At 43.9% G+C, this 115,343-nt stretch carries 96 protein-coding genes (2 of these 96 cut by a window edge); 40 read left to right on the top strand and 56 right to left on the bottom strand.

What is annotated here, in order from left to right; translation table 11 throughout:
- Both CWD77_RS14445 and CWD77_RS14440 read right to left on the bottom strand, forming a co-directional pair.
- Window positions 1–1,068, bottom strand: partial view of a Na/Pi cotransporter family protein gene (locus tag CWD77_RS14445; protein WP_101074304.1) — the 5' portion only. Its footprint begins 669 nt before the window's first position; the window shows 1,068 of its 1,737 coding nt (coding positions 1–1,068); the start codon lies at window positions 1,066–1,068; its stop codon lies beyond the left edge, outside the window.
- 137 nt (window positions 1,069–1,205) lie between these two features.
- On the bottom strand, window positions 1,206–2,732 hold the full coding sequence (locus tag CWD77_RS14440) for a bifunctional GNAT family N-acetyltransferase/carbon-nitrogen hydrolase family protein (RefSeq protein WP_101074303.1): 1,527 nt from the start codon (window positions 2,730–2,732) through the stop codon (window positions 1,206–1,208).
- A 321-nt stretch (window positions 2,733–3,053) separates the two neighbouring features.
- Here CWD77_RS14440 and CWD77_RS14435 point away from each other — a divergent pair, with 321 nt between their 5' ends.
- Complete coding sequence (locus CWD77_RS14435) at window positions 3,054–3,503, top strand: cupin domain-containing protein (protein ID WP_101074302.1); 450 nt, start codon at window positions 3,054–3,056, stop codon at window positions 3,501–3,503.
- A 394-nt stretch (window positions 3,504–3,897) separates the two neighbouring features.
- Here the strand turns inward: CWD77_RS14435 and CWD77_RS14430 are convergent, their stop codons facing one another.
- The 6 genes from CWD77_RS14430 to rpmH all read right to left on the bottom strand — a co-directional run bounded on the left by CWD77_RS14430 (window position 3,898) and on the right by rpmH (window position 9,817).
- Window positions 3,898–4,920 carry an isoaspartyl peptidase/L-asparaginase family protein gene (locus CWD77_RS14430; protein WP_101074451.1) on the bottom strand — a complete coding sequence of 341 codons (1,023 nt, stop codon included), beginning with the start codon at window positions 4,918–4,920 and terminating at the stop codon, window positions 3,898–3,900.
- Between the two features lie 118 nt (window positions 4,921–5,038).
- Window positions 5,039–5,824: a slipin family protein gene (locus tag CWD77_RS14425; RefSeq protein WP_206018033.1), complete on the bottom strand. Its 786-nt coding sequence runs from the start codon at window positions 5,822–5,824 to the stop codon at window positions 5,039–5,041.
- Entirely contained in the window at window positions 5,817–7,172 is a 1,356-nt protein-coding gene (locus CWD77_RS14420; protein WP_101074301.1) for an NfeD family protein, read from the bottom strand. The genes CWD77_RS14425 and CWD77_RS14420 overlap by 8 nt, the downstream gene beginning before the upstream one ends.
- A gap of 204 nt (window positions 7,173–7,376) precedes the next feature.
- Entirely contained in the window at window positions 7,377–9,203 is a 1,827-nt protein-coding gene (gene yidC, locus CWD77_RS14415; RefSeq protein ID WP_101074300.1) for a membrane protein insertase YidC, read from the bottom strand.
- 13 nt (window positions 9,204–9,216) lie between these two features.
- Window positions 9,217–9,681 (bottom strand): ribonuclease P protein component, encoded by a 465-nt coding sequence (locus CWD77_RS14410; protein ID WP_101074299.1) that lies wholly within the window; start codon window positions 9,679–9,681, stop codon window positions 9,217–9,219.
- A complete protein-coding gene (gene rpmH, locus CWD77_RS14405) occupies window positions 9,662–9,817 on the bottom strand; it encodes a 50S ribosomal protein L34 (protein WP_101074298.1) in 156 nt (51 codons plus the stop codon). The genes CWD77_RS14410 and rpmH overlap by 20 nt, the downstream gene beginning before the upstream one ends.
- Window positions 9,818–10,121: 304 nt before the next feature.
- Here rpmH and secA point away from each other — a divergent pair, with 304 nt between their 5' ends.
- The gene (secA, locus tag CWD77_RS14400; RefSeq protein ID WP_420821214.1) at window positions 10,122–13,505 is read left to right on the top strand and encodes a preprotein translocase subunit SecA; all 3,384 of its coding nucleotides are present in this window, start codon (window positions 10,122–10,124) and stop codon (window positions 13,503–13,505) included.
- Between the two features lie 109 nt (window positions 13,506–13,614).
- Here secA and CWD77_RS14395 read toward each other — a convergent pair whose 3' ends face one another.
- The 7 genes from CWD77_RS14395 to hutU all read right to left on the bottom strand — a co-directional run bounded on the left by CWD77_RS14395 (window position 13,615) and on the right by hutU (window position 21,526).
- Window positions 13,615–14,499: a formimidoylglutamase gene (locus tag CWD77_RS14395; RefSeq protein ID WP_101074296.1), complete on the bottom strand. Its 885-nt coding sequence runs from the start codon at window positions 14,497–14,499 to the stop codon at window positions 13,615–13,617.
- Entirely contained in the window at window positions 14,496–15,590 is a 1,095-nt protein-coding gene (locus CWD77_RS14390; protein WP_101074295.1) for a calcium/sodium antiporter, read from the bottom strand. The genes CWD77_RS14395 and CWD77_RS14390 overlap by 4 nt, the downstream gene beginning before the upstream one ends.
- Before the next feature lie 4 nt (window positions 15,591–15,594).
- Window positions 15,595–16,809, bottom strand: a complete 1,215-nt coding sequence (hutI, locus tag CWD77_RS14385; RefSeq protein ID WP_101074294.1) for an imidazolonepropionase — start codon at window positions 16,807–16,809, stop codon at window positions 15,595–15,597.
- 4 nt (window positions 16,810–16,813) lie between these two features.
- The gene (hutH, locus tag CWD77_RS14380) at window positions 16,814–18,319 is read right to left on the bottom strand and encodes a histidine ammonia-lyase (protein WP_101074293.1); all 1,506 of its coding nucleotides are present in this window, start codon (window positions 18,317–18,319) and stop codon (window positions 16,814–16,816) included.
- Window positions 18,320–18,424: 105 nt separating this feature from the next.
- Window positions 18,425–18,862 carry a GyrI-like domain-containing protein gene (locus CWD77_RS14375; RefSeq protein ID WP_101074292.1) on the bottom strand — a complete coding sequence of 146 codons (438 nt, stop codon included), beginning with the start codon at window positions 18,860–18,862 and terminating at the stop codon, window positions 18,425–18,427.
- Window positions 18,863–19,167: 305 nt separating this feature from the next.
- Window positions 19,168–19,644: a DUF456 domain-containing protein gene (locus tag CWD77_RS14370; protein WP_101074291.1), complete on the bottom strand. Its 477-nt coding sequence runs from the start codon at window positions 19,642–19,644 to the stop codon at window positions 19,168–19,170.
- Between the two features lie 217 nt (window positions 19,645–19,861).
- On the bottom strand, window positions 19,862–21,526 hold the full coding sequence (gene hutU, locus CWD77_RS14365; protein ID WP_101074290.1) for a urocanate hydratase: 1,665 nt from the start codon (window positions 21,524–21,526) through the stop codon (window positions 19,862–19,864).
- A gap of 177 nt (window positions 21,527–21,703) precedes the next feature.
- Between hutU and CWD77_RS14360 the strand changes: the two genes are divergently transcribed.
- On the top strand, window positions 21,704–22,945 hold the full coding sequence (locus CWD77_RS14360; protein ID WP_101074289.1) for an outer membrane beta-barrel protein: 1,242 nt from the start codon (window positions 21,704–21,706) through the stop codon (window positions 22,943–22,945).
- 282 nt (window positions 22,946–23,227) lie between these two features.
- Here the strand turns inward: CWD77_RS14360 and CWD77_RS14355 are convergent, their stop codons facing one another.
- Together CWD77_RS14355 and CWD77_RS14350 are read right to left on the bottom strand one after the other, a co-directional pair.
- Window positions 23,228–25,153 carry a M48 family metallopeptidase gene (locus CWD77_RS14355; protein ID WP_101074288.1) on the bottom strand — a complete coding sequence of 642 codons (1,926 nt, stop codon included), beginning with the start codon at window positions 25,151–25,153 and terminating at the stop codon, window positions 23,228–23,230.
- 79 nt (window positions 25,154–25,232) lie between these two features.
- On the bottom strand, window positions 25,233–25,823 hold the full coding sequence (locus CWD77_RS14350; RefSeq protein WP_101074287.1) for a LemA family protein: 591 nt from the start codon (window positions 25,821–25,823) through the stop codon (window positions 25,233–25,235).
- Between the two features lie 216 nt (window positions 25,824–26,039).
- On the opposite strand from CWD77_RS14350, the gene CWD77_RS14345 reads away from it, so the two are divergent.
- Complete coding sequence (locus tag CWD77_RS14345) at window positions 26,040–27,137, top strand: Gfo/Idh/MocA family protein (protein ID WP_101074286.1); 1,098 nt, start codon at window positions 26,040–26,042, stop codon at window positions 27,135–27,137.
- Between the two features lie 422 nt (window positions 27,138–27,559).
- Here the strand turns inward: CWD77_RS14345 and CWD77_RS14340 are convergent, their stop codons facing one another.
- On the bottom strand, window positions 27,560–28,321 hold the full coding sequence (locus CWD77_RS14340) for a dimethylarginine dimethylaminohydrolase family protein (protein ID WP_101074285.1): 762 nt from the start codon (window positions 28,319–28,321) through the stop codon (window positions 27,560–27,562).
- Between the two features lie 214 nt (window positions 28,322–28,535).
- Here CWD77_RS14340 and CWD77_RS14335 point away from each other — a divergent pair, with 214 nt between their 5' ends.
- Together CWD77_RS14335 and CWD77_RS14330 are read left to right on the top strand one after the other, a co-directional pair.
- Window positions 28,536–28,928: a DUF3224 domain-containing protein gene (locus CWD77_RS14335; RefSeq protein WP_101074284.1), complete on the top strand. Its 393-nt coding sequence runs from the start codon at window positions 28,536–28,538 to the stop codon at window positions 28,926–28,928.
- 117 nt (window positions 28,929–29,045) lie between these two features.
- Window positions 29,046–29,717 (top strand): FAD-binding oxidoreductase, encoded by a 672-nt coding sequence (locus CWD77_RS14330; RefSeq protein ID WP_101074283.1) that lies wholly within the window; start codon window positions 29,046–29,048, stop codon window positions 29,715–29,717.
- A gap of 345 nt (window positions 29,718–30,062) precedes the next feature.
- On the opposite strand, the gene CWD77_RS14325 is transcribed toward CWD77_RS14330, so the two are convergent.
- From CWD77_RS14325 to CWD77_RS14305, 5 genes are all read right to left on the bottom strand, one after another.
- Window positions 30,063–31,559 carry a sodium:solute symporter family protein gene (locus tag CWD77_RS14325; RefSeq protein WP_101074282.1) on the bottom strand — a complete coding sequence of 499 codons (1,497 nt, stop codon included), beginning with the start codon at window positions 31,557–31,559 and terminating at the stop codon, window positions 30,063–30,065.
- Window positions 31,560–32,350: 791 nt separating this feature from the next.
- Window positions 32,351–33,517, bottom strand: a complete 1,167-nt coding sequence (locus CWD77_RS14320; protein WP_101074281.1) for a porin — start codon at window positions 33,515–33,517, stop codon at window positions 32,351–32,353.
- Between the two features lie 145 nt (window positions 33,518–33,662).
- Window positions 33,663–34,427, bottom strand: a complete 765-nt coding sequence (locus CWD77_RS14315; RefSeq protein WP_101074280.1) for an MIP/aquaporin family protein — start codon at window positions 34,425–34,427, stop codon at window positions 33,663–33,665.
- Window positions 34,428–34,505: 78 nt separating this feature from the next.
- Entirely contained in the window at window positions 34,506–36,002 is a 1,497-nt protein-coding gene (gene glpK, locus CWD77_RS14310) for a glycerol kinase GlpK (protein ID WP_101074279.1), read from the bottom strand.
- 24 nt (window positions 36,003–36,026) lie between these two features.
- A complete protein-coding gene (locus tag CWD77_RS14305) occupies window positions 36,027–37,616 on the bottom strand; it encodes a glycerol-3-phosphate dehydrogenase/oxidase (protein WP_101074278.1) in 1,590 nt (529 codons plus the stop codon).
- A 243-nt stretch (window positions 37,617–37,859) separates the two neighbouring features.
- Between CWD77_RS14305 and CWD77_RS14300 the strand changes: the two genes are divergently transcribed.
- Window positions 37,860–38,630, top strand: coding sequence for a DeoR/GlpR family DNA-binding transcription regulator (locus CWD77_RS14300; protein WP_101074276.1), 771 nt, complete (start codon window positions 37,860–37,862; stop codon window positions 38,628–38,630).
- Here the strand turns inward: CWD77_RS14300 and CWD77_RS14295 are convergent, their stop codons facing one another.
- Window positions 38,631–40,004 carry a YfcC family protein gene (locus tag CWD77_RS14295; protein WP_101074274.1) on the bottom strand — a complete coding sequence of 458 codons (1,374 nt, stop codon included), beginning with the start codon at window positions 40,002–40,004 and terminating at the stop codon, window positions 38,631–38,633.
- A gap of 221 nt (window positions 40,005–40,225) precedes the next feature.
- On the opposite strand from CWD77_RS14295, the gene ppdK reads away from it, so the two are divergent.
- The gene (ppdK, locus tag CWD77_RS14290) at window positions 40,226–42,868 is read left to right on the top strand and encodes a pyruvate, phosphate dikinase (protein WP_101074272.1); all 2,643 of its coding nucleotides are present in this window, start codon (window positions 40,226–40,228) and stop codon (window positions 42,866–42,868) included.
- Between the two features lie 78 nt (window positions 42,869–42,946).
- Here the strand turns inward: ppdK and CWD77_RS14285 are convergent, their stop codons facing one another.
- Entirely contained in the window at window positions 42,947–43,645 is a 699-nt protein-coding gene (locus CWD77_RS14285) for a hypothetical protein (protein WP_101074270.1), read from the bottom strand.
- Between the two features lie 178 nt (window positions 43,646–43,823).
- On the opposite strand from CWD77_RS14285, the gene CWD77_RS14280 reads away from it, so the two are divergent.
- Together CWD77_RS14280 and pdxH are read left to right on the top strand one after the other, a co-directional pair.
- Window positions 43,824–44,810, top strand: coding sequence for a M28 family peptidase (locus CWD77_RS14280; protein ID WP_101074268.1), 987 nt, complete (start codon window positions 43,824–43,826; stop codon window positions 44,808–44,810).
- Between the two features lie 12 nt (window positions 44,811–44,822).
- Window positions 44,823–45,527: a pyridoxamine 5'-phosphate oxidase gene (pdxH, locus tag CWD77_RS14275; RefSeq protein WP_240596835.1), complete on the top strand. Its 705-nt coding sequence runs from the start codon at window positions 44,823–44,825 to the stop codon at window positions 45,525–45,527.
- Between the two features lie 75 nt (window positions 45,528–45,602).
- Here the strand turns inward: pdxH and CWD77_RS15500 are convergent, their stop codons facing one another.
- Window positions 45,603–45,869 (bottom strand): hypothetical protein, encoded by a 267-nt coding sequence (locus CWD77_RS15500; protein ID WP_133120246.1) that lies wholly within the window; start codon window positions 45,867–45,869, stop codon window positions 45,603–45,605.
- Between the two features lie 280 nt (window positions 45,870–46,149).
- Between CWD77_RS15500 and CWD77_RS14270 the strand changes: the two genes are divergently transcribed.
- Window positions 46,150–47,040 (top strand): CPBP family intramembrane glutamic endopeptidase, encoded by an 891-nt coding sequence (locus CWD77_RS14270; protein ID WP_165779161.1) that lies wholly within the window; start codon window positions 46,150–46,152, stop codon window positions 47,038–47,040.
- A 54-nt stretch (window positions 47,041–47,094) separates the two neighbouring features.
- Window positions 47,095–48,462, top strand: a complete 1,368-nt coding sequence (mnmE, locus tag CWD77_RS14265; protein ID WP_101074448.1) for a tRNA uridine-5-carboxymethylaminomethyl(34) synthesis GTPase MnmE — start codon at window positions 47,095–47,097, stop codon at window positions 48,460–48,462.
- Between the two features lie 106 nt (window positions 48,463–48,568).
- Here the strand turns inward: mnmE and CWD77_RS14260 are convergent, their stop codons facing one another.
- Window positions 48,569–50,077 carry a M24 family metallopeptidase gene (locus CWD77_RS14260; RefSeq protein ID WP_165779160.1) on the bottom strand — a complete coding sequence of 503 codons (1,509 nt, stop codon included), beginning with the start codon at window positions 50,075–50,077 and terminating at the stop codon, window positions 48,569–48,571.
- 194 nt (window positions 50,078–50,271) lie between these two features.
- Between CWD77_RS14260 and epsC the strand changes: the two genes are divergently transcribed.
- Both epsC and cysM read left to right on the top strand, forming a co-directional pair.
- Entirely contained in the window at window positions 50,272–51,096 is an 825-nt protein-coding gene (gene epsC, locus CWD77_RS14255) for a serine O-acetyltransferase EpsC (protein WP_101074264.1), read from the top strand.
- A 487-nt stretch (window positions 51,097–51,583) separates the two neighbouring features.
- A complete protein-coding gene (gene cysM, locus CWD77_RS14250; RefSeq protein WP_101074262.1) occupies window positions 51,584–52,462 on the top strand; it encodes a cysteine synthase CysM in 879 nt (292 codons plus the stop codon).
- A gap of 52 nt (window positions 52,463–52,514) precedes the next feature.
- Here cysM and CWD77_RS14245 read toward each other — a convergent pair whose 3' ends face one another.
- The 4 genes from CWD77_RS14245 to CWD77_RS14230 all read right to left on the bottom strand — a co-directional run bounded on the left by CWD77_RS14245 (window position 52,515) and on the right by CWD77_RS14230 (window position 57,348).
- Complete coding sequence (locus CWD77_RS14245; protein ID WP_133120245.1) at window positions 52,515–53,585, bottom strand: hypothetical protein; 1,071 nt, start codon at window positions 53,583–53,585, stop codon at window positions 52,515–52,517.
- A 109-nt stretch (window positions 53,586–53,694) separates the two neighbouring features.
- The gene (locus tag CWD77_RS14240; RefSeq protein WP_101074259.1) at window positions 53,695–54,939 is read right to left on the bottom strand and encodes an ABC transporter permease; all 1,245 of its coding nucleotides are present in this window, start codon (window positions 54,937–54,939) and stop codon (window positions 53,695–53,697) included.
- A gap of 4 nt (window positions 54,940–54,943) precedes the next feature.
- Window positions 54,944–56,173 (bottom strand): ABC transporter permease, encoded by a 1,230-nt coding sequence (locus tag CWD77_RS14235; RefSeq protein WP_101074258.1) that lies wholly within the window; start codon window positions 56,171–56,173, stop codon window positions 54,944–54,946.
- A 56-nt stretch (window positions 56,174–56,229) separates the two neighbouring features.
- Window positions 56,230–57,348: an efflux RND transporter periplasmic adaptor subunit gene (locus tag CWD77_RS14230; protein ID WP_101074257.1), complete on the bottom strand. Its 1,119-nt coding sequence runs from the start codon at window positions 57,346–57,348 to the stop codon at window positions 56,230–56,232.
- Between the two features lie 263 nt (window positions 57,349–57,611).
- Between CWD77_RS14230 and CWD77_RS14225 the strand changes: the two genes are divergently transcribed.
- A complete protein-coding gene (locus CWD77_RS14225) occupies window positions 57,612–58,046 on the top strand; it encodes an OsmC family protein (protein ID WP_101074255.1) in 435 nt (144 codons plus the stop codon).
- A 38-nt stretch (window positions 58,047–58,084) separates the two neighbouring features.
- Here CWD77_RS14225 and CWD77_RS14220 read toward each other — a convergent pair whose 3' ends face one another.
- The 6 genes from CWD77_RS14220 to dinB all read right to left on the bottom strand — a co-directional run bounded on the left by CWD77_RS14220 (window position 58,085) and on the right by dinB (window position 63,835).
- Window positions 58,085–58,729, bottom strand: a complete 645-nt coding sequence (locus CWD77_RS14220) for a transposase (protein WP_101074254.1) — start codon at window positions 58,727–58,729, stop codon at window positions 58,085–58,087.
- A gap of 205 nt (window positions 58,730–58,934) precedes the next feature.
- Window positions 58,935–60,212, bottom strand: coding sequence for a hypothetical protein (locus CWD77_RS14215; RefSeq protein ID WP_101074252.1), 1,278 nt, complete (start codon window positions 60,210–60,212; stop codon window positions 58,935–58,937).
- A 20-nt stretch (window positions 60,213–60,232) separates the two neighbouring features.
- Window positions 60,233–60,889: an anti-sigma factor family protein gene (locus tag CWD77_RS14210; RefSeq protein WP_101074251.1), complete on the bottom strand. Its 657-nt coding sequence runs from the start codon at window positions 60,887–60,889 to the stop codon at window positions 60,233–60,235.
- Window positions 60,882–61,457: an RNA polymerase sigma factor gene (locus CWD77_RS14205; protein WP_101074249.1), complete on the bottom strand. Its 576-nt coding sequence runs from the start codon at window positions 61,455–61,457 to the stop codon at window positions 60,882–60,884. Before CWD77_RS14205 ends, CWD77_RS14210 begins: the two co-directional genes overlap by 8 nt.
- A gap of 257 nt (window positions 61,458–61,714) precedes the next feature.
- The gene (locus tag CWD77_RS14200) at window positions 61,715–62,716 is read right to left on the bottom strand and encodes a metal-dependent hydrolase (protein WP_101074248.1); all 1,002 of its coding nucleotides are present in this window, start codon (window positions 62,714–62,716) and stop codon (window positions 61,715–61,717) included.
- Window positions 62,717–63,835 carry a DNA polymerase IV gene (dinB, locus tag CWD77_RS14195; RefSeq protein ID WP_101074247.1) on the bottom strand — a complete coding sequence of 373 codons (1,119 nt, stop codon included), beginning with the start codon at window positions 63,833–63,835 and terminating at the stop codon, window positions 62,717–62,719.
- Between the two features lie 76 nt (window positions 63,836–63,911).
- Between dinB and CWD77_RS14190 the strand changes: the two genes are divergently transcribed.
- The 4 genes from CWD77_RS14190 (at window position 63,912) to CWD77_RS14175 (ending at window position 67,990) form a co-directional block, all read left to right on the top strand.
- Window positions 63,912–64,184 (top strand): hypothetical protein, encoded by a 273-nt coding sequence (locus CWD77_RS14190; protein WP_101074245.1) that lies wholly within the window; start codon window positions 63,912–63,914, stop codon window positions 64,182–64,184.
- A 22-nt stretch (window positions 64,185–64,206) separates the two neighbouring features.
- Complete coding sequence (locus CWD77_RS14185) at window positions 64,207–64,725, top strand: hypothetical protein (protein ID WP_101074244.1); 519 nt, start codon at window positions 64,207–64,209, stop codon at window positions 64,723–64,725.
- Between the two features lie 94 nt (window positions 64,726–64,819).
- Window positions 64,820–66,226 (top strand): Glu/Leu/Phe/Val family dehydrogenase, encoded by a 1,407-nt coding sequence (locus tag CWD77_RS14180; protein ID WP_101074243.1) that lies wholly within the window; start codon window positions 64,820–64,822, stop codon window positions 66,224–66,226.
- A gap of 270 nt (window positions 66,227–66,496) precedes the next feature.
- A complete protein-coding gene (locus tag CWD77_RS14175) occupies window positions 66,497–67,990 on the top strand; it encodes a sodium/proline symporter (protein WP_101074242.1) in 1,494 nt (497 codons plus the stop codon).
- Between the two features lie 52 nt (window positions 67,991–68,042).
- Here the strand turns inward: CWD77_RS14175 and CWD77_RS14170 are convergent, their stop codons facing one another.
- Complete coding sequence (locus tag CWD77_RS14170) at window positions 68,043–69,413, bottom strand: helicase-related protein (RefSeq protein ID WP_101074241.1); 1,371 nt, start codon at window positions 69,411–69,413, stop codon at window positions 68,043–68,045.
- A gap of 101 nt (window positions 69,414–69,514) precedes the next feature.
- A complete protein-coding gene (locus CWD77_RS14165; protein WP_101074240.1) occupies window positions 69,515–70,378 on the bottom strand; it encodes a CPBP family intramembrane glutamic endopeptidase in 864 nt (287 codons plus the stop codon).
- Between the two features lie 81 nt (window positions 70,379–70,459).
- On the opposite strand from CWD77_RS14165, the gene CWD77_RS14160 reads away from it, so the two are divergent.
- On the top strand, window positions 70,460–71,083 hold the full coding sequence (locus CWD77_RS14160) for an SOS response-associated peptidase family protein (RefSeq protein ID WP_101074239.1): 624 nt from the start codon (window positions 70,460–70,462) through the stop codon (window positions 71,081–71,083).
- 18 nt (window positions 71,084–71,101) lie between these two features.
- Here the strand turns inward: CWD77_RS14160 and CWD77_RS14155 are convergent, their stop codons facing one another.
- Complete coding sequence (locus tag CWD77_RS14155) at window positions 71,102–72,025, bottom strand: mechanosensitive ion channel family protein (RefSeq protein ID WP_101074238.1); 924 nt, start codon at window positions 72,023–72,025, stop codon at window positions 71,102–71,104.
- Window positions 72,026–72,152: 127 nt separating this feature from the next.
- On the opposite strand from CWD77_RS14155, the gene secG reads away from it, so the two are divergent.
- Window positions 72,153–72,512, top strand: coding sequence for a preprotein translocase subunit SecG (gene secG, locus CWD77_RS14150; protein WP_101074237.1), 360 nt, complete (start codon window positions 72,153–72,155; stop codon window positions 72,510–72,512).
- Window positions 72,513–72,730: 218 nt separating this feature from the next.
- Here the strand turns inward: secG and CWD77_RS14145 are convergent, their stop codons facing one another.
- The 8 genes from CWD77_RS14145 to CWD77_RS14105 form a co-directional block, all read right to left on the bottom strand.
- Complete coding sequence (locus CWD77_RS14145) at window positions 72,731–74,959, bottom strand: NADP-dependent isocitrate dehydrogenase (RefSeq protein ID WP_101074236.1); 2,229 nt, start codon at window positions 74,957–74,959, stop codon at window positions 72,731–72,733.
- Window positions 74,960–75,037: 78 nt separating this feature from the next.
- On the bottom strand, window positions 75,038–75,580 hold the full coding sequence (locus CWD77_RS14140) for a tetratricopeptide repeat protein (protein WP_101074235.1): 543 nt from the start codon (window positions 75,578–75,580) through the stop codon (window positions 75,038–75,040).
- A gap of 215 nt (window positions 75,581–75,795) precedes the next feature.
- Entirely contained in the window at window positions 75,796–76,440 is a 645-nt protein-coding gene (locus CWD77_RS14130) for a deoxynucleoside kinase (protein WP_101074447.1), read from the bottom strand.
- A 25-nt stretch (window positions 76,441–76,465) separates the two neighbouring features.
- Window positions 76,466–76,951 carry a 2-amino-4-hydroxy-6-hydroxymethyldihydropteridine diphosphokinase gene (gene folK, locus CWD77_RS14125; RefSeq protein WP_101074233.1) on the bottom strand — a complete coding sequence of 162 codons (486 nt, stop codon included), beginning with the start codon at window positions 76,949–76,951 and terminating at the stop codon, window positions 76,466–76,468.
- A complete protein-coding gene (gene folB / locus CWD77_RS14120) occupies window positions 76,939–77,319 on the bottom strand; it encodes a dihydroneopterin aldolase (RefSeq protein WP_101074232.1) in 381 nt (126 codons plus the stop codon). Before folB ends, folK begins: the two co-directional genes overlap by 13 nt.
- A 47-nt stretch (window positions 77,320–77,366) precedes the next feature.
- Window positions 77,367–78,812: a chromosomal replication initiator protein DnaA gene (gene dnaA, locus CWD77_RS14115; protein ID WP_101074231.1), complete on the bottom strand. Its 1,446-nt coding sequence runs from the start codon at window positions 78,810–78,812 to the stop codon at window positions 77,367–77,369.
- 383 nt (window positions 78,813–79,195) lie between these two features.
- Complete coding sequence (prmC, locus tag CWD77_RS14110; RefSeq protein ID WP_101074230.1) at window positions 79,196–80,065, bottom strand: peptide chain release factor N(5)-glutamine methyltransferase; 870 nt, start codon at window positions 80,063–80,065, stop codon at window positions 79,196–79,198.
- 6 nt (window positions 80,066–80,071) lie between these two features.
- A complete protein-coding gene (locus tag CWD77_RS14105; protein ID WP_101074229.1) occupies window positions 80,072–80,464 on the bottom strand; it encodes a hypothetical protein in 393 nt (130 codons plus the stop codon).
- Between the two features lie 198 nt (window positions 80,465–80,662).
- On the opposite strand from CWD77_RS14105, the gene CWD77_RS14100 reads away from it, so the two are divergent.
- Window positions 80,663–81,535: a hypothetical protein gene (locus CWD77_RS14100; RefSeq protein ID WP_101074228.1), complete on the top strand. Its 873-nt coding sequence runs from the start codon at window positions 80,663–80,665 to the stop codon at window positions 81,533–81,535.
- Here the strand turns inward: CWD77_RS14100 and CWD77_RS14095 are convergent.
- Complete coding sequence (locus CWD77_RS14095) at window positions 81,513–82,199, bottom strand: HAD family hydrolase (protein WP_101074227.1); 687 nt, start codon at window positions 82,197–82,199, stop codon at window positions 81,513–81,515. The genes CWD77_RS14100 and CWD77_RS14095 overlap by 23 nt on opposite strands.
- A 71-nt stretch (window positions 82,200–82,270) precedes the next feature.
- Here CWD77_RS14095 and eno point away from each other — a divergent pair, with 71 nt between their 5' ends.
- From eno to CWD77_RS14070, 5 genes are all read left to right on the top strand, one after another.
- Window positions 82,271–83,557: a phosphopyruvate hydratase gene (gene eno / locus CWD77_RS14090; RefSeq protein ID WP_101074226.1), complete on the top strand. Its 1,287-nt coding sequence runs from the start codon at window positions 82,271–82,273 to the stop codon at window positions 83,555–83,557.
- 308 nt (window positions 83,558–83,865) lie between these two features.
- On the top strand, window positions 83,866–85,401 hold the full coding sequence (locus CWD77_RS14085) for a trehalase family glycosidase (protein ID WP_101074225.1): 1,536 nt from the start codon (window positions 83,866–83,868) through the stop codon (window positions 85,399–85,401).
- A gap of 79 nt (window positions 85,402–85,480) precedes the next feature.
- A complete protein-coding gene (gene recF, locus CWD77_RS14080) occupies window positions 85,481–86,611 on the top strand; it encodes a DNA replication/repair protein RecF (RefSeq protein WP_101074224.1) in 1,131 nt (376 codons plus the stop codon).
- 6 nt (window positions 86,612–86,617) lie between these two features.
- A complete protein-coding gene (locus tag CWD77_RS14075) occupies window positions 86,618–86,914 on the top strand; it encodes a DciA family protein (RefSeq protein WP_101074223.1) in 297 nt (98 codons plus the stop codon).
- Window positions 86,915–86,936: 22 nt separating this feature from the next.
- Window positions 86,937–87,941, top strand: coding sequence for a CdaR family protein (locus CWD77_RS14070; protein WP_101074222.1), 1,005 nt, complete (start codon window positions 86,937–86,939; stop codon window positions 87,939–87,941).
- Window positions 87,942–87,963: 22 nt separating this feature from the next.
- Here CWD77_RS14070 and CWD77_RS14065 read toward each other — a convergent pair whose 3' ends face one another.
- Window positions 87,964–89,214, bottom strand: a complete 1,251-nt coding sequence (locus tag CWD77_RS14065) for a 4-hydroxy-3-methylbut-2-enyl diphosphate reductase (RefSeq protein ID WP_101074221.1) — start codon at window positions 89,212–89,214, stop codon at window positions 87,964–87,966.
- A gap of 162 nt (window positions 89,215–89,376) precedes the next feature.
- On the opposite strand from CWD77_RS14065, the gene CWD77_RS14060 reads away from it, so the two are divergent.
- From CWD77_RS14060 to CWD77_RS14045, 4 genes are all read left to right on the top strand, one after another.
- On the top strand, window positions 89,377–89,847 hold the full coding sequence (locus CWD77_RS14060; protein ID WP_101074220.1) for a hypothetical protein: 471 nt from the start codon (window positions 89,377–89,379) through the stop codon (window positions 89,845–89,847).
- 13 nt (window positions 89,848–89,860) lie between these two features.
- Entirely contained in the window at window positions 89,861–90,253 is a 393-nt protein-coding gene (locus CWD77_RS14055) for a hypothetical protein (RefSeq protein WP_101074219.1), read from the top strand.
- Between the two features lie 794 nt (window positions 90,254–91,047).
- Complete coding sequence (locus tag CWD77_RS14050) at window positions 91,048–91,512, top strand: hypothetical protein (RefSeq protein WP_101074218.1); 465 nt, start codon at window positions 91,048–91,050, stop codon at window positions 91,510–91,512.
- A gap of 12 nt (window positions 91,513–91,524) precedes the next feature.
- Window positions 91,525–91,941 carry a hypothetical protein gene (locus tag CWD77_RS14045; RefSeq protein WP_101074217.1) on the top strand — a complete coding sequence of 139 codons (417 nt, stop codon included), beginning with the start codon at window positions 91,525–91,527 and terminating at the stop codon, window positions 91,939–91,941.
- 726 nt (window positions 91,942–92,667) lie between these two features.
- Here CWD77_RS14045 and CWD77_RS14040 read toward each other — a convergent pair.
- Window positions 92,668–94,638: a fructose-1,6-bisphosphatase gene (locus CWD77_RS14040; protein WP_101074216.1), complete on the bottom strand. Its 1,971-nt coding sequence runs from the start codon at window positions 94,636–94,638 to the stop codon at window positions 92,668–92,670.
- Between the two features lie 265 nt (window positions 94,639–94,903).
- Between CWD77_RS14040 and CWD77_RS14035 the strand changes: the two genes are divergently transcribed.
- From CWD77_RS14035 to CWD77_RS14025, 3 genes are all read left to right on the top strand, one after another.
- A complete protein-coding gene (locus tag CWD77_RS14035; protein ID WP_101074215.1) occupies window positions 94,904–95,866 on the top strand; it encodes a TRADD-N-associated membrane domain-containing protein in 963 nt (320 codons plus the stop codon).
- 120 nt (window positions 95,867–95,986) lie between these two features.
- Window positions 95,987–96,208 carry a hypothetical protein gene (locus CWD77_RS14030; RefSeq protein ID WP_101074214.1) on the top strand — a complete coding sequence of 74 codons (222 nt, stop codon included), beginning with the start codon at window positions 95,987–95,989 and terminating at the stop codon, window positions 96,206–96,208.
- Window positions 96,209–96,277: 69 nt separating this feature from the next.
- Window positions 96,278–99,100: a M16 family metallopeptidase gene (locus CWD77_RS14025; RefSeq protein WP_101074213.1), complete on the top strand. Its 2,823-nt coding sequence runs from the start codon at window positions 96,278–96,280 to the stop codon at window positions 99,098–99,100.
- A gap of 195 nt (window positions 99,101–99,295) precedes the next feature.
- On the opposite strand, the gene CWD77_RS14020 is transcribed toward CWD77_RS14025, so the two are convergent.
- The gene (locus CWD77_RS14020; protein ID WP_101074212.1) at window positions 99,296–99,649 is read right to left on the bottom strand and encodes a four helix bundle protein; all 354 of its coding nucleotides are present in this window, start codon (window positions 99,647–99,649) and stop codon (window positions 99,296–99,298) included.
- A gap of 278 nt (window positions 99,650–99,927) precedes the next feature.
- Here CWD77_RS14020 and CWD77_RS14015 point away from each other — a divergent pair, with 278 nt between their 5' ends.
- Together CWD77_RS14015 and CWD77_RS14010 are read left to right on the top strand one after the other, a co-directional pair.
- Window positions 99,928–101,652 carry a carbon starvation CstA family protein gene (locus tag CWD77_RS14015; RefSeq protein ID WP_101074211.1) on the top strand — a complete coding sequence of 575 codons (1,725 nt, stop codon included), beginning with the start codon at window positions 99,928–99,930 and terminating at the stop codon, window positions 101,650–101,652.
- Window positions 101,653–102,056: 404 nt separating this feature from the next.
- Complete coding sequence (locus tag CWD77_RS14010) at window positions 102,057–103,346, top strand: DEAD/DEAH box helicase (protein WP_101074210.1); 1,290 nt, start codon at window positions 102,057–102,059, stop codon at window positions 103,344–103,346.
- An 85-nt stretch (window positions 103,347–103,431) separates the two neighbouring features.
- On the opposite strand, the gene CWD77_RS14005 is transcribed toward CWD77_RS14010, so the two are convergent.
- Window positions 103,432–105,957: a M14 family metallopeptidase gene (locus CWD77_RS14005; protein ID WP_101074209.1), complete on the bottom strand. Its 2,526-nt coding sequence runs from the start codon at window positions 105,955–105,957 to the stop codon at window positions 103,432–103,434.
- 85 nt (window positions 105,958–106,042) lie between these two features.
- Here CWD77_RS14005 and CWD77_RS14000 point away from each other — a divergent pair, with 85 nt between their 5' ends.
- The 3 genes from CWD77_RS14000 (at window position 106,043) to CWD77_RS13990 (ending at window position 110,835) form a co-directional block, all read left to right on the top strand.
- Complete coding sequence (locus CWD77_RS14000; protein ID WP_101074208.1) at window positions 106,043–107,950, top strand: bifunctional metallophosphatase/5'-nucleotidase; 1,908 nt, start codon at window positions 106,043–106,045, stop codon at window positions 107,948–107,950.
- Between the two features lie 69 nt (window positions 107,951–108,019).
- Entirely contained in the window at window positions 108,020–108,310 is a 291-nt protein-coding gene (locus tag CWD77_RS13995) for a GNAT family N-acetyltransferase (RefSeq protein ID WP_101074207.1), read from the top strand.
- 89 nt (window positions 108,311–108,399) lie between these two features.
- Window positions 108,400–110,835, top strand: coding sequence for a zinc-dependent metalloprotease (locus CWD77_RS13990; protein ID WP_101074206.1), 2,436 nt, complete (start codon window positions 108,400–108,402; stop codon window positions 110,833–110,835).
- Window positions 110,836–111,001: 166 nt separating this feature from the next.
- Here CWD77_RS13990 and aat read toward each other — a convergent pair whose 3' ends face one another.
- The 3 genes from aat to uvrB all read right to left on the bottom strand — a co-directional run bounded on the left by aat (window position 111,002) and on the right by uvrB (window position 114,416).
- A complete protein-coding gene (gene aat, locus CWD77_RS13985; protein ID WP_101074205.1) occupies window positions 111,002–111,607 on the bottom strand; it encodes a leucyl/phenylalanyl-tRNA--protein transferase in 606 nt (201 codons plus the stop codon).
- Between the two features lie 181 nt (window positions 111,608–111,788).
- Window positions 111,789–112,352: a class I SAM-dependent methyltransferase gene (locus tag CWD77_RS13980; protein ID WP_101074204.1), complete on the bottom strand. Its 564-nt coding sequence runs from the start codon at window positions 112,350–112,352 to the stop codon at window positions 111,789–111,791.
- Between the two features lie 12 nt (window positions 112,353–112,364).
- Window positions 112,365–114,416 (bottom strand): excinuclease ABC subunit UvrB, encoded by a 2,052-nt coding sequence (gene uvrB, locus CWD77_RS13975; protein ID WP_101074203.1) that lies wholly within the window; start codon window positions 114,414–114,416, stop codon window positions 112,365–112,367.
- A gap of 140 nt (window positions 114,417–114,556) precedes the next feature.
- Between uvrB and tyrA the strand changes: the two genes are divergently transcribed.
- On the top strand, window positions 114,557–115,343 hold the 5' portion of the coding sequence (gene tyrA, locus CWD77_RS13970) for a bifunctional chorismate mutase/prephenate dehydrogenase (protein WP_101074202.1). The gene runs 344 nt beyond the window's last position; the window shows 787 of its 1,131 coding nt (coding positions 1–787); the start codon lies at window positions 114,557–114,559; the stop codon falls past the right edge of the window.

Genomic DNA, 115,343 nt, shown 5'->3' with positions numbered 1-115,343 from the left:
AGACATCAAACCACCGGAGATATATTTGAGGCGGAAAGCCTGATCGGAATCTTCCTTCTCTTTCTCAAAACGTTCCACAAATTTGATGATCGCGGGTACGAACCCAAATAGAAGTGCAACATTAAGCACGTTGAATGTGGTATGGAACAGCGAAATACCTAAAGTTGCCGCTGCACGTGCTTCCTGCGAATCATCAAAAATAGAGCCGATTTCCGGTTGAAAGTAGTGCATTACCTGATCGATCCCCATTAAGAAAGGGTTGATCAGCAAGAGCATCCAAACGACCCCGAACACATTGAAAATAAAGTGGAACCTCGCTGCCCGTTTTGCATGAACATTTCCAACAATTGCTGCAATGTTAGCAGTAACGGTTGTACCAATATTTTCACCCAATATCATAGCTGCAGCAATCGGGAATGATATCCATCCCTGAAAAAGCATGACTAGAGTAATAGCAGAAGCTGCAGATGATGATTGTGTGAGAAGGGTTAGCAGTGTACCCACCGCTACAAAAATGAGCATGGAGGCGAATCCGAACTCGGTAAACGAATCAAGAAATGCAAACATCTCCGGATTGTCTTGGATATTTGGGACGGCATCTTTGATAAACTCCAATCCAATAAAAAGAATACCAAAACCAATCATCGCCTCAGCAAGATTTTTCAACTTCTCTCTATCGGAAAACATGAAAGGGAAGAAAATACCAATCATGGCAATGGCTATAGGAGTAATCTGCATCTTAAAGCCAAAAACAGAGACCATCCAGGCGGTGACGGTGGTACCGATATTGGCACCCATAATCACACCCGTTGATTCTACGAATGTAATCAGCCCGGCATTCACAAAGCTGACCACCATTACCGTTGTCGTTGAAGATGACTGAGTGATGGTGGTTGCCGTAAACCCTGTAAAAATGCCCCTAAGCCTGCTGGTTGTCATCCCTTTAAGGATAGCACGAAGACGAGAGCCTGCAACTTTTTGAAGGCCATCACTGAAAATTTTCATCCCGTAGATGAAGATTCCCAATGCACCAATAAGCTGCAGAAAATCAAATAACGTATAGTTCATTTAATGAGGATTATCTCAATAGATTATTTTACAAAACAGTATTAAAGATGCGGATAAATGGGTGAGGGTAGCAAGTTAAATTAATGTTAAGAGATTTTGGTACGCCTATTGGATAGAAAATTGCAAAATATTGATAGTTATGGTTTTTCTATCGCTACAACATCATATAAATCTGTGCGTCTGTCCTTAAGTGTGCGAACACTGCCTTGTTCGTGGAGTTCCTTCAGCAGGTCGAGATCTACATCTACAATCAAAATCATTTCCGTATTTGGAGTCGCTTCCGCTTTGATCCCATTTGTAGGGAAGGAGAAATCGCAGGGGGTGAAAACAACCGACTGGGCAAATGAGATATCCATATTGTGAACTTTGGGCAGATTTCCCACACTTCCGGCAATTGCAACGTAGCACTCATTTTCAATAGACCGGGCAATGGCACAGTTTCGAACTCGTGAGTATCCATTTTGAGTATCGGTAAGGAAAGGAACAAATAGAATATCCATTTCTTGTTTTGCCAGCAGACGGCTTAGTTCAGGAAATTCTATATCATAGCAGATCAGAATCCCGATTTTTCCGGCGTCTGTGTCGAATGTCTTGATCTGCGTGCCTCCGCTCATTCCCCATACTTTTACCTCGTCGGGGGTAACGTGAATCTTTTCGTAGCGTTCCACTTGTCCATTTCGCTTGCAGAGGTAGCCGATATTTTTGAGGATGTCATCCTTAAACTCCGGCATGCTACCGGTGATGATGTTCGTGTTGTAAGAGATGGCAAATTCGGCGAAGGTGTCGCGCAGCCGCTCGGTGTAGCCGGCAAGTTTTCGAATGGCATCCGGTTCTGACAGATGATTGTATTCGGCCATCAGCGGGGCGTTTACGTACTCCGGGAACAGTAGAAAGTCTGCCCGATAACCTGACACGGCATCTACAAAATATTCAATCTGCTCGGTGAGATCGGCCCAGCCGGCATACGGACGCATGCCCCATTGTACCAAACCGAGCCGTACCACAGATTTCTGTGGCTTGTACGCTTTTTGTGGTTTTTGATAATAGATGTTGGACCACTCCAGAAGAGCCGCGTATGATTCCGAGGCATCATCTTCGGGCAGATAGTTTTTAACGACTCGCTTTACATGGAAATCGTTGGAGAGCTGGAAGTTGAGAACCGGGTCGTGAATCTCTTTGTTTTTAACTTTTGCGATATACTGTTTGGCGGTCAGATCATCAAATTTGTGGAAGTTAGGCAGCCTTCCGCCAAAAACAATACTCTTTAAATTCAGTTCTTCACACAGCTCTTTTCGGTAGTCGTAAAGCCGTCTACCCAATCGTAAACCGCGATAATCGGGATGAACCATCATGTCCAGGCCGTAAATGGTATCTCCTTCAGGAGTATGTGTCTTGAATGTATCGTTTGCAGTGATATCCAGGTAGGTGTGTTTATCGTCAAACAGCTGATAATCGATGATAATGGCCAGTGCGCATGCGACCATCTCTCCATCAACTTTTATGACTACCTGCCCCTCAGGGAATAGGGTGGTTAGCTTTTTGATCTGATCTTTCGTCCATGCCGGATCCTGTACTTTTGGATAGCATTTAATCATCAGATCCTGAAGGGTTTTATAGTCAGAAAATTTCAGGCGCTGAAGTTCAATTTTGTCGATGGATTTCATAACGATTACGGGCTGATGATGAATGGGTGTGACACAGACAAATGTAAGAAACCGTTGGATGAATCCTGAATATTGGCAAGTTAAATTCGATTTGATATGGGTGATTGATTCTCATACACACTCAAATATTCCCATACAGGCTAAGCACACGGTCGGAGGTACTATAAATAATAGTTTCATCAGTTAGTACACAAAACGTAACTGAAATTGAATCAATAACCTTTATCAAAAAATTTGATAGAGTCAGCGAATTTTTTTGGCTTTACATAGTGAGAGGATATCCTAAAACACTAGAATTAGAAATAAACTATTCAATATACTATGAGTAAGTTTTTAAGAATTATATCTATAATATTCGTTTTTATTCTTTTTGCTGTCTCTACTATTTTAGCCCAAAATCAAGATAAATCTATCACCAAAAGTTTTAATAGTGATTCTCTTGAATGGGGTTCTTGCCCGGCTTTTATGCCTGATAGTTGCAAAATAGCTGTTCTACATGGAGATCCTGCAGAGCCAAAAGCAGATATATTTTTCAAGTTACAAGGAGGTACCGAAGCTCCAAATCATTGGCATCATTCTGCTGAACGGATGGTTTTGATTTCCGGAAAAATGCGTGTGAATTATGAAGGGCAAGATTCCGAACTGCTAACTACCGGTACATATGCTTATGGACCACCGGAGCTTCCACATACGGCATCTTGTGAATCGAGTGAAGCGTGTGTACTCTTTATAGCATTTAATGAGCCGATCGATGCTTTCGCTGTGGAGTGAAATTTTGATTAGGGTAATGGGAGTCGCCCACGTTACCGGGGCTTAGATTTTCGCTAGCGCTCAAATACCTGCGATTAAGCATAACCTGTCCCGATGCTTTTAACCGGGAGGTCTGCTTTCGGGCGTACAGCTGGCGCTGAACTATATTTCTATCTATATGTTCAGAGGATTGGTTTTAATCGAACCGAAAATGGCCTGACAAACCATTTGTCCCTAAAAAGGGGAGACAAAGAGGGGTGTAAAATCAGCCAATTACTCTGAGTTTTAACAAATGCGGACTTAATGTTATGAGCCAAAACTAGTCTTTCAAACAGTAGGATGCACGAACGTAGCCCCGACGGTGATGTCGGGGTAATGTGACATCAAGCCCTGCTATTCAGGGCGACTCGCTTCGCTATTCGTCCTCCCAGATCATCACGGTGCGGTCGCCGTTAGAGTTGAGAGAAGCTCTGAACATTCCCGTTGTATTCATCTTCATAGAGATATTCCCCTGGTGGTCAACGGCAACAAATCCGGCATCACCGGGATCAAGGCGTTCATTCAGAATAAAATCCATCGCTTCATCCAGAGAAGCTTCCTTGAACTCCATATAGTTTGCAATGGTGTTTGCAGATACATTTCTCATGATCTGCTCTCCCCAGCCCGTTGCAGAGATAGCTGCAATGTGGTTGGCAAATGTACCCGATCCGATAATCGGAACATCACCTACGCGACCGAATTGCTTGTTGGTCATACCGCCGGTAGAGGTAGCGGCAGCAAGATTTCCTTTACTGTCGTATGCAACAGCTCCAACGGTGCCAAATTTAGTGTCTTTAATCCAGTCGTGAATAGACTCCTCAGGAGTAATGGCACGAGCCTCTTCTTGAGCGCGCTGCCATTGTTCATATCGACGCTCTGTGTGAAAATGATCATTATCTACTCGTTCTACATCGGTTTCATCGGCGTATGTTTCCGCACCTTCACCGGAGAAAAGAATGTGAGGTGAGTCGGTCATCACTTTTCGGGCGAGACTGATCGGATTTTTGACAGTAGTCAATCCGGTTAATGCACCGGCCCCAAGAGTGCTTCCATCCATGATGGCTGCATCCAGTTCATGCTTTCCTTCTTTGGTAAATACTGCGCCTCGACCGGCATTAAAGCGTGGATTATCTTCCAGGCTTCGAACCACATGTTCAACCGCATCCAGAGCTGAACCTCCGTCGCGAAGAATCAGTTCTCCGGTGCGCAGTGCCTGCTCCAGGCCTTCGTAATATTCTTGTTTAACAGAGTCAGGCAGATCCTGAGAGATGGTTCCCGCCCCACCGTGAAGCGCAATGGCCCAATCAACAGATGAGGATTCCGTTTGAGATTGTTCGCAGCCGGTGAGCAGTGCTGCAAATAAGAAAAGGGTAGTTAAGAGCGTAGAAATATATTTCATATCAGAAGATTTATAGAAGTTGATAAGTTGAATCAAAATAGATGAAGCAATCGGAAAATAAAAAACCCGAACCATCAGATGATTCGGGTTTGAATAAGTTTTACAATTCTGACGGATATTATTCTTTATCCGTTTTATCCTTTTTGCTGAACGACTCAAAGAAGTCGAGCGGGATTGGGAGGAATGTAAATGTTGAGTTTTCTTCGCTGATTTCTCCCATTGTTTGCAGGAATCGAAGCTGAAGCGCAGTCGGTGTGTTTTCAATCATTTTACCGGCTTCTACCAGTTTGGCTGCAGCCTCAAACTCACCCTGAGCATTAATAATTTTCGCACGTCTGTCACGCTCACTTTCAGCCTGACGAGCCATCGCTCGTTTCATTGTCTCTGGGAGGATAACATCACGCACCTCTACAGATACAACCTTGATTCCCCATGGATCCGTCTGCTTATCGATAATATCCTGAATCTGCTTGTTGATTTTATCTCTTTCTGCCAGCAGTTCATCCAGCTCAAATTGACCGAGTACACTACGGAGTGTGGTCTGCGCTATCATTGAGGTTGCTGCAATGTAACGCTCTACCTGAATAACGGCACGCTCGGCGTCTACTACCCTGAAAAAGGTGATGGCATCAACGTTTACGGTTACGTTATCTTTGGTGATAACTTCTTGCTTATCCACATTTATCGTCAGCACTCGAAGGTCAACGCGCTCGACCTTATCGATGAAAGGGATCAGAACAATAAGGCCGGGGCCTTTGGTTGCCTGAAATTTACCCAGACGAAATACGACACCTCGTTCGTACTCCCTCATAATTTTGAACATTTGCGGTAAAAACACGGATAAAAATATTACCAGTGTTATAATCCACACTAACATATTTGTAATTGATCCTGGATCATCCATTTGAAGACTCCTTGGTTTGTGGTTGTGTTAATGGTTTAACGGTTACTCTTAGCCCTTTATACTCAACAATTTCGCAAATATCCCCTTCATTCAGTGGGTGATCACTTTCTGCGTTCCAATACTCGCCTTCAAAGAAAACACGTCCGGGTTGACCCGGTAAAATTGGATCCGTAACCTCTGCGGTTTTGCCGATGGTGGATTCCAGCCCGGATCGGGCGGGTTGGAACAGTGATTTAACACCATAGGTAACAATCCACGCAAAAAATGCGGCAGTGAGTATAGTGGCGGGTATCAGCCAATACATGGAAATCTGCATCTCATCCGGCAGATCCTGAAATAACATCATTGCTCCTAAAAAGAATGCCACGGCTCCTCCTGTGATTAATAACCCGAATGCCGGTGTGAATGCTTCTGCGACAAAAAGTATGATAGCCAAACCGATTAGCAGAAACCCGGCCAAATTGATCGGCATGGCTGCCACTCCATATAATAATAAAATCAAAGCGATTACTCCTGCAACTCCGGGAATAATTCCGCCGGGATTCGTTACCTCACCGATTATTCCATAAATAGCGACCAAGGTAAGGATGAGCATGACTTCCGGTCGCAGCAGAAAGCTGAAGAATATTTCACCTAATGTCTGCGGAATTTCATTTTTCTCTGCTCCATCGGTATTTAAAATTTTTCCTTCAACTTCTAAACCGTCAATTGTAGAGAGTAACTCATCAATATCTTCCGCAATATAGTCGATCACATTGATCTCAAGCGCTTCATTTGCAGTAATGGATGCCCCATCACGCACTGCAGACTTTGCCCAATCCGTATTTCGTCCTCGCTGTTCAGCGATGGATTCGATATAGCTTTCGGAATAGTTAAAGATTTTGCGCTGCGCAACGGTATCCATCTCCCCTCCCCCCATGGATACGGGTGAGGCAGCGCCTATATTTGTTGCAGGCGCCATTGCGGCAATGTGGGCGGCAAGGGTGATAAAGGTACCTGCGCTTCCGGCATTTGCCCCCTGAGGTGATACATAAACGGCTACCGGATGGGTACTTCCAAGCAGTTCCTGAACAATATCTTGGGTGGAATCAAGCAGTCCGCCGGGTGTATCGAGTTGGATAATGAGCAGTTCATCTTCTGCTTCCCGTGATTTTCTGAGACTGCGGGTGATATATTGTGTAGTGGTAGGTCCAATGGTGCCTGTAACGTTGATAACGCTGACAGAAGATGATCCTGTGGACTGTTCTGAAATTGCAGTAGTGTCAGTAACGGCTGTTTCACTGTCCTGAAGGACAAAAGCAGTTCCAACTACAAACAAAAGTGCTGATATCAAAAAATGTTTATTCATTGTACAGCCAAAAGTTTAAATAGAATCAAAAGGTTCCGCTTTTCCCTGAAAAGTGGTCCGAATAATAAATTGATGATTTGTGGTCCTGAATATTAACATTTTTCAGGCACAATCTTTAGCTGAGAAAAGATGAAGTGTACAAATAAAAAAAGAGGTGCCCATTAAAGCACCTCTTTAAAATTACAACTGTAATTAAAGGCTAACCTACTTCTTGCCCTTTTTTAATTTTTTCTTGGCTTTATTCTTAGCCTCCTGAACTTCTTCCGGCTTATTGGAAGAGGTTTGCTTGTTGATGATATACTGCTGAGCAACAGAAAGCACATTGTATACGAGGTAGTAGAGACTCAAACCGGCTGCAAAATTATTGAAAATAAAGAGCAGCATAACCGGCATGATGTACATGAATACTTTCATGTTGGGTCCGCCACTGGATGGAGCTCCTGAGCTCATCCCTCCGGTAACTTTAGTCTGCAGGAACATAGCTGCTGACATCAGCAGTACAAACCCAGCCAACTGATCCCCCATCAGGGGTATGGTAAATGGCAGATCTAAGATGTAATCCGGCGCTGACAAATCAGATGCCCACAGGAATGACTCCTGTCGAATAATCATCGAATTCTGGAAGAAGAAAAAGAGAGTAATCAAAATTGGGAACTGCATCAGCATAGGCAGACACCCTCCCAGTGGATTCACTTTTGCCTTCTTGTAGAGAGCAATAGTCTCCTTCTGCTGTTTCTGCGGATCATCCTTATACTTCTCCTGAATTTCTTTGAGCTGAGGCTGCAACTCCCGCATCGCTGCCATACTCTTGAAACTCTTCTGAGTGAGTGGGAATAGCATCAGCTTAATAATGACTCCAAACAGAATGATGAGAATTCCATAGTTGGAGATAAACATACTGCCAAATGCAAAGAATGGAATAATAGCGTAGCGGACCAGAGGATCGGCAAACCACCTGAAGAGCGCATAACCGATTTCAATAACGTCATACGCGTGCTCATCATAATCTCTCAGATCGTAATAGCGCAGCGGACCGGCATACATTTCGTAAGATAGAACCGGATTGTTGACAAAACTCGATTGCAAAAATACTTGATAGTGGTGTAGTGTTTCCGGATCGGTTGGATCCCCATCCACTTCACCAATCATTGTAGAGGCATTGGCGTCGGTTACCGGTTTAATATACTGGCCAAAGAATCGAGATCGAGTGGATATCCAATCAATCGTACCATTAATTCTCTGTTCATTCCGTCCTTCTTCCTCCAGCTTAAATTTTTCTAAAACACCGCCGGCATATGTATAGGCCATACTGTTTTGAGAATCCAGTACACGGTCTTTTTCGGTTAAATTAATGGGTGATTTCCACCCGAGTTCAACATTGGTGCCGCTGATGTACTCTTGCATTTCATTCAGTTCGATATCCAAATCGTATGCGTACTGATCAGCATAAAATGTATACGTAAACACGACAGATGCGCCATCTTCGATTGGAAGTCTGTATGCGAGACTTACACTATCTTCATCAGAAATGGAAAATTCGTTTTGATCAAACAGAGGCTCAAAAACCAGTTGATCTGTTTCAATATTGTAATTCTGGAAAGATAGAAATTCCAAAGAATACGCCGATTGGGATGTATCGGCAATCATTTGGACTAACTCCTGATCCCAGGTTCTGTGCCCCAGAAGAGTATATTTGTAAGGACCTGCACCAACATTGGTTAATTCAATCTCATACAGGGAGGTTCGGACCACAGCTTTTGAAGTATCTGAAATGCCTGCATTCTCAAAAACTCCCATAGAAGGTCTTCGAGGCTGAGAAACTTGTTCTGGTTCATCAACTTCCTGCTGAGCGACAGGTTCCTGAGGTTCGGCCTCTTGCTCTTGTTCAACCTGGGCTGCGGCAATGCTATCCTGCCTGATTTGTTCCTGTTGCTGGCGCTCAATTTCTTCCTGGCTTGGCATTGTAAACCAAGCCCAGGCTATTGTTAGAACAAAAATGAGCAAAAGTCCTGTAACCGTATTCTTATCCAAAATTACAATCTATTTAATTAAAGTCTTCGGTTGATGGGAGATCGTTACGATCGCGTTTGGTGTTTATTCGCAGAAGCCGTTTTCTTGTCTTCTGGAGTATGGGAATCATATCTGCTTCTATCGAATGGTAAGACAGATCCGGCCGATTTGCTAAAAACAGACCGTGAAAGCCAAATGTTTTTTGATCAAAGAGATCAGTCAGGTGAGCTTGCTGGTGCCGGTATACTTCGCGCAATATTCTTTTAACACGATTGCGCTGGACCGCTTTTGAAATTTTTTTCTTCGGAGCTGCAAATCCAATTTGGCAGCCTTCATTTGAATCCGGATAGATCCTGTATCGAAATTGAATAGAATCTGAGTTCAAAACAGTCGATTTTTCGAAGAGGCGCTTGAAGTTTTTTTGGCCCCGAAGAATTTTTGATCGCGGTAAAGAAAAATCAGTTTTACTTGATTGGGGACTATTTCGGTCCTTTTTCATTACTTACCGTAAGCTTATGGCGACCCTTTTTACGGCGTCTTTTAATCACACTTTGCCCGTTTGCAGATTTCATCCGCTTTCTGAAACCATGCTTATTCGTTCTCTTACGCTTACTTGGTTGATACGTACGTTTCATGACTAAACTAAATTATTAGCTAAAATTCGAAATCCTATTTTTAGGTAGACCCCAAAAATAAGAATAAAATTCTTAAAATCGAATGCTTTATTTATACAAAAATTAAAAGGTGAGAATTGATTGCTGCCAATCTTTCTGCCATTTATTCGTTAATAACACCCAAAATGAAGTTCGGTACCATTTTTGTACACTGTTATAATGCTATTTTAGCAAATGGAGTGTTGAACTGCCTGCTGTTTAGCTGTACCTTAATAAGTTCATTCAAAAATATTTATAACCTGTATTCAACTGTATGTTAGACAAGATATCCAAAGTACTCACGTCTATTTTTGGAACGAAAAGTGCTCGAGACCTTAAAAAATTGTGGCCCGTTGTTGATGAAATCAACAGCTTTGAAGATGAAATGAAGGGTTTGACAGATGAAGAGCTGAAACAAAAAACAGAATCGTTCAGAGCACTGATTAAGGAGAGAACCCAAGATGTCAGTGACCAGATTTCTGAAATTAAAGAGAAGATGGATTCGAATGATGAGTCGATCTCACTTGAAGAAAGAAGGGAATTTTCTGATCGTTTGAGCGAACTTGAGCAGGATTGGCTCGATATTCTGGAAGATACGCTGGATGAAATTCTGCCTGAAGCTTACGCCGTATTGAAAGATACATGTCGCCGGTTTGTAGGAAAGAAATGGAAGGTTGCCGGTACAGAAATTGAGTGGGATATGATTCCCTACGATGTTCAGCTGATTGGTGCTGTGGCAATGCACAAAAGCAGTATTGCCGAGATGAAAACAGGTGAGGGTAAAACACTGGCCGCTATTTTCCCGGCGTATTTGAACGCACTTGCAGGTCGAGGTGTCCACGTGATTACTGTAAACACCTATCTTGCTCAGCGTGATGCAGAGTGGAACGAGCCGATTTTCAACTTCCACGGATTACATGTAGATTGCGTAGACCGTTATAACCCCAATACCGAACCTCGCCGAAAAGCATACCGTGCAGACATCACTTACGGAACCAACAATGAATTTGGCTTCGACTACTTGCGCGACAACATGGTTATTGAAGAGGAGCAACTGGTACAAAGGGATTATCACTATGCCATTATTGATGAGGTCGATTCTATTTTGATTGATGAGGCCCGGACTCCACTGATTATTTCAGGACCGGTTCCGCAATCGAACAGCCAGCAGAAATATGAAGAGATGAAACCCCGGGTTGAGTCTCTGGTGAAAGCACAAAAAGCGTTGGTGGCCTCGCTTGTAAATGATGCTGAAAGGCTTCATAAAGAGGGAAAGAACGACGAAGCGGGTCTCGCTTTATACCGTGCTGAACGTGGCTTTCCAAAGAATAAGAAGTTCCGAAAGTTGATGCAGGAGGCAGAGTATCAGCGATTGGTTCAGCAGACGGAAAGCTTCTATCTGGCCGATAATGCCAAGAATCTTCCCATCGTTGACGAACACCTCTACTATGCGGTAGATATGAAACAGAAATCTATCGAGATGACGGAGAAAGGCCGTGATTTTATCACCAAAGAAGAAGAGGGTGATGAGTTTTTCGTGATTCCCGATCTGGGTACCGAAACTTCCGAGATTGAAGAGGAGATGGATCAGCTCGAAAAAGAGAAAATCGAAGAGATCCGGAATAATGATGACTTTAGCGACGATTATAAAGAGAAGAAAATTGAGGAAGCTAAAACAGAACTGAAACAGGAACGTGAAAAACGATTCAACGAGCTGCACAGATTGTTTGCCGAGCGTGGTGATCGCATTCATACTGTCAATCAGTTGCTGAAAGCCTATACCCTATTTGAAAAAGAAGAGGAGTATATCGTACAGGATGGAAAAGTTCAGATTGTAGATGAGCATACCGGTCGTGTGCTCTCAGGACGACGATATTCAGATGGTCTTCACCAGGCGATCGAAGCGAAAGAGGAAGTGAAGGTTGAAGCTGCAACGCAAACCTACGCTACCATTACGCTTCAGAACTACTTCCGGATGTATCACAAGCTGTCGGGTATGACGGGAACTGCTGCCACAGAAGAGGGTGAGTTCAACGAAATTTATGACCTTGACGTGACGGTTATTCCCACAAATAAACCAATTATTCGGGATGATCGTGAAGATTTGATCTTCAGAACAAAAAGGGAAAAATATAAAGCTGTAATTAATACCATCCGTGATTTTCACGAGAAGGGACAGCCCGTCCTTGTGGGTACGACAAGCGTGGATGTATCTGAACAGCTCAGTCGAATGCTGAAGCGCGCCAAGATTCCGCATAATGTGCTCAATGCAAAACAGCACGCTCGAGAGAGTGAGATTGTGGCACAGGCCGGTCAGATTGGTGCCGTGACTGTAGCTACAAATATGGCGGGTCGTGGTACAGATATTAAACTTTCTGATGAAGTGAAGGAGAAAGGCGGACTTGCCATTTTGGGTACAGCGCGTCACGAATCTCGCCGGATTGATCTTCAGCTTCGGGGACGTGCCGGACGTCAGGGAGATCCGGGAATGTCGCAGTTCTATGTATCTCTTGAAGATGAGTTGATGACCTTGTTTGGCGGAACAGACCGTATCGCCAATATCATGGATAAGCTCAACTTTGAAGAAGGTGAAGTGATTCAGCACCCGTGGGTGAGTAAATCGCTCGAGCGTGCACAGAAAAAAGTAGAGCAGAACAACTTTGCGATTCGTAAGCGACAGTTAGAGTTTGATGATGTATTAAACAATCAGAGAAATGTAGTTTACTCCCGTAGAAAACACGCACTTCTGGGTGATCAGCTGCAAAGTGATATTTTCGATATGCTCGAAGATATGGTGGAAGGCATTGTGGATACATACTATCCAAATGGGGAGTTTGAAGAGCTTCGGGATGAAATTCTTCGTCAGCTTGCGGTTGAGGTTGAACTTGATCTCGATCAGTGGGCTATTATGGGTGAAGACGGCCTTGTCGATCACATCATCGAGAAAGCCTATGAAGTATACCGTAGAAAAGAGCGCCTGGTTTCTGAACCGCTCTACAGAATTATACAGCAGATTCAGGACTCTGACTCCGAGAAGAAACCGTCTAAGATTCAGGTAATCTTTACGGATGGAATGCGCCGAATGCGAATTGTTGTGGATGTTGAGCGCGCCTCCAAAAATGAAGGACGCGAAGTAGCCCGATCTCTCGAACGATCGGCTATTCTGTCCACCATCGACAACAAGTGGATGGAGCATCTGCGTGAACTGGATACTGTAAAAGAAGGTATTGGTCTGCGTTCGTTCGGACAGAAAGATCCGCTGATGGAGTATAAGAAAGAGGCGTTTGAGATGTTCAAAATGCTGATTGACGAGATCAACAAAGAGACAACTTCTCTGATCTGGAAAGCAGTTCCCGAAGTGCAGGCCGACCAGGGTAAAGTACAGGCGGCTCAAAAAGAGAAGAGCAAATATGACATGAGTAAAGCTCAGGCTCAGCAGGCCGACTCCACTAACATGGGTTTCCGCGGCGGACAACAAGCCGACGGTGATGGTCAGCAGAAAGCCTCAGCGCCCGGAGAAAAGCGTCAGCCAGTTACGGTTGATGACGAACCGGGACGAAACGATCACGTGAAGCTTCAGAACATCAACACGCAGGAAGTGAAAGATGTGAAGTGGAAATACGCCAAGAAGATGGTGAACGAAGGCGGCTGGGTTGTAATCGAGAAATAATTTTATCTCAAACCTCCAAGGTTTTTAAAACCTTGGAAGTTTATAGAATAAAGTAATTTTTAAAACTCGTGGCACGTCTCAAAGTCGTGCCACGAGTGTTTTATACACCTTATCTGAGAGCTACACCCAACAGAAAATACCAAACCGTTAATGCGGCAAGTTTTACGGTTTGATTGTCTCGGTCAAACTCCGGGTTTACTTCGCATAAATCGAATGAGGTCACTTTGGGGTGGTTTCCAAATCCGTAAGCCAGCTTAAGCCAATCATCCTTGCTGATCCCGGATGCATTGGGAGCACTTACTCCAGGCGCGTCGGCCTGACGCACAGCGTCCATATCCATCGTTACCATGATACTCTCCTCATCAAAAAGGTTTAAACGATTGAGAATAGCATCTGCAGATATTGATTGCTCAAAAACAGCATTTCCTTGTTTGCGCACAAAAGCAAGATGTCCGGCAGAGACTGAAGCCGGGTTCAGGCCGTACACATTGTACGATCTGCACATTCCTGATTGATGCTCAATGGCCTGCCGGAAAGGAGATCCGGAGTGAGGTTTTCCATTTTTGAACTCCCGTACATCCGCATGGGCATCAATGTTTACAATGTTCACCGGTCGGGTCGATTTTGCATACCCCAGAAAGTGGCCAAAAGCCGTTTCATGTCCGCCTCCCAATATCACGGGTAAAACCTGATCGGAAAGAAAACCCGCTGTACTCTCTCCCAGGTTTTCCTGATCAGCAGACAGATCGCGGGAACAATTCAAATGGGTTAAGCTCTCTGTCTTTTTCAGTAATTTGGTATGCCTGTCAATATGAACCGGATGAGGCGTGAGTTTTAGGAGTTCATCATAAATCAATTGAGGTGCTTTGGACGCCCCGGGCCGGCCTCCATTTATTATCACCCCTTCATCTGAAGGAAAACCAAGAAGTTGAACGGCCGGCTGGTTTAAATTTTTCCCGATAATGTCTCTCAGCCTGGGATCGTCTGTACTCATGAGTCTGCCTCTTCATTTCGATGTTTTGCTGCAAGATAAAATCTTCGCCTCCGTTTCCACTCCCTCCAGAAGATGGAGAGAATGGTTACTGCTACCAACGGCAATACAAAAAAGATCATGGTGTTGCTGTATGCTCCCAGAAGGTCGTGGTCGGTTGAATAGAGAAACAGGTAGAGTACATAGGCTATATACATGATCAAAAATACAAACCCTTCAAAACGGTCAATTCGGTGACGGGTGAAAAAGATTGGAAGACAGGCAAATGAAGCGGCAATCAGAATTAGCAGATCAAACCGGACAAGTGAGGGCTGAACGGGAATAGAAGTCGGAATGATGAGTCCGGTAACCCCAAGAACGACCAGAATATTGAGAATATTACTGCCCACAACATTTCCTACGGCGATATCTCTTTCCCCTTTTACCGCGGCAATAACTGCGGTAACAATTTCCGGCAGGGACGTACCGATGGAGACAACCGTGAGCCCAATGACCAGTTCACTGATACCGGCCATTTCTGCAAAAATAACGGCGCTGTCGACCAGCCAGCGGGCACCGAAAACGAGCATCAGTAAGCCAATAATTCCGGTAATGATTAAAACCGGTGTTGATGTGGGAAGTTTTTCAATGTCAGCTTCAACATCGGAGTGCTTGTTTTCTCGAATCAGAAAAATGAGATAAACCACGAGCAGGATGACAAGAATCAGGCTCTCCCAGAAATAGATAACTCCACTAAGCGCAAAGAAATAAAGCAGAATGGTAACACCAATCATAACCGGCACATCAATCCGAATCAGCTTTACGTTTACTTTAAGCGGGAGAATGAGTGCGGCAATACCCAGAATCAGAAGTGTGTTGGAGATATTACTGCCAACGATGTTTCCCAACAGAAGGTCCGTATTTCCTGAAAATCCTGCCTGGATACTTACGCCAAGCTCCGGGGCACTTGTTCCAAAAGAGACGACTGTAAGGCCTACGATTAACTTTGAAATTCCATACCGAACAGCTAGGCTGGATGATGAACGTACCAAAAGTTCCGCACCTCCAATGAGTGCAGTGAGTCCTACAATAAACCAAATTGTGGTTGATAACATAGAGTTAGTTGATCTGTTTTCCCTTCAGAAATCCGAATTCCATTCTTGAACCTTTGTAATGATACATCCATTCGTTCACATTGTCGGCATCGATGACTAAAAAATCAGCAGATTTTCCCGTTTCGATGGAGCCGAATTGTTCGCCCCGGTTTATCGCTTTGGATGCATAAATAGTAGCCCCTTTTAAAACTTCAGCCGGAGTGAGTCGGCCATGGTTGCAGGTAAGCATCATGGCAAGCGGGAGATCAAAGGTTGGGGCTGAACCCGGATTGAAATCCGTGGCAACGGCTACTTCCACTCCACTATCTACCAGATTTCTGCAGTTGAGGTAAGGCTGCTGTGTATAGAGGGAGGCGAGCGGAAGTGTAACACCGACTACATGTTTTTCCGCCATTTGCTTGATCCCTTCATCCGAAATCTGTTCCAGGTGATCGGCACTGGCGGCTCCTACTTCAGCAGCGAGTTCTGCACCACCTCCCGATGAAAGCTGATCAGCATGGAGTTTTGGGGTTAGACCGTGCTTTTTGCCTGCTTCAAAAATGGTTCTTGCTTCATCGATCGTAAATGCTGACTCCTCCACGAAAATATCGCAAAACTCGGCGAGATTCTCCTGAGCCACGGCCGGAATCATCTTATTAATAACCAGATCGATGTAGCCTTTTCGATTCTCTTTAAACTCAGGTGGAATGGTGTGTGCCCCGAGAAACGTCGATACCATGTGCACAACCGTCTCTTCACTCAATCGTTTATAAACCCGGAGCTGTTTGAGCTCATCCTCAAGTGAGAGTCCGTAGCCGCTTTTGCACTCAATGGCTGTGACGCCCTGCTTTTGAATTTCCTTAAGCAGTCCGGCCGCTTTTTCATAAAGTTCATCTTCCGATGCTTCTCGAGTCGCCTTAACGGTGGAGAGAATCCCGCCGCCGGCTTTGGCTATGTCGAGGTAGCTTCGCCCCTGAATGCGCATCTCAAACTCATCAGCACGCCAGCCTCCAAAGCAGAGGTGTGTATGGCAGTCCACCAATCCGGGAATAACCATTTTCCCGCCGGCGTCAAAACTCTTTTCTGACTGATATTTTTCCGGTAGTTCAGACTCTCTTCCGACCCACTCGATCGTTTCACCGATCCAAACAATAACACCGTTTTTTATCGGGTGTATTTCTGCCTGACCGCCGTCATCAATGCAGGTATAAAGAGTCGAGATGTTTTTGAGAACGGGCATTGTTTCAGTTCAGTTTTTTATTGATAATGTTTTCAGCTTTCTCAAGCATCTCGGTTCCACGCAGTAAATCTACAGCCTGGCTGATGTCATCTTTAAAGTACTGATCTTCTGCTGCATGGGGAATGGTTTCTCTGATCACTCCATGTGTTTTTTCTACTCCTTTTCCGGGTCGAAGCGGTTTCCTGAAGTCGAGCGCCTGGGCTGCTGTAAAGAGTTCAATTCCCAAAACCTGCTCCACATTTTCATACACTTTCAACAGATGGAGTGCGCTGATGCTGCCCATACTCACATGATCTTCCTGGCCAAGTGATGTTGGGATGGAATCAACTGATGAGGGATGACACAACACCTTGTTTTCAGAAACAAGTGCTGCGGAGGTGTACTGCGGAATCATAAATCCGGAGTTGATGCCGGTCTCCTGCATCAGGAGTTTGGGAAGACCGTCGTGTCCCTCAAGCAGCAGGTAGGTTCTTCTTTCGGAAATGCTCGCAATTTCAGCGAGGGCAATTTTTGCAAAATCAAGAACAAGAGCCAGTGGCTGGCCGTGAAAATTTCCACCACTGATGATATCTCCATCCGGGAAAACAAGCGGGTTATCGGTAACGGAGTTGATCTCTGTTTGAACCACGGAGACGGCGTGATCGATTGCATCACGGCTGGCTCCGTGAACCTGCGGCACACACCTCAGACAGTACGGATCCTGCACTTTTCCGCAGTGGCGGTGTGATTCCAGAATTTCACTTTCCGCCAACAAATTTCGAACATTTTCAGCTACATTTTTTTGACCGTGATGCGGACGGATTTTATGAATACGTTCATCAAACGGCCTGATGCTCCCCTGAAGCGCCTCCAGGCTCATCGCCGCAATCACATCCGCCATTTTGAGCAGATGGAGTGATTTTTCTAGAACGAAGGAACCATAGGCACTCATCAACTGCGTTCCGTTAATCAGGGACAATCCATCTTTGGGCTGAAGATCGATCGGGTCCAGTCCGTTCTTTTTTAATACTTCATCAGCCGGCACTGTAGCTGTTCCCTCTTCATTCCAAAACTCACCAAAACCGAGCAGCGGGAGTGACATATGCGCCAGCGGGGCAAGATCACCCGAGGCTCCGACACTTCCCTTTTCGGGAATGGCCGGAATCCAGTCGTTTTCGATGAAAAGCATTAACCGGTCGAACGTCTCCTCAGATATTCCGGAGTACCCGATGGCGAGGGCGTGAACTTTTAGCTGCAGCATCAGGCGAGAGATCACCTTCGGAACCAGGTTCCCGACGCCTACCGAGTGAGAAAGAATCAGGTTTCGCTGGAGCTGCTTCAGATCAGCATCGTTTACCCTTTTTCCGGCCAACGCGCCAAACCCGGTATTGATTCCGTAGTAGGCGTTGCCATCCTTCAGTGCATCTTCCACTACTTTCCGGGAATCAGTCAGTGCCTTCTTCTCTTTTTTAAGCTGATTGATTCGCTTATTTAAATCACTATACAGATTGCTAATGCTAACGTTTTCCATACTCAAATTTTTCAGGCAAATTGGTTGTGTCTCTTGAAGAAACGGCGCTTCTAAATTACTCAAGATCTAACCAGAATGAAAACCGTATAAAATGTTGAGTGTTAGTTACTTTACAATTTTAATGTATAGATCGTGAGGGGAATCAGGCAGGCCTGGCAGGTAGCCGCGGTCTATTTTAAACTCACCAGTGGTGATGCCATTTTCTTCAGCCCACTGATACATATTGCCGAATGACTCGGCAATTTCGGTGAGTGGCCCGGTGTGATGAAAATGCAGATAAGACTGTTTGGGAATTTGAAGAGAGGTCATTCCCGCCGGAACCGGCTGGCCTGTTTTTACTTCTGCACCCACAAGTTGAGTATAGATCTCGTCTTTCACGTTTACAGATATTTCAGTGTAAGTATCTGTGGTACGATTCGTTAACTCTTCTTTTCGGGTGAAAAGCTGTTCCCATGCAGTGGGTATTTTTTGATGGAGCTCTTTCCAATGGGCTTTAACCTCGATTCCAATGAGAGTGATTTCGGGCAGTGTAACAACTTTCATGAATTGAATAGATTTGATGTTAAGCGTTATGCTTTATTGCTAGAGAAGTACAGAATGTAAAGGCATTGAAAAAGTCCCCTCCTTTTTCAAGGAGGGGATTTTGGGGTGGTTAAAACCATTATCAGATTAGGTTTGAAGCCTGAAATCATCAAGGCTACCTCCCCCACCCCTCCTTACACCCCGACGTTTCGAGGGCAGGCAGGAGGAGAGAATCAAATTCAAGATTCTTATGTCGAACTCACGTTAACTTAGTACTTCCTGTCCCGAATTTTCAAGACAAGTTGAACTGTGAAAATTAATTGAACTCAAAATGCATTGACTACAAAATGGTAAGCCATGATCAGGGCTACAATCACTTTGATGAAGGTGCTGACAAAAAATCCCAATACGGCTCCCATTGCCGACCGGAGTGCTTCCTGAGAAGTTTTTTTGTTGATCAGTTCACCAACGTACGCACCGATGATCGGCCCGAAAACAATTCCTAATGGCGGGAACATGAAAAAGCCAACGACAGCCCCAATAATACTTCCCCAGATTCCATAGGATGAAGCACCCATCTTTTTCGCTCCGGCCACAGAGGCGATCTGCTCCAAAAACTGAATCATGACTACGATGACTGCCCAGACGATCATAAAACGCAAGCTGAAGGGCGGGTTTTCAGTAAGTTGAAGCATCAACAGGCCCACATAGGAGAATGGAAGACCCGGCAGGATTGGGAGAAATGCACCGATCAATCCGGTGATCATCAAAAGAATTCCGAATATAATGAGGATGGTTTCCATAAGGATTACTTAATCAGCTAAAATTGACGGCCGGTTTTTAAAAGCCAATTTAATCTACGAAAGCTTAGTGGAAAAGATTCGTCCGTTGACCCAATACATGGAAATGTTGAAGATTCACCTATGGACTTCGTTAGGAGATATAATATTCGGTTAACTGAATACGATTTGGTGTGTGAAATTAGACTAAATCCCCGAGTCAGGCGACTCAGGGTACAGGTTAATCTGTAATTCCGGGCAGGTCAACACCTCGTTCTTTGGCTACATCCTGAGCCAGTTCGTACCCGGCATCAGCGTGACGCATCACCCCGGATCCGGGATCGTTAGTGAGAACCCGGCGCAGTCTGCGGTCGGCCATTTCCGTACCGTCGGCAACGCATACCATTCCCGCGTGAATGGAATATCCAATACCGACTCCACCCCCGTGATGCAGACTCACCCAGCTCGCTCCGCTGGCCGTGTTAAGCATAGCGTTGAGTAGCGGCCAGTCGGCAATGGCATCCGAGCCGTCTTTCATCGCCTCGGTTTCCCTATTTGGTGAGGCAACCGAACCGGTATCGAGATGATCGCGGCCAATGACAATTGGCGCCTTGACCTTCCCTTTTTTGACCAGCCAATTGAACTTCTCTCCCATTTCAGCCCGCTCGCCATATTCCAGCCAGCAGATTCGAGAAGGCAAACCCTGGAAGTGGATTTTCTCCTGCGCCTCGCGTATCCATCGATGCAGAGCCTCTTTTTCAGGGAAGGTTTCGAGAATGGCTTTATCTGTGATAGCAATATCTTCGGGATCACCGGAGAGGGCTGCCCAGCGGAACGGCCCGGATCCCTTGCAAAAGAGCGGACGAATATAGGCCGGCACAAATCCCGGGAAATCGAAGGCTTCTTTCATGCCGCGGTGATCAGCCACCTGACCCCGCAGGTTATTTCCATAATCGAATGTGACGGCTCCGCGCTTTTGCATGTCGAGCATGGTTTGAACGTGGGCCACCATCGAATCCAGAACATCGTTTTCATATGCTTCAGGATCAGTTTCGCGTTTTTCGGCAGCTTGCTCGAGAGTGTAGCCGGCGGGGATATATCCAAGCCGGAGGTCGTGAGCGGAAGTTTGGTCGGTCAATACATCCGGAATCACACCTTTGTGCATCAGTTCGGGAAGAACTTCTGCCACATTTCCCACTAATCCTACAGACAGTGCCTTTCCATCGGCCTTGGCATTCATCACCTTATCCAAAGCGTCATCCAGATCGGTGCATTTTACATCGCAGTAGCCCGTTTTGATACGCATATCGATCCGGCTCTCGTCCACCTCAATTCCCAGAAAAGCGGCTCCGTTCATAGTGGCGGCAAGCGGCTGAGCCCCGCCCATTCCGCCAAGTCCGGCTGTGACAACCAATTTTCCTTTCAGCGATCCGTCAAAATGCTGCCGGGCACACTCGGCAAAAGTTTCATAGGTACCTTGTACAATTCCCTGCGAGCCGATGTAAATCCACGATCCGGCCGTCATCTGTCCGTACATGGTAAGCCCCATTTTGTCAAGCTTGCGAAACTCTTCCCATGTGGCCCATCGCGGGACCAGGTGAGAGTTGGCAAGCAGCACCCGGGGAGCCTCTTCATGCGTGCGAAAAACTCCGACCGGCTTACCACTTTGAATCAGCAGTGTCTCATCATTTTCAAGCCGTTTCAGTGTTTTAATAATTTGGTGATAGCTCTCCCAGTTTCGTGCGGCTTTCCCTCCGCCTCCATAAACAATCATCTCGTCCGGCCGCTCGGCAACATCCGGATCCAGGTTGTTCATCAGCATACGCATGGCCGCTTCCTGGTGCCATCCCTTGCAGCTTAGCTTCGTTCCGTGTGGGGCTTTGATATTCTTCTGAATGTTCTCCATGGGTTAAAACAATTTAAGCTTAAAACGGTGTTGTTAAGAAAACCAAATATGAAAAATAGGTTCTCTGCATTAATTTATAAGTACAATAATATGAAAATATACTTTTGGGGAAGAATCTCTATTTGATTGAGATTCAAATATTTAATAAAGGATAGTAAAATTAGCTATTGGAATAAAATGACTAACACAGAGATGAGATGCTGTTTGGGTGTGATTTTATCACTTCTTCTTTTTGTACCAGGTGTAATGGCACAGGATAGTAACGACTACAGGAGAGTAAGCCTTTCACTTTATGGTGGAGCAACTCTTGGCTATCCGGATGATGATAATCAGATCTTTGGCAGTAATTACAATACGTTTACTGAAACAACCTACAATTTTGGCGGGGGTGTTCAGTATGCCATTTCTCCATTCTGGTCGGCAGAGCTGGGTTACCGTTATAATACCATCAAAGGTGTTGGTGAAGGAGGATTTGAAACGGTTATTCATTCTGCATATTTAAAAAATACGTTCAACTTCAACAGACTCTACCGGCGCAACCAAATTTCTGAGTGGTTAAACCCCTATCTGATTTTAGGATTTGAACAGGACTTCTTTAAGTACGAGCTAGGTAACGAAGATGCTAGTGGAGTTGAGTCAGCTATCCTCGGTGGGTTGGGAGTGGCGTTCAGTATTACAAACTCTGTCGATGTTTTTTCACAGTTTGAAGTAAAAATGGCTTCCAACGGACTGGATAATGAACGACGGGGATTCCCTTTCGATCAGGTAGGAATGGCAACCGGAGGAATTCGCATCAACTTTGGCCGTGGTGATGCTAAACCACTTAATCTATCGCCGGCTGTTAAACGCCTAACAGATGATGAGTATGCTGACTTTATCCAAAGTACGGAGGATTTCAAGACGGCAAGTCAGGAGATAGAAGCTCAGCGTGCTAAGATGATTGAGATTGAAGAGCAAGTAAATGAATCTGAAAGGAATAGTCAGGAAAAAATTGAACGGCTGGAGGAGTTTACAAAAATATTGGAATCCAGAATTGATACGCTCGAGTACAGGCTCGACAATCTTGAAGTTTCAGTTGCAGAGTCTGCACAGGAACGAGAGCAGGAGCTGAAGAGTGAAGTCCCGGCCGGACACTACGTTCAGGTATTTGCTGCTACGAATTATGAAGCATCAAACCGTGTGAAGGAGATCTTTCACGAATTGCTGGGGGATGAATTTGAAAACCCTGAAGAGATTGTGTTTGTAATTAAACGAGGCAGGTTCTATGAGGTGTTGATCGGCACATTTACTCAATTTGAAGATGCACAAACAGCTCATGAAATTGCAGTAGACAGGCTATCAGATGCATTTATTATTTCATTTCCACGACCCCTGCATCTGGAGGATGAATATCGGGGCACTGCAATCGTACACGATTAATTGGTTGGGGAAGTATTTACGTATTTAACGTGTGCTCCCCGATAGAGGCTAGTGTCCCCCTTCGAAGGGGGCAAGAGGTTCGTAAGAGCCGAGGGGGATGACCTGCTGAGCTAATATTAGTCTCAGATATCGATAATTTAACGTGAGTTCGATGTAAAATGAATGTAAAGGCCTTGAAAAAGCCCCCTCCTTACACCCCGAGATTTCGAGGGCAGGCAGGAGGGGAGAATCATATTAATGATTCTTATGTCGAACTCACGCTTATAATCATTTAAAGTAAACTCACCCGAAAGCCCCCATCGGGATGGGGCAATCCAATGCTTCTGAAATTGCTCGTGTCAGTTCTTTTTCTTCGAGGGATAAAATTTTATCTGAATAGATGCAGTGAATAATCGCCCTCAAAATATATTTTTTAACAGGGTTCGAAGAGGCCGCAAGTTCATCAAGAGCTTGATCGAGTTTTTCAATCGTACACTCTTCTTTACTTAAAAGTGAGGCATCTGGCGGTAGAAGATTTTCAATCGGTTTTAACCCCGCTTTCCACGCAGATTCAGGATCCTCGTCTGAAAGATATGAAAGTGCCGAGAGCATCACGGACATCTCATGACCCAATGTCTTAAAATGATGATGGCGTATCTCAGGCTCTTTTCGGCTCGAGAATGCGGTGTCGAGCTGACGAAGGAGTAATTTTTCAATCGCAAAGGCAAACAGATTCTCCTGATCAGACTTTTTAATTATAGACTCTAAAACGGATCTGAACGATTGATACTGTTCTTTACTCAATTGGCGAAGTATGGGAAGGGATATTTCGGCAAGAGGTAAAAACCATTCGCGAGGGGCCTCCGAGAGCTCAGCTAAAAGTTGTTTTGTGGTCTCAGAAATAGTTTGATCGACATTTTCATTAAACCAATCGGGAAGCTTTTGATGCGATGTTGCGAAAAGTAAAGCAAACATTAATGCTTCCGCTTCCAATGGTTCGTGGGCTGCCTTTTTGAGGTCATCGGATATTTCATTTAACAAATTCCCCGCATTTTCTACATGATTTCCATCAAGTACTCCAATTGCGCCGAGAATAACTTCAGGGCTAAGTGCTGCATGACCTGCAAAACCACCTGTTGACGGCTCCCCTTTTTTTCCTGACACATGCTGTTCCTGAAACTTCTGTTTCATTTTTTCCTGGCGCCTGAGATCCTCAGGGTTCATAGACGGCTTTATTGCTTTTATTCGTTTTTCGATAGGTGGGTGTGTTGAATAAAGCTTATCAAGAGCTGAGTGAAAACTACTCGCGAAAAAAAGATGGCTCATCTCCATGGCGTGACCGTCATTGATTTCCGCCCCTTTTGATTTCAAACCAATTTTGGTGAGGGCGCCGGCAAGGCCATCCGGATTGCGGGTATATTGAACGGCGGCGGCATCGGCCAGATATTCACGTTGTCGAGAAATGGCAGACTGGATCATTCTGCCAAAAATCATTCCGATATATCCTATGATAATGAGCGAAAGGCCCATCACTAAAATAACGATCGTAATGTTTCCGCTTCCCTTGCCATTGCTGCTGCTTCTTGTCCGTCCACCTCTGGAATACATCACACTGCGCATTAGCAGCATTCCCATGATGTGAATGACTAAAATACCGTTCAGAATGCCGATCAGCCGGATATTCAGGCGCATATCACCGTTGAAAATGTGACTGAATTCATGCGCGATTACCCCCTGTAGTTCGTCCCGGGTAAGCTGTTCAAGGGCGCCCCGGGTTACTCCCACTGCGGCGTCATTTGTCCCAAAACCTGCAGCAAAAGCATTAATATTCTCTTCCTTGTCGAGAATGTATACTTCAGGAACCGGCAACCCGGAAGCGATGGACATCTCCTCTACGATATTCATCAAGCGGCGTTCATCGGCATCTTTTGTGGATGATTCCACTTGTCTCCCTCCCAAAAGCTGCGCAACCGAAGATCCCCCTTTTCTAAGTTGTGCTACCCGGTATAGTGTTCCGGTAGTGATGGTAAGCAGAACAATAGCTGAAACGACTATAAACCAGGCCGGATTGATCCAGCTTGTGTCGGAAAACCCGGCAAGCTGCCATCGATATAGAAAAACAGTTACAACGTATATCGATAGAATAATTCCTATTACGGCCAGCAGATAGAAGAATATGAGCTTTCCGGTTTTTCGCTTGGCCTGATCCTGAGCTTCAAAAAAATCCATCAGTGTACGTTAAAGGTTACCATTCAATTGAGTTATTTAGACAAATTGAAAACAGAAAAAATCTGTAAAACCGTATGGGTTAATTGAATGATACTTTTGGAGCTTCTCTTTCAGCCTCATCTTCAATGATGAATTCCTGAGCTTGATTAAAACCAAACATACCTGCAAAAATCGTGTTGGGAAACTGCTCGCGGTAAGTATTGTAGTTCATTACAGAATCATTGAAAGCCTGTCGCGCAAAAGCAATCTTGTTCTCTGTTGATGAGAGCTCTTCAGACAGCTGCATCATATTCTGATTGGCTTTTAAGTCTGGATAATTCTCTGAAAGTGCAAAAAGTTTACCCAGCGAACCTGTGAGTGTCTGTTCAGCTCCCATCAGATTTTTCATGGCATTAGGATCATCCGGCTGGGCAGCAGCTTGTTTTTCTGCCTGCTGAGCCTGGTTTCTGGCTTGTATCACAGCCTCCAGGGTTTCCCGCTCGTGCTCCATGTAAGACTTGGCAATTTCAACAAGATTTGGGATCAGGTCATACCGCCTTTTTAACTGAACATCAATCTGGGCAAAGGCATTTTTGAACCGGTTGCGAAGTGCAACGAGTTTATTGTAGATACTCACAGACCAAGCTATGAGAATGACTAAAATAACTAGTAAGATTATGATAGTTGTCATAAGAAGAAGGATAAGTTAGTTTTATCAGGCCACCGTTACATCCTGTTATTCAGAAATATACAAGATGTGGGTTAGTGAACAAATAGTGGTTTATTCACGATATAGGTTAACTAATATTTTATTTAATCGATTCTGAAGAAGTTTTGTATTGTTAGTTATTACAGTTAAGCGTAATTGTGTTGAGAAGACAGTCATTTTTGAACGAATAAGCTTTTTATGAAGAATCAAATATCCCGTAGAGATTTTATCAAGAGAGCCGGATCGGCAGCTGCACTTGTATCAGCTGGGTTTCCCTCTATCATTTTACCTCGGCGTGATAAAAAGCTTGGTGTAGCACTTGTTGGCTTGGGAGGATATAGCAGTAGCAGGCTTGCACCCGGTTTGCAGCTTACAGAACATTGTGAGCTGAGAGGAATTGTAACAGGTTCACCTGAAAAAATTCCGGTCTGGCAGGAAAGATATGGCATCCCTGATCGGAATGTGTACAGCTATGAAACACTCCCTGACATAGCCAATAATGATGATATTGATGTGGTTTATATTGTAACACCTCCTGCAATACATGCCCGGGATGCAATTGCCGGAGCTGAGGCGGGTAAGCATGTGTGGTGTGAAAAACCGATGGCAAAAAATGTTGAGGAATGCCGGGCGATTATTGACGCAGCAAATCAAAACGGCGTTCATTTATCGATAGGTCATCGGATGCAGCATGAGCCGAATACACAAACCATCATCAGGTATGGCAGGGAAGAAACTTATGGTGCAGTTACAGAAATCAAAAGTGGTGCCGGCTACAGGGGCTCATATCCTGATCCAACCAATTGGAGGGTCAGGTCAGAACTGGGAGGTGGTGCTCTGTATGATATGGGAGTGTACTCGATCAATGCGTCCCGCTACTCTTCCGGTCTTGAACCTGTTGCCGTGAGGGGCCGGCAATGGTCGGAACGGGAAGAGATGTACAGTGATGTGGATGAGTTTACAGAGTTTGAATTAAGATTTCCGGGGGATTTGAGATCGCACTGCGAAACGAGCTTCGGTAAGTCAATGAACTATCTTGATATTGACGCCGAAAACGGGTGGTACAGGCTTCGGCCATTTCAAAGCTATAGCGGTGTGGAGGGAGAAACAAGCAGCGGAACGGTACTTGAGGCAGATCCCGGACACCAACAGGCTCGTCAAATGGATAACGAGGCGCGAGCCATTAAAGAGAACAAATCTCCCATCGTGCCGGGTGAAGATGGCCTTGCAGATATTCGTGTGGTTGAAGCAATTATGGAATCTTCAAGGAATGGTGGCAAGTGGATTCAGCTGTGAAATATCATCTGAAAAGCAGTGCAAATAATGTGAGTTCGAGATAAAAACTTTGAATTTGGATATGAAAAGTCCCCTCCTTTTCCAAGGAGGGGATTTAGGGGAGGTTTAAAACAAGTCTGATTCCAAGTTTCTAACCATAAATGCTTCGCAATGAAAGAAAACCACCCCCAACCCCTCCTTTCGAAGGAGTGGAGACTTTTTCCAAGTTATTATGTCGAACTGAGGTTGAAGAATGTTTCTGAGGTAATGAATTGGAGACCTAATTTTTTATTCATTTACGGTAGTTTTAATTCAAGTCGAAACTTGTGATCTTTTTTTCTCGCAGAGTTACGCAGATGATTCCGCTGAGTATCGCAGACATTCTGCATGAACTTTCGGTTTACTCAGCACCAAAGAAACGCGTTGAAATCAGGAACAGAGTTTTACTCCACAATCACACTGCAGCAGGTCAGTCCGGCTTCAGCTTTCGCCATTTCTGATTGATCCACCGTGATAACATCATATCCTTTGCTTGCAAGAAGATCAGCGGTTCGGGAAAAAGCTTCCGGACATAGTGCCCAATTTCCCCGTCTCATCACATTGGCACCGAACGGTTCGTCAGGGTGAACGGTTACGGTTTGATAGCCATCAAAAATTTTTCCGTCAACCCAGTCAGGATTTATCAATAACAGGTTGTCCTCAAGTGGTGAAATGGCCGTCTTTAAATGAAGGCAGTTTGTAACCTCAATGCCTATTACGTGATATCCAAAAGGTTTGAGAATATCGCTGAACTGCTGAATCGCTGCCCTGTTGGTGCGTTCTGATATTCCGATGTATACATTTTTTCCCAGCACCAGTACATCGCCTCCATCCAGGTTTCCAGGCTCTTCAATGAAATGAAGTTCCCGGTACTCCTTCAGAACCTCAGCCATTGATTCTGTCTCAGGTTTTCGCGAATCTGCCCCGGGCCTTGTAATAATACCCACCTCATCAAAAACAACGGCCGCATCCTCCACAAATACTCCATCCGGCAGATCAGGTGCAGCGGGCAGCCTTCGAATGGTGTACCCCATTTTTTCCAGGGCTTGCTCGTAAAGAAGGTGCTGCTGTTGGGCTTTTGTGAAATCGATCGGTTCTCTTTCAAGATGAGTCAGTTCACAATCAACTAACCGGGGGCTTACGTGGCGTGTGAGAGCAGTAGGCATGTTAAAGGGTTGAGTTAAAAAGAGGACTTTCTTACCGATGAAAATACTGATTTCCTCACTGGGTAATGAATTCTATTCATTGATAAACTTAAATCCATAGCTGAGTCTCTAGATCTCCTTCCAAATCCATCCATTATTAGGTATAATCGAATGGATGTAAGAGGGAAAATTCACACATAGCAGCAATTTAAATCGGAAACAAATCTATAAGACCATGAAAATCACCGGAAGTTTTGACGTAAAGTTGAATCCCATTGAGGGATATGCAAAAGGGGAACACGGTGTTCAGCTCAACCGGATGTCTTTAGACAAAACATTCCATGGAAAGCTTGAGGCCACCAGCAAGGGTGAGATGCTGAGCGCCATGACTCCGATAAAGGGATCGGCAGGATACGTGGCGATCGAACAGGTTTCCGGCAGTTTATCCGGTAAAACAGGCAGCTTTGTACTGCAGCATTTCGGAACGATGGAGAGAGGTGCCGAGAGACTCATCCTGGAGGTTGTCCCCGACTCGGGCACCGGAGAGCTGCAGGGATTGTCCGGCAGCATGGCCATTAATATCGAGGATGGAAAGCATGAGTATGATTTTGAGTATGAGCTGAAGTAGTTGATCCTGAAATTAATACTAAATGCATTGGGATTCTTTTCTGGTTGAACAGCAAAATCGAATGAACTCTCCATCCAAATTGTACTATGAGTAAATAGAATAAAAAGCATTTATATCATGGGACATACACTCAAAATCACAGACATTCAAAGCGTAACTCACGACGTACGACAGATACGTTTTGAAAAACCGGACGATTATACATTTACTCCGGGTCAGGCTACGGAAGTCGCGATCGATAAAAAGGGCTGGAGAGATGAAAAGCGTCCGTTTACCTTTACCTCTCTCAACTCAGATCTGTATCTCGAATTTGTCATAAAAATTTATCCGGATCACGATGGCGTTACCGAACAAATTGGCAAACTCGAGGTCGGTGATTCGCTGATCATCGATGATCCATGGGGAACCATTGAATATAACGGAGAAGGTGTTTTCTTGGCCGGTGGAGCCGGAGTTACACCGTTCATCGCTATTTTTCGGGATCTGCATAAAAAGGGTGAAAATGGAAATAATAAGCTGATTTTTTCAAACAAATCCGATAAAGACATCATCCTGAAAGAGGAGTTTCAGAAAATTCTGGGTGATCAGTTTGTGAACGTGATTACGGATGAGCCGACAGAGGATCACATCTTTCTGGATGGATTTATAGACAAGGATTTTCTGGATTCACAGATCGATGATTTTGATCAGGAATTTTATGTTTGCGGACCGGGTCCGTTCAACGACGCAATGATGAAATCACTGAAAGATCTCGGTGCCGATCCCGAAGCGCTGATTTTTGAGGAGTAATGTTCATTGGGAGTATCTAAAGCTCCTCTGAATTGGAAATGTATTCGGTGATTTTGCCAGGAAAAATCCCCTCCTTAGATAAGGAGGGGAAACAGGGGTGGTTGGAAAATGCACCGTTGATTTAAGTTGAGAGTCCAAAATCTGAGGTCGATCTAATTAGTTCTCTTAGCTCATAAGCTTTCACCGACGCAATTTTAGCTTCAATATTTACTGAAATAAAGAAGTGTCTCATTTCATTGGGCTTTAAGTGAAGTCAAGAAACCAAGACTACCTCCCCTTGCCCCTCCTTACACAGGAGGGGGAAAATCAACACTTCGTTAGATAACTCAGGTTTTAAGAATCTTATCACTCCTTAAACTCATCAATCGCGTCGCTCAGCTCCACATCTTTTTCGTAGAACTTCTCCCACTTCTCTTTGGGATCGGGCGGGGTCATCAAAGAAACTACAATCAACACGGTAATCGAAAGTCCGGCTGCGGGCAGAACGATGTAATCGAACGGTATCAGCGGCTCCGGAAGTACGGAGTTGATCACGGTGATAATCAGCGTAGCTCCCATTCCGGTTGCGATGGACGCAACTCCGCCTGCAGTGGTGACCCGTTTCCAGAGAAAAGCAGCTAACAGCGCGGGAGTCAGACCGGCGCCAACCATCGTGTAAGCGGTAAAGGCCATATCCAGAATAGTTCGGAATTGAGTGAGCAGCAGGTAAGCACAAATTCCTAAAACGAGAACCATCACGCGCTGAAACGTAATAATTCGTTTTTCATTGGCTCCCGGATTGATGAATCGCTGGTAAATATCGCGGGTCAGGTTTGTGGATGGAGCCAGTAGAAAACTGTTGCCAGTGGAGGTAATAATCGCCACGGCAGCACAGATTAACAGGAGACCGCCTGCAAGCGGAATTCCAATTTCGGTTCCGTATCTGGCTGCGTGAAGAATGACACGCTCGCTCTGTTCCACACCCAGAAAGAAGGCGCTCGACGGATCCAGCGAGTTAAAGTGACTGAACGCCAGGATAGCCAGTGAGGCGATCGCGGTTTCCACAATGATGGTTCCGGAAACCCACCAAACCACCGCGGATTTGGCCGATTTTTCATCCCTTGCAGAAAAGAACTTTTGATACATATTCGATTCCCCCATTAGCAGGAGAAATGTGGGGAAGAACACGCCCATTGCCCAGAGAAAGTTGTACTCACCAAAAACGGTAAAAAAGCTAGGATCAAGATTTGCAGTGATATACTCCCCGCCTCCCAGGTTGCTGTATACCAAAGGAACAGCAAAAATCACAGCTGCTGTAATCACGGCACCATTAATAATATCCACGGAAACAATGGAGAGCATTCCGGCAAAAGCTGTAAAGGTGATGATAAATCCGGCCGTAAGCAGCACTCCCTGCCATTCAGGAATATCAGCCACGAGGTTCAGTACAAATCCACCTCCGCGGAACTGATACCCCACGATAGTTGTATATGCAATAACAATGACTATGGTGCCCAGAATCCGTGCATATTTGTTGTATCGAAGTTCAAGAATATCGGGGACGGTAAACTGAGCAATCCGGCGCACTCGGGCGGCCAGAAAGAAAACAATGATGATTCCAATCCAGGCACCGGCTGCCATCCATAGTTCGGATAGTCCTACTCTTGCGGCGAGTCCTGCTCCTGCCAGCAGACTTCCTGATCCGATCCAGGTACAAAGCAGCGTACCAACCAGTTTGTAGGTTGGAACCGAACGGCCGGCTACCATAAAGTCTTCCTGACTTTTAACGGCGCGACTTTTGTATACAGAGATTCCCATCAGAAGGGCGAGATAGAGAAGAACAATCCAGAAAAAGATGGACATTTGATCAGTATGTTTTGTTTAGGGTGATGACTAACAAGAAATTAACTCTGACGAAAGTAGAGAATATCTTTGTAGAAATCATCTTTCAGTCTGATCTATTTATTTGAGTTTGATTTACAGCGGTATAAGTTAAATGATTTGTTAAAATGGGTTTAAAGGTCTGAAAGAGCGCCAGAACGTAGCTCCGGGTTCCGCGCAGCTAAACCCGGGGTATCAGACAGTACAATAATCACCGCCGATTAGAGGGCGTTGCTTTAAATGAAAAGCAGTGTAGAGGCGGAGTAGCTCAGAAGAGGGTTAGGATATCAATTTGCCCGAATGAATCGGAGTGTGTTATTCGGTATAATATACCGTGGAGGTATCATTTTTTGATCTCAAGAAGAGCAATTTTCTCGCAGAGTTGCGCAGATGATGTCGCGGATTTTCGCAGAGTAGCCTCAATATTGAACAGTCAAGAGTTGAACTCTGATTACTGTAAAATTGGTTCATTTCTGAATTGCCACGGAAACGCGGAATTGTACGGTAAACTCATGGTACTTCCGTAGCTTTGATTATACAGTTTCCGGAATGGGACACCCCTTTCCCCGAACACTTTCGGGGCCCTTTTTTTTGGTCATTTAAAAAAATTAAATAGAATAGCATAGTAATTTTCTATAAAAAGTTTCAGTCGTCCGCGGAGAGAAAGAGAGATATTCAATAGATTGCTTTATGCTATGACCAACCACCCCTAAATCCCCTCCTTAAAAAGGCGGGGACTTTTTGAAAGAATAGAATAGAGTAGAGAATAAAATTCAGAAGTTGAACTGCATACCGGCAATCAATGCCTGGTAGTTGGCTTGTGCATCTGATTCGAAGTTTTGAACTTCACCAATGAGCGTGAGCTGATCGGTTAATTTATACCTTGTGAACACCATTAACAGTTGATTGGTAATATCCGGAGAGCTGCCTATTTCGGTGGTGTTGGCATCCTGAGCTCCTTCTCCATAACTGGCGCCTAATGTGAAATCACCTGCTGTATAGGTCGCTTCGGTGTACCACTGCGAAGCCTCAACATCCGCCTGATCCAATGCCGAGCCCGTCAGGCTTAATCCGATCAAACCGTCAGCCCCAACGCCTTTCGTTTCGGAATAGGCTCCGGTAAGTGTCAAACCTCCGGCGTTCATTCTTGTACCCAAATCCCAACCCGAAATGTTGTAATCAAAATTTTGGCTGACAACATCCACGTTTTGAGTCATTCCTCCGGCCCATAAATCGATAGATCCGGAATCAAAAGAGATCAGGTAGTTGGCTTGCGCTTCCAATCGCGGAGTAGTCGTAGTAACCTGGTCAGACGGTCCGTCAGGTTTTTCAGGATTGATCAGCCCGGCTTTTAATGTAAATCCTCCAAAATCCGGCGTGGTGTAAGTTACCCTTGGATTGAAGTTTGCATAGGTGTATCCCGAACCAATTCGGCCAAGAGTAGCGTTGGCTGCATCCGGTCCGCCAAAACGGCCAATACCCATGCCGCTGCCTGCATCACCGATGGAGCTGCTGTTAAAAATGCCAAATCCTTTCCCCATATTTACCGTACCAAAATCACCGGAGATTTCAATATCCGCGATCCTTCCTTCAAATAGTCCGTCGTTTTGGATACTGGCACCCTGAAGGTGATGGTTGATCTGAAATATCGCTTTTACGGAAAGGCCATCCATTTCAGGAGCGGAGATGTTAAAGGTGATATTTCCGGGGTTAAATCCCGACATGATCCGGGTTGAGAACTGATCGCTGCCGTCGCTGTTATACGAGTCGTGATTAGATAAATTGATGAAGACCGGAAGTTGTCCTGTCACATCAAACTGCCAGTTCTCGTCTGTTTCATAGCTTACATTTTGCGCATGAAGAGGCGAAGAGATTGCTAAAAAGCCTGTAAGAAGCCCAATGGATAGTAGAGTGGTGAGGTAAAGTTTCTTAAGTTTCATGATATAGTAATCCTGTTAATTGTAATTTCATCAGGCGGTTACCGATCTCAACTGGAGAACCGCACGATGGTTGATAAAGATTAATGGGATGTTGGTGCGGATGATTGGCGTGCATGCCTTTCGTCCGCACTCTTTTTTAACTTGATCAGAGAATCAGGAAAAGTCCTGCGGCTAATGCGGCTCCAATAACTGGCCCAACAATCGGTACCCATGAGTACGCCCAGTCGCTGTCTCGTTTTCCCGGGATGGGAAGAATAGCGTGCATAATTCTCGGTCCAAGATCACGTGCAGGATTGATTGCATAGCCTGTGGGTCCGCCCAAAGAAAGACCTATTCCAAGTACAAGTAAACCGACCGGGAGTGCTGAGAGTGAACCGAGCCCAAAACCAACTTCCGCTCCATCAATGACTATTGTTTCTAGAAATTCTCCGTTAGCATCGATAAAACCGGGCGATGCAAGGTAAAAGACGCCAAATACCAACATGAGTGTGCCAATGGCCTCAGTCATTACGTTACTGGGATACTTTCGGATAGCCGGCGCCGTACTGTGACTTGCAAGAATTAAATCGGCATTTTCTTCTTTTGCAAAGTGATCTTTATAGGCCAGCCAAACGAGCAGTGACCCAATGGCAGCTCCAAGAATCTGGGCACCAATGTAGAATGGAACTTGCACCCAGTCGAAAAGTCCGCCAAACGCCAATCCAAGTGTTACGGCAGGGTTAATGTGGGCTCCACTGTATTGACCGACAACATACACTGCGGTAAATACGGCAATTCCCCAACCCCAGGTGATTGTAATCCAACCGCCTCCGTTTCCTTTACTATCTTTAAGAAGCACATTGGCAACTACGCCGTTACCAAGCAGCATCAGGATAGCTGTTCCAACAATTTCAGCTATATATGGACTCATAATAAACTTCTCCGTTTAGTTAATCTTAGTTTTAATAGTGTGCAGCAGGCATTTTTTTACCTGCTGCTTTGTGGTTACTTATTTATTGTCAGCCCATGCGATGGCCGCTTTCACAGCTCGTTTCCAACCGTTGGTCAGTTCCTTAACTTTGGCTTGATCCATTTTTGGTTCAAACTTTTCATCAACTTGCCACTGTTGACGGATCTCCTCAATATCATCCCAGTATCCAACGGCAAGTCCGGCGAGATATGCCGCGCCCAATGCCGTTGTTTCGGTGATTTTTGGTCGAATAACCGGTACTTCCAACAGGTCACTCTGGAACTGCATTAAGGTGTTGTTTACAGTTGCACCGCCATCCACCCGAAGTTCTTTGATATCAATGCCTGAGTCGGCATTCATGGCGGTTAGCAGATCGGTTACCTGGTAGGCAATGGAATCCTGGGCTGCTCGTGCAATGTGGGCACGGTTGGTTCCACGGGTAATTCCAACCATAGTACCCCGCGCATGTTGATTCCAATAAGGAGCGCCAAGCCCGGCAAAAGCGGGCACGAGGTAAACACCGTCGGAGTCCTCAACTTTTCCGGCAAAATATTCGATATCCTTCGATTCCTGGATAATGCTCATCTCATCACGCAGCCACTGAACTACGGCTCCTGCAATAAATACGGATCCTTCCAGTGCATACGTTGTTTTGCCGTTCACTTTCCAGGCAACGGTGGTAAGCAGGTTATTTTCTGATTTAATCGGTTTGTCGCCAATATTCATCAGCATAAAGCAACCCGTGCCGTATGTGTTTTTCACCATGCCTTTTTCTGTACACATCTGTCCGAACAGGGCAGACTGCTGATCTCCGGCTATCCCTGCAATCGGCACCTTACTCGCAAACAGAGTGGTCTTTGTATTTCCATATACTTCACTCGACTGTCTTACCTCCGGCAGCATGCTTTTAGGGATGTCCATCAGTTCAAGAATTTCATCATCCCAATCCATGGTGTTGATATTGAATAGCAGTGTTCGGGAAGCATTTGTTACATCAGTGATGTGCAGTTCGCCCTGTGTAAAATTCCAGATCAGCCACGAGTCGATCGTACCGAATGCCAATTCTCCATTTTCTGCTTTTTCCCGGGCTCCCTCAACATTGTCCAGAATCCATTTCACTTTTGTGCCGGAGAAATAGGCATCGATAACGAGTCCGGTTTTATCCTGAATCATTTCAGCATGTCCATCTTCTTTTAGCTGATCACAATAGTCTGATGTTCGGCGATCCTGCCATACAATGGCGTTGTAAACCGGCTGGCCGGATTCTCTGTCCCAAACCACTGTAGTTTCCCGCTGATTGGTGATTCCGATACCTGAAAGCGCTTTTCCGTTAATGCCGGCAGAAGCGACCGCCTCGGCTGCAGTACCCGCCTGAGTTGACCATATTTCCTGAGCGTCATGCTCTACCCAGCCCGGCTTGGGATAAATTTGTCTGAACTCTTTTTGAGCCGTTGATACGATAGCGCCTTGCTTGTTAAAGACGATTGCGCGGGAGCTTGTAGTCCCCTGATCCAGTGATAAGATGTATTGTTCCATGGGTTCTGTTGTATTGGTTATTGGTTAAATTGTTTGTGCTGGTTTGTACTCTTCCAATAAGTAGCGATTGGCAAGTTCAATGAAAGATTCGGTCTGTTCTTTAGCCCAGGAGTCGTCTTTGCCAAACTCCCGTTGCATTAAGCCGGCTACCGTTTCGGCCATCTCAATGGCAGCGCGTGCATCTAAAAACAGTACCCGTACTCTTCGTGCAAGAAAGTCTTCCACGGTTCGGGCCATTTCGTGTCGTACAGCCCAGATGACCTGAGCTTTTAAATATGGATAATTTTCGTGAATGGGTTTGCTCCAGTCCGGATTTTCTTCGAAAAGGGATTCTATACCTGCTTTGTCTGATCCGTAAAAGTAGAGTGGATCCCGGAAGTCAACATTTTCTACGTATCCATGAATTTGCATCTCTTCTGTCCGGCTTTCATTTCCTTTCAGTTGACGGACTTTCACAGCTTTATCAACTGTATCTTCTCCCATCTTCCTGAAAGTGGTCCACTTGCCGCCTGTAATGGTAATCAGTCCTGATTCAGAAACGATTATTTTGTGGCTTCTGGAGATCTCCTTTGTTTTGTCGGAATCTCCTTTGGGAGCCGCGAGGGGTCGCAAGCCCGCAAACACACTTTTCACATCTTTGCGTGTAGGAGCTTTACTCAGATATTTTTTGGCGGTGGTAAGTATAAATTCAATCTCTTCTTCGAGGGCGGTTGGTTCCAGACTGTGCTCGTCCAGGGGAGTATCCGTTGTTCCAACTACAACTTTATCGTGCCATGGAACGGCAAACAGAACCCGGCCGTCGTCAGTTTTAGGAATCATTATGGCATCTTTGCCCGGCATAAATTCTTTATCCAAAACAAGGTGAACTCCCTGGCTGGGACGAATAGTCTTTTTGTGATCGGGCTGATCCATCTCCATGATCTCATCCACAAATACACCGGTTGCATTTATTACCGCTTTCCCTTTGAAATTGTACTCTTTGCCACTCTCCTTATCAATAGCCTTGACTCCGGTTATTTCTTCACCGTTTTTCAGAAGTCCGTTCACTTCAAAGTAGTTGAATACATCCGCGCCCTGTTCAATAGCTGTTTGAGCTACATTGATAGCAAGGCGTGAATCGTCAAACTGGCCGTCGTGGTAAACAACTCCGCCTTTTAAACCTTTTTGATTGATGGTCGGAATTCTGGAAATTGTCTGTTTTTTAGAGATTCCCTTTGATTTACCAAGACTCAGCTTGCCGGATAGCAGATCATACATCTTTAATCCGACGGTGTAGAAAAGCTTGTTGAATCGTGTGTAGTTCGGAATTACAAAGACTTCGTTCTGCACAAGATGAGGCGCGTTCTTTTGAAGCAGTCCTCTCTCCCGAAGCGCTTCTCTTACCAAATCGATATTACCCTGGGCTAAATACCGAACCCCCCCGTGTACAAGCTTGGTGCTTCTGCTGGATGTTCCTTTCGTAAAATCAGACTGTTCTACCAGCAGCGTATTGAGTCCTCTTGATACAGCATCCAAAGCAACACCTAATCCTGTAGCTCCTCCTCCGATGATGATCACATCCCAAACCTTTTCAGGATTCTTCTCTATTTTAGTAATTTTTTCAGCTCTGTTCATAATTGTATGGGTTAATGAACTAAATGTTTCGTTATGCTCTGGTAATATTATAAAACAAAAGTAAATGAAACTCAAATGAAACTCTCAAATATTCATATTGCATGTATTTGGGCTTTTAAGCTATGGTTGATAAAATACGGTCTTAGTTATTGAGGTTCAGGTATTTCATATTGTTTCGATTTGAGTAGAATTTTGTGAAAAAAAGTCCAGTTTGTATCTTAAAACAAAAAATGAAAGCGTAAAATGAATATTTCAGAACGCCACGAAATAATTTTAAATAAACTGAAAGAGGAAGGAAGGGTTAACGTTCAAGAGTTGAGTGATGAACTTTCCGTTTCTGAAGTAACGATCCGTAAAGATCTACGCCTATTGGAGGACAAGAATCTGCTATTCAGGACTCACGGAGGGGCAACGGTATCAAATCCATACACCAGCGACCGGCCGGTTTCGGAAAAAGCGAAGGTTCAGGCTAAAGAGAAAGAATCTATTGCGAAGGAAGCTGTAAAACTGATAGGCGATAATGATTCAATTATCCTGGCATCGGGTACAACTGTATCTGCATTAGCCGGGGAAATCTATTCTACAAATCGTCTTAATGTGATTACGTCTTCTCTTGATGTTTCACTGATGCTTTCTGGAAGAGATAATATTGATATTACACAGCTCGGCGGGCAGCTACGGCCAAGTTCCAACTCGGTTGTGGGACCTTATGCAGAACACTTTTTAAGCAGTATCACATGTGGAATACTATTTCTTGGAGTGGATGGGGTGGATCTGGAATATGGGCTAACAACAACAAACTTGATGGAGGCCAGCCTCAATCAGAAGTTTATAGATATTTCTCAATACACGGTGGTACTGGCAGATCATACAAAATTTGGAAAACGTGGATTTGGACGAATTTGTACGATCGACAGGATACAGCACATCATTACCGATGAAGGCACACCGTCATCCATCATCAATGATCTTGAAAAAAAAGGCATCCGTGTGACGGTGGCAAAGGTAGACTGATCAAGAGTAACCTAACATCACCATAGCCACCATGCAGACTGCGGCAAACGCGAGCAGCTTGCCAAGCAGCGGAAGGCAGAAACGGAACCAGCGATCGTAAGGAACACCGGCCATCCCAAGAATTCCCATCAATACAGCATTGGTAGGCACAATCATATTTGCAAAACCATCGCCAAACAGAAATGCCTGAACGGCAATCTGTCGGGATACTCCGAGCAGATCGCTCAGCGGTGCCATCAAAGGCATGGTTACAAAAGCCTGCCCGCTCCCTGAAGGGACGAACAGATTCAGAATGGTCTGCATAATCATCATTCCAACTGCAGAAAGCTCGGGTCCTACACTTGAGAGGGGGACAGACAGTGCGTTTACAATCGTGTGAAGAATTTCACCATCTTCCATGATCAAGGCAATTCCTCGGGCAACACCTACAAGCAGTGCTGTTTCGGTTAGATCCTTGGCTCCTTTTACAAACTCCTGAGCCATCAGGCTCGGCCCGATTTTTCCAATAATTGCCGTTACTACTCCAAGAATCACAAAAGCAGCTCCAAGTTCAGTGAGGTACCATCCACGGGTGGCGATACCCCAAACCGCAATACCCAGGGCCAGTATAAATGAAAAAAGAATAGCAACGTGCGATGTGGAAAGTTTTGGATATTCCTTTGGTGAGGCACCTGATTCAGGCGGTGCAACTCCTGTCATCAAACTTTTATTCGGATCATTTTGAACCTTTCGTGAATAACTGTAAACATGGTGGGCGCCTATCATCACAAAAGGCAGAAGTATGCCCATACGAACCTGCCATCCGGAGTAAGTAGGAAGGTCAGCAACTCCTTGTGCCACTACAACTGTGTATTGATTAAATGCTGCTGCACCATAACCAATGCCATACCCTGCCACAATAATTCCAACGGCCGTCATTGTATCCATATTCATGGTTCGGCAAAGGGCTGCCAGAATGAGAACAAACGGAATATACTCTGCCGAAGCGCCCATTGCGCTGGATGCCAGGGCAAAAACAAATACAGTGATGAAGATTAAGGTACCCGGTCGCCCACCCAGGCGTTCGAGTAAACGCCCAAGAAGTGCATCAATAGCACCGGTTTTACGGATCACCGCCAGAACACCGCCAATGATGAAGAGGAAAAAGATAATATCCTGTGCAGCTGCAAAAGCCCGCGGTATTGCGGTGAATAGAGTAATGGGGCCTAAAAACTCTCCGTCCTCAGCAGTTTGAAAAGTACCAGGAATAACAACCTCACGGTCGTTTACAATTTGAGTGTCGAACTGTCCCTGGGGTATTATCCACGTAGCAACTAATGCTGCTACCATCAAAAAGAAAAGCAGCGTTAGCGTGTGAGGCATTTTAAATTTCATGCAGAGAGAATCAAAGATTCAAAATTAAGTTGATCAACAGGAAAATAGTCAGCCCGAGAGAGCTAACCAAAAAGAGTTGCAGCCGGTACTTTCAATCAGAGTGGTGTTCACATATTCCACATATTTACACTGTAAGTTGATTGATAGGTAGAAAATTTTATGTAATATAGATAGAAAGAAAAGGGACGCATATCTAGTAAACATAACAATCGGAGGATTACATGGAAGTAGAGGCAAAAGGAGCACAAATCTATACATTTGGATCAGGAAGTGCGGATGGGGACCGCTCAATGAAACAGTTACTGGGTGGAAAGGGGGCAAACTTAGCGGAGATGTCTAGCATAGGGTTACCGGTTCCGGCCGGATTTACCATTTCTACAGAAGCCTGCCACTATTATTCTACACATGATGGTAAATGGCCCAGGGGTTTAAAAAAGCAGATAAAAAGAGGTGTGAAGTTTATCGAAGAGATTATGGGAACACATCTCGGGGACTCGGAGCATCCGTTGCTGCTTTCGGTTCGATCGGGTGCGGCTACCTCAATGCCGGGCATGATGGATACGGTGCTCAATTTAGGATTAAACGATAAAAGTGTGGAAGCGCTATCCCGTCATACGGATAACGAGCGTTTTGCTTACGACAGTTACCGGAGATTCATCGATATGTTTGGTGGCGTGGTAATGGGAATAGCTCATGAAAAGTTTGAAAGAGCTATTGAAAAACTCAAAGATGAAAAAGGAGTTGAGGAGGATACTGGTCTTGATACGGAAGATTTAAAAGAACTTGTTGAGCGGTATAAAGCTGTATACCGGAAAGCCACCGGACATATGTTTCCCAACGACCCTTTTGAGCAGCTTGAGTTTGCCATTAACGCGGTATTTAGTTCCTGGGATAGTGACAGGGCTGTGAAGTATCGTAAAATTAACCAGATAGAGGGTTTGTTGGGAACGGCCGTTAACGTGCAGGCAATGGTATTTGGCAACATGGGTAACGATTGTGCAACCGGTGTATGTTTTACCAGAAATCCATCAACCGGAGAAAATAAGCTGTATGGAGAATTTTTAATAAATGCACAAGGGGAAGATGTAGTTGCGGGAATCCGTACCCCTAAAGATGTCACTGAACTTAAAAACACCATGCCTGAAGCTTTTGACGAACTGCAGGAACACTGCAATCGTCTTGAAATGCATTATGGAAACATGCAGGATATTGAGTTTACCATTCAGAAAGGAACTCTCTACATCCTGCAAACCAGGAATGGGAAGCGAACGGGGAAAGCAGCTGTAAAAATTGCTGTAGATATGGTTGATGAAGGTAAGATCGACAACCGTAAAGCTGTTAAGTCGCTGGTAGAACCCACTCATTTAGATCAGCTACTTCATCCACAAATTGATGTTGATTCCGTTGATAAAAGTAAAATTTTGGGCACCGGTCTTCCTGCCTCACCCGGTGCTGCGGTTGGCCGAGTTGTATTCAGTTCAGAAAAGGCAGAAGAGACTGCCTCCGAGGAAAATCCGGTCATACTGGTTAGAATAGAAACCAGCCCCGAAGATGTAGGGGGAATGTCTGCCGCAGAAGGAATTCTGACATCCAGAGGTGGAATGACCAGTCACGCTGCCGTTGTGGCCCGGGGATGGGGCAAACCGTGTGTGGCAGGTTGCGGGGATATCGTGATAAACTACAAGAAGAAACAGTTTACCAATGGTACCAAAACCATAAAAGAGGGGGACTGGATTTCTATTGACGGTACTCGTGGAACCGTGATTGAAGGAAAAAAAGAGGTCGTTAAACCTGAGATGGATGACGACTACTACACGTTTATGAACTGGGTTGATGAATACCGGGATATGGGTGTGAGAACTAATGCTGATAGCCCTGAAGATTCAGCCCGGGCTCGTGAATTCGGTGCCGAGGGAATTGGCCTTTGCCGGACAGAGCATATGTTTTTCGGTGAAGATCGAATTAAAGCGATGAGACGAATGATTATTTCGGAAACAGACGATGAGCGTCGGGACGCGTTAATGACTCTGCTACCGTATCAGAAGAAAGACTTCAAAGAAATTTTTGAAGTGATGGACGGACTACCGGTTACAATTCGCTTGCTAGATCCGCCCCTGCATGAATTCCTGCCGGATGAAAAAGAGGAAATTGCCCGGGTAGCAGATGAACTGGGAATTGATCATCAAAAATTTTCAGAAATTGTAAGATCACTCAGTGAATTCAATCCAATGCTTGGCCACCGCGGCTGCAGGTTAGGTATTACGTACCCTGCTATTACAGAAATGCAGACCCGTGCAATTATTGAAGCAGCAGTTGAGCTAAAAATGGAAGGCAAGAAAGTATTTCCGGAAATAATGGTTCCGCTAATTGGAACGCCTCAGGAATTTCATAGCCAGAAACTGGTAATAGATGAAGTAGCTGAAGAGGTATTTGAGGAGATGGAAGAAACGGTGGAATATAAGGTGGGTACGATGATTGAAATACCAAGAGCCACTTTGGTCGCGGAAAAGATCGCTAAAGAAGCTGAGTTCTTTTCATTTGGCACCAACGATCTTACTCAGATGACGTTTGGCTACAGTCGTGATGATGCCGGTAAGTTTCTCAAGGTCTATCTGGATGAGGGAATTTTACAGAATGACCCTTTCCAGGTTTTGGACATTGAAGGCGTAGGACAACTGGTAGAACTTGCCACGAAAAAAGGGCGTGAGCAGAATGAAAAGCTAAAGGTAGGAATTTGCGGTGAGCACGGAGGAGACCCTAAAAGCGTTGCTTTCTGCTACAAGCAGGGACTGAACTACGTTTCCTGTTCACCATTCAGGGTGCCGGTGGCCAGGCTCGCTGCGGCTCAGGCTGCATTGGAATGAATTAAAAACTAATCGACGGTCACTTTAAAAGTGACCGTCGATTTTTGTACTTGTTCGAGAAACTGCAGTAAAGATTCACTACTGATTACTAATCCGGTATCGGATAATATCTTCCAGGGGGATGTCTTCGCCGTTCTCTTCCTGCAGACGTTCGATAAGAGCGGTTGTGACACCGATCCGCTGCATCCGGATGAGCTGCTCCATGGTTACATCACGGTAGCCAAGGTCATGTATGTTACTGGTATAGAATGCGGTTACTCCGGCGCTCCTGAGGTTAACCAAATCTTCCACAGTGGGCTCGTAACCCAATTCGATCATCATCGCTATAAACGCTGAGGATGCGTCAGCTTGTGCAAGGCTCACGGCTTCATCTAATGTTAAATCCGTAAACCCAAGTGCCCGGACATTTGAAATATAAGTGGCTGTTACTCCCTTGCTGCGAAGATCTCGGAGATCATCATGGTTCAGTCCGGCGTAACCCATCTCCACCATTCTGTTGTTCATTCGGTTTAAAAGATCTTCGCTGGGCTGACTGGTGGTTACGGTTTGAAAAATGGAGGAAATGGGATTAAAAGAGATGCCGGATACACCTCTCAAAAGAAAGAACCCGACTACAATTAATACGATAATGCCAAAATAGTTTTTTCGGGGCTTGGGTATTTCAGGCTCTTCCTGCTTAATAGAAGTTCGCTTTTCTGCACGGTCCAGATAGTCGTCCAGAGGATCGGGCTCTGAATTTCTCAGACTGTTTTTAAGATTATTCTTATTTGAACTCATACCAATTGAAATTCGTGAAGCGAGCAACTTGAATGATCAAACCTTTCAATGGAGGCTCTAATGCTGAATTAATGTACGGCCAATGCAAAATATAGTTACAAGTGCAATCTCCTTCTTAATATTAGTTAAAATACCCTATTTTCATATCAGAAAATACATCACAAAATGGATCAAAATCATGAATAGACCATACCAAAATTTTCGCTACTTACTGCCTGTTTTATTGTTGGCATTTCTTGGAGCTTGTAATCAGATTGAAGAAGAACCGGAACCGTATTCTATTGTAGATACAGAGCAGGTTCTGGCTGATCTGGAGTACCTTGCCTCAGACGAGCTGGAAGGCCGCAAAACCAATACCGAAGGTAACCGAATGGCTCAGGAATATATCGAAGAGAGATTTGAAGATTTGGGCTTAAAAATGTTTGGCGACAGCTACCGACACCTTTTTGATCATTCGAGTCCGAGATCTGAAGAGGAATTTGTAGATGCGGTGAACCTGATCGCCTATGTGGAAGGCAGTACGAATCCGGATCGATATATTGTGGTAACGGCGCACTACGATCACCTTGGAGTACGGGAAGATGAGATTTACAACGGCGCGGATGACAACGCCTCGGGTACCGGCGGTTTGATGGCGGCAGCTCGCCACTTTACAAATGTAGAACCGGAAAACAGCATCATTTTTATCGCGCTGGATGCCGAGGAGCAGGGTTTGGGCGGCGCGCGCTATTTTGTTGATAATCCGGTGGTTCCGCTCGATCAGATAGTGATGAATGTAAACATGGATATGATCAGCAATAACTTTGAAAATGAACTCTACGCGGTTGGCACCTACCACTATCCATTTTTGAAACCGATGATTGCAGAATCTACTGCCGATGCCCCTATTAATGTACTGTTTGGTTACGATTCTGATGAGTGGCCGCAGGACTGGACGATGTCGTCCGATCACGGGCCGTTTCACGCAAAAGGAATACCGTTTGTCTACTTTGGAGTTGAGGATCATCCCCACTACCACGCGCCCACGGACACCTATGAAAACACAAATCCTGATTTTTACCTGATGGCTGTGGAAACCATTATCGGCGTACTTGAGGATCTGGATACTCAATTGGATGATGTTGTTGAAGCTTCCGAAGAGATGGAAGCTGAACCGGCAGAATAACTCATATAAGTTATGTTTAGTTTTTTCAGAAGATGGATTCCGGCTAAGGATGAGGTGTCAAAGCCAAAGACCGCCGCTCGTCAGGCCGTGGAGATGCTGCGGCGTGAGTATGCCGGAGAACCCTTTTTGGAGGAACATGTCAGTGAGGATCCGATTAGACAATTTGCAGATTGGTTCGATGAAGCCGTCGACAAAATTAAAACCGATCCCAACGCGATGATCCTGGCAACGGCTGATCAGGATGGAAAACCATCGAGCCGAACCGTATTGCTGAAAGGATATGATGAGAACGGATTTGTTTTCTATACCAACTACGGCAGCCGGAAAGGACGGCAGATTTTAGAGAATCCGCAGGTCTCTATTACGTTTTACTGGCCCGAGCTTATGAGGCAGATTCACATTGAAGGTCAGGCGGAGAAGGTTTCTGAAGAACAGTCGGATGCATACTTCAGCAAGCGGCCTTCTGCCAGTCAGTTGAGCGCTTTGGCATCATCTCAAAGTGAAACTGTTGAATCCAGAAAGACTTTGGAAAAGCAACTAAAAGCGATGGAAAAGAAGTTTAGCGGAGGAAAAATTACAAGGCCGGAGAACTGGGGTGGATTTCGGGTAAAACCCAACCGGATTGAATTTTGGCAGGGACGACTGAACCGGCTTCACGATCGGATTTGTTATAAAAAGAAAGATGGAGAGTGGAAAATATTCAGACTGGCTCCATAATAAACCTGACAGCACCCACCGGATCTGTCAGCGTTTATAGAGAAAATTTAATCTGTGTTTTTGAAATACAGATGGTTATTCGGTACTCATGTCGAGTTCATCAGTTTCCACAGAATCTACGGCTGTTACATTTTCCTCACAGCAGTCTTGCCTGCCCGCCTCGTACCCCTCATTAAATGCAGTTACAGCAGACTCCCAACCAATGGCCAGTGAGAGACTGAACATTAAAATTGACGCGACGAAATAGTACCGGACTTTTTCATTGATTTGGAGTGATTTGATAAAGAAGCCCGAAAATCCAACAATGAACAAAGCGATTGATGTTAATAACAGGATATCCACGAATAGGTCCATCTCTTTCTCCTTTACGTTCTTGATATTATTTAGCCTGAGAATAAAAAAATTGTAAAATCATTTCTCAGATGCATCAAATTTCTAATGTTTTACATCAATTACAATAAGAAACGTGAGAGTACACAATAGACTCCAATCAACCGAGGTACATTGATGGTTGTCTGCATATCGAATGGATGAATAAGTAGCGACTCCTTCTGAGTAAATTTGATATTTTTATACAATTAACCTATTGTTTTTATGTCACCTGAAAATAATGATGATGTCCATGAAATCAGACCAAAAAAGAGATGTAAGAGAGCGTTTTAGTAAAGTTCGGATCAAAAAAGCAGCCATTGTAACCTTCCTGTTTCTGTTATTGAGTTCAATTTTTATTGCGATTGGGTACAATAAACTGTCTGGTACCAATGCTGAAATTTTGACCTTTTATGTTTTATACGTTGTCCCTTTTCTGATCTATCTGTATTTCATAAAAAAATATGACCTTTCCAGTGTCGCAATTTTTGATGGAGCGCTGTCCGATCTGAGGCAAGTCTGGTTTTTTGTGCCTTTAATTATCATGACGTTTGGAGTGGTTTGGGTCACCATATTAGTGTTTAACACAATCAGTCCGGAGTTAGCTGAATGGTATTTTGATTGGCTAAACAGTGCGGAACTGTTTGATGTTGGACCTGATACATCATTATTACAATATGGCTTAATTTTTTTTGTAGTGGCCGTTTTTGCTCCGCTTGTTGAGGAAATTATTTTCAGAGGTATTATGGTTGAAAGATTCGGTGCAAAATATGGGTATAAAAGTGCTGTTTTTTTCTCCTCTTTTTTATTTGGAGTATTGCACATGGATGTGATCGGAGCCTTTGTTTTCGGATTGGTGCTTAGTATTCTCTATTTGAGAACCCGCTCTCTCTTGCTTCCCTTCTTAGTCCACGCAGCCAACAATGGAGCAGTCATGCCTTTGATCTTTTTTGATGAATCCTTCAATGTAGACTCTTGGGAAAAAATTGATCCGTATTTGGAAAACATCTGGATCGGAGTGCTCCTTTTTGTGAGTTCTTTTGGGTGGCTGATCTGGTTTCTGAAAGATAATTGGAAAATTGTACACGAGGCTGAACCATTTCCATTGAAAACAAATGAAGACATTGATGATATTGATCGATAACTTTCCCCAAATAAATTTTGAATAACTCTTACGGTTTAAAACTACTTGACTGATATCAACCAACAATCACCTATCGCCGCCATCGCAACTCCCGTGGGAGAAGGTGGAATTGCCGTGATCCGCGTCTCCGGTAGAGGAGCGTTAGAGAAGGTTCAGAACTGCTTCAAAGGAAAGGATCTCACTAAGGCAGATTCCCATACGGTTCACTTTGGGAAGATCGTCAAAAAGGATGGCCGGATTGTGGATGAAGTTTTGGCCACAATCTTCCGATCTCCAAAATCGTACACGGGCGAAGATACGGTTGAGGTTTCATGCCACGGCGGAGTGCTGGTAACACAGGCTGTTCTGGAAACCATTTTGGAACAGGGTGTTCGTTCCGCTGAGCCCGGCGAATTTACCCAACGGGCATTTCTGAACGGCAAACTGGACCTGGATCAGGCCGAAGCTGTAGCCGATCTGATTCACGCCAAGAGCATCAAGGCGGTGGATGCGGCACATCAGCAGCTTGAAGGACGCTTGGGCAAGCATATCAAGGAGTTTCGTCAGCAGATCATTGACGCTACGGCCATGGTGGAACTGGAGCTCGATTTTATAGAAGAGGATGTGGAGTTTGCCAATAAAGAGCAGCTTCGGAAACTTCTCTCAGATGTGAACGAAGAGATTGCCCGGCTTCTCGATACCTACGAAACCGGGCGGTTGGTGAAGGATGGAGTGAAGACCGTTTTTATCGGGAGGCCGAATGCAGGGAAGTCTACTCTGCTGAATACGCTGGTTGGATCTGAGCGAGCTATTGTAACAGAAATTGCCGGCACCACACGCGATACGATTGATGCAGACTGGAGCTACGAAGGACTCCTGTTCAAGCTGATTGACACAGCCGGACTTCGGGATACAGAAGATGTGATTGAAGCCGAAGGGGTAAAACGTTCGCAAAAAGCATTTGAGCAGGCCGACCTTGTTGTCTACCTGAAAGATCTTTCACTCCCGCTCGATCCGGAAGAACGTGAAGAGGTAGCAGGATTTCAAAAACGGGCTGCTGCAACTCCATTTTTACTGATTGGGACAAAACTTGACCTGGAAGACACTTCAGAGGAAGAGAGAATCGATTATGATCTGAAAATCTCCGCGCTGGAAGAGCAGAACATCGATGACCTCAAGAAATTGATGAAGCAACGGGCGCTTGAAAACAAAGATTACGACACCTCCAGTCTGTTGGTCACCTCCTCCCGCCATCGCGACGCTCTGCAAAAAGCACGGGAGAACGTGCAGCGAGCTATCCAGGCACTCGACCAGGGCATGACCGGCGATTTTCTCTCCATCGATCTGCGTTCCGCCCTCAAAGAGCTGGGTGCGATTACCGGGGAGATTACGAATGAACATGTTCTCGATTCGATATTCTCGCGGTTTTGTATCGGGAAATAATGAGAAAAGAATATCGAACCGCAGAATAATGAACGCCGAATGTAGAAGTTTTTAAACTTCATCATTCGATATTCAATATTCGATATTCTGCGGTTCAGCTTCGCTGTTATTCCAATTTTATATCAAACTTCTGCAGCATTCCCTCCTCACGCATCAACGCTTCAATACCTTCTATATCTCGTGGTACATGATCGGTTATGATCTCTACACCTTCCTCGGTAACGACAATCATATCTTCCAGACGTACATAAATATTTTCTTCCGGAACCCTGAACTGTGGTTCTATCACAAAAACCATTCCCGGTTCAACCGGTGTGGAGTAGTCACCAACATCGTGCACGGCAAGACCAACACCATGCCCCAAGCCCATTCCCGGATTTTGTGCCCTATCTCTATATGAGTTGATAAAATCTTCAGCTGCCTGCCTGTAAAGCTCTTTTGAAAATTCCATTTCAGCAAATACAGAATCGAACTCTGCCAGTGCATTCTGCATTATTTCCTGAGGAGTGAGTCCGATCTCAATATTGTTTAAAATCGTCTCATACCATTCTAAGTAGAAACCGTAAAGCTCCCGCTGAACAGGATTAAATGTACCGTTAACAGGCCACATTCTTGCCATATCGCTTGTGTAGTAGTTGTAAACAGGTCCGTAATCCATCAGGATCATATCTCCATCGCGACCCGGTCGTTCACTGCCGTGGTAGTGATTCATGTACGCGTCCGGGCCGATGTGAGTCAGCGCATAGTACCCTTCTCCTTCAATACCGTTTTTCCAATAGATATAGCGGGCTATAGCTTCCATCTCATACGCTTTGATACCCACTTCTGTAGATCGTATTGATTCCATAATGGCCTCCGCCTGCAGGTCACTTGAAATGGTTATCAGCTCGATTTCTGCCGGACTTTTGATCTTTCTCATCTCATCGGTAATCGGGTCCAGGTTTTCCATTTCCAAATTTCCGGTCAGTTCTTCAAGATGATTGATAAACTCCTGATGTCGTCCGGGGCGCTCATCAAATGGATCGCTTTCTCTGTCTGTTAACGTACGGTTTGCGATCGATCGAGTCACCCCTAAGTTTTCATAAGGGCTTAAATGTGTATATACAAATGAATAATTCGAGCCACTGTTTAAACATTCAATATCCTCTTCTAATTCAGTGATATGCTTCACATCATCAATTCCGGAAAGCTCTTTCACCAATTCAGCGTCCTGATAGGAAAGCATTTTTCCCTCACCGTACTCCCTTCGCTCATTTTGATCCTGCAGATAAACCGTTGCGGAACCGGACTTTCCATCCAGAATCATGTACGCATAGGGCGATTCAATGCCGGAGAGATAGTAGAATTCATTATTCTGGCGAAAAAACTGAAATCCCATCGGCATGGGTGCTCCCTGGACAATTGCAAAAGCATCACTGCCAATGGCTTCGTAAACATCATTTCGGCGTTCGGCAAACTCCTGCGGAGTAAAGTGCTCTGTAAAAAGAGGCCGTTCCTCTTTTTCGGTTGAGGTGTTCCAATTTTGCTGTGCAATTCCATCGGAAAAAGAACTGAAAATCATCATTCCAATGAGGAACGGTAATGTATATATGGAGGAAAGTACTTTTGATTTCATGAGTATGAACATTTTAGTTTAATGAGAACCTCTTGCACGATTCTACATAAAATTTTTCAGATTATGAATTGATTAGGCTTCCCAGAATTATTTTTAACAAAACAGACAATGGAATTCTCAAACGAGAACTGCAGAAAGGTTGTTAATGAATTTCATATGTTTACTAAAGGATATTTAATTCAAGATTATAGAGAATGGATAAAGAGTTTATTGATGAGCTTTTAAAGTCACACAAAGAGGCCTCCAAATGCCCGCCACCGGAAATGGTGATCCAGTTTTTTGATGAGCTTCTTGGGGTTCTGTTTCCTGAATTTGCCATGGATCGGTTTGAAGATGCCGATGAAATCACTCAACGACTTGATGAACTGAAAAAGAGACTGAGGACCATCTTTGATCACAATAAGGAGTGCGTTAAGAGCGGGGTGAAGGATTTGGAGAAGGATGTTTTTGAAGCGTTGCCGGTAACCCGATCCAAACTGTTGCTGGATATTGAGGCGATCTATATGGGTGATCCCGCCGCAAAGACTCGTGGAGAGGTAATTAGAACGTATCCCGGATTTTATGCTGTTGCGGCACACAGAATCGCTCACCTTTTGCTAAAGCTTGGTGTTAATTTAATCCCTCGCATTATTTCGGAGCATGCTCACCGCCAAACAGGTATCGATATTCACCCGGGAGCAGAGATTGGCGACTACTTCTGTATTGATCACGGCACCGGAATTGTGATTGGCGAAACGACAATTATCGGTTCAAAAGTAAAAATCTACCAAGGGGTGACACTAGGTGGATTGAGTGTGAAGAAGGAAGATGCCAAGAAAAAACGTCACCCTACTATAAAAGATAATGTGGTGCTCTATGCCGGGGCAACTATTTTGGGCGGTGAAACGGTGATCGGCGAGAACAGCATTATTGGCGGTAATGTTTGGCTGACCAAAAGTGTGCCGGCAAACTCAAAAATTTACTACCAGGCGAAGATGACGAACACTGAAGGTAAAACGGATACGATAACGTTTAAGTGATAAAACCTGACAGCACCAACCGGATCTGTCAGCGTTTGGATGGAAAAGCAATATTTGATTGAACTTTTTCGAGGGATAAATCCCACGCTCGTATATTGAACCCAATCACGGGTTCAAAGTTGTATCAGATCAAAAAAAGTCAGCCCTCTTTAGGCTGAATATACGAGCCGGTCATTCATGGCCGGAAACAATCTGACAGCGTTTTAAAGAAAAAGCATTGGACGCTTGCAGGTGCTTTGCACGCTGCCAGGTCGGAATTAAATAAACCTGACAGCACCCACTGGATAGGTCAGTGTTGTGAAGAAAAAGCATTGGACGCTTACAGGAACCGACAGCCGTCGTTACGCTGTCAGATTGGAATTTAATAAACCTGACAGCACCTACTGGATCTGTCAGCGTTGACAAAAAAATGATGAAAATAAAAGCAAGACACTGACAGGTTTTGCAAACGCTGTCAGGTCAAAGATTAGCAAAAAACATTCTATCTATGAAACTCGAAGAACTGATTGGCAATACGCCGTTGATTGAGCTGGAACAGATTCCTGTAAATAAGGATGTAAAGATCTACTGTAAGCTTGAGGGACAAAATCCCGGCGGGAGTGTGAAAGATCGTGCGGCATTGGGGATGATCAACGGAGCTTTGGAGCGGGGCGACATCAAGCCGGGAGATACTCTTGTGGAAGCAACAAGCGGAAACACCGGAATTGCCCTAGCGATGATTGCTGCGATGAAGGGGTTGGAAATAAAACTCCTGATGCCGGAGAATGCCACAGAGGAGCGCGTGAAGTCGATGAAGGCGTATGGTGCTGAGGTGATACTCACACCGGCTGAAAAGACGATTGAGTACTCCCGTCAGCTTGCTGAGGAGATGGCCGAAGAGCATGGATTTTTTCAGCTGAATCAGTTTGCCAATCCTGATAATTATATAATGCATGAAAAGACCACCGGGCCTGAAATCTGGCGTGATACAGATGGGAAGATCACTCACTTTGTTTCCGCCATGGGAACCACCGGAACCATCATGGGGGTATCAAGATATCTGAAATCTCAAAACCCGGATGTACAAATTGTGGGGACTCAGCCCACCGAAGGTTCCTCTATTCCCGGAATTCGCCGATGGTCGCCAGAATATCTGCCTAAAATTTTCGAAGCCGAGCGGGTAGATCAAATCGTGGATGTAAGCCAGAAGGAGGCAACTGAGATGGCACGGCGTATGGCGAAGGAAGAAGGAGTTTTTGCAGGAATGAGCAGTGGTGGTGCATTGACTGCAGCACTGAAAATTGCTGAGACTCTGGATGAAGGTGTAATAGTCTGTATCACCTGCGACCGGGGAGACCGGTACTTAAGTTCGTCGCTTTTTGAATAATAACACATTTGTCTGAAAGACAACTTCAAATCACCGGATGCGAATGGGTTTTTTAAAACCTGATTTCAGTGACCACTTCGATGATATCATAGGCGTGGGTATCGGCATCCAGATGATCCCAGGCACGGTTATAATCGAACATTATTTTTGAGCGATTTGAAAAAATGTAGACGATTCCGCTAACAAATCGCCGTGAGTGCCAGCGATCCAGATCCGTATTGATCAGTTCATCATAACGTAATGTGAGACTGACAGGTTGTTCAAACGGTTTAAACTCGTTAAACATACTCCACCCTTTCAGCCTGAAAGATTCATTGTTCAGATTGACGAGTTGACCTGCACCGTCACCTTTCCCGGTAAATCCCTGCAGAATGGATGCCCATTTTTCCGACTCATACGAAAATGCGAGTCCTGCGTTTTCAAAGTCCGGGCTTTCGGGGATATTTCCTTTTCCATAAGCGCCCAATATACTGGCCTGAAAACCGGGCATCTGGTCAGGTAGTGGCCTGAGGGAGAGGCGCCCTTCAAGCATTTTGTTGTTATTTTTTTCAAGTGCGGCATATCCCCCACCGTTGTATATCCCGATACTGAAACTCCCGTAACGTCCGCCATCTGACGTTAATCCGGTTTGAGAATCTTCAGGGAGATCATCACCGAGTTGCCCCGCGTAAGTGATCCCGTAATCTGCAGAGCTATAAATATTGTTGTCATCCAAAAACATTGATCGCTGGCTACGGTAATCGTTAATACTCTGCTCAAAATCGATCCACGGCCGGCTTACCACACCAAACTCGATGCTTGAATTTTTGATCAGCCGGGTGTCGTTCATATTTACGTGCACCAAGGCATATTTCAGACGAAGTTCAATGTTTCCCTCACCGTCTCCGGCCCTGTCTACAGACACATCTTGTGTAAAGCGAACACCAACGCGCTCAGAAATATCCCGCCGAAATGTGATATAGCCTCGTTTCAGTAGAAATTCGCTGTTAACGTCACTCTCTTCGAAGGAGTGTTCGTAGGAAAAGAAGAATTGTCCGCTAAACCCAAAGTCGTTTAGGGCGGATTGTGCGTTTATTGAGAATGGCAGACACAAAAATAGTGCTAAAGCTGCAATGTGCTTCATAACTGATTGCATGAGAATCAAATAACGGATTTTATAACGGCTTATTTATTTTACGACAGGTCAAAGATATAACCAAATCATCAATTTTATGTTAAGCCAATGTTAAAACCTACTCATACCGAAGTGATTCTACCGGATCAACTTTAGAGGCTTTCAGGGCGGGGAAAATTCCGGCAAGCAGGCCGATAATGGCAAGTACACCAACGGTAACGATTACAGCCATTTCTGAGATCTGAGGTTTTCCGAGAAATTCACCGGCACCGGTGGTCATATCCAAAGCTAAAACTCCAAAAACGATGGCTGATGAGATAGCCAAGCCAATACTGCCTCCCAGAAACGAGATGAAAAGTGATTCAAATATAAATTGGATGATAATGTGAACTTTCCGTGCACCCACCGCAAGTTTGATTCCAATCTCTTTGGTACGCTCTTTCACAACCACAAACATGATATTTGCAACGCCCACTCCGGCAATCATCAGCGTAAAAAACCCAACGGTAAAGAGAAAAATCTCCATTCCGGTGGCCACTTTTTGATTCATCTCCTCCTGCTCGATAAAATCCCACATGGGGATCGCCTGTTCATCGGCCGGATCAAATTTATATTTGGACGACAGCAGTGAAACGACACCTGTTTTAATCGATTCCTGAAGAGATGGATCTTCGGGGCGTACCAAAATAGATCCTACATTTCGGTTCCCATATACATTTCTGAATGTTGTGTAGGGAATGATGGCTCGGTTGGCATCCGGACCGTTATTCATCGATGTTTGCATTTTGGGTTTCATCACGCCAACTACGGTAAATGGCATATTGTCCAGTTTAACTTGTTTGCCGATCGGATCTTCATCCTTAAATAGTTGGGTGGCGATCTCATCTCCAAGAAAAAGTACCCGCCGCTGTTCATCCACATCACGTTCGTTAATGAATCGTCCGCCACCGGCCGGATACATAGTTCGCATAATTTCAAAATCGGGATTTACACCTTCCATAAAAGTATTTGTAATCTCCTCGCCATACTGCAGCCGGGCGCCCCATCGGCCGTATTGCGGACTCGAGAATGCAATACCCGGCACGGCCTGGTTAATCTGGTCAACATCATCTTCTGTAAATCGTATCGATCGTCCAATTCCAAGGCCCTCATAATTCATGCTGGTCTGGCCACCGTATATCACAATAACCTGATTGCCGGCACCCAGCAGTCCTTCTGAAAGACTGTTGCCCAAACCGCGGCCAAACGCCAATAAAAGTACAACAGATAGTGTTCCCCAAGCGATGGCAACAATCGTCAAAAAGGATCGAAGTTTCTGTTTTCCTAAATCGGCGAAAAATTCTCTGAAAAGTGAAATCCACATGGTTTTATCTCCTTAAACATTCAACAATATCAAGGCGGGAAGCGCGCCAGGCCGGAAGCATACCTGCAGCAAAACCTACAAACCCAAGCACGGCGAAGGCAATAAGGCCAACCTCAGGTGAGAAGTAGGGAGCGCCGACAAACTCTTTGATTGGGATGTTTTGTGTTGCTTCAACCAACAGCCAGCCAATTCCGTACCCGGCTGCTGCACCCATCCCAATGATCATAAAGGTTTCCACAAAAAATTGACCCATGATATGATGTCGTTTAGCACCAACGGATCTTCGAATACCAATCTCCTTCATCCGCTCCTGAACCACTACAAACATAATGTTTGCCACGCCGATACCACCCACGGCTAGGGTGAAAAATCCGATGAGTCCCAGGAATCCGTTGATTCCCAAAAAGAGAACATTTATAAAATCCCAGAATTCGTTGGTATCCCAGATTCCGAGTGCATCCCGGTCTGACGGATCAAAGCGGTGTTTACGGCCCATTACTTCATACACCTGATCCTGAACCTGTTTTGCCAATGAAGGATCTTTGGGTACATACAGAATATTGTTAATCAGATCTGTACCCATCATGGCTGAAAAAGTTGTGGCGGGTATAAATGATCGGTCCATATCGCGCTGGGAATAGGATGAATTTTGAATTTTATCCTGCAGAACTCCTATTACCGTAAACGGAGTGTCGCGGACAAAAACCTGTTTTCCAACCGGGTCTTCATCTTCAAAAAGGTTTTCAGCCAAGCGATTCCCCAGAAAAATGACTCGTCTTCGATCTTTGATGTCATTCTCATTGAGCCAGCGGCCTCCGGGCTCTTCAAAAACGTTGCGCAGATCCTGATAAACCGGATAGACACCGCCAACCTGGGAGTTTCTGCGTCTGTCTCCATTCGAAATTTCAATTCCACTCATATATTCCGGAGTAGCAATATTGATGTCCGCAATCTGATCCTGAAGAAGCTGTGCATCCGACTCCCGGTAGCGAATGGGCCGGCCAATGCCATAACCTTCAAATGCTTTCGTGGTTTGTCCCGGAAACATAATGGCCAGCTGATCGCCCATGCCACGCATATTAAGTACGGTTTGGTCACGAAAACCCATCCCGAAAGCCAGAAGCAGAATCAGCGTGGCAGTACCCCACATGATGCCGAAAATGGTAAGAAAACTTCTCAATCTCTGTTGATTGAGATTTCGAAAAAGTTCGGCGATATGGTTTAAAAGAGTCATGAGGGATATTTAAAGTGAAATTTGAAGTAGCGAAATTTGGTTTTTTTAGCCGATTCCTATCGAACAGATAAAGTTTTTGTAGGTCGTTCAAGAATCTTTTCGCCCTCTTCCATTCCATCCAGAACGGCAACCGTAATGGCATCACTTAAACCAAGCTCGATTTCTTTTTCAACTCGGCTTCCGGGCTGGTCACCGGGAACTTCTACAAATGATTTTCCTTCCCGCATTACGACTACCCGCTCAGGAATCGTTATAATATTCTCTACGCGTTCAATGATGATGTCAGCATTAGCCGAATATCCGGCTCTCAGAACAGAACCCTGCGTATCGACGATTCGAATTTCGATCGGGAATACGGTGGCATTATCCTGCTGCTTCGCCTTTAAAGAGATTCGGGAAACTTCTCCAATGACCACTTGCCCGGGCAGCGCACCGATCTTGATTTCTGCGGTCATACCTTCTTCCATTTTACCGACATCAATTTCGTCTACGGTTCCCTTAAAGAGAAGCTGCTCCATTCCTGCAATACTCATCAATGCAGTTCCGGCCTGATAAGATGTAAGCGGAACAACCGGTTCACCTACATCCACCATTTTTTCGAGAATGTAGCCGTCAATCGGCGCCCGGATTACAGACTCAATGAGCGTTTCACCCATCATAATCCGTCCGCTTTCCAACAGTTCCAGCCGTTCTTTGTTGATCTGTTCCCGAACCTCTACATCATCAAACTGCTGAGCAATTCGATCGTATTCCTGTTGAGAGACTAAATTTCTGGCAAGAAGTGTTTCCATTCTTTCCAGCTCTTTGGATAGATTCTCTTTTTCTATTTCAGTTCTCTCCAGACTTCTCTTAGCTTCGGCGAGTTCCAGAGGTGTCGGATCGGGTCGTACCTCAATCAGCGGTTCACCCTCGCGTACAAAATCACCCGGTTCGGCATAAATTCGATTTACAACACCGGAGATTTTTGATTTGACCTCAATTTCATTGTCCGGCTCGATGGTGCCGACAGCCAGTGCTTTTTCAACAACGGTTCCAATTTCTGCAATAACGTGCGGTTCCTCTTCAATCTCATTACCGGACGATTGTCCGTTCAAATAGAAAAAAGACCCTCCGCCAAAAATGATGACTATTGCGAGTGCAATCCAGATTCGTTTTTTTGTTTTTCGTTTTGCCATAATACTGCGCCAAATTGTTTTCGATTTACTCCGCTCTACGAATTCAGCCTATCAAAAGTTACTGTTCATCCAGATTTTATTTATTCAATTACGCAGTTTGCAGGCCTTAAACACATGTAAAATCAATCGGTAATGGAAAATCAAATTCTTCTAAAATGATTTGATTTCAGACTTTTGGATTTAGATCACTGTCAATTATGAACGATTTTTTCGCTATTATTTTTCTATCAATGAATAAAAACAAACCATAAAAAAAGACGACTATGAAAAGAACGGGAAAAGCAGTTTGGAAAGGATCAGGATTAGAAGGGTCAGGATTGTTAACTACACAAAGCGGTGCATTTGATGAGCAGCCCTACTCCGTAAAATTGAGATTTGAAAATGAAGATGGCAAAAAAGGTACAAACCCCGAAGAGATGATTGCTACTGCCCATGCAGGATGTTTTGCAATGGCTTTGAGTGTAGAATTGGGCAAAGCCGGTTTTACAGCTGATGAAATTAATGTGGATGCAAATTTATCACTGGATAAAGAAGATGAGGGCTGGGCGATTACCAAAATCGATTTGATACTGAATGCCTCAGTACCGGAAATATCTGAAGATAAATTCGCTGAAATAGCGAAGGGTGCCAAAGAAGGCTGTCCTGTTTCTAAGGTATTGGCCTGCGAGATCACACTCGATTATACGCTGAATGGGTAAGAAACATGTATCCCGGACAGCTTGTCCGGGGTATTCTCCTAAAGCCCTTCTGCAAACTCAGATTTACAGTAATTGTATTGCCAGTCGCGCCAATTTTTCACCAAATTAATTTTTACCGGGTTATTGAGAGTATATTGGATGGAATTGTAAAGCTCCTTGGCATTTCGGATCAACCGATCATAACTTTCTTCATGCCAGAAAGAACCGGTTCTGTTTAACTCTCTATTAGCCATCAATCCTGTATAAGATTTTAAGCCTTGCAGAATTTTTGTCACCGGAAAAGCCTCCTCAATCTTCTGATCTTCTTGATTCGAATAAAGTTCTCTGAAGACCACGTGTACATGATTACTCATAATACAAAAGGCATATAAATCATATTCATTATTGTCACGATAATGAAGAGCCTCTTTTACTATGTCAGCAATATTTTTGTTGCTCAACCATACTGGCCCTGTGCTTTGCCGGTCTAAAATAGACTCATATTTTTTAAAAAGTGAGGCTTCAAGCTGACGGGTTTTTGATCGATAATCGGTCTTATGAGAAAAGTTCTTTTTGAAAGTATCTCTTGATTTTTTCAGTTGTTGTATCACGTTTTTTGGAAGAGAACCCGCCAACCGGAATGTTACAAAATATTCAGCTCCCGGTTCTTGCCAATGCGGAAGATTTCTTTTGTAAAAAGGCATGACTATCTAATTTGATTCTCTCTTTAGTCCCTAGCTAAATATTAGTCTGTTAATTATTAAAAGCAACGGGTAAAAAGTATACTGGCCGGCTAGGCCGGGGTATAGTGACGGAGATAACCGGTCAGGCTGACCGGTGTACTAATAAAAAGCCTCGTCCGGAGTAATCCGAACGAGGCTTTCTTTTTGTGAGAGGTCATCTCACGCATCATCTGCGGCTGAGATCTTCCATAAGCGGCTCATTTCCGTTCAATACATCCTGTTTCGAAATTCGGATTTTTGTTTGTTCGGGCAGGCTCTCATTTCGCCCGCGCCAGTCAATGGTAATCAAAAGCATCTCATCGTTTTTCAAAGTGCGCAACGTGCTGCCATAATCCTGAATTGTTTCCAGAATAGCGGCTTTAATCTTTTCAACATCCCCGGAAAGATCAGCACCGTTTTGTTGGTTCATCTGAATTTCTATTTCACTTCTAACCTCCTCACCACGTTTCCGGATCTCTTCACTTCTCTGCCGAACTTCTTCCATCTGTTTTCTGAACTCTTCAGAGTTGAAACTGAGAGAGTCCATATTAAATTCAAACGATGAACTATCCGGCATACGAAATGCAAATGTGTTTGATCTTATGCTGTCATTCGATAGGTCTCCGAGATCAATATTTATATCAACATCATCAAAATTGAGTGAATCAATTTCGCGAGCCATATCAAACAGGCCGGAAAAGTTAAAGGATGACTGTCCGGAAATTGTCATGTAATATTGCACACCCAGTCCCGGCAGATATTCGTAAGATGGAACTCGATTAACCCGAAGCTGTTCGGTTTCGGTACTGTTGAGGGATGTTTCCAAAACGGAGGCAAAAATATTTAAATCCCTGATGTCCGAATATTCTTTGAGATCTTGTTTTTCAACCCGATCAAGAAGCTGACGATCAGAAAGATTGCCCTCGCGATGTTGTTTTAAGTCTTCAGATTTAACTACAAAACTCAATTTTGGAATGTCGTGAGTATACTCCTGCAGACCGGTGATGACTGCGATGGTGGCATCAGAAGTTCTCTTTAGTCCGTAAGAGATTCTCAGTACTTCATCTTCCGGTAAACTCTGGATCGTTGAAGCGTACTGAGTGATATACTCCATTACTTTCTCCTCAACTGCTTCACTTGTTGAATGGCTCTCTACGGTTTCACTTTCGTCGCTGTTATTCTTACGCTCTATGCGCACAGATCCCGAAACGCTGATGGATCTGGATGATAAATTTTCACCCACGCTCAAATGAACACCGTAACCCGGTAGGTATTCCGAAGAGACATGCCCGTTACGTGCAAATAAGAATGGAATCGGTGGCTGTGGGACTTCTGTAAATATTTCACCCAGAATACTCTCTGCAATCCTCATTTCTCGGTCTAAAGCTTCATCCTGAGCCTGAACTGAAATAAAAGAGAGTAACAGGTATATAAGTGTATATACAATAAATTTAAATATTTTCATGACATTAGATTTAATTTTCGTTATTCGTTACTCAGCGCGTAGATAATTCCGTTTAATGCCCGGTTGGTCTGATCAATCTGATTGGCGGTCGACTCTTCGAGTTGCAGCAGTCCTTCTGTGAAAAGCATCAGATCCCTGTTCCGCCGCTCTTCATAATAATCGGCCAAAGCGGTCAGCGACTCGTTAAACTGAGCATTTTGATCTTGCTGCATCTGCTCCATCATCGAGTTCATCATGAGTGAGTTTTCCGTCCTTATCTGTGCAATAATTTCATTTAATTCTTCCTCAGAAATTCCTTCCTGTTCAACCTCAAGCGGTGGGTTTCCTAAGGTTAGATAGTATCCCTGTTCCGTTTGCCCAAACTGTACTGAACTGAACAGGCCGATGAAAATTGTAATCAATAAAGCCGCTGCGGCAGCCCAGCCGGCAGTTTGGACCCACCGGGATTTTCCGGATGGTTCTGTTTTTCTGGAATGATCCTGAAAAATGATGCCGGGTTGTTGAGGTTCCTCCGGTGAGTAATTTCCAATGACAGACTGAGTAGCTTTCAGTTCATTCAGTTTGTTCCGGAGCTCTTCACTGTTTTGAATCTTTTGTTCAAATTCTTTCCTTTCATCAGAATTCATCTCATCAAAGAGATAGTCCATCAGTTTTTGTTGTGATTTTTCGTCAATCATAATTCAGATAGTCGGTTTCAATATTCCATTGTTTTAAAATTGAACCGAGCAGGTCCAATCCTTTATACATTCTTGTTTTGGCCGTACCCTCGGGAATTTGGAGAGTATCACCAATTTCACTGAAGGTCATCTCTTCAAACTGTTTTAAGATGACAACGGCACGAACTTCTTCCGGCAGCCGATTCAATGCTTGATGAATCAGACTGTTCAACTCTTTTGATTCAATTTCAGTGACCGGCGTTAATTCCGAGAGTTTTAACTCTTTCGGAATAAGACTCAATGATTCGGACTTTCTTCTGCCGGCACGTTTCAATTCATCCAGGCAGAGATTATTGGCAATCCGGTAGATCCAGGATTTGAATGAGCCGACCTCCTTGAGCGACCGAATGTTTTGATACACTTTTATCAGGGTTTTTTGAGCGATTTCGGATGCATCATCTCTGTTTCCAAAATAGCTGTAGGCAAACCGGTAAATCGCCGGATACCAATGTTCAGCAATAATCTGAAAAGACTTGTCATGCCCGTTCTGCACAAACTCTGCTACATATGAATCATGCTGTTTTTCCAAAACCCCGAATCCGGTTTCTGTTCCTGTTTAGTGTAAAGACGAGGCAAACCCGCAAATAGTTTTAGGGACGGTGTTATTTTTTATAAAAGGAATAAAAAAACTCCCCTCCTTGGCAAGGAGGGGCCGGGGGTGGTTGTGGCCCCCAAAGAGGTGTTCATAAAGCTAAAATTATTTTATGGACCTATTTTTAACCTCCCCTCAATCCCCTCCTTAAAAATGAGGGGAAGGATCGATTGCCAAATTCAACGATTTAAAAGTTACAAATGCTTCCCCAACAACATATTCATAAAGCTCTCCCGAACCTCATCACTGGCATCGCGGAAATAGAGAAACGGCAGATGATTGTCGGTTTGAGTGGTGTCTGCTTCGACTCCCCAAAGCGGTATGAGTTGTGTTGGCAGCATTGAATAGCGCGCATCGCCAATAACATCCGGTTGTTCGGGGTGGCGAATCAGGAAATTTTCGGATAGGTTTTTAAATCGCAGAAGATCCCTATACATAACGGTACCTTCAAATGTAGAAAACTCCTCTTCGATTATTATTCGCGGTGCAGATTCTCCCTCGTAAATATCAATTCCGGAAATCAGGCCGGTTCGAATGGCGTCTGTATAGATTGTGTCGTTTGAGATATAGTTAACTCTCCAAACCCTTTGATTCGCAATTGTAGGTTTAACCACCATCATTTCGATGGTATGTCCGCGGCTTTCAGCGAGATTTTTTGCGGCTGATTCCGCTCGCTGGTGTTGAATCCATCCAAACAGTAGAAAAAAGATGAGCCAGCCACCTGCGAGCCAAACGTACTTTTTCTCTTTCTTCTGAAGGGCTAATCCGACAAAAAGTATCAAACCGACAGTGACGATCGGATCGACTACTGAAATTAAATTCCAGGCAAAACGCGTCTCGAGAAAAGGCCAGAGTAGCTGAGTTCCGTAACTGGTAAAGGTGTCGAGGAGTCCGGCCGTGGCATATCCTAAAATGGAATACAAATAGAGCTCTTTAAAACTGAGATGCTTTTTTAAAAACCACCAAAGAAGAAGGGAAGCGATGAGGGCACCTACGGGAATAAAAATCAAAGAGTGACTAAACTGTCTGTGAATTTCGATATTAAATAGCGGATCGGATGGGATGTGAATATAGTAGTCCAGGTCAGCAATCATGGCAGAAACAGCTCCGGCAAAAGCAGCGGGCCTGAGTTTCTCTTTATCGGCTCCGGATTGAGCGGCCGTTGCACCGACCAGGCCTTGAGAGATCGGATCCATCTACAAAACCTCCCGAAAAGGTATTTCGAGTTGCTCACCGATAACTCCGCCTTCCGTGAGGTTGAGGGAGGATACGGAGATGCCGAGCAGTCGAACTTCACGCGCACCGGTTTCTGTCTCTTTAAGTAACATCTTAGCTATTTTTGCGATCTCATCCGGATCATTTGTAAAGTGATGCAAGGTGCTGCTTCGGGTTACGGTTTCAAAATTTTTGTAGCGTGCTTTTAATGTAATGGTTTTGCCCGTAGCATCGAGCTTCTTCATCGAATCTGAAATTTTAACGGATAGTTCTTCCAGAAAATTTCCGATCCACTCCAAGTCAGATATGTCATCAGAAAACGTTCGCTCTTTTCCGATCGACTTGCGAATACGATTTGGTTTTACCTGACGGTTATCTATTCCGCGTGCAATGCGGTAGTAGTGATGCCCCGATTTCCCAAACTGTTTTACGAGGTCCACTTCATCCCACTTCTTAAGGTCTGCACCGGTCTTGATTCCGTACGAAGTCATCTTTTTTTGAGTTGCTTTCCCAACGCCGTAAAAGTCACCGATCGGTAGTTTTTCAATAAACTCCTTGGCCTCTTCAGGAGTGATCACGCTCAGTCCGTCAGGTTTATCCAGGTCAGAGGCGATCTTTGCCAAAAACTTGTTTGAAGCGACACCGGCGGAGGCTGTGAGCCCTGTTTCTGCTTTCACTCTTTTTTTGATTTCGCGTGCAATCAGGGTAGCTGAAGGATTATTTTTAAAATTTTCGGTTACATCAAGATACGCTTCATCCAGGGAGAGTGGTTCAACCAAATCGGTGTAGTCGAAAAAGATCTCCCGTATTTGTTGAGAAACCTCTCTGTAAACATCAAATCTGGGTTTTACAAAAATGGCATTCGGGCAGAGCTTGACGGCTCTTGAGGCGGGCATTGCGGAATGAATTCCAAATTTACGGGCTTCGTAGCTTGCAGCGGCCACAACTCCCCGTCCCTGAGGAGATCCACCAACAACCAAAGGTTTATTTCGATACTCCGGATGGTCTCTCTGTTCAACAGATGCATAAAATGCGTCCATGTCCACATGGATGATTTTGCGGACAGGGGAATCATTTTTTGAAGTTAAACTTTTATGCATCTGCTATGGGGAAAAAAATCAGAATTTATTACCTTATGTGCCACTGAAAGGTAATACAAATATAAGCATTGATTGAATGGAAGAGTTAAACGGAGCTACAATTTACTGGTTAATTTCAATAGGTCTTATGATCGGCTATATCATGGATCTGGTTATGATTAAGCGTGGTATTGGTATGATTGGAAATGTTATCGGCGGCGTGATCGGTTCTTTGATAATTGGTCTGTCTGTGATTGCTATCGGGTTATTTGCTCCCCTGGTTTATGCAGCAATTGGTTCAATCGCATTTCTGTTTTTGGTGAATGTATTCAGTTTTCATCCTGAAAACAGGATTGACGCTAAAGCTTGATTAAGTTTCTGAGATCGATTCATTGCAATTTCCTAAAACCTCAGGTCTGGTTATTTGGTTGCTCCCCGGGCCTGAGCACTCTACTCTCTACTCTGATTTAATCTCCCGCCTTGCGGACATTTATGATAGTCCGTCTTTTACTCCTCACATTACTCTTTCCAGATTTCCAAAGCAGAATCAGAAATCTATAGTTGAGACTATGGAAACGCTGGCAGACGAACTAAAGCCCTCAAAGGCAGTGATGGGGGAACCGGTAATTGGGTCGTCTCCTTTTCAAAAAGTGACCATTCCTCTTGATGACCGGTTTTTGATAGAACAATACTCCAAAAAAGTCGACAGAATCTTAGGCGGAAAGTTTGCCAAAAGAGAGGGCTTTCATCTTTCTCTGCTATACAGCACATTGGATCAGTGCGAAATAAACTTAAAACAGATCAAGGAGATGTGTCCCGATCTTGAAAAATTGCACATACAATCTATAGCTCTTGTAGATCTTAACTTTACACCGGGTGAATGGAAGATTATCTTTGAACGGAACCTGTAAGTTAAAAGCTCCCTATAATTTGGAAGTGAAGAGCTTATTTGCGACAATTCAAAAAGGTTAAATTTAAACTACCATAACAATACGATTATAAATAATGAGTGAATACAAATTTTACGATCAGGTAAACAAAGCCTTCGACCGGGCGGCTGCTTACACTAAAATTGAACAGGGATTACTGAGTCAGATGAAAGCGTGTAACGACGTGCTTCATATTCAATTTCCTGTAGAGATGGACGATGGTTCAATTAAAGTTATTGATGGATATCGTGTAGAGCACAGCCACCATAAAATGCCAACGAAAGGTGGTATTCGTTACAGCACCATGGTTAACGAAGATGAAACCATGGCACTGGCAGCTTTAATGACTTATAAATGTGCGGTTGTAGATGTGCCGTTTGGTGGCGCAAAAGGCGGTATAAAAATTGATCCAAAAAAATATTCAGTAACAGAGCTTGAAAGAATTACCCGCCGATATACCTTTGAGCTTTATAAAAAGAGTTTTATTGGGCCCGGCAATGATGTTCCGGCACCGGATATGGGATCAGGAGCGCGTGAAATGGGTTGGATTTTTGATACCTATCGCCAATTAAGCAATGACATCAACGCAGAAGGGTGCGTAACCGGAAAACCTGTGGGTCAAGGCGGAATTCGCGGACGCACTGAAGCGACAGGCCGGGGTGTATATTTTGGTATTAAAGAGGCATGTGACAGCAAAGAAGACATGAAGGAGCTTGGTCTCGAAAAGGGGATTGAAGGTAAAACATTTATAGTACAGGGATTGGGTAACGTGGGGTATCATACCGCGATGTACATGATTGAAGCCGGTGCAAAAATGATCGGGGTTGCAGAATTTGACGGGTCCATTTATAACGATAGGGGTATAGATCTCGAGGACCTTATGGCTTATAAAAAGGAGAATAATGGTGGTATCTCAGGATACGACAAAGCAAGTGCCATGAAATCCAATAATGCTGTTCTTGAAGAAGAGTGCGACATTTTGATTCCCGCGGCATTGGAGAACCAGCTTACTGAAATGAATGCCCCAAAAATTAAGGCAAAAATTATCGGTGAAGCTGCGAACGGTCCGACTACAGATAAAGCTCATGAAATCATTAAAGAACGCGGTGCTTTAATTATCCCGGATAACTACCTGAATGCGGGTGGTGTAACGGTATCCTATTTTGAGTGGCTGAAAAATATTCAGCACGTTCGATTTGGCCGGATGGGTAAGCGATTCGAAGAGAACAGTTACAAAAAAATTCTATCCGTAATTGAAACCATTTCGGACAGAAAGTTCACTGAAGACGAACTTGCCGTATTGGCTCAAGGTGGAGGAGAACGCGAGCTTGTGGACTCAGGCCTGGAAGAGACAATGGTTAACGCCTACAACGAAATAAATGAACTGCGCAAGCAGCATAATGTTGACTTGAGAACGGCAGCGTTTATCAGTGCAATAAATAAAGTAGGTTTTATGTATAAAGGAATGGGAATTTTTCCTTGATCAAAAAAAATAAACCCGACACTTATCACAGTGTCGGGTTTTCTTTATTTAGAGACAGTCGTTTTTCTGTCATTAACCAAAACATCATCTTTTTTCCACTACGCACCTCAAATAATAAAGTTGCACTTCTTTCAAAAAAATAGTTCTTAACTGAATGGAACCGTAAATCAAACGACACTGCAATGATCTCTTTCTATCTGATTATGTTTGTTTTGCCGGTATTGACAATTCTTTTCACGCTCTATCTAGCAGCACAAAACCCCCGAAAAAATGGATGAAACACAGATTATTTCTGTTTCACTGGATTCGAGTGCAGTCATTGCATTTATCGGTTATTTGGTGCTGATAGTGGGAGTTGGAATTTATGCTTCCCGCTTCTCTTCTCGGGGCATTTCCGAATATTTTATCGGTGGCCGGAAAATGAACAGGTTTGTGGTTGCTTTGTCAGCGGTAGTTTCAGGGCGTAGTGCCTGGCTTCTTTTGGGCGTGACAGGTATGGCTTATGCGCGAGGTCCATCAGCTATATGGGCTGTGCTTGGGTATATTGTTGTCGAAATTTTTCTTTTTCTCTATTACGGTCGCCGACTCCGGAATTTTACCGAAAAAAGAAATTGTATAACCATTCCGGACTTTTTTGCGGAGAGGTTCAATGATCATGATGGAAAACTTCGCATGACAATCGTTGCGATCTTTTTGATTTTTATGATCGGATATATTTCATCTCAGTTCGTTGCGGGCGGAAAAGCATTTGCCTCAGGCTTCGGAATAGATACCGGTTCAGGTATTTTACTTACGGCATTCATTGTTCTTGTATATACAATTGTTGGTGGATTTTTGGCTGTGAGCCTTACCGATATGTTTCAGGCTATTTTCATGATACTCTCTTTAGTGATGTTGCCCGTAGTAGCAATCCTTAATTTTGGCGGCCTCACCGAAATGATCAATACTCTACTTTCGATGGACGCAATCTATGTTGATCCATTTGCGATATCAGTAGGTGCTGCAATCGGGTTTCTGGGAATTGGACTGGGTTCGCCGGGAAACCCGCATATACTTGCCCGATATATGTCTATTGATGACCCTAAGCAGTTTAAATATGTAGCTGTAGTGGGTACCACGTGGAATGTATTTATGGCATGGGGTGCTGTTTTTGTTGGATTAGCGGGCAGGGTCTATTTTCCTGAAGTAGAGATGCTCCCTGCCTCAGATACAGAGAATCTATTTCCAATGCTGGCTCAGCTTCATCTGCACCCTATACTTTTTGGGGTTGTTCTTGCATCAATATTTGCTGCAATAATGTCTACAGCCGACTCTCAGCTACTTGTAGCCGCTTCCAGCGTGGTTCGTGATCTATATGAAAAGATAATCAAAAAAGGTGTGGAAGTTCCACAAGCTAAGTTGGTGCTATATAGCAGAATAGTAGTGTTTGCAATTGTTGTACTGGCGTTGATTTTTGGTTTCTACGCCGAAGACCTGGTTTTTTGGCTGGTGTTATTTGCCTGGGCGGGTTTGGGTGCAGCCATAGGACCAACTTCAATCCTGGCTCTCTATTGGAAAGGAACTACCAGGGCCGGAATTTTTGCCGGTTTGATTACCGGAACACTGGTGACTGTCGCTTGGTATTTAACGCCAGGTTTAAAAGATTTGATGTATGAACTGATTCCGGGATTTATCTCTTCAATGTTGGCCACATGGATAGTGAGTCTGTTTACAACACCGGCTCCGGATAGTAAGAAAGCTTTTGAAGATATGTTTGACGAATAAAAAAGGTGGTCAAAAATTAATCTGATCACCTTTAGTTGTTTGAAACTATCTGTTAAGAGAAGAGCTTTTTGAAAAAGCCAACAAGCCCTTTCTCCTCTTTCTTTTTGCCGGTTCGTCCACCTTCAAGTTGATCAAAAGTTGGTCGCGGCAGCCCATGTTGTTTTTTGCTCTCCTGTCTTTTTGAGCCACGCTTTTTGCCTTTTCCACTTTTTTGATTCTTAGATTTGTCACGCTTGCTTCCGTTGCGCTTCCCTTTTTTGTTTGAGGAAATTTTATCCTTAACACTCTTCGGAAGTGGAACCTCTTCAGGGGCATAACCCAGTGATTTACAAATTACCTGAATATCTCCTCTGTCTTGTTTAGAAACCAAAGAGAGGATTCGGGTCGCTTTGCCGTCACCGACAAGCTCTGCCCTCAGTTTATACTCTTCAACTTCTTCTGGTACATCATAATTAATAACCTGAGTAGCATGCTCCAAAGGCAAATCTTTCGCAGTCATGTCACCAATGATGAGATGCTGGACATCACCCGAAGTAAACCGGTTAAAACGTTCTTCAAACGTATCTTTAGCCAGTTGATCGTGGATGCTGACAGCCCGGCGATTGCTCTTTCTTAAAATTTTATAGAGTCGATCAGCAGTTCTTCGCGAAGCCGTAAAAATAACAACGGTATCACTCTTGTTGTTATCCAGATGGGCCATCAAGGTCGAGATTTTAGATCTTGGCGGCACGTTGATGTAATACTGAGTCAGATCTTTGGTAATCTCAGGCTTTTTCTCCTCTTTAGGTTTATCAGCGGGTGGTGATTTTTTGGAGAGCGTTACCAATTGCGGTTCGGTGAGAAGCTTATCCTCAGCCTCTCGCAGATCTTTGCTATCCTTAGCTGCAGTAAAGATGCGCTGACATTTGCTAATGATGCGAGTAGAAACTGTTTCAACAGCATTCCAATTCTGGACCTTTTCAGCCTGATCAACGATTAACTGCTGTACCTCACGAAATACAATTTTTCCGTCTTCCAGCAGTCCTGACAACTCCTCAGGGGTAGCTACTACAACTACCGGTCCTGCAGATAGTGCATTTAACTGCTCCTTTGGATTTCCATCAGATGTAATGCATGCACTCTCTATCGATGCATGATATCCAATAGCCCAGATCCACTCGTCCAAGAATTTGGCGCGCTCACTGTCTGGTGCTAAAATTATGCCTTTGGTACCCTGACGTCGATCAGTTTTTGCAATATCATTCAACAGATTAATCAGATAACCCACTTCCGGTTTATCGTCTGTTGAAGTATTTATTACGAGATCGGATCCTTCTTGTACAGCTTTAAATATTTTCTTTTGTAGTGGTGAGGGGCTTTCAATTTTAACATCTTTCAACCCCTTCAAAATATCGGAACTTAGTCGAAATTGATTAAACGACAACGTTGTAACCTCACTTATTTAGTCAATATTTCAATTATAAAACACCGGCATCATTTATCCGGTATATGGCTCAGCCCTGAATAGTACCGGCAGCCATTTATTTAATTATTATAAAATACGGTTATATAGATTTCATTCAGCGTCAGCAAAATCATCAGCCCTAAAAGTCCTGCAGCTCCAGCCTCGGGCCCGAAGCTTCCTCCGGTAAAGCTTTCAGGACCGGTTGCTTCTGCAACCATAAGCATATGTTCAAATTGGTTGCCGCTGACCGGTAATCCAAAAACCGCGCCCTGAAAATAATTCCAGGACAGATGCATTCCAAGCGGAATAGCTATACTCTTTGTTATAATATAAGGATATGCGAACACCATTCCAGCAATTGATATATTTAAAGTTGAAATCCACGAGGCATTAGGATTTCCAAGATGAGTAAGTCCAAAAAACACAGATGATAAAATAACTGCTCCAATTACAGCAAACGTTTTCCCGCTTTTAGTGAAATGAAGACCCTCCTGAAGATTTCGAATCAGATAGCTTCTGAAGTAGGTTTCTTCCCAAAAACTTACGGCTGCCATAAAGAACAAGCTTATTGCCATTCCATAATAGAATTCATAACCGGGGTTTTTGAACTGACCTAATGAGATATCAACCCAGTCCATACCCAGATGTATGAGTACGATACCTCCCATTGCCAAAGCAGCAAGAAGATTACCGGCAACGAAATCTCTTACCCAAGCAACAGAATACTCAAAGCCGTATTCAGAGAGTGGCCGCTGATCTAATTTTTGGGAACCTAACCACAAAATTCCGATCATAGCTAATGCGAGCACAATGGTAAAACTGTAACCGCCCAAGCCCCAATATCCTACGGAGGCCAGTATGGCAAGTAAAATGGCGGTAACTACTAAAATTCTCCAAAATGACCGTAGACGATTTTCGTATGAATTATAAAAGAGAATTTTCACTATTGAACGCTTATCATTAAGTAATCTGTTTTATGAAAATAGAATCTTGTTAGCAAACAATACAAAAGTTAAAAATAAATTATGGCTAAACGTGTCGCCTTTTTTGCCGGTAAAGAATCTGTCGAAAACTATTTCAACTTAGAATCGAACAGGGATAATATTTTTCAGCCTCATTATAACCTATCTCCGGGACAGCATATTCCCATTGTGTTCAGAAAAGACGGTGAGTTGACAATAGAGAGGGTTCGTTGGGGAGGTGAAGCCGCTCAGGATACAACGGTTCGAGCAAAAGAAGCCGTAGATGATCTTTCCAGCACCGGTATGATAAAATGCGTTGTGCCACTGAGTGGTTTTTATGTTTGGAAGGATGATAAAGAGAAGGGAAGTCCATTCTTTGTTCGAATGTTAAATGAACCGCTAATGGCTGTTGCCGGCTTGTTTGATGAGAAAAATGGATTTTTTAAAATGGTAACGCAGCCTTCAAATGTATTGATAAACCCAATGTCGGAGACAATGCCGCTTTTACTGGATCAAAATCTATCCGGGAAGTGGCTTGATGACAAAAGTGAAAGTGATGTTTCAGAGCTGATTGATGAAGCAAAAAGCTTGTTTCTGTTAACGGATCTTTCTGTTCTGCGGGTGAGTGAGAAGGTGAACGATCCTTCCAACAACAACGAGAAACTGGTTCAGCCCATACCAAAATAAACGGTAAGAATTTTTTACCTAACTGTCCGGCATTAAACCGGATTTGCCCTCAATTTGATTTTGATAGATACGAAGTGTGCTATATGCAAAATCGATGCTGTCTTCCTGATCAAATCGATCCAAAATATCTTCCCAAATAGTTTGGTTGATTCCCCGGCGCTTACGCGCGTGAGAAAGGTGGCGAATGGTAAGTTTTACCCCGATATCCACTACTTCTGTATAGACAATTGGGGTTAAATTTTTATATCGGATCAGATATGATTTTGTGGCACGCCGGACCTGCTCTTCAGCATCCAAAACATAATCTTCCATATGGTTCTGGACGATATCAGTTAAAATCTCTTTGGCACGTTTCCAATCACTTTCGAATGTGACAACAATAGGGATTTCATTCCATAGGAAATCGAAATCGCTGGTAGAGTTGAAAATGGATTCTCTTAAAATAAAATGATTGGGCATATGAATGACTCTTCCGGTACTTTGATCTGCACTTACCCAGTTCCCGATTTCGAGGAGGCTGAACTTAAAGAACCGAATATCGATGACGTCACCCTTGGTATCTCCGATCTGAATTCGATCGCCAACCTGAAACGGTTTTCTCCATATTAAAAATACCCAGCCGGCCATGTCGGTTACGGGGTCGCGCAGTGCAATAGCTAAGCCGGCTGAGAGCAGCCCTAAAAATGTGGCCAGCGACCCAACTCCCTCAAACCAAATTCTTCCGATAATAATAAATCCGAAAAAACTGAGGATATACGCTAAATTCTTGCGCCACTTATACCGAATTGCTTCATCATCTGTTTGGCGCCTTACGATGCGTTTAATAATGATATGGACAAGAATGAGAACAATAATGATTACAACAGACTCAATCACATGACTGAAGTTTGATGGAATCTGGCGGAAAAAGTCAGTTAAACTGGTTTGAATTTCATTATCCATATCAAAAGAATGGTACTAATTTTTGCAATAAATATCGGGCTGTACGTTATTTAATAAATACCTTTTTTAAAAGTACAATTAGTTATATCTTTAGAGTTCTCTGAATTAAAGAAAAGATTTATACAGTATGTTATACGGAATTATTGTTTCAATTATTACTCTGATCTGCTTTCTGTTAATTGTAGTTATTTTGCTTCAACCCGGACAGAAAGAAGGTTTATCCGGCGGCCTTGCAGCCGGAATGGCAGGTGGTGCATCTATGGGTGCGCGAAGAACAGCTGATCTGCTTTCAAAAACAACATCCATTTTAGCAGCACTCTTTTTAGCTTTGAGTGTATTGGCTAACTTTGCGATTGATCGTGGCGGCAGTGGACAAAGCACCATTCAGCAATCTGCGATGGAAAATGTTGATCCATCCGAATTTTCTGCACCATCTCAAACTCAGTCAGCAGTGCCTGAACAGGAAGATCTGGATATAGAAGAGTAAATTTCTTCAAAAGAAAATTTTAAAAAAGCCTCGATTTGATAATTCAGATCGAGGCTTTTTTTATGGAGTTCAGACTTTAGAAATGTTGGTCCAGTAAATTTATGTATTCATAAAATTCACAGGTTTTTATATAGAATAGAAAAGCGAAATCATAGAACTAAATAAAAAAACCCGAACCAAGAGATTCGGGTTTTTTAAACTGTTAACCGATTTGAGAATTAAACGGACTCGATAATAGAGTTTAATGTACTGCTTGGCCGCATTCTGTCGAACACCAATTCGCGATTTGGCCAATAGTATCCCTCAATATTCTCAGGTTGTCCCTGAGCGTCAATCAACTCTTTATTGATCTTCTCCTCATTGGATTCCAGTTTTTTGGCTACTGCACCGAATAGCTCAGCAAGTTCCTTGTCTTTGGATTGCTTAGCTAATGCACGAGCCCAATACATTGCAAGATAAAAATGACTGCCTCGATTATCGTGTTCATTTACTTTCCTTGATGGGGATTTATCATTTTGCAGATACTGGGTATTTGCTTCATCCAGTGCTTCAGAAAGGATAAGTGCACGGTCGTTGTCAAACGTTTTGCTTAGGTGCTCCAATGAGACGGCTAAGGCCAAAAATTCACCGAGAGAATCCCATCGCAGGTGCCCCTCATCCAAAAATTGCTGAATGTGTTTTGGGGCAGATCCGCCGGCACCTGTTTCAAAAAGTCCGCCGCCATTCATTAAGGGTACAATCGATAACATTTTGGCACTTGTTCCAACTTCAAGGATCGGAAAAAGGTCGGTAAGGTAGTCGCGCAGCACATTTCCGGTAACAGAGATTGTATCTTTGCCAGCTTTGGTTCGCTCCAGGGTATATCTCATTGCTTTAACCGGAGACATGATCTGAATGTCCAAACCGGTCGTGTCAAAATCGGGAAGATACTGATTCACTTTGTTAATGAGTTCAGCATCGTGTGCACGCTCTTCATCAAGCCAGAATATTGCAGGATCTCCTGTTTCACGAGCTCTTCGGACGGCTAGTCCAACCCAATCCTTAATAGGGGCATCTTTCGTTTGGCACATTCTCCAGATGTCGCCTTCTGCAACATCATGCTCCAGAAGAGTATCGCCACCCTTGTTTACTACCCGAACTTTTCCACTACCCGGGATTTCGAAAGTTTTGTCGTGTGAGCCGTACTCTTCAGCTTTTTTGGCCATCAAGCCTACATTTGGCACACTTCCCATTGTGGTAGGATCGAATGCTCCATGTTCTTTGCAGAAATCAATCACTTCCTGGTAGATACCTGCATAGCTGCTTTCCGGGATGACAGCTTTTGTGTCCTGTGTTTCATCATTTTTATTCCACATTTTACCTGAGGTGCGAATCATTGCGGGCATTGAAGCGTCAATAATCACATCGCTGGGAACATGCAGGTTAGTAATTCCTTTGTGAGAATTTACCATGGCCAGATCGGGGCCTTTCTCGTAGCATTTTTGAATATCAGCTTTGATCTCGGTCTGTTTCTCCTCGGGCAGGTCCTTAATCTTGGATTCAAGATCACCAAAACCGTTATTTGGATCTACTCCAAGATCTTTAAGAGTTTCTCCATGTTTATCAAATACATCTTTAAAATAAACTCTGACCGCATGACCGAAAATGATAGGGTCTGATACCTTCATCATGGTGGCTTTCATGTGCAAAGAAAAGAGAACACCTTTTTCTTTGGCGTCCTGAACTTGCTCTTCCAGAAATTCGATTAAAGCATTTTTACTTAGTGCTCCCGCATCGATCACTTCGCCGGGAATAAGAGGTGTGCTCTCTTTTAAAACCTGCACATCGCCCTTCTCATTTACAAATTCAATGCGCACATCATCCGCACTATTTACAGTTACAGATTTTTCTGAATGAGCAAAGTCGTGATCACTCATTGTAGAAACGTGAGTTTTCGAATCTGAATCCCACTCTCCCATGGAGTGTGGATTTTTCCTCGCATACTCTTTCACCGGTTTAGGGGCTCTTCGGTCTGAATTTCCTTCACGTAAAACCGGATTTACAGCACTTCCTTTAACGGCGTTGTAACGCTCCTGGATTTTCTTTTCGTCCTCATTTTTAGGCTCTTCGGGATAGTCCGGGAGGTTATATCCTTTTTCCTGCAGTTCCTTAATAGCTGCAACCAGCTGTGGTACAGAAGCACTGATATTGGGAAGCTTGATGATATTCGCTTCCGGCTTTTTGGCCAATTCGCCCAGTTCAGCTAAATCATCCGGTACCTTTTGATCTTCACTTAAGTAATCGGGAAAGTTTGCCAGAATTCGTCCTGCAAGTGAAATGTCTTTGGTTTCAACATTAACCCCGGCCGCCTTGGTGAAGGCTTCTACTATAGGCAAAAAGGAATGTGTGGCAAGGAATGGACCTTCATCAGTAATGGTGTAAAAGATTTTGGCTTTATCTGTACTCATTGTATAAACATTTTCAGTTAGATATTTAAATTCACGTCTCCTGTCAATACAATTGCAGGAAGGTACTGATACTCGTGTTTACTCTTCCAACAGGCTTTTTACATATTCGTTTTCAGGGTCCATTTTCAGAACCTGTTCGTAATAGGTTTTTGCCTTTTCATCATGACCGCCTTTTTTCATAAGGTCGCCCATTAGAATCCAGTTTTCTACATCGCGCGGATCTGTCCGGATTCTGTCGAGAAGGTAGGTGATGGCTTCATTTCCTTTACCTGCCATTACCTTGTACAGAACCATATTTCTATGTGCAGCAGGTATATCTTCAAGCTCAATAGCCCGTTCAAAATCTTCGCGTGCTTTTTCAGCATCGTCATCATTCAGGTAAGAGTAGCCTCTTAAGTTATAGAGCCGGCCATTATCGTCGTCTTTTTCAATGGCTTCAGTAAATGATTTGATACTCGAGTCCCATTGATTCAGCTTCTGCATTACTTCCCCTTCCAGAGTAAATCCTTCCGGTGCGTCAGGATTCATTCTCTGAAGTTGCCTGGCGGTATCGAGGCTTTTATCAAGATCTCTTTCGTGTAAAAGCTCGTATCCTTGTTTATGTTTTTCTTCGAAACTCATGAATTATCAGTCTTTTTCTCTTTTTCGGTTATATCTTCAAATTCCGCTTCTTCAATCTGATCTAAATTGGGCCGTTTTCGTTGCTTTGTCGACCCTTGTTGAAAACCATCAAACGGAAAAGGTGATTTTCGTTTATTTTTTGATTTAGGCCCCTTAATTAATTTAATAACCAGATAGATAAAAAGGGCTATAAGTAACCAGCGGATAAGCATTAATTAGTCAGGTATAATATGAATGTGTGTGTTGCTTCGAATTGGTTGTATAAAAATCTGTTCTTCAATATACGACAGATGATTGGGATTGTTTACAAAATCAATCTCTGAAGAGTTAATGATCATCAGCGGTGCTTTATTGTAGTGGTAAAAAAACTGATTATAGGCATTACTTAGCTCTTGTAAATAATCGGGTGTGATATGTCTTTCATAATCCCGTCCACGCTGCTCAATATTTTCCATCAACCGATCTACATTACTCTGCAGGTAGATAACAAGATCCGGCTTGGCAGAAATCCCTGTCATAATATTGTAGATGTTATCATAGAGATTCATCTCATCTTCACCGAGATTTAGCCGGGCAAAAATCCGATCTTTCTCGAACATATAGTCCGAAACTATACCGCCATCAAAAAGATCGCGGCTAAGCATTCGTTGCTGCTGTTTAAATCTGCTGGCTAAAAATGAGAGTTGTGTCTGAAAAGCATAGCGCTCTCGATTTTCGTAAAACTGAGGAAGAAATGGATTCTCTTCAAACTCTTCCAGCACCAAACGGGCATTGCTGCTTTCGGCAATTAGTTTCGCTAACGATGTTTTACCGGCTCCTATAACGCCTTCAATGGCGATAAAGTCAAATTGGTTGGGCATTTTGTTTGCTAAATCCTTGTCGTAGTTACCAGCTGATGTCGGTTTTTTCAATCTCCATTCGGGGCGCCTTATGAGCCAATTGTTGAATTGGGATGCCACTTTGCGGGTCAACCCAATCCGGATCAATTTCGATCATGGGTAAAAGAACAAAAAGGCGCTTTTGATATTCCGGATGTGGAATAATAAGGGTATCATCATCAATCACCAAGTTTCCATACCGAATGATGTCCAAATCCAGGACTCTGGGTCCCCACCTCTCTGTCTGCGTTCGTCCGGCCTCTTTCTCGAAGGCCTTCAATTTTTTCAAGAGCACTTTGGGTGCAAAATCTGTAGTTATCTTTACTGCACTGTTAAAAAAAGGGTATTTAGCCGGACCAACCGGTTCCGACTCCCAGATGGAGGCTTTTTCAACGGGTGTGCCAGAGATCGATTCTAAAAATGTTGAAGCAGATTTGAAACTTTGTAGGCGGTCTCCCAGGTTTGCACCTACAGCAATGATTACCGTTTCCATGTCATTGTGATTTGAGCGTACTCTGCCGGTGTATCGATTGGCGGATTCAATTTCCGAACGGTAACGTTTAACTCAGTAACGAATTCAGTTTTACTGAAAAGCTCTTCCCCGATCTCGTAACAGAGTGTCTCAATCAGTTTTTTGGAAGGACCATGAATGACTTTTGCAGCTGTCTTTTCTGCAAGGGAGTAATCGAAGGTTTTGTGGAGTTCTTCGTTTTTGATAGAATTTTTGAAATACCCTTTGGCCGTGACGTCTACTTCAAACTGATTTCCTTTTACCCTCTCAATCTCTGCATGCCCGTGCTTTCCATGAAATTGAATCGACTTTATTGTAATAACATCTTGGGTGGCTGAAGATTTTTGCATAAAAACTGTAGGAAATCAAGTGGTGAAAAACGGCGGGAGCAGTAATATCAAAGGCTGGCAACTTCAATCTTTTGTTCAAGTTCGCTGATGATACGCTTGTGCTTCGGGCTTGTGGAGAGCCTCTCCTCTACCGTAGAGATCGCGTGAATAACCGTTGAATGGTCACGTCCGCCAAATTGCAGTCCGATCGTTTTAAGGCTCGATTTGGTGTATTTCTTGGAAAGAAACATTGCGATTTGTCGCGCCTCAACAATTTCCTGTTTACGGGTTTTTTCACGAACCTTGTTGGTGTCTATTCCAAAATGTTCGCACACATAATTTTGAATGGATTCAATAGAGATCTGAGTGTGTGAACTCTTCACCATGTCTTTGAGAACATTCTTTGCCAGCGTGAGGTCGATCTCATCAACATGTTTGAGGGAGGCCGTTGCCAGAAGTTTTATTATGGCACCTTCGAGATCCCTGACATTCGATTTAAAGTTGTGAGCGATAAATTCCAGAATATTTGGATCGAGAGTGATCCCATTGTCATTGGCTTTACGTTCCAGAATCGCAAACCGGGTTTCATATTCAGGTATTTGAAGGTCTGCACTTAACCCCCAGCTAAACCGGGAAATCAGGCGATCTTCAATGTCTGGAATATCTTTTGGAGCACGATCACTACTTAAAATAATCTGTTTTCCATCCTGATGGAGTGCGTTGAAGATGTGAAAAAACTCTTCCTGTGTTTTCTCTTTACCGCTAAAAAATTGAATGTCATCTACAATTAAAACATCAATATTCCGGTAAAATGTAGTGAATTCACTGGCGCGATTGTTTCGGATTGCCTGAACAAATTCGTTTGTGAACGTTTCTGATGAGACGTACATCACGGCAAAATCGTCTCCAAAATCCTGCTTGATCTTATTGCCAATACTTTGAATCAGATGAGTTTTTCCCAGGCCGGTGCCACCATAAACAAACAATGGGTTGAATGAATTTTTCCCCGGATTTTCAGAAATTGCCATGGCCGCAGATCGAGCCAGTCGGTTGCAGTCCCCTTCAATATATCGTTCAAAAACGTAGTTGCTGTTCAGGTTCGACTCGATATTTGCTTTCTTGATGCCCGGTATTACAAACGGGTTTTCAATTTTGCCTGGGTGATAATCTGAAAATGTATTAACCTGTTGAGGATTATTTGGAGGACTTGGGCGCTGCGGAAGCATAACTGATCGATTGTCTTCCATCCGGTCAGATTTTTCAACCAGAACGGAGTATTCCAATTTACCCTCTCTTCCGAGAACCTTTGCGATAGTAGACCGCAACATATTATAATAGTGCTCTTCCAGCCATTCATACCAAAATTGACTGGGTACTTGTATGGTTAGAGTGTCATTTTCAAGCTTAACAGGATTGATCGGTTCAAACCAGGATTTGTACTTCTGGTAACTAATATTATCCTGAATAATTTCTAAACATTCACTCCAAGCACTTTCTGCGGTAAGTGTATCCAACGTTAACAACCTCCGGGTACCTTAAAATTTTTTAATAGTGAGCAGTTATCCACAAAGAGAAGAGAGACTGCTGTAATAGCTGAAAGGAAAATGTGAATTTATTACCCTGAAATCAAAAAAATCTTACACGGTTTTCCCAAAGTTATCCACATTCTTATAAATACCATAAATTACTGAATGCCAAACAATTAAGTATTTTTTAAACAAATTACCAAATTCCGCTTGACACCGCTTAACAATTGCATAACGCAAATTTAGTATAAAGGAAACTTTGATTAACCCGAATAAAAAACTTTTCCACAAGTTATCCACATTGTGTGCGATCTATAAGTGGCTTGCAGTGGAAATAGTTGAAAAGAGTGGAAAAACCGTTTGAGTGAGTGTCAGTTACGTGGATTTATGGCTACTACAAAGCGTTCATTTTCATCATAGTCTTGAAGAAGCTCTGCGCTTTCATAAAATGAGAGTGTAGTGTCTTTGATGTCCGCAGCAAACTTATTGTTACACTCTAAAAAAAGTGTTGCCCCGGCTTTGGCAGAAAATTCACTTATTTTTTTATAGAGATGAAGGGGAGAGTTGTGAAAAAGGGCAAGTTCCGGCTCAAATTCAAGAACCTGTGGGTCGATCTCCTCTTTTTCGGGATGGGTGATATATGGAGGATTAGAAACGACGATATCCCAATGTTGATTGGTGAATGTGGGTTCACCGGATATTGAGTTTAAATCGGCCCGCAGAAATTCAACATCCACCTGATTGAACTCTGCATTACTATTGGCAACTTCTAAAGCTTCGGATGAAATATCCACGCCTGTACAGCTCCACTCAGGACGAGCCTTTTTAATGGCAATGGGAATACAACCGCTTCCCGTACCAATATCCAGTAGAGATAGGTTTCTGTTTTTAGGAAATCGATTCAGGATGATTTCGACCAACTGTTCTGTTTCTGTTCTGGGAATCAGAACATGTTGATTCACTTGAATGGTACAGTTTAAAAAATCTGTACTTCCTGTGATGTACTGTAGAGGTTCATGCGAGCCTCTGCGTTTTACCAATGGCCGAAGTTGATCAAGTTCGGAAGGTGAGAGTGGACGATCAAAATTTAAGTAAAGGTCCAGGCGGTTGATTTCAAGGACATGGGCCAGCAGCCATTCAACACTAAGTCTTGGGTTCTGAATCTTTTTTTCTTCAAAATAGTCCGTGGCCCACTCCAGCATTGAAAGGACCGTCCAGACTTTTTCGGAATTACTGCTCATGAAGGGTTAATCTTCTTCCTCTTCGGAAGCCGGAGATGCCACCTCTTCTTGCAATGAAAGTCCAAATCGTTTAGAGAAATCCATGATGAAGTCTATGACGTCAGATTCTGCACTCTTCTCCTCAGATAGTGAGCTGCCACGAAATCCCATTCGCCCGCCAGACTTTTTAAGCTCAACTCGCGTATGGTCGTCGTTGCATTCCAGGATGGCAGTGAGCGTAATGGTGGCGTTGATCTGTTTTTCATATTGCTCATAAACAGCTACATAAATTTCATCATTATTAGCTGAAGAGTTGTATTTGTATAGATACTTCGGTTCTAAAGCTTCGAAAAGTTTAGAGGGTATCCTTCTAAGAGTCTTGTTTGGACCGTAGACCAAGTATTTTGTGACTGTACTCATAATCACCTAGCTGGTTGAATTATCGTATGAAAAAGAGAAATTTCTGCCTGAATAAAAGCCTAAATACAACAATAATCAAATACGGTTTTATAAAAGAAGCATCTTTCAATAAAATTATTGACCTTGGCTTATTGTTGAATGCAATGGATTTGATGTTAAAAGCGTTACGCAATAAACTTATTCAGAATTATCCTTGATATGAACAAACGATACTATTTACTGCAAACCGGCTTTCTATCACTCATTTTAACACTATTTTTACTCCCCGAAGCAAAAGCTCAAATTCAAGAACCTGAAGTTGTAGAAGTACCCAGAGACCTTATAACTCTCTCGGATGAGTATAGTTCCGGGTTTGGAATAAGTGTCAACATGAACAATTTTGGATTTGGACTGGGTGGCGAATATCGGAAAGTTGTTGCTCCCCAATCTGAAATTATATTCAAATTGGGTTTTACCGGGCTGCGTGATGAAAGCGAACAAACGTTTACTGATTTCTTTTTTGGGCAACAAATTGTACCCAATAAATTTCAAAGAGGATTGGCATTTCCACTAATGGCCGGATTCAGACAGAGGATATTCCCGGATATTATTCAGGAAAATTACCGCTTTTTTGTAAGTGCCTCAGCAGGACCGGTTGCCGCATTTACCTATCCCTATTTTGATGACAGTAATGGGAATGGTTATCGCGAAACAGGAAACGAATATCAATTTTTTGAAGATAACGGAGAGCTGTTTGTACGATTTGCCCAGCCCGAGCGGGTAAATGATGTATTTTCCGGAATGGGAGACGGTGACTGGCACTGGGGTGCTGCCGGAGAGTTGAAAATTGGTGTAGATATTGGCAGTAATTTCTCCCGCCTGAACAGTATTGAGTTTGGTTACTACTTCTACTATTTCGCGGATGGCATTCAAATGATGCAGCCCAACCAACCGGTTATTCAAGAGAGAACCGGTCCAAACCAAAGCCCGTATGTTTGGGAAAATGGTCAGCTGGTTGTAGAAGAATTTTTTGAACCGCAAAAATTCTTTGGCACACCGCAAATTACTTTCACTTTTGGTTGGTTGTGGTAAATTTGGGCATCCACTTGTCAGGTTCTTCCAAAGAATCGAGGATTAAGTCAGGTTTGTGATCTGTTAACTGATCAAAACTAAAACTCCCGGTTGTAACTGCGATGACCCGGGCACCAAAATGTCGTGCGCAACGAATATCGTTAGGGGTATCGCCGATGATAATAAAATCTTCAGCGCGGGCAGTTCTTTTAAAAACATCCTGATATTCAAGTTTTGCCAGTTTTGGCAAATGAATTCTATCGTGATGATTACAACCGTACCCTCCAAACAAAAACGTTCCTTCCAAACCAATAGCTTCCACCTTGGCTTGTGCCACTTCTCTGTAGTTCCCCGTACAAAGTCCAATATGCAGGTCGTGTTTTTGGGCAAATTCAATCATGCCAAAAATACCATCTATTGCTTCAACGTCAGTAGCTGATAAGTTCTCAGTCATTAAAGAGATATATCTGGAAGAGATGGAATCATAAAGATCATCGGTTTGAGAGTGCTCCAAAATAAGCTCAGAAAATATATCCCGATCTGTTCGCCCTGCAAAAGATCGATTTTTTAAAGAAACTGAAGTGAGTTTAAACTCCTTTAATATTTGATGTATAACTTCATGTAGGAATTTTTTTCTCACATGAAGAAGTGTGCCGTCTATATCGAACAGAAGAATAGGTTTCATCGTTATATTTCTAGATGAATAGATTTAGCATTAACTTAAACATACATATAAACTAACCGAAAAAATCGATTATGAGTTTAATTGAAGATATCCACGCAAGACAAATTTTAGATTCACGTGGCAACCCAACTGTTGAGGTTGATGTGGTATTGTCGAGTGGAATAATGGGAAGAGCAGCAGTTCCGTCAGGAGCTTCAACAGGTGAACACGAAGCTGTAGAACTGCGTGACGGAGATGAAAAATACTTTTTAGGAAAGAGTGTAATGCAGGCCGTTGAAAATGTAAACGACGAGATTGCTGATGAGCTGATTGGATACCCGGTTTACTTACAAACCGAAATTGATCAACTCATGATTCAGCTTGACGGTACACCGAATAAGTCGAACCTGGGTGCAAATGCTATTTTGGGCGTATCGATGGCTGTGGCAAAAGCAGCTGCAGAAGTTACCGGGCTTCCGCTTTGGAGATATTTGGGAGGAGTGAACTCGAAAGTACTTCCTCTCCCTATGATGAATATTATTAACGGCGGATCACACGCAGACAACAATGTGGACCCTCAGGAATTTATGATTATGCCATCCGGGGCAGATTCTTACAGCAAGGCTGTTCAGATGGGAGCAGAGATCTTTCATAACCTGAAAAAGGTTCTTTCTTCGAAAGGATATAATACTTCCGTAGGCGACGAAGGTGGATTCGCACCGAATCTGAAATCGAATGAGGAAGCTGTTGAGGTAATCCTTACAGCCATTGAAAAAGCGGGATATACTCCGGGCGATGATGTATTGATCGCATTAGACCCTGCATCTTCTGAGTTTTATAATACAGAAACAGGACTCTATGAATTTAAGTGGAGCGACGGTTCAACTCGTGATGCCGATGCAATGGTTGAATACTGGGCCGACTGGGTGGAAAAATATCCGATCATCTCTATCGAAGATGGAATGTATGAAGATGATTGGGACGGCTGGAAAACCATGACGGACGCTTTAGGAGACAAGGTTCAGCTTGTGGGCGATGACCTGTTTGTTACAAATACCGAAAGACTGGCAAAAGGCATTAAACAAGGAGTTGCAAATTCTATTCTCATTAAAGTGAACCAGATCGGGACATTAACCGAAACTCTGGATGCCATTGAAATGGCTCATAAAAACGGATATACGGCGGTGATTTCTCACAGATCGGGTGAAACGGAGGATACAACGATTGCTGATATCGCAGTAGCCACCAATGCCGGACAGATTAAGACCGGTTCAATGAGCCGTACGGATCGTATTGCAAAGTATAATCAACTATTCCGTATCGAAGAGGAGTTGGGTGAAAGTGCAATCTTTTTAGGTAGAGATGTTTTTGGGCTTTAAACCACTTTTTGTGAGTTGATTAATTTTATAAAGGGACAGGTTAACTGTCCCTTTTTTTTATTCCCCATCTTTTTATTCAACACTGAGGCTGATTAAAATCTGCTAATCTCAAAATCAGCTTTTAAAAAACCGATTCTGTACAGTACATTTTCAGAATGTGTGTTCTCCCAAATACTTGGGCTTCAATTTAAAAACTCTTTTTGCATTTAAGACAGGGCTAACGTCGAACTTGCAACAGATATCATTTACAAAGTGCTGAAACAGTACGAGGGCTTAAAACGGACGGTAATTTGAATCGAACTTTAATAATGGATCCACAGATTAAACGCATACAACTTGCAGGCGAGCTATTTGAGGCTGTACAGAAGAAAGGCATTTTTTCTGATTGTAAGCAATTTGTGGATATGATTCCTAAAGATGATCCGGAACGAATTTTACGATTATGGGAAAAGCTCAAGGATGAACCCATTTTTGACCTGAAAACTTTTATCCTGACATATTTTGAACAACCGGAAGAGTTTCATCAGGTATTGGACATTAAGCGGAAAAAAGTTACAAAAGAGCATATTCAGTTCCTTTGGAGTGAACTTTTCAGAAAGCCCGATAAAGCGGTATCGGAGTTTGATTCACTTATACCGCTGCCGCATCCATATGTGGTTTCCGGTGGCAGCTTCAGGGAAGTGTACTATTGGGACAGTTTCTTCATAGCTCAGGGATTACGTGCCGACGGGCATGAACACATGATCCTGAACATGGTGCGAAATTTTAATCATCTCATTAAAAAGTTCGGTTATATCCCGGCAGGGAACAGAGTTTATTTGACTGATCGCTCACAGCCGCCGTTCTATGTCCCGTTAGCTGATATGGCGATCAACCTTTATGGCGATGATTTGATCGCCGAAGTGCTTCCAGTCGCTGAACAGGAGTATGATTTTTGGATGGATAATTCTGATGTAAAGGGGAGTCGTTCTGTTCAACTGGAATTTGAAAAGAGGCAAGGCCCGGATGATGAAATAGTCGTTTCCAACCATAATTTGAACCGATATTGGTCGGAACGCATCGTTCCACGTCAAGAGTCCTGGAGTCGTGATCTGGATGCCGGGAAAAATCTGAATGGGTCCAATCAAAGTCTGTTTTTTAGAAACATTCGTGCAGCCAGTGAATCGGGCTGGGATTTTAGCAGTCGGTGGACCGAAAATGGAAATGGTATGGGATCGTTGGTTACCACGGATATTCTGCCCGTAGATCTTAATACTTTACTTTGGGTTATAGAGCGAAAGATTTCCAAGTGGAACTCAAAAGTGGGGAATGATGAAAAATCCCGTGAATTTGAGAAAAAGGCTTATCAGCGAAAGAAATCGATTTTTGAGTTGATGTGGAGTAATGCAGATGGCTTTTTCTTCGACTATAACTTTCAAAAGAAGGAACAAACAAACAGCTGGTCACTTGCTGCTCTTTATCCACTCTATTTTGGTATGGCAACAAAAGATCAGGCTGCAAAAGTTGCAGTGCACCTTGAAAGAAAGTTTCTGAAGAAAGGTGGGTTGGTTTCCTCCTTAAAAGAATCAGGTATGCAGTGGGACGCTCCGTATGGTTGGGCGCCAATGCAGTGGATGGCAGTTGTTGGATTAAAAAATTATGGCTTTGAAAGCTTATCGAACGAAATTAGCAGGCGATGGAGAGAGCTGAATGATCGTGTATTTCAGCAAACCGGAAAAATGGTTGAAAAATATAACGTTCTGGATCTCGATCAAGAAGATGGCGGTGGCGATTATCCGTTTCAGGATGGCTATGGCTGGACAAACGGGATTTATAGTGCGCTCGATGAAATGGCCGGTGATTGAAAGGTTCGATTTATCTTTCTGAGAGTGAACAATATTTCATGTATTTTGTTCTGCTGATGAAATTCATGAAGAAAAGAACATGCGAATAAATCGCCTCAAGCTACGATATTTTAGAAATCATATTGAGACAGAAGTCCGGTTTGCTCCGCACATCAACCTGATTACCGGTCAAAACGGGTCGGGTAAAACAAACTTGATCGATGCTATTCACTATCTCTGCATGAGCCGTAGTTTTGTAGCCTCAAGTGATATGTATGTGCCTCATCATGATGAAAAATATTTTATGATTGATGGAGATTTTGAAGGGGAAATTCGCTCATCCTTTAAAGTGAGCTGCAGTTACTCAAAGGGTGATGGCAAAAAGATTTTTGTGAACGACAGCCCATTGGATCGCCTCTCAGATTTGATTGGGATGGTTCCTGTAGTGGTGCTGAGTCCCGAGGATAAGAAACTGACCAGCGACGGACCTGCCGAACGCCGATCATTTCTGGATTCTTTGATCAGTCAGATTTCACCAAGGTATCTTCGTGATTTACTGAAATTCAGAAAAATCAGGAAGCAGCGTAATAAACTGCTTCAGGAGTTTCGCGGTTCTCTCTCGATGCTGCAAACCTACCTGGAGCCTTGGGATGAACAGCTCACAGAGATCGGGGCTTCTATCATTTATAAACGTTCTGAAGTGCTCAAGCAGTTTAAAAGGTACCTTGCCCTTCAGTACAGAACTATTTCGGAATTGAAATTGGAGCCATCCCTGCAGTATCAAACGATCTGTGAAGACCTGTCATCAGCAGAAAGTATTCAGAAAAAGTATCACGAACTGCTGGAAGACAATTTTGAGAAAGAAGCTGAACGTGAACAGACACTGATTGGCCCGCACCGTGATGAAGTGGTATTTTATCTGGATGATATGGAGCTTCGTAAATATGGTTCTCAGGGTCAGCACAGACTTTTTTCGATGGCACTAAAGATGGCACAGCTCTTTTATTACACAGACGAGCTGGATGACTTGCCGATCATGCTGCTGGATGATGTTTTTGGGAATTTAGATCAGCATAAAATTGATGTGATTACGGAAACACTGACGAAACACAGCGGACAAACGTTTATAACTTCAGCAACCGACCGGCCATTTACAGTTAGCCAGTTTGAAGGCGTGGAACAGAATGCATGGTTTACTGTTCAGGATGGTAATGTTTCAACAAAATTTTAAGTGATTATGGCATTTGGCAAAAAACCGGAATCGATAGAACATTTGCTGAAGAGTTTCTTGAAAAAAATTCCGCAAAAGACGGAGCTTCGCAGAGGTATGGTGCTTCATTTCTGGCCCGAGGTAGTGGGAGAGAAAATTAATGGTGTTACGAAAAATCTGAGGTTTGAGGGGGATAAGCTTTTTGTAAATGTTGAAAGTGATGTTTGGAGACACGAAATTCACGCTAACCGGTTTTCGATAGTTAAGCGGTTGAATGATAAAGTGGGCTCAAAAGTAGTTAAAGAAATAGTTGTGCGAGCTTAAATTAAATCTGCATATTTAGCATATGAATTTATGGAACTTCTTATCAGACCGTTTAAAGGTATTCTTCTCATCAAACGATGCAGAAGCTGAAGATCCGGACGAGCAAAATTTCTTTGCCCGCGAGAAGGTCATTGCATTCAGTATCGCGTTTGTTTTTGCACTTAGCCTTTGGTTTGTGGTGAATATGAACAGGGATTTCAATATCTCTGTTGAGGTGCCGATTGAGCTCGTAAATCTGCCTGATAACCTTGCCCTCCGCAGTGAAGTTCCGGATCATGCAACGGTAAATGTAACCGGAGAAGGCTGGAAATTGATTTCTCTCTACAGCAATCCTCCGATGGTGAACTTAAGTGCAGAGTCCGGACAAATTAATCTCTTTGAACAGATCCGTAATATGTCGGGTACATTTGCAGATTTGAACGTGATGCAGGTTGAACCCATCATGCTCACGATTGAAACAGAAGAAAAAGCGACAAAAAGAGTCCCGATTGTTCCCCGGTTCGATCTGAGTTTACAAAATCAATACGGATTAATAGGTGAGCCGGTGATCAGTCCGGATAGTGTAACTCTGACCGGTGCGGAATCGAGGTTAGAAGAGATTTCAGAGTGGGAAACAGAAGAGGTTTCTTTTAATAATGTGTCCAGAAGTTTGGAGCGCGAAGTACAGTTAAAACAACCCGAGGGCAACGTTTTGCTGGATGTTCAGGGAATTACGTTCCGTGCAGATGTCGCAGAGTTTACAGAAGCTGAAGTCAGGGTACCGGTGAGAACCCAAAATCTGCCATCCGGAAAAGCCGTTTCATTCAATCCGTCATCTATTACTGTTCGGTTTGATGTGCCTATTCATCAGTATTCAGATGTTCAGGGAGTACGTCCATTTGCAGCGTTTGTAAATTATGAGGATATGGAACAGGATAATACGGGATACATCATACCACAAGTGGAAAAAATTACGGATGATTTTGATGTCCGTCTAAGAAGCTTCCAGCCTCAGCGTGTCTCCTACTTTAATATTATTCCGGATTAAGAGCGGGTCTTAAAAAAGGTGATCATCCTTCCGTAATCAACTTCTCTTCAAAAGGTCGAATCACCTCTTCCACGTCTTTTGTATCATCAAACAGAGATAGAACCTTTAGCATCACTTCATCTACCAGTACATCCGGACAGGAAGCACCTGAAGTGAGTGCAATTTTTAAGTTATCCTGATCTTTAGGAAGCCAATTTGTTGTCTCTTTCATCTCTTTTTCCCACTGATTGAAGTGGTGGGTTTTTTCCGATGAATCGAACTCTTCGGCATCACGAATATGATAGGTTGGGCAGTGATGTTCCAGGATTTCCACCAAGTGCATGGTATTGGATGAGTTGTAACCGCCAACAACAATAGCAATGTCCGGCTTGGCATCAGCCAGCGCGTAGGTGGCTGACTGATTTTCGTTGGTAGCATAGCAGAGCGTGTCGGATGTGTCGGCAAAGTGATTGGCCACATTTTCTTCTCCAAATCTCTCTTTGGAAGCTTTTTTCAAAATCTCCATCACCTGCTGAGTTTCGGTAGCGAGCATCGTGGTTTGATTGATCACCCCAAAAAACTCTAGATCTTTCAGCGGATTGAACCCATCCGTGCTCTTATGGCCAAAATATTTCTCAAAATCTTCGATCGGGCGTTTTTCGGTCATGATGTCGGCCAGGATCTGTGCCTCTTCCGGGTTCAGTACAACTACGGTTGGAGAATGATCGGCGCTGTGTGAAAAGGTTGCGCGTGTTTCTTCGTGGAGATGCTTTCCGTGTACCACCAGGCTGTATCCCTTCTTTCCAAGCTGATTCCCCCGTTTCCAAACTTTCTCAACAAACGGGCAGGTTGTGTTGTACTGATAGGGATCAATACCCTTGGCCTTTAGCTTCTCACCAATTTCAATCGTGGTTCCGAATGCGGGCACAATCACAACATCATCTTCTGAGAGATCCTCAATCGGAATTCGAACCGATCCGTCCGTATCAAACAGAAATTTAACACCGCGTTTTTGCAGATCTTCATTCACCGTAGGGTTGTGAATCATCTCGCTGAGCAGATAGATGTTTTTATCGGGATTTTCCTCAACCGTCCGGTAGGCGATGTCAATGGCGTTCTCCACGCCGTAGCAGAAACCGAAATGGCGGGGAATCAGAAAGGTAACCGGACCGAAATTCAGTTCTGTAGGGGCAAGGTCTTTCTTGCGCGGGTCGGTAATTTTATTTGCCTCTTTTACCTTCCGGATGATGGGCGATTTAAATATCGCGGGGATTTCAAACTCTTTACGGGCCATAGAATAAATTTGGTCTCAAAATTTCGTCAGAATCAAAAAGATACAAAGTTCATCAGAGAAACACGTGGCGGGATTATTTGATTCAGGTGTGTGTCACAATTCTAATGGAAAGAGTGAAAATTTTATCACATCATTTACCAAAAGAAATAAAAATAGAGTGTTATGGCAGAAATTAGGGTGAAGCAAAATGTAAGCCTTTTGTGGTGGTATTCAATTTTTATGGCTTTTTTAGGTACAGTTTTAATTGGAGGTCATGCATACTTTTATGCTGTAGGGCAATTGGAAAGTGATTGGTATCTCAGCTTTTTTCTGGGGGCATTGGCGCTTTTTACCGGTGCAGGCCATCTATTGGGGTTTTACAAACCAAAAATCACTGAGATTGTTGTCGATGATACCGGGATTAAATCCAATACTTCAGTTTGGGACAGTTCATTCACCTGGAAAAACTTTAAACATGTAGAGCTTCATAAAAACAAAATAGAAGTTCAATATGCAAAGACCGGACTAAAGAATAGTTTAGGGATTCCATGGATGATTCGTATTCATTCAGATAAAATGAAAAACCTCGAAAAAGCAATCTCTGATCGTTGCAGTAAGGAAAACGTGGAATTTGAATCTAAACTGAAAACATAAAAATCTGAAAGCTATGATGGACAAAACAAAATTAGTCCGCTTTATTGAGTCTGAATTAGATGGATTCAAATTAAAATTCCTTTTTAAGGATAAGAAGCTGCTTAATGAGGGCAAATTTGAGGAGTTTGCCCGGGCTATTTTAAAGCGTAGTAAAAAATCGTTCAGTGTTATGTTTGCTGTTGCTTTATGTTTTGTATCCATCGGTGTCCTTTATCAATCAAATCTGCTCGTTCCCGGATCTCCTTTGTGGATTGGATTATCATATATTTTTCTTGGTGTCTCATTTCTGGTTATTTCAACAAAAGAATATTATCAAGTTAGAGGGTCTATGACGCTGTTACTGTATCTGCTGGAAGCGGATGAAGAGCACGAGCCTCAAATCACTTCCGAACTTGAAACCGTTTGAAACCGTTTGTCAAAAATAAGGTGAAGAATAATGTTTGCAGTGGTTACGCCTCTATGAAGATCAGAAATCTAAATGTTGTACTCTGTTCGGCGTAATAATTTCCCAATCTTACACCTCAAGCTGACGCTTGGGCTACTATCTTCTCGTTTCTGCAGAGCTCAAAATATTGATTCATTTACTTAGCTACCGAAACATGAGTGCCGTTGGAATTAGTTTGGCTGTGATAGTCACCGGACTTAGTTTGCTGTAAGGTTAAAGAACATCCATGATTCTCAGTGGAACATATATTGTGATTTTGAAGATATCTTGCTAAACACACCCCTCAATCCCCTCTCTAGAGGGGAGGTGTTTATGTACAGCGCTAAATGATCGATGATTCTTTATAATTGGTTTTGAGCTCTGAAAGAGCGTTCGATCATAGCCCCGGGTGAAGCGCAGCATAACCCGGGGTAACAGTTCGAGTAAAATTCACCGCCGAACAGAGGGCGCTGGTAGAAAAATAGGAAAAAAATGAGGCGGTTCAACTCAGAGCAGGTTTAGAATATTAATGCGGGTAAATAGAAATATATCTTTCCTCAAGCCTTCAATCAGCCAATCCACGGTACAGTTTGAAACCGGGCATCAAAAAATAGCGCAAAGAATAGTATTTGCACCAGCAACGCCTCAACTTAGATTCGTGATATAAATTTACGCTCTATTCGGCTTTGTATTATCCCATTCTTACACCTGATTTTCTAATTGAAAGTGTAAATTTTTAATATCATTTTTCACAAAATAAATAAAAAGAAGAGGTTATGAATAGCCTAAGATTTACCGGTGATGATAAATACGCGAAAATTTATTACCTCATCATGATATTGCTCGGTTTGTTTGTATTGTCTGAAGTGGTTTACAATTATCAAGGCTTGGGTCTTGATATCGAATTATTTGCTGCCATCTTTTTAGGTGTTTACGCAGTGGTTGCAGGATCAAGCGTAATATTTGGAAATAAAAAACCTTTATCGGCAATAATTATTGATGATGAAAAAATCAGCTCTGAAAATCCTTTAGAAAGTTCATTTACGTGGGCGTACCTTGAAAAAGTAGAATTGGAGAAAAAAAAGATTAATCTTCAGTATGCAAAAACAGGGATCACAGGTTCAATGAAAATTCCATTCACATTACGGTTCAAAAATTTAGACCGGTTAAGTACAACTCTGTCTGAAACGTGCAATAGAAAAGAAATTGAATTTGTGAATAAATTGGACAAAAATAATTGAAAGGATACGGCAATGGTACCCAAAGAAAAAATCAAAGAGTACTTTGAGCAGGAAATTGAAAATCAGGGAAAGCTGATGGAGCTGCTATACAGAGACAAGAAACTGTTGAATGAAGAGAGGTTCGAGGAATTTGCTACAGAACTCCTTCAAAGAGCAAAAAAAGCCTACTGGGGTTCTATGGCCATGGTGCTTATGTTTTTTCTGCTCGGATCCATGCATTTAATTAATTTGTATTTGGTTAATACATCATCATTTGGACCTTTTGACGTGTATCTAGGTTATGGGTATATCTTGATTTCATTTGCGGGCGTTATTTTCCCAACTAAAGAGTACTACGGTATCAGGGGCTCAATGACGATGTTGCTTAAACTTTTGGAAGCGGATAAGGAGACAGTGCATAAAAATACTCCTGAACTGGGAAAAGCCTGAACCTTGAATTTTGCCGGTGCTAACTGATGATGATAGAATAAGCATGATAAAGAGAAAACAGTACTTCTTCCATGCCTTCAAATCAGCCAATCCATGCTATAGATTGAAACCGGATATCAAAAAATAAGGTGAAGAATAATATTTGCAGTGGTAACGCCTCTACGAAGATCAAAGATCTAAATGTTGCACTCTGTTCGGCGTGATAATATCCCAATCATGCACCCCAAGCTAACGCTTGGGGCTACTATCTGCTCGCTCTTGCAGAACTCGATCTTATTGATTCAGCACTCTGATTTCCAAAACATCAATGTTACCCAGGTAGGGAAGGATAAAACATCCAGAATTCTCAGGGAAGTAGAGATTGTAATCTTGAAGAAACCTTGTTAAACACACCCCTCATTCCCCTCTCTAGAGGGGAGGTGTTCATGTACAGCGCTAAATGATAGATAATTTTTTATAATCGGTTTTGAGCTCTGAAAGAGCGGCCGATTATAGCCCCGGGTGAAGCGTAGCGAAACCCGGGGTATTAAGGTAGTACAATAATCATCGCCGAATAGAGGGCGCTGGTAGAAAAATAGGAAGAAATGAGGCGGTACAACTCAGAGCAGGTTTAGAATATCTATCAGACTAAACGGATTAGCGAAGCAACCTTAATCATGAGAAAAATAAATTTCAGAAATTGACCGAAAAGTGAGAAACTCAGAATATATATGCCAAATTCACGATCTAAAGTTTATACGACTCTTTGATTGCACCGGAGCGGTAAGCCTTCAGCAGGTTTTTCAGATTTTTTATCTTTTCTCCGATTTCCTGACCCTTATCCGTATCCCGAACCCGGATTCTTTTTCTGTTTTGCTCAAGAATCTCTGTTTTCGAATGAATATCCTGTGCTTTTTCAATCGCAATCTGTGTAGAATCAAAGGATTCGTGAGCGGCAAGAAGAAGCCCGTAGGAGTTAAAAATAAGCGTATAACCGGCAATTCCGGTTTTTGATTGGTACGCTTTGGCAAAACCACCGTCAATAACCAATAATTTACCGCCTGCTTTAACGGGACTTTCGCCCTTTTTCACTTTAACCGGAACATGTCCATTGATGATGTGGCCGTTTGTGGGATCAAGCCCGAATTCGGTTATAATCTTTTTGGCAACCTCTTCATCCGTCCGGAAATCATAGTAGGGATTCATCTCTTCGGTATGAGTTTCGGAGTCACTGATGAAATAGCGTTCAAAGGTGGCCATCTTCGATTTGCCAAAAAGCGGAGACTGGTCTCCACTCCACAAATACCACATGGTATCTTGCCCATACTGTTTTTTTTCGGGATTATTGCTCGTAAAATACCCCTGACGAGCAAGGCGCTCGAGTCGGTCCATGAATTTTTTGGGACTATGGTCTGTGCCATCAAAGGTAAAGTGGCGAAGCTTTCCACTTTTAGTCATAGGAATGCAGCCGTGGTAGAGCAAGTTACCGTTGTATTTTAAGTACATACTTCCCTTTGAAAAGAGAAACCGGACATGCTCCTGAAGCCGCTCGCTATTGGCAAATGAGAGACAGATTTTTTCCATCACCAACTCTTCCTGCTCCGAGAGAGTGTAGGGATCAGCCGGATCAATAGTTGGAAAATGATTGTCCAGCAAGGGATAAGATTTGTTTCCGATTTGAATTGTACCCGCCTCAAAATCAATCTTATCCAAGAGAAAGCGGTCTTTCATTCCGTATTGTGGACGTCTTTTGATAATCTGCCCCTCCAGCTTCAGCTGAATTACGGTAATAGCCTTGTGCATTCGCGCCATTAAGAGCTGTTCATTTTCGGTAAATTCGTCTGTTGTACCCTTGGGTCTGAATTGCTCGCAGGAATCGTCTCCGTAAACATCCATCGCAAGCGATACCAGCGGCAACATACTAATGGCATAGCCGTTTTCGAGTGTCTCCATATTCGAGTAGCGAAGAGAGACACGAATCACATTGGCAATACAGGCTTTACTGCCTGAAGCGGCGCCCATCCAGACGATATCATGGTTTCCCCACTGGAAATCGACCGAGTGATAGTCGAGCAGAGTATCCATAATGATATGTGCGCCCGGCCCGCGATCATACACATCCCCGATCACATGCAGGCGGGCAATGGCCAGCCGCTGAACCAGTTCAGCCAAGGCAATAATAAATGCCTCTGCACGACCGGTATCGATAATGGATTTAATAATACTGTTGTAGTATTCCTGGCGGTTAACGGCACTTTCCTGTTCATGCAAAAGCTCTTCGATGATATAGGCAAAATCCTTTGGCAGGGCTTTCCGCACTTTACTGCGAGTATATTTTGATGAAGAGATTCGGCAAATTTTAATCAGCCTGAAAAGAGTAATTCGATACCATTCGTCCTTGTAATCTACATTTTTTAAAATGAGCGGGAGTTTTTTCTGCGGATAGTAGATCAGTGTTGCCAGATTCTGTTTCTCTTGTTTCAGCAGGGTATCCTGGAAAATCTCCTCAATGCGTCTCTTAATCGAGCCTGACCCATTGCTAAGCACGTGTAAGAACGATTCATACTCTCCGTGTATATCCGAGATAAAATGCTCTGTACCTTTTGGCAACTCCATGATTGCACTCAGATTGATAATTTCGGTAGAGGCTGCCGGAATAGTCGGGTATTGTTGGGCAAGCAGTTTCAGGTAGCGCATCTCTTTCTCAGGTAGATCCATAATATCAAAATTCTTACAACTGCGTTAGGTGTTGAATACTTTAGAAACCGGTAATCTTTTACCAAGATAATGTAACGGAGGTAATAATCGTAAAGTGGATCTATGGCCGGCAGACTCAATCCGCACTGATAAAATTTCTAATGGTTTGAATCTTTTAAATTCACATTATTACCATTTGATAGAGATGTTCGTACTTCATTTAAAAAATAAATGGCCATGGCTTAACGCAGTTCAATTTTGAGCCGGGTTGAAAAAAAGAGGGAATATGGGTACAACAAATAATACCAAATTAGATTCAGCTCCGAACACAAAGAAAGATTTTTCAGAACAGGAAAATAATGTTCAGAAAAGGAAAGGACTTGGAGATCGTTTTTCTGAACTGTTGCGCCGATCACTGCTAAATCACCCAAAATTTATTTGGGCCGGCTGGATGATAACTGCATTGGCTTTTTTGTGCGTTTTACCGGTCGCCTATGTGTGCTGGTTTATTTTTATACCGGAACTTTGGGTCTGGACATTTGAAGCCTGGTGGCATTTTCTGCCGGCTGCATTCGGATTTTTATTTCTTTTTGTGATGCCAATATGGGCAGCTATGATTGCCGGTTCAATCAGCAATGTACTGCTTGATATCACCCTGGAAGCAGAAGACCCCGAAGTAGTAAAGGCTCGCCAAACAGCTCGTGAAAGCGAAGAAGTGGCCATTCAACGATTTAGCGGAACCGACACCGGCGATCTTCTGGAACTGTTGAAAAACAGCCGAACGGATCTGGAGGCCTATTATACCATTGGATTGAATCAATCAAAACGAAGCTTCCGCCATGGTGTGCTGGCCATGTGGCTGGGTTTTATTCTATTGTTGATCGGTATCACAATGTATATTGCTCCGGTAGAACAACTGAATATTACACGGCCTGACCCTGCTAACTTTAATATTCTGGTTATTGGCGGATCAGCTATCATTGAATTTGTTTCAGCTCTATTCCTGTGGGTATACCGCAGCACGTCCATTCAGCTGAACAATTTATACAATCGGGAAATGCACAACCATTCGGTTGTGATCTGTTATAAAATCGCTTCAACAATAAAAGACTCTGATGATTCGAAGCGAGCCATCATAGATAAAGTTTTAGGACGAGAGTGGTCCTACCAGATTCCGGAACCGACAGGTGCAAAGGGAATGCGTGACCTGATTACCCCGGGGGTTTCCAAGTCAAAAGAATCGTCATAAATATTTTTGTGGTCAAGGTTGCGTATCTAGTTTGAATGAAAATAGGTGGTCTGTGGACATCTTTTTTGCTTCATTATGAAACTCTATTTTCATCATAACTGGAACTCATAATTTTTTGTTATGCCAATACTCAGAAAGGATGAGGAGAAAAAAGTCACGAGATTTCAATACATCTTTAGCATCGGGCTGTTTGCGATTACTTTGCTGATTTGGTTGGTTTGGGATACCAGTACGATTACAGTGCTTTTAACCGGAGCAGCAGCACTCACGGTTATTATAAACAGTTATCAACAGAAAGAAGGGAAAGATCCGAAGAGTGGATTTAGGTTCAGAAGAAACTAATTTTACAAATTCTTCACTCTAAATCGTGTACATTCAAACTCTGACAACTCAACCAAATGTACACAGCACATGAAGTTATCCTATCCGATTTTTGCCACCATTCTGGGTGCTATGCTATTCTTGGCAAGCGCTTGCAGTTCATCATCTGAAACCGATTTCTCTGTAGAGTATGAAAAATTCACGCTCGACAACGGACTGGAAGTCATTTTCCATAAGGACGATTCCGATCCGGTCACTGCCGTAGCTCTCACGTTCCATGTTGGATCTGCACGCGAGCTTCCCGGGCGAACCGGTTTTGCTCACCTGTTTGAGCATCTGCTGTTTCTTGAATCAGAAAACCTGGGACGGGGCGGATTGGATCAGATGAGTGCGAGAATTGGAGGGTCGGGTGCCAATGGATCCACCAGCCGGGATCGTACCAACTATTTTCAAACCGTTCCGAATGATGCCCTCGAGAAGATGATTTGGGCAGAAGCTGATAAGATGGGTTACTTCATCAACACGGTGAATGAAATGGTATTGGAGAAAGAGAAACAGGTTGTAAAAAATGAAAAGCGTCAGGGAGTGGATAACGCACCGTATGGCCATACCGGATATGTAATCGGAAAAAATCTCTACCCCGAGGAACACCCTTACAACTGGCAGGTGATCGGCTCACTGAATGACCTTCAGGCGGCTACACTGGATGATGTGGTGAACTTCTACAATACCTGGTATGTGCCGAACAACGCTACTCTTGTGATTGCAGGTGATTTTGATTCCGAACAGGCCCGAGAGTGGGTTCAGAAATATTTTGATGAAATTCCGGCCGGAGAAGAAATTGAGCCTCTTGAAAAACAGCCGGCTGTTCTGGATGAAACTAAAAGAGTTTATCACGAGGATAATTATTCCAGACTTCCGGAACTTCGTCTGACCTGGCCGGGTGTTGAAAACTACAGCGATGATTCATACGCACTGCAAATTTTGACTCAGCTTCTGTCTGACGGAAGAACCGCTCCGCTTTATGAAGTACTCGTTGAGGAGAAAGAGCTCACCTCCGGTGCAAATATGTATAGCAGCAACTCTGAACTGGCCGGGGAGATAACCGTTCAGGTACGGGGATATTCCGGTGTAAATTTAAATGATGCACTGGCTGGAGTTGAAGAGGCGTTCGCCCGCTACGAGGAAAACGGATTTACAGAACAGGATTTACAGCGTGCTAAAGCAGGAATTGAGACCCGCTTCTACAGCGGACTCTCAAGCGTTTTAGGAAAGGCGTTTCAGCTGGCTCAGTACAATATTTTTGCCGGCGATCCGGGGTATATCAATCAAGATATTCAGAAAACACTGGATGTAACTCTTGAAGACGTTGACCGCGTGTATCAGCAATACATCAAAGATAAACACTATGTGGCCACCAGCTTTGTTCCCCGCGGACAGACAGACTTGGTGTTGGATGAATCTGTGGAGGCAGACATTGAAACCGAGGAGATTGTTCAGGGAGCTGAAGGTGAGAATTTTGTTCTGCCGGAGGATACGGAATATGAGCGCACCCCTTCCTCTTTTGACAGATCGGAGGAGCCGCCATACGGTCCGGAGCCCGAAATTACCGTACCGCAGGTTTGGACTTCTGAGCTGAGTAACGGCATGAACGTGTATGGAATTGAGAACAGCGAACTTCCTTTGGTCCAGTTCAATATACGGATTGACGGAGGGCTGATGGTTGAAGATCCCGAGAAAGTGGGTGTATCGAATCTGCTGGCTGATGTAATGACCCGGGGTACTGCGAACAAGACTCCGGCTGAGCTGGAAGAGGCGATCGATCTGCTTGGTGCGAGCATCAATGTAAGTTCGGGGCGTCAGTCATTTACAATTTCCGGAAATGCACTTGCCAGAAATTATGATGAAACCCTCGACCTGGTTGAGGAGATTCTGCTCGAGCCCCGCTGGGATGAGCGTGAGTTTGACCTTGCAAAACAGAGTGTATTGAGTCGTATTGCCCAGCAGCAGTCGAATCCAAACAGCATCGCTACAAATGAGTTCAATAAGCTTCTCTATGGAGAAGGTCATATTCTCTCATTTAGCAGCCTGGGTACCGAAGAGAGTGTGGAGTCGATCACTCTGGATGATTTGAAAGCGTATTATGAAACAAATATTTCACCGTCTGTTGCCAACTTTCATATTGCCGGATCTATTGATCAGGGCACCGCTACAACTTCGCTTTCTGATCTGGAATCACAATGGGAGGCCAAACCGGTTGAAATCCCTGATTTTGACACGCCTGAGCCGCCTGAGCAGTCACAGGTCTATTTCTATGACGTACCGAATGCGTCGCAGTCGGTTTTGAGAATTGGTTACCTGGCGATGCCTGAAACGGATGAAAATTACTACCCGGCAACGGTGATGAACTACATTCTTGGTGGCGGCGGATTTGCATCGCGCCTCACGCAAGAGCTCCGTGAAGGAAAAGGTTACACCTACGGCATTGGGTCCGGATTTTCAGGCAGTAATCTGCCTGGACCGTTTTCTGTAGGCAGTGGCGTGAGAAGCAATATTACTTTTGAAGCTCTTGAATTGATCCGAGATATCATGGCAGACTACCCGGATACATTTACTGAGCAGGATCTGGATAACACACAGAGCTTCTTGCTGAAGAGCAATGCCCGGGCATTTGAAACCCTTGGGGCAAAACTGGGAATTCTTCAAACCATGAGCGCCAACGGATGGTCGGCCGATTATATCAACGATCAGCAGGATGTTGTTCGCGAAATGAGCCGTGAGGAGATTAGTGAATTGGCAAGGAAATACGCCAACCCCGACCGTATGTATTACGTGATTGTAGGCGACGCCCGTACACAATTGGACAGGCTGCGAGACTTGGGGTACGGAGATGCGGTTTTGTTGAACGACTAGTTTAGCCACGGAAACACGGAAAAATCTCCCCTTGAGGGGAGTGTCCCGATTGCATTTCGTCGGGACGAGGGGTGTTATTTTTATTGAATGAGTGATTTGAGGGAATGTCGAACCGCAGAATACTGAATGCGAATAATGAAGTAACTTCACTTCGAAATTCGATATTCAGAGTTCTACATTCTGCGGTTTAGTCTATCATGTTTTTTCCGCAGTTTTCACACTTTTCACAAAAATGGAAATCAATTCGTTACACTCTTTCAGGGCTTCAGTAAATGTTTGATAATTTACAATCAGGCCCGACTTTTTGATGATTTTCAAATTGATGAAAGTTTCCCGGAGTTCTTTTAGCGAAATTTTCATCTTATGGATAAAGTCTTTTCTCGATTCGGCGCCCTGGGCTTCACCGTAATTGAGCGCGGGAGCCGTGCCAGATCTGATTATTTGTTTACCTAAATGATTGCCGGTGTAGTTTTTCGGAAGTTGTTCTGCAACTTTAATGATGTGTACTGCAAAATCAATTAATCGGTCTTCAAGGTCATAAATTTTCATACTTATACTCTTTTCGCTTTATTCTTTGTATGTATGAAACGTGAAGAGCAGATTCCTTACAGTTTTGTTTCAATAGAATAGGGTGAGAGAATGTCGAACCGCAGAATACTGAATGTCGAATAATGAAGTAATTTAACTTCTAAATTCGATATTCTGCGGTTCAAAAGCTCCAACTCAGTGAATTCCGTGCTTCCGTGGCCTATTCCAAAATTGCACATTTAATCTAAAAGTTTATTTTGAAGGTTGAATCCGACAACGCTCTATAAACCCATCGAACTGTGCCGGCAAGCTTAGTCGCTGCTTTATCGCTCATTCTTTTCTTTATCGGTTACCGATACTACTCAAAGTATTTGGCTGAAAAGATCTATCAGCTCAATCCGGACTTCATGACTCCGGCGCACGAATTCAACGATGGAAGAGATTATGTGCCGGCCAACAAGTTTGTACTTTTGGGTCATCATTTTACATCCATTGCCGGTGCTGCTCCCATTGTTGGTCCGGCTATTGCCGTTTACTGGGGCTGGGTTCCAGCGATGCTCTGGGTGGTTTTTGGAACTATCTTTGCGGCCGGTGTTCACGATTTTGGAACCATGGTGCTCTCGGTTCGTCACAAAGGACAATCTGTAGGAATGCTGGCTGATAAACTGGTGGGTCGCCGGGGACGGCTTCTCTTTCTATTCATTATCCTGATTTTGGTGCTGATGGTAAATGCCGTCTTTGCCTGGGTCATATCAAACCTTTTTATCAGTTTCCCGGCTACGGTTATCTCTATTTTTATTCAGATACCGCTGGCCATCTGGATTGGTTTCAGAGCATACAAAAAGAGCGGCAGTATGCTTATTCCTTCAGTGATCGTGCTGGTAGTGATGTATTTTACGGCTATTATTGCAAGTTACGTTCCTGTGCTGCAGATCGACCTTGTCTCCTATTTTGGCGGAGAAGAAGCCATTTCGCTTATGGGTCTGTCCGGTGTGGAGTTAGCCTTTCTCACCTGGATCATTGTGTTGATGGTCTATGTCTATTTTGCTTCGACCCTGCCGGTCTGGATGCTGCTTCAGCCACGGGACCTGATCAATGCATATCAGCTTATTCTGGGATTGGTGATTCTCTATTTGGGACTTTTTGTGATCAGTCCGGAAATTACAGCTCCACCGACGAATACGGATGTCGGTGATGTAAGCTGGTTTCCGCTCCTGTTCATTACGATTGCCTGCGGGGCGATTTCCGGCTTTCACGGACTGGTATCCTCAGGAACTACGGCCAAGCAGCTGGATAAGGAGACGGATGCCCGGTTTGTCGGATATCTGGGAGCGATCGGCGAAGGATCGCTGGCGCTGATTACCATCGTGGCCATTGTTACCTACTTCAACACAACCGGAGAGTTTTTAGAGAACTACCATTCGTTTGAAGCAGCCGGCGCAAACGGTCTTAATATTTTTGTAGAGGGCGCAGCCTATTTAGCGACCGGACTCCTCATTCCGTTGGAAGCGGCTCAAACGATTATTGCCGTCATTGTGATCAGCTTTGCCGCAACCACGCTCGATACCTCTGTTCGGTTGATGCGCTATATTTTGAACGAGCTGGGTGAGGAGTACAAAGTAAAACCACTGACCAAGCTTCACACATCAACACTGATTGCTGTGGGAGCAAGTGCGGCACTTGTTCTGCTGCCGGAGGGCCCGCGGGGTTTGGGCTCAGGCGGATATCTGCTATGGCCGCTATTTGGAACATCAAACCAGCTGCTGGCCGGAATTAGTTTACTGCTGATTACCATCTGGTTGAAACGCCTCGGTCGTCCAATTATCTACACATTGGTGCCAATGATCTTTGTGTTGTTTATGACTCTCTGGGCCATGGTAGAGCAGGTTATTTTTGATTGGTCTGGGCTGGGCGAGTCTGATTTCAATCTGCTGCTCTTCTCTTTTGGAGCTATCATACTTGGATTTTCAATCTGGATCATACTGGAAGCGTATACCCTTTTTCGGAAGAAGAGTAGTGAGTAGGGTTGAAGAGTAGTAGGTATCAGGTATTAAGTAGTAAGTATTGAGTACTTGTTACCTGATACCCAATACTTATTACTCATTAAACCATAAAATCCCATAGTTGGAAATCCAATTCTTCTCCGTACCTTATGCACCTTCAACTGACGTTCGACGTTGACCTGCCCAACTCAGTACCTTTTTGCCACTCTTCAGTAGTTCTCTCCTGAATGCTTGTAAAACGCGCTTTTGGCCAGGGAGTATCTCCGAAATGTTTAAAAAACACAAGAGCGGAGCGATGCGCGTGGAGAGCGACAGATATTTTATAACAGGATAAAAAGGATGATTTTGCTGCAACCGGGGTGAATAATGTTTCACGATCAGGGGGCTATTTCTATCCTTCATTCCTTACAAACAAAAGACAAACAATGAAAAATTCTTCTTTTTCAGCGCTGGGAATTCAGCCTGAAATTCTCAAAGCCGTAAACGATATGGGCTTTGAGGCTCCGACATCCATCCAGGAAAAATGTATACCCGAAATATTAGCGGGAAAAGACCTGGTAGGACAGGCTCAAACGGGAACAGGTAAAACGGCCGCTTTTGGAATACCTGCTCTTCAGATGGCCAACAAAGGTTCCAAATCACCAAGCGTTTTAATTTTAACTCCTACACGCGAACTGGCCATTCAGGTTACAGGCGAACTGATAAAACTTGCCAAGCACGTCAACGGTGTATTTACCGTGCCGGTTTATGGTGGCCAACCGATCAGCAGACAACTTAAAGCTCTGAAAAAAGGAGCTCAGATTGTTGTGGGAACTCCGGGACGAGTCATCGATCACCTGAAACGCGGTACGCTCAAATTGGGAGCTCTCGAAATGGTGGTGCTTGATGAAGCCGATGAGATGCTCAATATGGGTTTTCGCGAAGATCTGGAGCAGATTTTAAGTTACAGTAAAGGGAAATCGCAAACGATCATGTTCTCAGCAACTGTTCCAAAAGCGATTAAGAATATCATGAATAAGTGGATGGATCATCCCGAAATGATCAAAGTGGAAGGCAAAGCTCAAACAGCTGAAGGTGTAGAGCAGTACGTCATGGAAGTGCGCGACTCTATGCGGGTTGAAGCAATCTCACGCGTAATTGATATGACGGGAGCCAATCTGACTCTCGTTTTCTCAAATACCAAACGCAGATGCGATTCACTTGTACAGGAATTTCAAGCTCGCGGATTTGCCGCTGATGCCCTTCATGGCGATATGCGCCAGAATGTTCGCGACAAGGTGATGAATAAATTCAGAAACGGAAAGATTGAGCTGTTGGTTGCAACCGATGTTGCCGCTCGCGGACTGGACGTGGATGATATTGATATCGTATTTAACTACGATGTACCGCAAGATCCGGAATTTTATGTACACCGAATTGGACGTACTGCACGCGCGGGAAAATCCGGTATGGCCATTACGTTTTCTACCGGAAGGAAGAGAAAAAGCATCCGTTTCATTGAAAAAATTATCGGTACAAAGCTGATGCCGTTGCCGATGCCATCATCCAAAGAGGTGCAACTGTCGAAGATGGAGTCGCACCTGGATGAGATTGTGGACGTGCTTCAAAAAGGTGGATTGCGAGAGTATATTGATCAGCTTGAGCCGCTTGCAGAGGGTGATTTTTCACCTATCGAAATAGCAGCTGCACTGATGAAGATGAAGTTTGAGAAGTAGATAGAGTAGAAGGTACTGAGTAGCAAGTATCAAGAAATGCATGAATTTGCATCTCGATACCGCTGCTCAATACCCAATACCTAAGTTAGTTTCCTACAAAGAAGATGGAGTTGGCAACCATCAATTTTCCATTCTCCCAAAAGCCCCGGAAGAGCGGGTTTTCGATCATATAAACAACCTGACCACTTCCGTAATCCTGCACTCCATAGGAGAGCGAGTTTTCAATTTGCGATGTCGCTTCTTCTCCTACAAAACCGCTTCGATAAGCATTTTCCCGAACGGTTCCAATATTCCATCCATCGTCCAAATAGCTGTAAGAATTTGCACTCAGCTTTAATGTGTAATACTCCTCATCATACCCAAAAGCGAGCGGGTGAGTTGTATCGAGTGTGACTTCATAAGCAGATCCAGAGGTTGTTGTGCTGATAGATCGCCGGGATCGTTCACCGTACGATGCAAGCAGCTCTTCGGTTGTAGGTTCGGATGATTCAACCTGCTTTTGGGTTAACTGAAAGCCATTTCTGCTGGTGAAACTTCTGTTGGCATTACCAATTAATATGAGGTTTCCACCGCTTCGAACCCAGCTGGAGATTTTTTCAATGGCACTGTCCGTTAATACGCCATTGTAAAATCCGGATGGAAGAACGAGGGAGTTGTAGTCAGAGAGGTCAGCTCTCATGAAATCATCGGTATCAATCAGCGTGGTTGGATAGCGTAATTGCTGGTCAAAATAGTGCCAGACTTCACCGGCACTTAGTGAAGACGTACCCTCACCCATCAACACGGCGACTTCAGGCTTTTCAATGTAGCTGACATTATTAGATCCGAAATCTGAACCGGAGGTTACAAACCCTGTTGATGCCCCAAAGAGGTCTCTGCTATGATTATCTGCGGCTGCACGAACAATCTCATCAAATGAATCCTCCAGATGCGCATTATTGCCTCTGAGAATAATCAAAGAGCCCTTTTTGAAGATCTGCCCTTCAATTTCAAAATCAACCTTCGAGAAACGGCTTTTTACACCTTTTTGGGTAATCTCAGCCAGAAACCGGGCGTCATCCATGCTGTCCCAGTCGGTAACGTAAGCATAGGGTTCATCCGCGCCCGACACTTCACTGTTTCTGTAATCGTCCGGTGAAATATTTTCTTCCGGGTTGATATTGGATTCAAGCGCAAATCCATCAAGCCCAAATCGGTAGTGTGCTTCCCACGTTGTAATATCGTAGGTGAGGGAGTCTGCGAGTTCCGGATTGGGTTCAAAAAAGACCCGAGCAAGTTGTCCCTGCGGCTGATAAACGCTCACAACAATGTCATCTTCAGAGATGGATACACGCTCATTCTCACCTGTTTTGAAATTGTATGCATTCGTATTTCGGTTTGACCCGGCTGTACCGTACCGGATTTTCTGACTATCGAGGAATGTGAGCAGGTGGTGAACCTTATCGGGGTTGTTGTCTGCTTTGATCACAAATGATTTGTAAGCGCCTGCAGGATCATTGGCTGCATTATTAAAGTAGTTGGTAAATTCGGAAACAACTCGCTCCGCATTCACAGCCGTTACTTCAATCGTTGAAATTCCGGCAACATGATGATGCGTAAGCCGGTCTTTAAGGGTTAGTGTATCTCCTTCTTGAGTTAATACAGCAGCACCGGCACTGCCGCCGCCGGCTTTCTCATAGGTCATGCCAATGGCACCGTTGTACGTTGGCCAGGTATCGCCATAGCTGGGATAAAAAAGGTCGAAAACTTCTCTGGTGTAGTATAGCCAGCTGTTTTCATCAAAATATTTGGTGTGATTTTTACCAATGGTAGTTTGAAACTCAGTCTGCCAATCAGTAATCACGTTGTGATAAGGTTTTGCAGCGGGAGCAAAGTAGTATGGGGAGTTATATCCCATTTCGTGGAAGTCGACGTGCACGTGGGGCATCCACTGTTGGTAAACGGCAATTCGCTGTTGAGTTTCTACCTGTGTTTGCCACGCCCAGTCACGGTTCATATCAAAATAGTAGTGGTTGGATCGTCCGCCCGGCCACGGTTCGTTGAGCTCTCGGGCAATCGGGTTGGGATTGTATTCGGTACCAATCATACCGTTAAACCAGTTTACATATCGATCCCGCCCATCCGGGTTGATCATTGGGTCTATAATTACAACAGAATCATTGAGCCACGCCTTGCTTTCCCGGTTCGAAGGGTCAACCAGCTCGTAAAGTGTTTTCATGGCAGCTTCACTGCTGTTCGTCTCGTTCCCATGAACGTTGTAGCTGAGCCAGGTTATCGCTTTTTGATTATCTGTAGCTTCGCCCTCTTCAAGCCCGGTAAGTTTGAGGTTGTTGAGCCTGATTTCCTCAATATTAGAGTGATTTTCTTCCGAAGTAACAACCAGGTAGACGAGTTCACGAAGTTCGTAAGTCTCCCCGTATTTATGGATTGTTACCAGGTCGGAATTTTCGGCCACATGGGTCACATAGCTCAAAACTCTGTGGTGTGGAGTATATCGGTCGCCAAGTTCATATCCGAGGAACTCTTCGGGTGACTGAAGCTGAGCAAACGCTCCGGTTGAGATGAAAAAGAGGATCAGAAATGCACTTATGCTTTTTAACGGTTTTTTCATAATCTAATAAGCCTGTTGATTTGTTTGCAGCAAATTGTCACACAACATAATCAAAACCGATAACTGCTAAAAGCCCCGAATAGATTTGAAACTCAAATTTACATTTTTAGTTCTTTTATCAAGTGCAGCATTTACAATCTATGGCCAGCAAATTCAACAGGATGAGGTGCGTTTTACGATTTTGCACACAAATGATGAACATTCGCATCTAATTCCAATTCCGGCAGTAAATGACCATCCTGAGTATAGAAATTTAGCCGGTGGAGGCATTGCCAGACTGGCCGGAGCCATTAATATGGTTCGTAATGAAAAGAGGGAGGCAGGCGAGTCGGTTCTTCTTTTTTCGGGCGGGGATATTTTAGGCGGCCCTGCTTTTGGCTGGCTGCCATTGCGAGAGGGTTTAGCTCCGGAACTGAACCTGTTTCAAAATATGGGGTACGATGCGATTACTATCGGCAATCACGAGTTTGATTATGGTGCGGATGTCTATGCGCGCTATTTGGCAGATGCAGGATATCCGGATGCCGGTGAACAAACCGTAATTCTGGGAACCAACGTCAGGCCGCCCCAGGATCATCCCTTAAGTGAACGGGGTATTCAAAACCACTTCGTAAAAGAACTGGAAAATGGACTACGGATCGGTGTATTCGGCTTGATCGGAAATGATGCAATATCCAAAACGGCACAACCCGGTCCGGTTCAGTTTAATGATCCGTTTGAGTCGGCTAAAAAAGCTGTAACGGAACTCAAGGAACAGGATGTAGACCTGATTATATCGATTAACCACTCCGGGGTAGCAGAGGATCGTCAACTGGCTGAAATGCTTCCTGAGATTGATGTTATTGTCGGTGGCCACACTCACACAGCACTCCATGGGCCCGTATATGTTGGTGATACAATCATTGTACAGGCGGGAAACTATATGCAGTTTCTGGGAAGACTGGAACTCAGTTATAGCTATGAATTGGATGAAGTTTCGGTATTGAATGAGGAGAACGGCAATCCCTTTTTGATCCCGATCGATTCTACAGTAAATCCCGATGAGGAAATTGCGGCTGAAGTGGAGCGATATTCAGAAATTTTAAACAGCTGGCTGAGTGATCTCACCGATGGAGGAATTCGTGATATCAGACAGACAGTAGCCTTATCAGATTTCCCCATTGTTCGGGATGATTTTCAACGCGAATCGGCAATTGGAAATTTTATTACGGATGCCATGAACTATTCGGCTAATCGCGTGCTGGATCGTCCCGCAGATATTGCTGTCCAGGCTAACGGGGCCATTCGGAGTGATATCATTCCGGGAGAGGAGGTGTGGAACAAAGGTGAAATTACCTTCTACGACATGATGATGGCATTTGGTCTCGGTTCCGGTGATGACGGATCGCCCGGTTATCCGATGGTCTCATTCTATCTCACGGAACAGGAAGTTCGCAACGCTCTTGAGGTGTCCATACTTCTGTCAGAACTGATGGGCGACAACTATTTTCTTCAATTTTCCGGTTTGAACATGATCTACAATCCGGACCGTGCTGTACTTTTTACCGTTCCATTTGTCGGAACACCCATTCCATCCTCTCGATCTGTTTTAAGGGCAGAATTGGTGAGTGGAGAAGAAGTTACTCCGATACGGAAAGATTCAGACCAGCTGTTTCACGTTGTAGCGGATTACTACATTGCAGGGTTTTTGCCGATGGTTGGTGAGAAGTTGCCTAATCTTGCAATTACGCTGCGTGACGAAAATGGTCGTGCGATTTCACTCGATGAAGCCATTATCATGGATGGAGATCGTCAGTTGAAAGTGTGGGCGAGTGTTTTGGATTATTTGGAGTCATTTGAGAAGAGTGAGGAAGGTATCCCGGTTATTCCGGACCGTTATCAATCTCCCGAAGGAAGACTAACGGTTACCTACACACTGCCTCTCTGGATCTGGCCTGTGGCTGCAATCGTTTTGATAGGGTTGGTTATCTTTTTGATTGCAAAAAGAAGGTAGTTGCATGCCCATCTGAAAGTGGAAAAGTTGGGCAAGAACAGACAAATCAATTAACTAAAGGGAAGGGTTATGGCAGAGGTAATCAATAACAAAGAAAAGAACCGGTATGAGCTAAAGCTCGATGGACACACCGCCATTGCCGAATATATTCTGAATAAACAGGGAGTTCTCTTTTTTACACATACGGAAGTCCCTAAAGACCTTGAAGGTGAGGGTGTGGCTTCAAAGCTGATGGAGTCTGCATTTGATGATGCTGAAGAACGCGGATTGAAAATTGCTCCGATCTGTCCGTTTGTAAAATCCTACATTCAGCGTCATCCCGAGTGGAAACGACTTTTGGCAGAAGAGCATCGTTTTTAGCAATAATTTTTCAACCTTTTGCAGTGAATGAACTCTACATTTTGTTAATTAAATAGCATAAGATCAACCGAAAACGAATCACGTTATATATGAATCATTTGATACGAAATCTATTCATCATACTGTTCACAGGTTATTTTGCGATCTCCTGTGCAACAACGGAGAGCACCTCTTCGGCATCCGGGTCAGACGAGTCCCGAACTGAGCAGAGCTCCGACTCAAAAAGTTACAGCAGTGTGATTACATCCGAAGCAGAAACACAGCAGGGTGTTGTGGATATCCATTCTGTAGGCGACAAAATTTACTATGAAATTCCGGATTCCCTTCTGGGCCGTGATTTTCTAATGGTGAGCCGTGTTGCAGCTGTACCCAATAATTTTTCAGGATTTACCAGCAGCGGTTCCAAAACCGCAGAGCAGGTGATTACCTTTGAAAAGGTGAACGACAAAATTAATATCCGGCAGCGACTTTATAACAGCGTTGCGCCGGACTCTCTCCCTATATCCCGATCCGTTCGTGCAAACAACTACGAGCCGATCATAGCATCATTTGAGGTAAAGGCTATCGGTCCGGACAGTACCACAACGGTCGTAGAGGTAAACAGTCTGTTTGAAACGGATGTGCCGGCTATTTCCGGTCTTCAGGGATGGTTGCGCAGCTCTTACCAGGTGCGTCGGCTTGATAGCAGCCGAAGCTATATTGAGCGCGCCAGAACCTATCCGCGAAATGTGGAAGTGCGTCATGTGATGACCTACGAGGCGATGAATCCGCCATCATCATCCAATACCAATAGTATCTCACTTTTGATGAACCAGTCAATGGTTCTATTACCGAAAGAGCCGATGCGTCCGCGCTATCACGATTACCGGGTTGGATGGTTTACCGTCACTCAGCTCGATTTTGGTTCTGATGAACAGAAAGCCGCTACACGGTCGCTTATCCGGCGCTGGAGACTCGAACCTTCTGACCCTGATGCATATGCCCGTGGAGAACTGGTTGAGCCGGTAAAACCGATCGTTTACTACGTAGACCCCGGAACTCCCGAGGAGTATCGTCAGGCTGTGATTCAAGGGGTTGAAGACTGGAATGTTACATTTGAAGAGGCCGGATTTAAAAATGCCATTCAGGCAAAACTTCCTCCTACAGAAGAGGAAGATCCCGATTTTGAACCGGAAGATATTCGTTACAACATGGTTCGCTGGATTGCCAATACCACTCGAAATGCCACCGGGCCTAGTATGACTGACCCCCGAACCGGAGAGATTATCGGAAGTGACATTATCTGGTACCACAATCACATCCGGTCATACAGAAACCGCCTGATGCTGGAAACCGGCGCTGCCAACTCCAAAGCACAAAATCTGCGCGTGGATGATGACTATCTGAAAGAGGCAATCCGTCAGGTGATTGCACACGAAATTGGTCATGCACTCGGGCTGCCTCACAACATGAAGGCGAACTCCTCTTATCCGGTGGAGTCGCTTCGAGATCCTGAGTTTACGTCGCAGTATGGAGTGTCGGCTTCCATCATGGACTATGCGCGCCAGAACTATATCGCCCAGCCCGGAGACGGTGTAGAGCGATTCATTCGTAAAATCGGCCCGTACGACAAGTACTCCATCAACTGGGGATATCGTGTCATTCCAGATGCGGAAACACCGGAAGACGAAGTTTCAACGCTGAATGAGTGGATTCTTGAGAAAGCCGATGATCCGATGTATCGATTTGGTCAATCAACCGGTTATGATCCATCTGCTCAGACAGAAACGCTGTCTGATGATCCGGTGCAGGCGTCTACGTACGGCATGATGAACCTGCAGCGAGTGACGCCAAACCTGGTTGAGTGGACATCACGTCCGGGGCAGGGTTACGATGATCTGGAAGAGGTTTATGGCGAGCTGATTGGTCAGTGGAGCCGTTATGTAGGGCACGTGATTACCAACATTGGCGGGGTTTATATGGAGCGTATTGCATCTGATCAGGATGGAAATGTTTATCGCCCTGTAAGCAAAGAGTATCAGGAAAAAGCGATGGAGTTTATGGTGGAGAATGCCTTTACAACCCCGGATTGGCTGCTGGATGAAAACATTCTGAGAAATATTGAACATGCCGGCGCTGTTGAGCGAATTCAATCTCTGCAGGGGCGTCATCTTACTAGTGTGATGAATTCCTCGCGAATGTTACGCTTGATTGAAGGTGAATCTTTCCGTGGTGATGATGCATATACCATTGCGGAAATGCTTGAAGACGTTCGAAAAGGCGTGTGGAGTGAGCTTTCTTCGAATTCATCAATCGATGTTTATCGCAGAAATCTTCAGCGAACCTATCTGAATCACGTGAAATCCCTTATGGAGAGTGATGATGACGATGTGAACGGAAGCGACATCAAACCGTTGCTGCGTGAAGAGCTCAGAACGTTGAAAACAGAAGTAGATCGCGCCGTGAACCGTACGGTAGATCGCAGAACGGTTGTGCACCTTCAGGATGTACAAAACCGAATTGAGAATATTCTCGATCCAAAATAGTTCACAACCCGTCAGGCCGCTCTAAGCGGTCTGACGGTTATCAATAATATGATTTCCTCAAGACCTGTCAGGTTTTAAAAACCTGACAGGTCTTTTTTTGTTTATAAATCGAGTATGAAAACACCCCTCATCAGCTAAAGCAGATACTCCCCTCAAGGGGAGATAACTATATTTTAAACTCCTTATTCATTTTTTCCATCGCACTGTCCAGTCGTTTTTGATACTCGTCGGCAGAAATCTCAGTACATCCAAATTGAGCGAGGTGATCGGTATAGAATTGTGTATCCCAAAGTTCAAACCCGTTCTTTTCCAGAATTTGATGGCAATGCCAGAGTGCTACTTTATCTGCTTCCTTCTCATTTTTAAACATGGACTCCCCAAAAAAAGCAGCCCCCAGAGAAACTCCATAAAGTCCACCGGCGAGTTTTCCTTTTGCATTGTACATCTCAACAGAGTGAGCGTAACCGGCCAGATACAGCACTTCAAACGAATCGATGATCAGTTCAGAAATCCAGGTAGTTTTACGATTGGCACACTCAGTCACCACATCCCGAAAACGTGTGTTGACCTTGCATTTAAATCTACTCTGGCGAATGATTCGCTCTACATTTGATGAGACTTTAAATCGATCCATCGGAATAATACCGCGCTGTTGGGCAGAGTACCAACCCACTGTCCCATCATCCCGTGATTCACTCATCGGGAAAATTCCCTGGCTGTACGCTTCCAGCAGAGTTTCAGGCGGTATGATCTTTTTTCCATCAGTATTCATACACAAAACCGGTCAGACCGCTCCGAGCGGGCAGACGGTAATTTATTGAGAAGTTAAAATTGATCTGAGGTCGATTCACAAGTCTTCCCTTGAGCTGAAGTACCGCCGGTCAGGCGGAGGGGTGTCAACCTGAGAATTATTTACCCTTCTGACCGCATGGAGCGGTCTGACGGAGCGTGAATCAGTGCCCGTTTTTGTGAATTTTATAGATAAAATAGGGTGGGATATTGAGTGGTTCGAAGTCAGTTTCAAAGTTGCCAAATACTTCCATAACCGGCTTCTTGAGGTGCCCGCTTGTTTGATAAGCGAGGAATTTGCCGTCATCTTTTAAAATTTTCTTGGTTGCCTGCAGTACCTCAATCTTGCGGTCCCACTCGAGAAAAGAGAATGGGATGCCGGAGAGTACGTAATCTACATTGCCGATCAATTCGTCACTCAATACCGATTCTACATTACCGGCGAGAACATTGTGAATTTCAACCCTGGGGTCATCAATGGAATCTTTGAGGGCCGAAACAAAATTCTGATTGGCTTCAATCAGAATAAGCCGGGAATTTGGCGACATGTTTTCTATAAGGTAGTGGGTAAAAGCGCCGTTTCCAGGCCCGTACTCTACCAAGGTAAAATCCTTTGAGAAATCGATGTTGGTACAAACTTTTTTAACACAACGCGGTGAAGTGGGGATCACCGAAGCTACGTCGCGATCTTTAACGAACGTCTTAAAAAATTCAATTTTTTTGCCCATGAAAAGTATTGATTATAGTTCTTTTTCAAGTGTTGCAATTTGGTCGCGGATACGGGCAGCCTCTTCGAACTCCATGTTCTTGGCTGACTGTAGCATCGACTCGCGTAAATATTCGAGAAACTTCTCCTTACTTTCAAATGTAACTTCTTTCATAGCCGGATTAGCTCTGTACTGAATTCCATCTTCAGCTACTTTTACCGTCTCCAGGTAGTCAGATTGGTCATCTTTACGTGTTGAATCTAATGTAAAATCTTGTGTAGAGATCAATGCAGGGTCCACTAAAGGCTTCAATTCTTTCTTGATTGTTTGAGGAGTAATGCCGTGTTCCTTGTTATAATCTGCCTGAATTTTTCTGCGGCGGGTCGTCTCGTCAATCACTTTTTGCATGCTCTTTGTAATTTTATTTGCATAGAGTATGGCTTTTCCGCCAACATTCCTTGCAGCTCTACCCACAATTTGGAATAGAGATGTTTCAGATCGCAGAAAGCCCTCTTTATCAGCATCTAAAATGGCAACAAGGCTCAGCTCAGGAATATCGATTCCCTCCCGAAGCAAGTTGATCCCAACAAGCACTTTAAAATCACCGCGGCGGAATTTGTAGAGAACTTCCACACGCTGCATCGCATCCAGTTCGCTATGCATGTAGGCCGCCGGGATACCAAGATTCTTGAGGTATTCACTCAACTCCTCACTGAGTCGTTTGGTCAAGGTGATACAGAGTACACGTTCATTCTTTTCAGCCCGTTTTCGAATTTCTTCAAGAAGGTCATCGACCTGCGTATCCAGTGGGCGAACTTCAATTTCGGGTTCCATCAGGCCGGTAGGACGAATAATTTGCTCAACATATACACCGTCCGATTTTTCCAATTCATAATCACTGGGAGTCGCACTTACAAAAATAGCTTGATTAATCATTGTCTCCCACTCTTCGAATGTGAGAGGCCGGTTGTCCAGGGCCGAAGGTAAACGGAATCCGTGCTCCACCAACTCTATTTTTCTTGATCGGTCACCGCCATACATGGCTCCGATTTGCGGAACAGTCTGGTGGCTTTCATCCACAACAAGCAGATAATCATCAGGGAAATAGTCCATCAGGCAATAAGGGCGCTCACCCGGCTTACGGGCACTGAGATAGCGCGAGTAGTTTTCAATACCGGAGCAGTATCCAATTTCCTGCATCATCTCAATATCAAAAAGTGTGCGCTGTTCGAGTCGTTTGGCTTCCAGAAATTTATGTTCATCCTGTAGCACTTCAACCCGCCAGTGCATTTCATCTCTGATCTGTTTAATCGACTCTTCAAGCCGACCTTGAGTCGTTACATAGTGAGACGCGGGATAGATTCGAAATTCATCCACATCATCGATAATGTCACCGGATTCAACATCAAAAACCTGCATTTTTTCAATTTCATCTCCCCACATGGTTATGCGTAATCCCTCTTCGGAGTAGGCTGGGTAGATATCTACAACATCACCGCGAACACGGAAAGTACCTCGAGTAAATTCGTGGTCACTGCGGCGATAATGAAGGTCTACCAGATCGTAGAGTAATGTATTTCTTGGGATATCCTGACCCACTTTCAGCTGGATGATCAGCTTTTCGTACTCCGATGGTGAACCTATACCGTAAATACAGCTGACGGATGAGACGATGATCACATCACGGCGTCCGGATAAAAGTGAACTGGTAGCTCTCAAGCGGAGCCGCTGGATTTCTTCGTTGATGGAGAGATCCTTTTCAATGTATTTATCCTGCGAAGAGATGTACGCTTCAGGCTGGTAGTAGTCGTAATAGGATATAAAGAACTCCACCCTGTTTTCAGGGAAAAAGTCACTCAGCTCACGATAGAGCTGTGCGGCGAGAGTCTTGTTGTGACTCATTACCAGCGTGGGTTTTTGTACGTTCTCAATTACACCGGCTACGGTTCGGGTTTTACCCGATCCGGTAATTCCTAAAAGTGTTTGAAATTTATCGTTGCTTTGAACGCCCTCGGTTAATTCTTTGATGGCATTCGGCTGATCGCCGGCCGGCTCCCAGGGTGAGTGAAGCTTAAAATTAGACATAAACCTAAGATAACAATGTGATTTGCCGAATAAAACAAATTCAGGGATAAATCATTCTCTGTCGCGCATTTTTGTGCGAATAAGCCTACTTTTATGCACTTGATGAACAAATAGGATTTTTTATTCAACTATAAAGCACTATGGCTGACCAGAAGCACTTAAAAAAACAACGCGAACAGATCGATGATATTGATAATCAAATACTGGATCTGCTTCAGCAAAGAAATCGTGTTGTTCAGGAAGTCATTCAAACCAAGGTGGAAAAGCAGCTTCCTGTCTTTGTTGCGGGTCGGGAGGAGGAGAAGACCAACGCTTTTAGAAAGAAAGCTGAAGAGCGTGGAATTGACCCGAATTGGGCTGAAGACTTCTTGAGAATGGTGATGGCATCATCCCGCGCGGCTCAGTCTGCAAAAACCTTTCCGCGTTCAACGAAAGAGCCGAAGCATGTGCTGTACGTGGGAGGTGAAGGTGGAATGGGGGCTCTGTATCGGAAGTTTACGGAGAATAGTGGTCATATTGCCTACTCCATTGATAAGGGAAACTGGTATCAACTTGAGGAGATGGCACCAAAACTGGATATGGTGATTGTTACGGTGCCTATCCGGGTAACTGAGGATGTAATTCGGCGACTGTCTCCGAAGTTGAAACCGGATACGATTTTGGCTGATTTTACATCCAACAAATCAGAGCCGTTGAAAGCGATGCTGGATGCACACTCCGGACCGGTTGTTGGCCTTCACCCGATGCACGGGCCTTCAGTTCCAAACTTGTCGAAGCAGCTGATGGTGTTTTGTTCGGGCCGTGAATCGGAGAAGGCGGATTGGTTCAAGGAGCAGTGCAGGCTTTGGGGAATGAGGGTAATCGATGCGGAGCCGGAAAAACACGACCATGTGATGAACCTGGTTCAGGGATTAAGGCACTTTGTGG

It is taken from the genome of Rhodohalobacter barkolensis, assembly GCF_002834295.1.
GTDB classification, from domain to species: domain Bacteria; phylum Bacteroidota; class Rhodothermia; order Balneolales; family Balneolaceae; genus Rhodohalobacter; species Rhodohalobacter barkolensis.
This window is presented reverse-complemented; position numbering and strand designations above follow the sequence as displayed.

Bases quoted from the DNA above. Each gene is read 5' to 3' on its own strand.
- CWD77_RS14305 (WP_101074278.1), bottom strand. From the start codon at position 37,616: ATGAACAGAGCTGAAAAAATTACTAAAATAGAGAAGAATCCTGAAAAG.
- CWD77_RS14370 (WP_101074291.1), bottom strand. From the start codon at position 19,644: ATGGAAACCATCCTCATTATATTCGGAATTCTTTTGATGATCACCGGA.
- prmC (WP_101074230.1), bottom strand. From the start codon at position 80,065: ATGAGCAGTAATTCCGAAAAAGTCTGGACGGTCCTTTCAATGCTGGAG.
- CWD77_RS14180 (WP_101074243.1), top strand. From the start codon at position 64,820: ATGAGTGAATACAAATTTTACGATCAGGTAAACAAAGCCTTCGACCGG.
- CWD77_RS14050 (WP_101074218.1), top strand. From the start codon at position 91,048: ATGAATAGCCTAAGATTTACCGGTGATGATAAATACGCGAAAATTTAT.
- CWD77_RS14055 (WP_101074219.1), top strand. From the start codon at position 89,861: ATGATGGACAAAACAAAATTAGTCCGCTTTATTGAGTCTGAATTAGAT.
- CWD77_RS14145 (WP_101074236.1), bottom strand. From the start codon at position 74,959: ATGAGTACAGATAAAGCCAAAATCTTTTACACCATTACTGATGAAGGT.
- CWD77_RS14300 (WP_101074276.1), top strand. From the start codon at position 37,860: ATGAATATTTCAGAACGCCACGAAATAATTTTAAATAAACTGAAAGAG.
- CWD77_RS14210 (WP_101074251.1), bottom strand. From the start codon at position 60,889: ATGATTGACGAAAAATCACAACAAAAACTGATGGACTATCTCTTTGAT.
- CWD77_RS14360 (WP_101074289.1), top strand. From the start codon at position 21,704: ATGACTAACACAGAGATGAGATGCTGTTTGGGTGTGATTTTATCACTT.
- pdxH (WP_240596835.1), top strand. From the start codon at position 44,823: ATGTTTAGTTTTTTCAGAAGATGGATTCCGGCTAAGGATGAGGTGTCA.
- CWD77_RS14225 (WP_101074255.1), top strand. From the start codon at position 57,612: ATGAAAAGAACGGGAAAAGCAGTTTGGAAAGGATCAGGATTAGAAGGG.
- CWD77_RS14215 (WP_101074252.1), bottom strand. From the start codon at position 60,212: ATGAAAATATTTAAATTTATTGTATATACACTTATATACCTGTTACTC.
- folK (WP_101074233.1), bottom strand. From the start codon at position 76,951: ATGGAAACGGTAATCATTGCTGTAGGTGCAAACCTGGGAGACCGCCTA.
- CWD77_RS14440 (WP_101074303.1), bottom strand. From the start codon at position 2,732: ATGAAATCCATCGACAAAATTGAACTTCAGCGCCTGAAATTTTCTGAC.
- eno (WP_101074226.1), top strand. From the start codon at position 82,271: ATGAGTTTAATTGAAGATATCCACGCAAGACAAATTTTAGATTCACGT.
- CWD77_RS14140 (WP_101074235.1), bottom strand. From the start codon at position 75,580: ATGAGTTTCGAAGAAAAACATAAACAAGGATACGAGCTTTTACACGAA.
- CWD77_RS14315 (WP_101074280.1), bottom strand. From the start codon at position 34,427: ATGAGTCCATATATAGCTGAAATTGTTGGAACAGCTATCCTGATGCTG.
- CWD77_RS14060 (WP_101074220.1), top strand. From the start codon at position 89,377: ATGGCAGAAATTAGGGTGAAGCAAAATGTAAGCCTTTTGTGGTGGTAT.
- CWD77_RS14375 (WP_101074292.1), bottom strand. From the start codon at position 18,862: ATGAAAGTTGTTACACTGCCCGAAATCACTCTCATTGGAATCGAGGTT.
- CWD77_RS14320 (WP_101074281.1), bottom strand. From the start codon at position 33,517: ATGAAACTTAAGAAACTTTACCTCACCACTCTACTATCCATTGGGCTT.
- recF (WP_101074224.1), top strand. From the start codon at position 85,481: ATGCGAATAAATCGCCTCAAGCTACGATATTTTAGAAATCATATTGAG.
- CWD77_RS14345 (WP_101074286.1), top strand. From the start codon at position 26,040: ATGAAGAATCAAATATCCCGTAGAGATTTTATCAAGAGAGCCGGATCG.
- epsC (WP_101074264.1), top strand. From the start codon at position 50,272: ATGGATAAAGAGTTTATTGATGAGCTTTTAAAGTCACACAAAGAGGCC.
- CWD77_RS14355 (WP_101074288.1), bottom strand. From the start codon at position 25,153: ATGGATTTTTTTGAAGCTCAGGATCAGGCCAAGCGAAAAACCGGAAAG.
- CWD77_RS14030 (WP_101074214.1), top strand. From the start codon at position 95,987: ATGCCAATACTCAGAAAGGATGAGGAGAAAAAAGTCACGAGATTTCAA.
- CWD77_RS13980 (WP_101074204.1), bottom strand. From the start codon at position 112,352: ATGGGCAAAAAAATTGAATTTTTTAAGACGTTCGTTAAAGATCGCGAC.
- CWD77_RS14395 (WP_101074296.1), bottom strand. From the start codon at position 14,499: ATGAGTACAGACGATCCCAGGCTGAGAGACATTATCGGGAAAAATTTA.
- hutU (WP_101074290.1), bottom strand. From the start codon at position 21,526: ATGGAGAACATTCAGAAGAATATCAAAGCCCCACACGGAACGAAGCTA.
- CWD77_RS14040 (WP_101074216.1), bottom strand. From the start codon at position 94,638: ATGGATCTACCTGAGAAAGAGATGCGCTACCTGAAACTGCTTGCCCAA.
- CWD77_RS14245 (WP_133120245.1), bottom strand. From the start codon at position 53,585: ATGAAGCACATTGCAGCTTTAGCACTATTTTTGTGTCTGCCATTCTCA.
- CWD77_RS14005 (WP_101074209.1), bottom strand. From the start codon at position 105,957: ATGAAAAAACCGTTAAAAAGCATAAGTGCATTTCTGATCCTCTTTTTC.
- CWD77_RS14035 (WP_101074215.1), top strand. From the start codon at position 94,904: ATGGGTACAACAAATAATACCAAATTAGATTCAGCTCCGAACACAAAG.
- uvrB (WP_101074203.1), bottom strand. From the start codon at position 114,416: ATGTCTAATTTTAAGCTTCACTCACCCTGGGAGCCGGCCGGCGATCAG.
- hutH (WP_101074293.1), bottom strand. From the start codon at position 18,319: ATGGAAAACGTTAGCATTAGCAATCTGTATAGTGATTTAAATAAGCGA.
- CWD77_RS14105 (WP_101074229.1), bottom strand. From the start codon at position 80,464: ATGAGTACAGTCACAAAATACTTGGTCTACGGTCCAAACAAGACTCTT.
- CWD77_RS14155 (WP_101074238.1), bottom strand. From the start codon at position 72,025: ATGGATAATGAAATTCAAACCAGTTTAACTGACTTTTTCCGCCAGATT.
- CWD77_RS14070 (WP_101074222.1), top strand. From the start codon at position 86,937: ATGAATTTATGGAACTTCTTATCAGACCGTTTAAAGGTATTCTTCTCA.
- CWD77_RS14160 (WP_101074239.1), top strand. From the start codon at position 70,460: ATGGCTAAACGTGTCGCCTTTTTTGCCGGTAAAGAATCTGTCGAAAAC.
- CWD77_RS14010 (WP_101074210.1), top strand. From the start codon at position 102,057: ATGAAAAATTCTTCTTTTTCAGCGCTGGGAATTCAGCCTGAAATTCTC.
- CWD77_RS14435 (WP_101074302.1), top strand. From the start codon at position 3,054: ATGAGTAAGTTTTTAAGAATTATATCTATAATATTCGTTTTTATTCTT.
- CWD77_RS14285 (WP_101074270.1), bottom strand. From the start codon at position 43,645: ATGAGTTCAAATAAGAATAATCTTAAAAACAGTCTGAGAAATTCAGAG.
- CWD77_RS14095 (WP_101074227.1), bottom strand. From the start codon at position 82,199: ATGAAACCTATTCTTCTGTTCGATATAGACGGCACACTTCTTCATGTG.
- CWD77_RS14340 (WP_101074285.1), bottom strand. From the start codon at position 28,321: ATGCCTACTGCTCTCACACGCCACGTAAGCCCCCGGTTAGTTGATTGT.
- ppdK (WP_101074272.1), top strand. From the start codon at position 40,226: ATGGAAGTAGAGGCAAAAGGAGCACAAATCTATACATTTGGATCAGGA.
- hutI (WP_101074294.1), bottom strand. From the start codon at position 16,809: ATGCCCGTTCTCAAAAACATCTCGACTCTTTATACCTGCATTGATGAC.
- CWD77_RS14425 (WP_206018033.1), bottom strand. From the start codon at position 5,824: ATGGATGATCCAGGATCAATTACAAATATGTTAGTGTGGATTATAACA.
- CWD77_RS13995 (WP_101074207.1), top strand. From the start codon at position 108,020: ATGGCAGAGGTAATCAATAACAAAGAAAAGAACCGGTATGAGCTAAAG.
- CWD77_RS14065 (WP_101074221.1), bottom strand. From the start codon at position 89,214: ATGGCCCGTAAAGAGTTTGAAATCCCCGCGATATTTAAATCGCCCATC.
- CWD77_RS14175 (WP_101074242.1), top strand. From the start codon at position 66,497: ATGGATGAAACACAGATTATTTCTGTTTCACTGGATTCGAGTGCAGTC.
- cysM (WP_101074262.1), top strand. From the start codon at position 51,584: ATGAAACTCGAAGAACTGATTGGCAATACGCCGTTGATTGAGCTGGAA.
- CWD77_RS14130 (WP_101074447.1), bottom strand. From the start codon at position 76,440: ATGCCCAACCAATTTGACTTTATCGCCATTGAAGGCGTTATAGGAGCC.
- CWD77_RS14270 (WP_165779161.1), top strand. From the start codon at position 46,150: ATGAAATCAGACCAAAAAAGAGATGTAAGAGAGCGTTTTAGTAAAGTT.
- CWD77_RS14235 (WP_101074258.1), bottom strand. From the start codon at position 56,173: ATGACTCTTTTAAACCATATCGCCGAACTTTTTCGAAATCTCAATCAA.
- CWD77_RS14410 (WP_101074299.1), bottom strand. From the start codon at position 9,681: ATGAAAAAGGACCGAAATAGTCCCCAATCAAGTAAAACTGATTTTTCT.
- CWD77_RS14330 (WP_101074283.1), top strand. From the start codon at position 29,046: ATGGGACATACACTCAAAATCACAGACATTCAAAGCGTAACTCACGAC.
- dinB (WP_101074247.1), bottom strand. From the start codon at position 63,835: ATGCATAAAAGTTTAACTTCAAAAAATGATTCCCCTGTCCGCAAAATC.
- CWD77_RS14390 (WP_101074295.1), bottom strand. From the start codon at position 15,590: ATGTTATCAACCACAATTTGGTTTATTGTAGGACTCACTGCACTCATT.
- CWD77_RS14200 (WP_101074248.1), bottom strand. From the start codon at position 62,716: ATGGATCCGATCTCTCAAGGCCTGGTCGGTGCAACGGCCGCTCAATCC.
- aat (WP_101074205.1), bottom strand. From the start codon at position 111,607: ATGAATACTGATGGAAAAAAGATCATACCGCCTGAAACTCTGCTGGAA.
- CWD77_RS14260 (WP_165779160.1), bottom strand. From the start codon at position 50,077: ATGAAATCAAAAGTACTTTCCTCCATATATACATTACCGTTCCTCATT.
- CWD77_RS14045 (WP_101074217.1), top strand. From the start codon at position 91,525: ATGGTACCCAAAGAAAAAATCAAAGAGTACTTTGAGCAGGAAATTGAA.
- CWD77_RS14280 (WP_101074268.1), top strand. From the start codon at position 43,824: ATGAATAGACCATACCAAAATTTTCGCTACTTACTGCCTGTTTTATTG.
- CWD77_RS14240 (WP_101074259.1), bottom strand. From the start codon at position 54,939: ATGTGGATTTCACTTTTCAGAGAATTTTTCGCCGATTTAGGAAAACAG.
- CWD77_RS14075 (WP_101074223.1), top strand. From the start codon at position 86,618: ATGGCATTTGGCAAAAAACCGGAATCGATAGAACATTTGCTGAAGAGT.
- CWD77_RS14230 (WP_101074257.1), bottom strand. From the start codon at position 57,348: ATGGCAAAACGAAAAACAAAAAAACGAATCTGGATTGCACTCGCAATA.
- CWD77_RS14335 (WP_101074284.1), top strand. From the start codon at position 28,536: ATGAAAATCACCGGAAGTTTTGACGTAAAGTTGAATCCCATTGAGGGA.
- CWD77_RS13990 (WP_101074206.1), top strand. From the start codon at position 108,400: ATGAATCATTTGATACGAAATCTATTCATCATACTGTTCACAGGTTAT.
- rpmH (WP_101074298.1), bottom strand. From the start codon at position 9,817: ATGAAACGTACGTATCAACCAAGTAAGCGTAAGAGAACGAATAAGCAT.
- CWD77_RS14295 (WP_101074274.1), bottom strand. From the start codon at position 40,004: ATGAAATTTAAAATGCCTCACACGCTAACGCTGCTTTTCTTTTTGATG.
- CWD77_RS14025 (WP_101074213.1), top strand. From the start codon at position 96,278: ATGAAGTTATCCTATCCGATTTTTGCCACCATTCTGGGTGCTATGCTA.
- CWD77_RS14020 (WP_101074212.1), bottom strand. From the start codon at position 99,649: ATGAAAATTTATGACCTTGAAGACCGATTAATTGATTTTGCAGTACAC.
- secG (WP_101074237.1), top strand. From the start codon at position 72,153: ATGTTATACGGAATTATTGTTTCAATTATTACTCTGATCTGCTTTCTG.
- CWD77_RS14220 (WP_101074254.1), bottom strand. From the start codon at position 58,729: ATGCCTTTTTACAAAAGAAATCTTCCGCATTGGCAAGAACCGGGAGCT.
- CWD77_RS14430 (WP_101074451.1), bottom strand. From the start codon at position 4,920: ATGAAATATATTTCTACGCTCTTAACTACCCTTTTCTTATTTGCAGCA.
- CWD77_RS14190 (WP_101074245.1), top strand. From the start codon at position 63,912: ATGGAAGAGTTAAACGGAGCTACAATTTACTGGTTAATTTCAATAGGT.
- CWD77_RS14350 (WP_101074287.1), bottom strand. From the start codon at position 25,823: ATGACAACTATCATAATCTTACTAGTTATTTTAGTCATTCTCATAGCT.
- CWD77_RS14085 (WP_101074225.1), top strand. From the start codon at position 83,866: ATGGATCCACAGATTAAACGCATACAACTTGCAGGCGAGCTATTTGAG.
- CWD77_RS14420 (WP_101074301.1), bottom strand. From the start codon at position 7,172: ATGAATAAACATTTTTTGATATCAGCACTTTTGTTTGTAGTTGGAACT.
- CWD77_RS14325 (WP_101074282.1), bottom strand. From the start codon at position 31,559: ATGTCCATCTTTTTCTGGATTGTTCTTCTCTATCTCGCCCTTCTGATG.
- CWD77_RS14100 (WP_101074228.1), top strand. From the start codon at position 80,663: ATGAACAAACGATACTATTTACTGCAAACCGGCTTTCTATCACTCATT.
- folB (WP_101074232.1), bottom strand. From the start codon at position 77,319: ATGCAAAAATCTTCAGCCACCCAAGATGTTATTACAATAAAGTCGATT.
- glpK (WP_101074279.1), bottom strand. From the start codon at position 36,002: ATGGAACAATACATCTTATCACTGGATCAGGGGACTACAAGCTCCCGC.